Below are 115,343 nucleotides of genomic sequence, written 5' to 3'. Positions count from 1 at the left end.
CGGCGCGATCCGGGTCGATCCCTCCGGGCACCGCCAATCCGTCGTACAGGTCGGTGCAGAGCCGCACCGTCAACGTGTCCGAGATGGACCACAGTGCGCCGATGACGTGCCGGAAGCCGGCCAGTTGGAACGCCGTGCCGAGCGTGAGCGCCTCGTCGGGCAGGGCTGCTCCGCCGCGTACCGTCTCGCAGGCGGAGAGGACTGCCAACGCCGCCGGGCGGCCAGCCGGGCGCCACAGGTCCCGCACACTCAGCGCGCCGCCCGCCAGCCCGAGGCGTCCCCGGGCCGGGGCGCGCAGGTCCTGCGTACCGTGACAGGACAGGTGCGCGACGGGCTGCTCGGGCAGGGCGGCGAGCACCGCCGCCGGGCTGGCCACCGGGCCGAGCAGGGAACGCACCCGGGGGACGTGCCGCCGGACGATCTCCTCCTCCCGCGCGACGCCGGGCAGATCGGCCAGGCCGGGCGTCTGCGGCATGCCGACGAACAGCGCCGCGTCGACCGGCCCGGGCAGGTCCGTGCCGCCCCGCCGTGCGTGCGTCAGCGCCCGCAGCGAGGCCGTGTACGACGGGACGACCCGGTCGAGCACCCCCTCGCCACGATCGAGCGGACCGGCCGCGTGCAGCGGCAGCAGGGTGAGCACGCCGGTGGGACACCACCACAGCCGAGGACCGCCACCGACCGCCCCGGGCGACGAGCCGGCCGCGGGCGTGGCGTCGGCGGGCAGGGCCGCCTCGAGTACGGGTGCGGCGACGACGCGCCACAGCCAGTCCAGGGTCTGGGCGACCCCGGCGCGGGCCACCGCGTGCCGACGGCGCACCTGCGGCTGCGGTACGTCCGCCGGCGGCGGCTCGGTGAGCTCCGCGATCGCGGTCAGGAAGCTCACCGTCCGGACGACCAACTCGGCCAGGGTCAGCTCCGGCAGCGGCACCACGGTGACCTGACCGTCGGCGACGACAAGCGCGTCGCAGCGCCGCGAGGCGACGTTCACCAGCACCACCGGGCCGGCGGCAGCGGCTCGGGCCAGCTCGACGAAGGGCGGCGGACGGAGGAAGTCGGCGAAGCCGGGGCGGTCGCGGATCTCGCTCAGCAGGTGACGGCGGCGGGTGGCGAGGTCGTACCGCTGCTCCGGCGTCGCTCCGACCCCGGTGCCCGACACGCCCTCGCCAGTCAACCCGGCCGTCGACACCACCTGAGCAGCCGACACCGGACCCGGCGGCGCTGGCATTCCCGCCCGCGGCGCCGGGAAGTCGTCGAGGGCGGCCTGGAGGTCGGCGAGGCGGGCGGCCAGGCGGGGGGCCTGCGCGCGGATCGCGGCCAGGTCGGCCCCCGCGTCGTGGGCGCGGGTGAGCAGCACGCCCCGGCCGTACTCGAGAAGTTCGACCGCGCGCTCCGGGCGGTCCAGGGCGATGGCGACCGCCGCGGCGTCGCTGGCCAGTCCGGGGAAACGCCCGAGCAGGCGGGTCTGGTCGTCGGGGTCCATACCGTGCCAGGCCACCAGGTCGATCAGCTCGATGGCGGTGGTGTACCCGTCGAGCGCGGCCGACAGGTCACCGGCCTGGGCGGCGTGCGACGCGTACCGGCTGGCGGCCGACGCCCGCAGCAGCGACGGCGCGGACTCGACCTGGGCGGCGGCGTGCAGCGCGGCGGTCGCCTCGGCCAACGCGGCCGAACCGCCCGCGCCGGAACCACCCGCTCCGGAGGAACCCGCGCTGGTGGCTTCCGTCGCCACGGCGTCGGAATCGGAGGCGGCCGCGGCGACCGCTTCGAGGGCGGTGGCCAGGTTGCTCAGGCACATGGTGCGGGCCGGATGCTCGGGGGTCAGTTCGTCGACCGCCCCCCGGTAGGCGGCCAGCATGGCGGTGGCGTCGGCGTCGGCGTGGCCGGCCTGGTGACGCAGCAGGAGGGCGTTGCCGAGGTTCGTGAGGATCCGGTGCCGGTCCGCGTCGGCCAGTGGCCGCCGGCTCAGTAGATCGAGCAGCCGCACCGCCTCGTCCAGCGCCGCCGGGTCACCGTGCAGGCGGTGCCGCAGCAGGTGGGCCAGCGCGTGGGTGCCGACCGTCTGGGCGTACTCGGTGGGGTCGGCCTCGTGTTCGGCCAGCTCGGCGGCCTCGCGCAGCGCGACCACGGCGGCCTCGGAGTCCCCGGCGACGCCGGCCGCGACCTCGTCGGCGGACCCGTCACCGGCGGGCAGCGCGCCGTCGACGAAGAGTTCGACCCGGCGGTTCAGGGCGGAGCCGTAGTTTGTCAGCGCCGGCAGGCGGTCCGGGTGACCGGGCGGCGTCGTGTCGATCACCTGCGCCAACACCTGGATCGCCTCGGTCAGGGTCGCCAGGTCCTGGGTGGAGCCGAACAGCGCGTGCAGCACCAGACCGAGGTTCGAGCGGTAGCGGGGCAGGGACGCGTCGTCCGGCGCGGCGGCAGCCACTGCCGATCGCAACGCGACCGCGGCCGACTCCAGCAGCGCCGGCTCCCCGGCCACGTCGGCGAGTTCGCGCAGGGTGTTGCCGAGGTTGTTGAGGATGTGCGGACGCAGCGGATCGGTACGGGGCAGCAGCCGTTCCGCCTCGGTCAACGCGTCACGGCCGGCGCGCAGCGCGTCCACCCCGTCGAGGTCGGCGTGGCCCAGGGCGAGCGCGCGGCCGAGGTCGGCGAGCCGGCGCGCCCGCTGCTCAGGGCCTCGCGCGGCGGCCACGCCGGCACGCAGCACCCGCACCGCCTCGGTGATGTCGTCGGCCCGCCGCCGCAGCTCGTACCGGCTCACCAGCAGACCGGCCGAGGCGTGCCGCAGCTCGCCGCCGTCCATCCCGTCGGGTGTCGTCCCGGACCCGGCGGCCGCCCGGTACGCGTCGATCGCCGCGTCGAGGTCGGCCGGGTCGGCGGCGGCCTGGTGCCGCTCGGCGAGCAGGGTGGCGAGGCCGACCTGGGCGGTGCCGGCGAGTTGCGGGTCGAGCCCACCGAATCCGGTCAACGCCGACCGGTACGCCTCGATGGCGGCGTCCCGTTCGGCGGGCAGGCGGTCGCGGAGGAACCGCTCGGCGAGGGCCGCGCCGTGCAGCGCGGCGACCCGGGGATCGGCGCTGTCCCGGGCCGCGGCGAAGGCGTCGACCGCCTCGTCGAGGTCGCCCGGCCGGCGGTGCAGCCGCCACCTGTCGCGCAGTCGTTGGCCGAGGTTCATCCGCGCCATCGTGCGCACCGGCGCGCCCGGGGCAGCGGTCCGCACCGCATCGCGCAGCGCTGTGATCGACTCGTCCAGCGCTGCGGGGTCGCGGTCCACCTCGTACGTGTCACCCAGGACGTTGCCGAGGTTGAACAGCCGTACGGGACGTTCCGGGTCGCCGACGCCGGTGGCCTCCAGGCTCTCCCGGTGCGCCTCGACGGCCGCCGCCAGGGCGCGCCGCCGGCCGAGATGCTGGAACTGGTCGCGGTGGACCCGCCCGAGGGCCGACAGGTAGTGCAGGCGCTCCGGCGCACCCGCCGGCGTGCCGGCCAACGCCTGCCGCAGCAGCGCCTCGGCCTGGTCGGCCGTTCGGTAGTCACGGCTGTTCTCGGCCGCGGCCATCAGCAGGACGGCCTCGACGTACCGGGCGTTCGACGCGTCGTCGCGGGCGGCGGTGGCCGCGCGGGCGGGCCGCGGCGATCCCCCGGGGGCATGCTGGGCGCGCAGTAACGCCAGCAGCGGCGGGGGCACCCGTTCCGGCGCGAAGCGCAGCAGGAACTCGGTGAGCCGCAGCGCCTGGTCGAGGTCGTCGGCGGCCTCGCCCGCCGGCAGCAGCCGGTAGCGGTACCAGTGCAGGCCGGCCAGGAGGGACACGCCCTCGGCGACCCGCTCGGGCAGCGGCCGGTCCGTGGGCGTCTCGGTCACCAGGTCGACGACGGCCTCGGCATCGCGGATCGCGCCGGAGTCGAGGACCGCCCGAGGGTCGCCGGTGGCGGCGAAGCGGTCCAGTCGGTCCCGTAGCCGACCCACCGGGTCAGGTCTGAACCGTCGCCACATCGCGCCTCCCCCGGCCGGCCGCACGGACTCGGATCAGGCGTAGCAGACCGGACACGACGGGCGCTAGGGGTCATCGTTGTCGTGTCCCGACACACGATCGGGCGGGCGACGGCATGGCGGGCCGCTCCGGGGGAACGATCACGAGGTGGTCCGGTGGCGTCCCCGCCCCGCCACGGAGAAGACGAGGAAGGATGTGCGTATGGCGACCGACATCAGCAAGCAGCCCGCGAAGGCGTCCGGCACGTACCGGATCGGTGGCGAGGTCACCGTCAACCGGCTCGGGTACGGGGCGATGCAGCTCACCGGCCCGGGTGTGTGGGGCGATCCGAAGGACCCGGACGAGGCTCTGCGCGTGCTGCGCCGGGCGGTCGAGCTGGGCGTGACGTTCATCGACACCGCCGACTCGTACGGGCCGTTCGTGTCCGAGGTGCTGATCCGCGAGGCCCTGCACCCGTACGCCGAGGACCTGGTCATCGCGACCAAGGCCGGCTTGACCCGCTCGGGCCCGGGTGACTGGCGTGCGGTGGGCCGCCCGGAGTACCTGCGCCAGCAGTGCGAGCTGAGCCTGCGGCACCTGGGCCTGGACAGCATCCCGCTGTACCAGCTGCACCGGATCGACCCGCAGGTGCCGCTGGCGGACCAGTTGGGTGAGCTGGCGCTGCTGCGGCAGGAGGGCAAGATCCAGCACATCGGGCTGTCCGAGGTCAGCGTGGAGCAGATCGAGCAGTCGCGGGCGATCACCGAGATCGTCTCGGTGCAGAACGAGTACAACCTCGCCAACCGCAGCGCCGAGGACGTGCTGGACTACTGCGAGCGCAACGACCTGGCGTTCATCCCGTGGTTCCCGATCGCCACCGGTGAGCTGGCCCGGCCGGGCGGCCCGCTGGACGCGATCTCCAACGCGCACGGCGCGTCGCCCGCGCAGCTCGCCCTGGCGTGGCTGCTGCGCCGGTCGCCGGTGATGCTGCCGATCCCTGGCACGTCGTCGGTGGCGCACCTGGAGGAGAACGTCGGCGCCGCCGACGTACGGCTCACCGACGACGAGTTCGAGGCGCTGGCCAAGGCGAGCTGAGTCGCTGGTCCGGACGCCGCCGGTTCAGTCGGCGGCGTCCGGGCCGGGCTCGCGGGCGGCGCGCAACGCCTCGGTGGCCTGGGCCAGCAGGCGGGCCGAGTCGGTGCGCCCACTCACCTGCAACTCCACCTCGGTGTCCCCGGACTGGATCCGGATGCTGGCCTCGGTGCGCTGCTGGTCGACCCAGGACTGCAACAGGTTGAACAGCCCCGGCAGCAGCCCCTGGGCCAGCACCGCGATGATCACCGCGTCGCTGAAGCCGGGCCGTCCCCCGCCACCACCGGCGGCCCGGACCACCGGCCGGTACTCCGGACGGCGGTGGATCCAGGTCAGCAGGTCGACCGCCGCGGGCTGCCGCTGCCGGGGGTTGATCGTCAGCCGGATGGGCAGCCGCGCGGTGTCGCTGTCGGTCACGGTGGGTCTCCCGGTCAGTCGGAGGCGGGTTGGAAGGTGACGGCGTCCCCGTCGGCGGTGGCGAGACCCGAGACGGTCAGCGCGCTGTCGTCGCTGAACGGTGAGCTGGTGCCGAAGTAGGTGGTGGTGCCGCTGACCTGCACCCGGCCCTGACCTTCCAGTGGGGTGGACACCCGGGCGGTGCTCGGGCCGGCCAGCTCGACCGCGACCTTCGGGTACTCCAGGATCTTCCAGGTGACCTTCTGCGCGGACCCGCCGTAGTAGCGGAACGGGCAGCCCGGCGGGGCGGCGATCGTCTGCTTGGCGCACTCGTCCAGCCAGGCGCGTACCCGGGTCTGGACGGCCTCGACCGCCGTCGGCTTGAGCACCGGGGCCAGGTCCAGGATCGCCGAGCCCTCCCCCGGGCCGACCAGCAAAGTTTCGGTGGGCGTCTCGCTCAGCGCGCTGGACGGGCCGGTCGCGCTGTAGAGGCCGGGCAGCAGCACCAGCGGCGGGCCCTCGGTGGCGACCGGCAGCTCCACCCCGTTGAGGCGTACGCCCGGCTCGGCGATCGACGAGTTGAGCGGGATCGGCCCACCGGCCAACCGCCAACCGTGGAACAGACCGGCGGTGGTCTCCTCGGTGCGGTGCAGGGTGAGGGTGGCCGTCTGCGGCGCGTCGCCCAACCGGTACGCCACCGTCGCGGTGGCGGTGTCGTCCTCGCGTTCCACCGTCTTGACCTCGACGTCGGTGGGTGGCTGGTAGCCCTTGCCGCGCAGCAGTTGGGCGAGCAGCTTGTGGTCGGTGCCGTCGCCGGAGTCGGTGAGGTGGTCGAGCGCGGCCTCGCTGTCCCGGTCGGCGAGCGCGGAGAAGAATCCGTCGACCGTCGCCTGGGGACGGAAGAACGCCCACTGGATCACGCTCAGCCCGCTGGCGCCGAGGCAGGCGACCAGGGCGAGGACGCCGACCAGCAGCCAGGTGCGGCGGGAGCCGACCGGGCCGCTGTGGCCGAAGAGCCGCTCGGCGGTGACCGACGCGGCCAGGTCGGCGGGTACGCCGGCCTGGGCGGGCGCACCCGCCACCGACGCCCGCTCCAGCGCGTCGAGCCGCAGCTCGTGCGGCGGGTGGGTGGCGCAGACCGCCTCGTCCCAGCCGCTGCGCCCGCTCTCGAAGGAGAGCCGCCGTTCCAGGATGCGCCGCAGCCCGTCGACGTGCCCGGTCAGCACCGCGCCGAGGTCGGCCCGGTACTCGGCGGCCCGCACGTCACGGGCGTGCAGGGGTAGCACCACGTACCGCATGGTGAGCAGCACCGGCCAGAAGAACAGGAACACCACGAAGTTGGTGGCCGGATGCGGGAACGTCCGCATCAGCCAGGTCGGCAGGGCGTGGGCGAGGGTGAGCGGAAGGCCGACGCCGCGCACGAAGGCGCTGGTGATCTCGTCCCCGGTGCGCCAGTGCACCAGCTCGTGGCTGAGCAGCGCCGCGACCTCGTCGTCCGGCTCGGTGAGCACGGCGGTGGTGACCACCACGTGCCGGGCGTAGGTGCGGGCGTTGCTCAGGACCGGGTCGTCCTCCATGAGCAGCCGGGGCACACTGGGCAGGCCGAGGCGTCGCGCGCAGTCGTCCAGGATCGGGCGCAGTCGCGCGTTCTCGCGGCGGCTGGGCTGGCGCGCACCGGACACCACCAGCAGGCTCGGCTCGAGCAGCACCCGGTACAGCGTGTAGACGACGCCGATCAGCGCCGCCGCGACGACCGTGCCGATCAGGCCGGTGAGCAGCGCGAGAGGCTCGTCCACGACGGTCAGCCAGGGCAGCACCAGCACGGCGAGGAACCCGGCGAGGAACCCGACCACGAACCCGGCCACGCCGCCCAGCATCCCGCCGGAGCGGCTGAGGAACGCGTCCAGCAGCGAGCCGATCAGCGGCGCGTCGCGCAGCACCGTGGGGATCTGGTCGTCCGCGCCGGCGCCGCCGGCGAAGAGGCCGACGGCGGCGAAGCTGAGACCACCCCAGAACGCCAGGAGCAACGCGATCGGCAGGTAGAACCAGGTGGCGACGAACGCGCCGAGCACGCCCCGCCAGTCCCGCATGATCCCGGCGCGCAGCCAGACCAGGGCGCTCGGGTAACCCGGTGGCCGGTCGGCGAACCCGCCGGTGGGCGGCGGGGCGTCGGCGGCCGGGGGTTCGGCGGCCCGGACGTCGAGCTGCGGCACTGTCGGCGGTGTGCTCTCCGGCGGCACGCGGTGCGGCTCGGTCATGCCTGCTGCTCCCTCTCGACGATGGCATCCACTGTCGGGAGTGGACGGCCGCAGCAGGTTATCGAGGACACCTGATGCCTGCCACACCGTTTTGCGGGATCGTCACGCAACCGACACTCGCCGTCGCGGGCCTGGTGCGGCGGCCCCCACGGGACCACCGCACCGACGAGCCGTCAGACCGCGAGGCAGTTGGGTCGCACCGGGCCGTCGACAAGGGCGCCGCGCACGATGGTGTACGCCGTACCGTCGAGCACCAGGCCCAGGTGCCCCACCACCCGCAGCGGGCAGTACGCCTGGACGAGTACGTTCGTCGCGCCGTCGTTGACGATGGCGTTGCCGGTCGGGCGGACCAGCTCGTCCTGCACCGTCCGGATCGTGGTGTAGCGCACCGAACCGGGGGTGTCGTCGCCGGCGTTGAGGTCGGCGAGGAACGCCGAGCCGATGGTCATCTGTTGGCAGGCGACGATGCCCGCGCAGCTGCCGAGGCCGAGGAACGCCACGATGTTGGCGACGTAGGTGCCGTACTGGGGTGTGCCCAGGCTGACGTACCTGCCGACGGTGGCGGTGCCGCCGAGCCGCTTGAGGTAGTAACGGCTGACCAGACCGCCCTCGGAGTGGGCGACGAGGTCGACGCTCGTCGCGCCGGTACTGGCGCGCACCTGCTCGACGTACCCGGCGAACGCCCGAGCCGAGGCGGGGATGTCACCGAGGCCCAGGCCGGGAAGCTGGTAGATGTAGGTCCGGTAGCCGTCGGCGCGCAGCCGGGCGGCGATCGGCTCGTACGCGACGGCGACGCCGCTGAGCCCGCCGACCACGATGACCGGGTTGGCGGCGGCAGCGGTGGTGGTGGCCGAGGAGGGGGCCGGAGCGACGGGGGCGGGGGCGGCGGACGCGGTGCCGGCCGAAGCGAGCAGGGCGGCAGCGGCCAGGGACACGACGAGGACGGTCTTTCGGAGCAGCATGGCTGCACCTCCGGGGGGAGGAGGCGCCCGACGATCCGGGCAGGTGGGTGGGGGTGTCCGGTCGACCGTGCGACGATCATGCCTGCAACAATTCGGCAACGTCAATGGCTTGTTACGCGCCGGTAACCCGTTGTCCCGTCGACGGCGCAAACCGGCAAACCGGTCGCCCTCCACAGCGGACGCCCCGCACCACGCTCCCCCGCCCCGCGACGACCGGTGGCATGCTGTCGCCGTGGCTGCCGACGAACCCCCGAACGCCAGTTGCGGGTGATGCCGTGGTGGCTGGTGCTCGTCGGTCTGCTGCTCGCCGCCGCGTTGGGCTGGCTGGTTCTCGGCCTCCTGCTCACCGAGGCCGACCGGGCCATCCAGCCGGACATCCGGGCCACGCTACGCATCGACGCGATCCGCACCGGCCTGACCGTTGTCGCCGGCACCGGCGGAGGGCTGGCCCTGCTGCTGGCCGCCCGACGGCAGTGGATCGCCGAGCGGGCGCAGCGCCACCAGGAGGCCGTCGCCGCCCGCGACCAGGCGCACCGGGACCGGGTGCAGGCGCACGCCGAGTCGGTGGCCGACGCCGCGCAGCGCCACCAGGACCGACAGTCCACGGCGGCGGAACACGACGCGGCCGAACGGCGGCTGACCGAGCTCTACACCCGGGCGGTCGAGCTGCTGGGCAACGACAGCGCCGCCGTACGCCTCGGCGGACTGCACGCGCTGGAACGCCTCGGCCAGGACAATCCGTCGCAGCGGTCGACGATCGCGGCGGTGCTCTGCGCGTACCTGCGGATGTCGCCGCCGGACGACGAACCGCGCGAGACGGAGGTCCGGCGCACCGCGCAGCGGGTGCTGACCCGGCACCTGCGCGTCCAGGACGAGACGGGGCACTGGCCGGACGTCGTGCTGGACCTGACCGGCGCCGCGCTCGTCGACTTCGACGCCGCGGGCTGCACGCTCGTCGACGCGACCTTCACGGGGGCGACGTTCACCGGCACGACCACCTTCGCGGGCGCGACGACGAGGGGGCGGCTGCTGCTCGGTTCGGCGACCCTCGGCGACGTGGTGTTCGACGACCTCACGGCCGGCGGTGAGGTCGTGCTGGACGACATCCGCGTGCGCGGCCTCGCCAGCTTCGACGGGGTTGAGTTCACCGACGGCCTGTCCTGCCGACGGTCCCACTTCGTCGGGCCGACCTCATTCCGCCGCGCGACGTTCGGTCAGCCGACCAGCTTCGACGCGACCCGCTTCCAGGACGCCACCACCTTCCAGGAGGCGGTGTTCGACGGCGCCCTGTCGATGGAGCACACCGAGTTCGGCGGATCGGCCAGCTTCCACTCCGGCCGCTTCGCGCACATGGCGTTGTTCCGCTGGACGATCTTCGGCGCGGAGGCGCTCTTCGATCGCGCCCGCTTCACCGACGCCGCGAACTTCGGCCGGGCCCGTTTCCACCGCACGGCCAGCTTCCGCGACACGCAGTTCAGCCGACCGCCGCAGGTCGAGCAGGCTCGGGCGGCCGTCGATCCCGGTCACCGGTGGCCGGCGGGCACCGTCGTCAAACGGTTCGACGACGAGTGGCTGGTGCTGGTCGACGAGGGAATGTCGTCAGCGGGCGGCGGCCGCGGGGCGTAGCCCGTCGAGGGCGACACCGAGGACGCGGTCGCGTTGCTCGGGCGACGGGAACTGGGCCATGGTGAGCCCGCTGATCAGCCGCACCACGTCGTCGAAGCCGATGTCGTCGCGGACCACGCCGGCCGCCTGGGCGCGACGCATCAGGGGCTCACCGGCGGCGTAGATCTCCGTCCGGCAGGTCCCGAAGATCTCCGAGTCGTGCAGCAACTGCTCGGCGAGGGCCCGCTTGGTGGCGACGTACGCGACGAAGCGGTGCAGCCAGGCGACCAGGGCGTCCCACGGTGGCAGCTCGGAGAGGTCCTCGGCGGAGCGGCTCAGCGCCCGGACCTCCTCGACGTAGACGGCCTCGAAGAGGTGCCGCCGGGTCGGGAAGTTGCGGTAGAGGGTGCCGATGCCCACCCCGGCCCGACGGGCCACGTCCTCCAGGGAGGCGGCCGCGCCGTTCTCGGCGAACGCGTCGCGCGCCGCGGCGATCAGGGCGTCGTAGTTACGCCGCGCGTCGGCCCGCTTGGGCCGCTGCGCGAAGACCTCGGGCACCTGCCCCGCCGTGGTCATGACGTGTGTCACCTCGTCCTGGTTGCATCCGGAGGCAACCCTCCGCTAGCTTAGTGGAGGCACCCCTCCGGAATTCCCGGAGGCCTGCCTCCGGATAGCTTACCTCGGGACCCGCCCGATCCGCCTGGCCACCCGATCGCCCGGACCCGACAACCCGCCCGCCTCCGACGACGGGCGACACACCTCCTTCCGTACCATTTCAGGAGTTTCCTCTCGTGGCAGTGACCTCCCGACGCAGCTCGCGTCGGCTCACCTTCACCGTGCTCGCGGCCGGCGCCGGCTTCTTCGCGATGCTCCAGTCGCTGATCACCCCGGTGCTGCCGACCATCCAGCAGGACCTGCACACCTCGCAGAACACCGTGACCTGGGTCCTGACCGCCTACCTGCTCTCCGCGTCGATCTTCACGCCGATCCTCGGGCGGGTCGGCGACATGATCGGCAAGGAGCGGATGCTCGTCGTCTCGCTCGCCGCCCTCGCCCTCGGCTGCCTGGTGGCAGCCATCGCGCCGAACATCGGCGTTCTCATCGTCGCCCGGGTCGTGCAGGGCATCGGCGGCGCGGTCTTCCCGCTGTCGTTCGGCATCATCCGGGACGAGTTCCCCGCCGCGCGGGTCTCCACCGCGGTGGCCGCCATCTCGGCGATCGTCGCCGTCGGTGGTGGCCTGGGCGTCGTCCTGGCCGGCCCGATCGTCAGCACCCTGGACTACCGCTGGCTGTTCTGGATCCCGATGGTCGTGGTCGGGCTGACCGCCGTGGCCGCACGCCTCTTCGTGCCGGAGTCACCGGTGCGTACCCCGGGCCGCATCGACTGGCGCGCCACCCTGCTGCTCTCCGGCTGGCTGGTCGCGCTGCTCCTGCCGATCAGCCAGGGCGCGGCCTGGGGCTGGACCAGCACCCGGGTGCTCGGCCTGCTCGCCCTCGCCGTGGTGCTGCTGGCCGGCTGGCTGACCGCCGAACTGCGCTCGGCCAACCCACTGATCGACATGCGGATGATGCGCCTGCCCGGCGTCTGGACCACCAACCTGGTCGCCCTGCTCTACGGCGGTTCGATGTTCTCCGTGTACGCGTTCCTGCCCCAGTTCGTGCAGACCCCGACCGCAGCCGGTTACGGCTTCGGCGCCAGCATCAGCCAGGCCGGTCTGCTCATGCTGCCGATGCTCGTCGCGATGTTCGTCGCGGGCATCCTCGCCGGCCGGCTCCAGGCCGTGTTCAGCGCCAAGGCTCAGCTCGCCACCGGCGCGGCGTTCAACGTGGCCGCGTCCGCCATGCTCGCCGCCGCGCACGACACCCGCTGGGAGGTCGGCGTCGCCGGCGGCCTGGTCGGCCTCGGCATCGGCCTGGCCTTCGCGTCGATGGCCAACCTCATCGTCGCCAGCGTGCCCGCCAGCCAGACCGGCGTGGCGACCGGCATGAACGCCAACATCCGTACCATCGGCGGCGCGATCGGCGCGGCAGTGGTCAGCGGCGTGATCACCGCCCACCCGCAGGCCAGCGGCCTGCCCCGGGAGGCCGGCTTCACGGCGGGATTTCTCCTCCTCACCGCGATCGCCCTCGCCGCCGCGCTCGCGGCCCTCGCCGTCCCGTCCGCCCGGCGGGCGTCGGCCGGTCGCCGGCCGTCCGCCGCGACGATCGTCGAGTCCGAGCTAGCCGGCGAGTTCTCCACCATGCCCGCGACCCGCTGAGGTCCGCGTCGCAGCCCGGGCGGTTCGCCGCCCGGGCTGCGACATGCTTCGGAGTACGCTGGCCGCCCGCCCGTCGTCGCCCAGGATGTGCCCATGCCCGAGATGTTGACCACCGAGCGGATCGAAGAGATCGGTTCCCTGGGATCGGAGAGCCCCGACCCGGCGGCGCTGGTCACCGAACTGGTGAGCGCCGTCGACGAGGGCAGGGTCGCCGACCCCGCCGAGACCGGCTACGCGCTGCTGGTCGCCGCGGACATCCTGGAGCAGGCGGGTGACCTGGCGGACGCTCTCGCGCTGGCCACCCGCGCTGTCGCCGAGCAGCCCGACGACAACACCTTCGTCCGCGCCGTGCGCGGCGGGCTGCTGCTGCGCCTCGGGCGGGTCGACGAGGGCCTGGCCGAACTGGGCGACCTGCGTCCGCTGTTGGAGACCGACCCCGACGCCGTCCAACTGGTCCAGGAGTTGGCCGAGTCCGGCCACGCCGAGACGGCTGTCGACTGGCTCACCCAGGCGCTCGACACGATGGTGAACCGCAGTCGCACCCATCAGCACGGGTCCGACGACGCCCAGGACACGGCCGCCGCCATGATCTACGGCCTGGCCCAGCGGCGGCACGACCTGCGCGAGGAGATGGGCCTCCCGCACGACGAGTACGACAACCTCGCCGACCGGCTGCGCGACGCCGCTAGCCACGCCGCCGACGCCCTCGACGACGGTCCGGCGACGCTGCTGTTCTGGCCGAAGCCGGAGTTCGAGGCGCTGCTGGCGCGCTGGCCGGCACTGGCCGAGAGCTACCCGGCCACCTGGGACGAGCACCGCGCCCAGATCGAGCGCGCCCTCGTCGACGCGTCCGGCCTCGGCGGCGGCGACCTGGGCATCGTGGCGGGCAGCGTCGAGGGTCTCGCGGCCTTCGCGGGCGCCGACGCCATCGACGAGGAGACCCTCGACGAGTACGCCGACAGCCTCGACGACGCGGGCGTCACCTCCTGGCCGCCGGGCCGCAACGACGCCTGCTGGTGCGGCTCGGGCACGAAGTACAAGAAGTGCTGCCTGCCCCGCTCGCGCGCCTGACCTCCGCCGGGCCGTTGCGCGGCTCCCGGGGAGCGATGTCCCCTGAGCCTCTGATGCCTGTGCGTCATCAAGATGACCCACAGGCATCACGCTCACCCGCCCATCCGACGGCTACCCAGCACCCGCACGATCGATCGATGGTGGCAATTGCCGGCGATGGCTACCGTGACCGTGGAACGCAGCCACTCCACTGAGGAGGACCGCCGTGCGCCGTGTCACCACCACCGTCGCCCTACTCGGACTGTCCCTGTGCGCAGTGCTGGCACCGACCCCGGCGAGCGCGGCCACCACCGTCGAGGTCACCTCGGCGAAACTGGTCGCACGCGGGGTCGCCGTCGACATCACCCTCACCGTGACCTGCGAGTCCGGTCGAGACGGCGGTGCGGAATTCAGTCTGCGTCAACGCTCGGGCGACAACGTCGCGTACGGCAGCGGCGGGACGATGTTCACCTGCACCGGCGGCCCGCAGGCCGTGATCGGCCGGGTCTACGCGGAGAGCGGCGGCTTCGCCTTCAACCGGGGCATCGCGCTCGCCACCGGGAATGTGGCGCTGTGCACCCCTGTCGACTGCGACTACTCGCCTCACTTTGAGGGCGAGGTCCGCGTCACCCGCTGACCGTCCACGAGACACGCGCTGGACGGTGACAACGGTAGCCGCGCTGCGGGAACAGTTCGGCAGCGCGGCACCATGGCTACGACAGCGCCTCTATGTCGCCACCTCAAGCAGCCCACGTGATAGAGCATCCGCCCGTACGTCGTGCAGCGGCGTCAGGCTGTCACCTCGACGCACTTTCCAAGCGCTCCATCCGTTGATTGTCGGCTTACCTGTGGCAGTGGACCCGGCTGGGGAGGGTGATTCGAAAGCCTCCCCGCTCTCCAACTGGATCTGACCAGCTTCGTTGACATGCGCAAGGTAACGCTCACGCTTGTAGGTGAGAACCAATTCATCACCGGCTCTGAGGGCCCCAACGGCCACAAGTCTGGCAACCGTGACGCCGCCGAAGTGAGCCCGGGTACGCCTGGCAACGGCGGCGGACACGCGCTGACTGGGGACGGCAACGGGAGGCTCGCCTTGCGCGGCTGTTTCCCGCTCGACGGCAGGCGGCAGGATGAAACCGAGCCGCTTCGGCTCCCAGATGATTTCGCATAAACGCTCGTAGAGCTGCTGGCGCAGCTCGATAGCCGACATGTCGAATCTAGCCACCGGATGGAACAGTTTTTCCAGCCGATGTTTCCTTATCACTCCTTCCGTGAAGGGTCGGTTTCGCTCCTGAGTCGACTTGTGTAGCGATGCCGCGAGGTGATTCTGGCCGCGATACCATTCGATCTTCTGCTCATAGGGTGCATCCTGGTAGCTGGCGTTGTGCGACTTCCTGAGCAGCAGCAGTGCACCGATTCTATTGCGTTGGACCCGGAAGACCGACTCGGTCTTGACCTCAGGCTGGTGCCGTTCGAACTTGTTCGCCCAGATGTGTTCGATCTCGAATGGCTCATCCTTGTCGAGATACCGGGCCATTTCGTTGGGTCGACCACACTCAGTCTCAACGAAGGCCGTCAGCCGGGCGAGCAGATACCTGACTTGAGAACGGTTGTCCGCGCGCAGCCCGTACCGCTTAACCCCGGTGAAGTCGACATCCAACTCGGCTATTCGCCGCCCCAACACCTTGGCGACAGCATCGATATCCGGGCAGGCTCGAAGATCGAGAATCACCGGCAGGACGTCGGCGTTCAAATCATCCGGCTTGCCGATCCGGTTGTTCACGGCCATTCGAATAAACATCAGATCGAGGTAGGCGGCAACTAGGGATGCCTTATCTCGGAACTGGGCGTCGCTGTCGTCAGGGTTAATCGCAGCCAACAGGAACGGCATCTGGTCTATCTCGTTCCTGGCATTGTAGAACAGCGGTTCCAGATTCACCTCAAGGACACGCGTCGCCGCGTGCAGTGAGGCATAGCGCCCAGAAAGGCGCGCTAGATCGTGTTCGATGAAACGCGCAAAATCAGGCGCGTTATTTAGGTTCATCCGACGTGAGGCGTTCTCCTGAACCCAGCCGTGGAACGACACCCCAATGTCGGTGACCTCGTCGGCGCTCTGTGCGTACCGGCCGATGAGCAAGGCTTGAAGGAACCTCGCCGCTGCCTGCGGTGCGCGGTTGTCGATCCTGGCCAGGACGCCACCCCAAGCCTCACCCAATCGGGGCAGGTTGTGGCCGTTGCTGGCACGCCGCAACAGGAAGCTCTTCAGAAGATCCGCAGGACCGAGCTGCACCCCACGGTCGTTCATCGTCTCGAAGATCTCCCAGCCCTGCCGGCGGTTGTTAGCGTTGATGCCGACAAGGCAGACCCGGTTGAGCAACCAGTGGATGAAGAGCGGCAGTGCTTCGTCACGGGTTGATTCCGGCAGCAGCCCGTCAAGCTCCTGGCTGCGTTCATAGAGGTTGGTGACCGACGGGCTCGCGTCGGCTGGCAACGAGAACGGCTTGTCTTCGAAGATCGCATCAAGGACAGGGGTCCGCTCATCGGAGCGGATCGCGTATGCGCGCTCGCCGAATGAGTTGTCAGCGATGAGCGGCTCCAAGGCAGCAATGTCACCGCGGTACTCGTGCCGCTCTGCCTCCACTGCGAGCCGGCGCAGATGCAACAGCAGCAGGTGCAACGTCGTGATGCGCTGCTGTCCGTCGACTAGCGCCGCCACCTCGTCGTCCTGGTAGTAGACGATTGGCCCGAGGAAGTACGGCCGATAGCGGCGCACCTCGCGCCGTTCATGGCCAGGCATCCAGTCGTCAGCAAAGTGTTCAGTCAGGTCGTCGATCAGCGCCTTGACGTCCTTCCGGCCCCAGCTGTACTCGCGCTGATACGGATCAAGCCGGAATTTCAGGAGGCTGAATAGCTCCTTGATCGTGAAGCCGTCACCACGGATGGGAGAATCGGTCACGCCACCACCTTTATCGCACCAGCACTACTGAGCGGACAAGTTAACTCGGATTCTGCTGAACCTTCGATGTGGTCAGGGCTTCCGCGATGGCTGCAAACTCCCGTAATGCCGCCTCCAGATCCTCGACGATCTCCTGCGCGATGATTTCCGGTGGCAGGAGCGCATCGGCGTCCTCCAGGGAGGTGTCCTTGAGCCAGGTGATGTCGAGGTTCACCTTGTCGCGGGCGATTAACTCCTCATAGGAGAAGGCCCGGAACCGCTCGGTCTCGACCCGCTCGGCACGGTCTTTGCCAGGAAGGTAGCAGTCGACGAAGTCCTGGAGGTGCTCGCGGCGCAGCGGGTTCTGCTTGAGGGTGAAGTGTTGGTTCGTGCGGAAGTCGTACACCCAGAGTTTTTGGGTCCACGGCTCTTCGCGGGCGCGCTTGCGCTCGAAGAACAGCACATTGGCCTTGACCCCGCCAGCGTAGAAAATGCCGGTGGGCAGGCGCAGCATGGTGTGCAGGTCGTAGTGCTTGAGCAGCCGGCGGCGGATGGTCTCGCCCGCGCCGCCCTCGAAGAGCACGTTGTCCGGCAGGACGACCGCAGCCCGACCGTCGATCTCCAGCAACGAGGCGATGTGCTGAACGAAGTTGAGCTGCTTGTTGGCGGTGGTAGCCCAGAAGTCGTTCCGCTCGATCTCTCGCTCCTCGCGGGTGGAGCGACCGTCCTCGCCGACCATTCGGATCGAGGAGCTACGACCGAACGGCGGGTTCGCGAGGACCAGGCTGTAGCGGCGTTCCGGCTCCTTGCCGAGCGCATCTTTGATCGCGATCAGGGATTCACCGCTGGGGGTACCGATGCCGTGCAGCAGCATGTTCATCGCCGCGAGCCGCGCGGTGCCGTCGACCAGTTCGGTGCCGGTGATCGCACCGTTGGCGAGCCGCCGCCGCTGGTCCGACGTGAGGTCACTGCCGTGGTGGCGCTGGATGAAATCAAACGCGGCGAGCAGGAAACCGCCAGTGCCGCAGGCCGGGTCGGTGATCGTGTCGTCGGGTGTGGGCTGCATGCAGTCGACCATGGCCGCCGTTAACGCGCGCGGGGTGAAGTACTGCCCCGCACCCGACTTGGCGTCCTCGGCGCCCTTGGCCAGCAACTCCTCGTAAGCATCGCCCTTGACGTCAACGCCGGTGCTAGACCACTCCTCCTTGTCGATCAGGTCGACGATCAACCGCTTGAGCTTCGCCGGGTCCTGGATCTTGTTCCTGGCCTTCTGGAAGATCGTTCCGAGTGTGCCGGACTTCCCGGCTAGCCCTTCGAGGGTGTGCTGGTACTGCATCTCCAGTGCCTTGCCCTCGGCGTCGAGCAGCGTCTGCCAGCTCAGCTCGTCGGGCACGATCTGCTCGGGCCGGATCGGCCGGTTGGCCCGCTCGTCGGCCATCTTGAGGAACAGCAGGAACGTCAACTGCTCCACGTAGTCGATGGTCGAGACGCCATCGTCACGCAGCACGTCACAGTAGTTCCACAGCTTCTGCACCAACCGGCGCGAATCCACAGTGCTCACAGTGGCAGTGCCTCCTGCTGATAGTCGTCGCCAGTCACCCTGGTAGGCGGAGCCGCCAACTCTTTTTGGGTACGCCGTGAGCGCGTCTTTTGCTTCGGCAGTGCGGCTGTCTTTTGGGCTTGGATGCGCGCCAGCAGCTCCAAAACTGGCTCACCTTTAGGGTCCTGTGGCACGAGCCGTCCGGCGAAGGCTTCCTCGAGAAGCACCTGTTTGAGCACCTCGCTCCGACTCTGCACTTCGCGGCACGCCTTCGCGGCCATACTGATTCCGCTTTCAATGAACTCGAATTCTTCGATAAGGTTTCGTTGTACTTGATTGTCCGGAATGACAACCTCGACTTGCCGGAGTTTCTCCTGCGGCAAGTGCTTTATGGTCGAGCCGGTCTCAAGCTGCGCGGTCCGCCCATTGCGCACAGCTTCCTCAAGCGCCAACGCCAGCCATCGCGACTCCACGCCTGACTTAACACGGACCCTATGAAGAGCTTTCTGGTAGGCCATATCGGCCACACTCCCATCCCAAACAGCGCAGCGCCCGGGTTCCCCACCCTCACACACAAGCAAATCTCCAGGGCAGAGGTTGAATCGTCGGCGCTCGTCACTAGACAGGGGGACAGTGGCAATTTGAGTCATATCAATTCGACCCCAACGAACATTTATATTGCGAAGGTAGGGTGTGGGATCGCCTTGGTTTTTCGCAAAGTCAAGCATTTTACCTAGTGAAGTGTCAGCCACTTCGCCCACTTGAGCAATCGTTCCACCCGTCGCGACTGCGCGATCTCTAAGGTGTCGGAGATGCGCCCTGCGGAGAAGAGCAGTCCGAACTTCGGCAGCGATCGCCGAGTCCTTCCCCGCCACCAAGCGGGACATGACCTCCTCGATCGCGGTCACGATCCGACGCTGCTCGACAAGCGGCGGCAACAGAATCGGCACTGACTTCAAGCTTGAGCCGGAGATGCCAGCCTGACCGGCGGTAGTACGCGCAACCGCGCGCACGAATGATCGGACTTGCGGACTCTCGAACGCGTATCCGATGTAGGACGGGTCGGCAATCGTGACATCAACTCGAACCCGGATTAATTTGTCCGGGTAAGTAAGGATCCCTGCAGTGTCTGGCACCACAGCGCAAGCACCAACAAAATCAATGTTCCCATTATAGCGAGTGAAGAGCAGATCCCCAGACGTCAGCAAGGCATCAGATTGAGCAAGAGAGTCGCGATCCATGCCCGTGTAACGAACGTCTTCCAATTGTAGAGATCCTGACCGGACGGCGCTAATCCGAAGGATCGGGACGCCGTCTGGTTCAGCGCCAGGCCTGGATACAAAAATGCCGTTCTTCACTGACAGTGCGACATCACCGAGTTTAACCTGAGTCCAGCCATGAGGCAGATCGGTCACGCGGACAACTCCTGGTTCAGCTCGTTCAGCAGCGGCTCGGCGCGCTTGCCGAACGCGCCCGCGTACCCGTCGATCCCGCCCCGCTCACTGAACGGCGCACCCTCCAGGTCGTCGGGGGTGATCTCCACGCTGACCGCTATCACGTCCTTGATCCTTTCCAGCCACCACGCCTGATCGGCAGTGAACGTAGCGCCCGACTGCTCCTGCCGGAGCAGCCACCCACGGAAGCGCTCCTCGACGAGGTTGCGGTACGGGCGCAGCTCCTGATCGAGTCCCAACTCATACCGGATGAGGCTGACAAGATCCGTTACTCCCCTGCTGCCGGGTGCCTCCGAGGTGCGCCCAAGCAGCACGTACGACTTCCACAGCGAGTCGGGCGTCCACGCCTGCGGCGGCCGGGCGATCCGCGCAGCCAACTCCTTGAGTTCGGCGTACCCGACCCTTCCCCGCCCCTCGTAGAAGACCTGCAACGCGGTGATCTCGTCGCGGTGTTCCTCCAGGTAGTCGTGCCAGCTCTTCACAGTGACCTGGGCGCGCTCCTCGGGCGGCACACCGGCCGCCGAGATCAGTCTGTCGGCGTTCACCTCGTCGATGGTGATGTCGTGCGCGCGGCGGATCTCCAGGATGCGTTCACGCAGCGCCGGATTCGCGGCGAGCGGACGCAACGCCTCGGCCAACAAATCACGTACGGCGTTCGGGCCAGCGTCCTTGGCCGGGTTGAGTTGTTCGGGGGCCACCGCGTCGACGAGGCCGCGCACGATGCCGGTCAGCGGCTGGTCGGCGAGGTCGGCCAGCTCGGCGCGCTCGTCGTCGGTCAACTGCTGCTCCAGCCGCGCCAGCCGGGCGGCGAGGGTGGCCACCTCGTCCGCGTCGGCGGTCAGGGTTCCGGCCTTCTTGAGCAGGTCGCGCAGGGAGATCTGCCGTTCCGAGTGGCGTTGCAGCGGCACCGCCTCGTCCAGGTCGGCTTCGGTGACACCCACCGCGTCGACGATGACGAACCGGTCCTTGACCTCGGCATCCGGGGTGACCGCCTGGAACTCTGCGGGATCGATGGTGCGGGCGCCACGGCCCTTCATCTGCTCGAAGTAGGTGGCGCTGCGCACCGGCCGAAGAAAGAACACACACTCCAGCGGCCGTACGTCGGTGCCGGTGGCGATCATGTCGACGGTCACCGCGATGCGCAGCTCCGGGCTGTTGCGGAACGCCTGGATGAGCGTGTCCGGATTGTCGCCACTCTTCCGGCTGGCGTAGGTGATCTTTGCAGCGAAGTCGTTGCCGCGCCCGAACACGAGCCGGACCATCTGCACGATCTCCTCGGCGTGGTTGTCGTCCCGCGCGAAGATCAGCGTCTTGGGCACTGTCGTCCGACCGGGGAAGATCTCCGCGAAGAGCTTCTCCCGGAACGTCTCCAACACCAGCTTGAGCTGCCCCTTCGAGATGACCGACCGGCCAACCTGAGTGCCGCCGTACGTGAAATCGTCCTCCAGCTCCTGGTAGCGCTCGGCCCGGGTGCGGCGATCGCGCAGCGGCACGACCGTGCCGGCCTCAATGTCGGCGCCCTTCTCGGTGATCTCCGTCTTGATCCGATACACGTCGAAGCTGACGTTCACCCCGTCGGCGACCGCCTGCTCGTAGGTGTACTCGGAGACCAGGTTCTGCTGGAAGAACCCGAGCGTCTGCTTGACCGGCGTCGCCGTCAGCCCGACCACGAAGGCGTCGAAGTACTCGATGACACCCCGCCACTTGCCATAGATCGAGCGGTGGCACTCGTCGACCACGATCAGGTCGAACGTCTCCGGCGGCAGCAGCTGGTTGTAGGCGACCTCGGCCGGCTGGTCCAACTCGTAGTCGTCGAACGCCCGGTCGTCCAGATCCGGGTCCGGAAGGTCGTCACCGCGCAACGCGCCATACAGCCGCTGGATGGTGGAGATGACCACGGCGGACGAGTCGAGCATCCCGGTGCCGGAAAGCCGGTCGACGTTGTGCAACTCGGTGAACTTTCGGCCGTCGTCCGGGGTCTGGTAGCCCGCGTACTCCCGCAGGGTCTGCTTGCCAAGGTTGTTGCGGTCGACCAGGAAGAGGATGCGCGTGGCGCGGGCGTGCTTGAGCAGCCGATAGCTGCTGGTAACGGCGGTGAACGTCTTGCCGGCACCCGTCGCCATCTGGATCAACGAACGCGGCCGGTCCTCGGCGAGCGAACGTTCCAACCCGTCGATGGCGTCCACCTGCGCCGGGCGCAGGCCGAGGCGGTCCAGCGCCGGCATCCGCCGCAGCCGCGCGCGCAGCGTGGGCGCCGTCGGGTCGTCGTCGGCCTCCCGCATCCACCGCGCGAACGTCTCGGGCCGGTGAAAGGCAAAGACCTCCCGGGTACGCGGGAACGGGTCGAGCCGGTTGACGAAGGCCGTCTCGGTGCCGGTAGCGACGTAGCCGAAGGACAGCGGATCGTCCCGACGCCACGCGGCGAGCTTCTGCTCGGCCGTGAGCCCGTTGAGGTAGCGGTCGAGCTGCGCCTCAACACCACGCGGCGCGGTCCCCTCCCGCTTGGCTTCGATGACACCCACCAGCCGCTGGTTGATGTACAGCAGGTAGTCGGCTCGACCGGTTGCCAGGGTCACCTCACGAACGGCGACACCGGTGCCCGCGTACAGGTTGATCTGGCTCTCGTCCTGGACGATCCAGCCGGCTGCGCCCAACTGCCGGTCGATCTCGACCCGGGTCTGCATCTCGTTGAGCGGCTCGTGCGAGGCACGACGCGCACGGGCGATGAACTCCTCCCGCCGAGCAGCCGAGACTCTTGGCGTTCCCTTGCTGTCGAGCGCCGCCTTCTCGGCCTCGGCGGACGGCGCCAGGCTCGCCACCAGTGCAGCGGCCTGATCACGACGGGCATCGGCGTCACGAACGGCACGATCCGCGGCGACCATCGCATCGGCTTGGGCCTGGGCCAGCGACGCCTTGCCCTCCAGCAGGAGCTTGGTCTGAGCCAGCTCGTCCTTGTACCGCTGGATTTCCGCCTGGAGCCCGTCCGCGATGCTCTCCGACACCTGACGGGGTGGCGGAGACGGCGGCACGAAGCCGAGCGGAGCCCGATCACCGGTCAGCGCCCGGTGGAACCAGACGCCCAGCTCGAAGCAGGTACGCAGCATGTCGAGCGCCGCACGCACCTCGCCCAGGTGATCGTGTACGGCCTTGTTGCCCTGATCTCGGAGGCGGTCGAACGCGTGGTACGTCTCCGCGACCAGGGTGCCGTCGCCATACAGGGCTTGGACCCGGTGGTAGAAGTCGTTCTTCTGCGGCTTCGCCCCGGTGCGACGGACGAGGTCCTTGGCCAACTCGTCGCCGAAGGCACGGATCTTGAACATCGCCGCCTGCGCGTCGACATAGACGAGCAGCTCAGCGCCCGCGCCGTACCAAACCAGTAGCGGGTGCTCCTTCAGGAACCCGAAGTTGGCGGACTGCTCTGCCAGACGTCGTACCTGTCGAGGATCCACGACACTCCACGTCGCTAGCCGTCGGTGAACACGTCAGGATAGGGAAGATCACCGCTGCGCACAGCCCTCACCACGCCCGGTGACACCTATCCGACAGCACCGAGAGGATCGGCAGGCGGTCCCGCCTGGACAGGATCAAGCACGCGCGTCAGCCCGCCGCCTCCATAGCGGTCCAAATCTCATCGAGGTAGTTCCACCAGCGCTGGTCATCGAGCCGGAAGCTCGTGAGCAGAAATCCACCGACGACGAGGGTGTTGCCGACGACATCAGCGCGAGCAGTCGAACTGGCAACGATATTGCCGCTGGTGGCTGCGGCTAGGAGCGTGGCGAGATCTTCACGTGGACCGAGGTCCACCCATGGAGACTCGCTGGCGATGATCTTGTCAGCCAGTTCGGACAACTCGGCCTCGGTCGCGCCGTTACGAAAGACATCCTTGACGATGAAACCGACGACGAAGACGGCATAGCGGACGGCCATCTGAGCCTCGTCCTCGTTTAGTCCAGCGAACGTCGCGGCTAGACGGTCGCCGTCCTTTGCGATGACAGCACGGTAGGCCTCTCGTACCGCCCCCTCCACATGCTCGTCAATACGCACCGCTGCTCCTCCGCTTCTGACGCCTGTCCCACCAGGTCGTGACTGTATCGACAGTGGACCCGAGTATCACGAGTCCAACGCCCACGATCTTGTTCGGTGCCACCAGCACACCGAGCATGCCGCTGGTCAGCCCGACTCCCTGTGGTGAATAGGCGACGACCGCGTCTGCCCGGCGCTCCCACCGAGGAGCTTCTGCATCGTGCTCGCGCGGTTGGACGGCGTCTGGCGATGGACGAGCACGTCGACCGAGCCCCGGCTCAGGCGGTGGAACTGCTGGTCGGACGGGTGGTTGGTGGGTTGCGCTACCACCACCCGTGGTCAGTTTCCCAGTGCGCGGACCTTGGCGATCGTCTCCTGGACGTGCTGCTTGGCCGGCTCGCCGCCCTGGGACGCCTGCGCCAATGCCTGACGGTACGCATCGATCATGCCGACTAGCGGCCCGGCGGCGACGCCCTCCAGAGCACCGGCCACGAGGCTCCGCGCCTCGGCCGCGTCCTGTGCTGCCGCTGCGGTCTTGGCCTTCGCCTCGTCGAGCTTCTGCGACGCCGCCGCCAACCTCGCGATGATCTGTGCTGCGCTCACGCGCATCCTCCCCCGTGGTTGACCATCGCCTCCACCACCGCACGGGCGGAGACCACAAGGGAGCGTACGAGATCCGCGCACGGAGCGCGACCGCCCGATCGCCCAGTCGTCACCTGCGTGACGTCGTTCGCGAAGATCACTTGATGCTGACCAGTCACGGCAGGCGCTCGACAACTGGCACCCATCAAGTGATCAAGGAACCCGGACCGCGTTCACTAGATCTTGGACAGTTTCTGTTAGCTCAGAACGGAAACTGTCCAAGATCTCGAAGGATTCACCGCGACAGCAGGCGCCGAGCGGTCAACGATCAGCGACGAACACGCCGAGGCCGTGCACGCCCTGCACCCAACCCTGCGTCTGTAGGACCAGGATGGCTTGCCGCACTACGGTCGTCGACACGCCGTGCTGAGTCTTGAGCTGCACCGTGGACGGCAACTTGTCCCCCGGCGCGAGTTCTCCCGACTCGATCTGGCCCCGGATGTGATCCGCGAGCTGTTCCCACTTTGGTTTGACGGGCATATGGACTCCCAGGTCTGCCCCGCCATTCGATCACGCGCAACTACCCATGACAAGTAACGTGTTGTCATGCTTGCTATCTGTGACTAGTTGTGTAAAGCTCCCTTCGACCGGCTCCCAGGTCTGCAAACCGGAGTTGGTTCTTCCCCACCGCATAGGTAAGGCGCTCGGTCGGCCGGTCCCCCCGTCCGACCGGGCGTGCCGGGGCGTGCCCGCACGCCGTCCCAGCGCATCGTCGCCCGGCCGGCCCGTACCGGGTCCGCGCCGGCACGAGCAACGCATTGACCAGCGAGGAGACGACCGGACGGGAGCACCCGATGCCCGATCGACCCGACGACCAGCCCACCGACCCACCACCCTCCGCACCCCCGCCAGCCCGGCGGCTCGTGTCCGAGCAGGACGTCGAGGACGCCGACGACACCCTTTTCGCCCATCCGCCGCGCGTGGTCCGCAGGTGGGTCTGCGAGTGCGGCATGGACTATCCATGCAGCGACGTCCTCTTCGCCCGCCTGGTCAAGGCCACCGCCGAGGCGGAACAGTGAAGGGGGAACCACCGAACCCGTGCGACAAGCAGCGGGCCGCGCGAACGCCCCACGACGACGCGGTGGACGACCTGCGCGATGCTTGGCTGGCCACGATCGCCGCCGCCGACCGGGCCGGTGCGCACCTGCATGGTGCGGGGCCACCCGGCCGACGACTGCCCTGGCAGGACGCGGTCACCGAGTGCTGGCGGGCGCTCAGTCTGGTCTACGCCGGGCTGGCCGCCGATCGCACATCGTCGGTGACCGCGACAGCGGGTGAGCTGCTCGCCGGGCTGCGGACAGCTCGGGTCGACGCCGACCGGGCCGCCGCGCTGGCCGCCCGTACTCGATGGCGGTTGGCCGCGGCCGAGGACCGATTGCGGCGTACCCACAACGCGGCGGACGTGGTCGCGGCCCGGCGGTTTGCGGCGGCCGTCACCCGGTTGGACATCGTCGTCACGCGGCTTGCGGTCGGCGGCTGCCGCATCGACCGCTCGGTGGCGGCGTTGACCGGCGCGGGCACGGACCCGGCGCCGTCCATGCCGAAAAGCACAGCCAGCACCAGCGAGATCGCAAGCGGCTGCCGTGTGGCGATGAGCCTGGTGCTCAGGAGGCACCGGCGGGAGAACCGACTCACGATGATCAGGAGGCGACGATGGTGACCGACCCGCACGCGGCGCTGCGCGGCCTGCTGGCCGGACGACTGCGCGGGCACGAGCGGCGGCTGCGCCGGTTCACCGAGGCGGACTGGCGGCGGTACGCGGACCTGCTCGCCGGGGCACTGCTGGTGGCCGTGCGACGGCGATTCGTCGCCGGCCAGGACCGGGCGCCGGTGATCCGGTTCGTGGCGTCGGCGCGGGAACGCTACGACGTCACCGGTTCGGACGTCGATCCGGCGCTGGCCGAAAGGCTGGTGTGGGCGGCGCTCGGCGAACGGCCTTCAGTGCCCGACGACGCGCCGGCCATCGTCGCCCGGACGGTGTTGCTGCTCGGGCTGCTGGAGGACGAGGGGTGCACCGAGCAGGAACGGGATGGCGTCCTCGCAGCGGCGGCGCAGCTCGCCGACAACGCCGCGCAGGGCGGGGACGTCTGCGGCGCACCAGGACGGTGATTCTCCGACGAATCTGGCACTCTGGCGGGCGTCGCGACGGGGAGGAAGGTACGCCGGGGTGGAGGCGCTGAGCCGCACACAGCGATCACTGGACCGTGATCAGGTGCGCCGCTACGTGGAGGCGTCCTTCGGCGCGGACCGTGTGATGGTGGACTGTGCGCCCATCTCGGGCGGCGGCTTCGCGACAGTGTGGCGGGTGGCGCTCGACGGCGGGCGCGAGGTGGTGCTGAAGGTGGCCCCGCCGGCCGACGCGCCGCTGCTGCGCTACGAGCGGGGCCTCTGCGGTGCGGAGGCGCGGTACTTCCGACTCGTGGCCGCGCACGCGCCGCAGGTGCCCGTGCCACCGCTGCTGCACCACGGCGACGATCCGGAGCTCGGCGAGTGGCTGTTCATGGGCCTGCTGCCGGGTCGCTCGCTGTGGGAGTGGTCGGAGTCGGCGCAGCGCCTCGACGACGGCCCGGCCCGGTACGACTTCGGAGCCGCGCTCGCCGCGCTGCACCGGGTGACCGGCGACCGTTACGGGTACGACGGCCCTCGGGCGAGCGGCGCGACGTGGCGCGAGGCGTTCACCGCCATGCTCGACGGGCTGCTCGCCGACGCCGGGGACTGGGACGTCCGGCTGCCCGCCTCGCCGGACCGGATCCGGGAGCTGCCCGAGCGGTACGCGTCGGTCCTGGACGAGGTACGTCGGCCGGCGCTGCTGCACTTCGACGGCTGGGACGGCAACGTGCTCGCGGAACCCGAGACCGATGGCAACCTGCGCCTGCGCGGGATCGTCGACGGTGAGCGGTTCCTCTTCGGCGACCCGCTGATGGATCTGGTGTCGCCGCTGATCTATCGACGGGCGGAGGACGAACCCAACAATCCGTTCCTTCGCGGCTACCGCGCCGCCGCCGGCCATCCGGTGCTCTTCGACGAGGCCGCCCTGCGTCGGCTCAGCCTCTACCGCCTGCACCTGTACCTGTTGATGACTGTCGAGATGCCCAGCCGGGGGATCACCCGCGAGAATCGGCCCGACCGCTTCGAGCGACTGGCCGACCTGCTGGACCACGAGCTGACCGAACTGCGGCGCGCGACTCCGTCGGCCCGTGCGGGCGGCTGACGTCCTTCGCGGCAGCCCGGATCAACGCCGTCAGCGCAGGGCGCGGAACAGCACCAGGTAGGCGCAGTAGCCCAGCGGCACCAGCAGGAAGCAGATCGCGAATCCGAGCGGCAGGTAGCGCGGCGGCGTGCCGGCCACCATGGCGGGCCTCCCCCACCGGCCCAGCACCAGGTAGCCCCCGAAGAACGCCAGCGCCGGCAGGCCCGCGCAGATCCACGCGCCGAGGGTGAAACCGTCGACCAGGCCGATCCCGGACGCGAGCACCAGCGTCAGCATCAACACCCCGCCCGCCGCCCCGCAGGCCGCGTAGACGGCGACCGCCCGCGCCAGCGGCGACCACGTCGGCAGCAGCGCCGGCCGCTGGGCCAGCAGCTCGGCCTGCTGCCCGTGCCGGTCGGCCTCGTCGGCCATCCGTCGGGCCAGCTCCAGCTCCACCACCGGGTCGACCACCGCCGCGCGCTGCGTCGGCAGCCCGACGCCCGCCGAACTCACCGCCGTCGGCAGCGCCAGCCGCGCCTGCCCCGCCGGCAGCTCGGAGTACGCCCCGACACCCGCCCGCCCCGGCGCGCCGGCTGCGCCGGCGAAATCCCCGTCCCTCGGTCCGGGCGCAGCCGACGAGCCGGGCACGGCCGACGAGCCGGGCGGGACCGACGAGCCGGGCGGGACCGACGAGCCGGGTGGGGCCCACGGGCTCGACGCGGCCGACGCCGGCGGGGCGGAGGGGCCAGGCGCGGTGGGCGGGATGGGCGGTGTCCATGGGTCGGGTGGGGCAGCGGAGGTCTCGGGCATCGGCGGCTGGTCGACGCCGATGGCGCGGCCGAGCTGGTCGAGACGCTGGCCCTGGGCGGTCAGCCGCTGGTGCAGGTAGTCGGCGGCGGCGTACAGGTCACGGCGGCGCTCGGACTCGGCGGCGGCATCCCGCTCACCGGCACGGCGGTGGTCGGCGAGCTGTCGGGCCAGCGCCGCGTACTCCTCGAAGGACACCGTCAACGCTCCCCGTCCGAGTCGTGCCCGTCGCGGGCGAACGGCACGATCAGCCTGGTCCGCTGGTCGTGCCTGTCGATCAGCAGCGCCCGGTCGGCGCGGGGCGTGTAGGCCAGGTCGTGCACCCCGAGGTGCAGGGCCAGCTCGGGCCCGGGCACGTTGAGCGCGACGAGGCAGGCGATGTCGTCCCGGTTCTGGGTGCCGCCGAGGTCGTCGGAGAGCCGGCGCAGGCCACGCCACCAGCCGAGCAGGTGCATGCCCTGGGCCGGCCCCTGGCGCAACAGGGCACGCAGGTCGTCCAGGCCGGAGCGGAACGTCACCGGGTCGGACGCCCCGAGCACCGGCGCGGCGGCGTCCATCCCGAACACCACCAGGTATTCCCGGCCGGCCGGCTCGGCGGCCAACGCGGCGATCCGGTCGCGCAGCCCGGCCGCGTCGAGGCGGTGCACCGGATGGCCGGCGGACCGCAGCGCGGCCTCGGTCTCGGCGGCGACCGGGTCGGCGGCGGTGACCAACGAGGCCACCTGGAACCGGACGTCACCGGGGGTGTGTTGACGGGCCAGGCTCAGCGTCGCGGCGCGCAGCACGTCCGCGCCGGCCGGTGTGGTGCCGACGACGGCGAGGTGCCGGCCGGGGGTGGTGTCCATCAGGAACAGTGCGGTGGTGCCGTGCACGTCGACAGTCCGGCCGACCAGCGCCATGGGACGTCGACCACCGGGGCGCAGTCCGGCGAAGGTGGGATCGTCCTCGACGCGCGCCGCCTCGTACCCCTTGAAGACCGCCGGGGCCCGCGAGCCCGGCGGCCGGGCCTGCCACAGCTCGTGGCGCAGCGCGGCCAGGTCGCCGGCGGCGGCGTGCGCGTCCGGGAAGCGCACGACGGTGTCCGCGCCGACCGCGCCGGCTGCGGTGTTGACCACGGCCGCGCCGATCGGCAGGGCCGCGGCGGCGTCGTTGAGCTGGTCGAGGACGCCACCGCCGCCGGGCAACGCCACCCGCAGGGCGAACTGCCCGAAGATCGCCTCGGCCCGACCGTAGAGCGCCTCGATCCCGGTCATGCTCTGGCTGGCCAGCACCAGGTGGATGCCGTACGAGCGGCCCTTGCGGGCCAACTCCTCCAGCAGGTCGACCGCCTCGCGGGCCAGGGCGTCGTTGCCGGCGAGCAGCACGTGGAACTCGTCGATGACGGCCACGACGCGCGGCAGCGGATTGTCCCGCGGGAGGTCGGCGAGCTTGGTGACACCGTGCCGCTTCAGCGCGGTGGCACGCCGCTGCGCCTCGCGGCGCAGCTCGCGCAGCACCGCCAGGCCGTACTCGCGGTCGGACTCGATGCCGACCGCGCGGGCGTGCGGCAGCCAGGACGGGTCGCGACCGGTGGGCACGAACTCGGTGAAACTCACGCCCTCCTTGAAGTCGAGCAGGTAGAGCTGCAACTCGGCGGGCGAGTAGCGCGCGGCCAGCCCGTACAGGACGTCGAGGAGGAAGACGGTCTTGCCCGCGCCGGTGCGCCCGCCGACCAGCCAGTGCGGGGTGACGTCGTCGAAGGCGACGGTCAGCGGTGCCGGGCCAGCCCGGCCGACGACGGTGCGCAGGCCGTTGGCCGCGGACTCGGCCCAGCGTCGCTCGGGCAGCAGCGCGGCGAACGGCAGCGCGTCGGCGCGACGGGCGGCGGCGCCGACGTGCTCCGCGAGCGCGCGGACCGACGCCGGCGGCGGATCGCCGTCGAGCAGCACGGGTGCGGCGAGACCGCTGCCGTCGGCGCTGAACGGCATGCCGGCCGGGTCGCCGACCTGTGCGTACCCCTCGGCGAGCCGGATGGCGGTGGTGCTGCCCAGCGGCGGCGACGTCTCGCCGGGCAGCCGGGACGGATGCCCGGCGAGGAGCACGCAGACGGCGGCGGCCGGGCCGGCGTGGGTGAGCGCGGCGAGTCGGGCCAGCTCGCGTGGCGCGGGCGCGGCGGTCGCGACGACGAGCAGCAACTGCCGCGTGGCGGGTTCGGCGTGCTGGGCGGCGCGGGCGTGCCGTTCGGCGGTGTCCAGCAGAGCGGCCACCTCGGTCTCGCTGGTGGCCGGCGGGTCGAGCACCCCGGCGTCGAGCAACGGGCGCAGCGGACCGAAGGTCGCGCCCAGCGCGGCGGTGTCGATGCCGGCGACCCGGACCCGACCGGGCGGTGCGGTGGCCACCAGCCGCAGCACCACCGCCCGCAGCAGCGCCGCGACCCGCCCGTCCCGGGCGTCGGTGTCCAGTGCCAGGTGGTGGCCGCCGCCGAGCGGCACCAGCACGGCGAACCCGCCGTCCTCGGTGGACGCCTCGCCGATCCGTAACGCGACCGGGTCGTCGGTCAGGGTGGCCGCGCCGGGGGTGGGGGTGGCCAGCGCGGCGCCGAGGCGCGCGAGTCGGGCGACGAGGTCGGCCCCACCGGCCTGCGGCGTCGGAGGTGGTGCCGCGCCGAGCACGGCCCGGGCCGCGTCCAGGTGGGAACGGGCCGCCCGGTGGGCGGTGACCGCCTGGCCGTACACCGACGCGAGCCTGCCCACGTTGTGCCTCCCACGCCACGGCCGTCCGGTCCGCGGAAACCCTAACGGACAGCGGTGACACCGGGACAGTAACCGACCCCCGCTTTCGGGTCGTGGCGGCCGACGGTTGTGACACGTTGCGCGCCTGTCGGGCCAGCGACGTTCACAGTTCTCGATTAGGTTTGCGGTGCGAACACCCGATGGAGGGAGTCCACCTCGTGCGTCGAGTCCTCACGGCGGCCACCGCCGCCCTGACCCTCACCACCGCCGGCACCATGCTCACCGGCGCGTCCGCTTCAGCCGCCCCGACGGCCTGGGGCCGTCCCGTCGTCACCGCCGTGCCGCAACCCGGCGCGCCCGGCCTGGGCGACACCTACTACCCCGACTACGGCAACGGTGGCTACGACGTCTCGCACTACGACGTCCGGCTGCGCTACGACCCGGCCACCGACCGGCTCACCGGCACCACCACGATCCTCGCCACGGCGACGCAGGACCTCTCGGCGTTCAACCTGGACTTCCTGCTCGACGTCGAGTCGGTACGGGTCAACGGGTGGGAGGCCGGCGCCAGCACCGCGGGCACGCACGAGCTGGTCGTCACCCCGGCCCGCACCATCACCCGGGGCGAGCAGCTCACCATCGTGGTGCGCTACGGCGGCGTTCCGTCCGAGACCCTGGTCGGCGGCTACAGCGGCTGGACGCGTACCGATGACGGGGCGCTCGCGGTCAACGAGCCCGAGTCGGCGTGGTGGTGGTTCCCGAGCAACGACCACCCGCTGGACAAGGCGACCTTCGACATCTCCGTGTCGGTGCCCACCGGTGTCGAGGTGATCAGCAACGGCGTGCAGCCGAGGCCACCGGCGGCCGAGGCCGGCAACCGCACCCGGTGGATCTGGCGGACCACCTCCCCCACCGCGCCGTACCTGGCCTTCATGGCCATCGGCCAGTACGACATCGTCACCGACACCACGCCGGGCGGCCAGCCGGTGATCAACGCGTACAGCACCTCGCTGGGCGCGCTCGGGCCGGCCGCGCGGGCCAGCATCGAGCGGACCGGTGAGATCGTCGACTGGGAGAGCGGGATCTTCGGCCCGTACCCGTTCGAGGCGCAGGGTGGCGTGGCCGGGCCGGTGGACGGCATCGGTTTCGCCCTGGAGACGCAGACCCGCCCGGTGTACGGGCCGGGCTTCTGGCGGCGCGGCGCCAACACGTACGTGGTGGCCCACGAGAACGCCCACCAGTGGTTCGGTGACTCGGTCTCGGTGGCCGAGTGGCGCAACATCTGGCTCAACGAGGGCTTCGCCTCGTACGCCGAGTGGCTCTGGTCGGAGGAGCAGGGCGAGGGCACCGCGCAGGAGGTCTTCGACTTCACCTACGCCAGCTACCCCGCCGACGACGATTTCTGGCAGGTGCTGCCCGGTGACCCGGGCGCCGACCGGGTCTTCGACGACGCGGTGTACGACCGGGGCGCGATGACCCTGCACCAGCTCCGGCTGGCCGTCGGCGACGACGCGTTCTTCGCGATCCTGCCGGCGTGGACGGCCGAGCACCGGTACGGCAACGGCACCATCGAGCAGTTCCAGGCTCTGGCCGAGCGGATTTCCGGTCTGGACCTGGACGAGCTGTTCACCACCTGGCTGTTCACCGCTGGCCGTCCCGACGTGGCCAGCGCCGCACGCAAGGCCGCGCCACCGGCCGAACCGAAGTCCTGGGCCAAGATCCGCGAGTCCCACGAGCTGCTGTCGCACTAGCGGCAGTCGTCACCCGGAAAGGCCCGTCGCCGAGGCGGCGGGCCTTTCCGCGTCCCCGCTGGTCCCGCCGCAGCGATCTCGCCTACCACCGCTGCGCCTGTCGCCCCTCCCCCACGCGTCCTTTGCTCTGCTTCAACGGACGCAACACCGGTTGTCCGACTATCGGACGTGCGGTGTTGCGTGGAGTGAAGCAGAGCAAAGGACGCGCGTGGGGAGGCTGGCCCCCGGGCCGGAGTCGTCACCAGCGACCGGATTCAGGCGGGCGGCTCAGGACGCCGGCGCCACCGAAGGGCTTACGGTCGCCGGGGGCCCCGCCGCCGCGGCCGTGCTCGCCTCGACGGCGCGGATGTGCCGGTAGGCGAACCAGAGCGGCGGGAACGCCCCGACCGCGAAGGACAGGTCGACGAGCGTCCAGAACCAGGGGATGTCCCGGATCGGGCCGCAGATCAGCGCCAACGGGACGATCCCCGCGCAGGCGAACATGCCGACCTGCACCACCCAGACGTTGCGCACCGGGTCACGCAGCGGCCCCCAGAACGCCACCGCCAGCACCAGGTGGGCGAAGGCCAGCCAGTCGGTGCCGTAGAGCAGGAACGGGTAGTCCCGGTCCGCGGTCACGAGTCCCGTGTGGACCCGATCGATCCAGCCGACCAGCGCCGGGAACTGGCCGGCGAGCGGGTCCAGCGCGCGCAGCAACCAACGCACCTCGATCTCCAGCGGAAACGCGGTGACGCCGCTCAGGAACAGGCCGATCAGCACGATCCACAGCCAGCGACGGGTACGCCGCAACCGCTCCTCGTTGTCCATGATCGCAGCGTAACGATGATCTTCGTGACGTCCGGTCCCGGATTCGGTGACCGCAGTCTCAGTGCCTCGTCCTCCGGTCGGCGCGACGGTTGTCCGCCGCGCCGACCGGACGATCTCAGCGGACGGCGAGCGGCTGCGCGGCCGGGCCGACCGGTGCCGGCAGCGCGCCGACACCGCCCAGGTAGCCGTGGATCGCGGCGGCCACCGCGCGCCCCTCGGCGATGGCCCAGACGATCAGCGAGGCGCCCCGGTGCATGTCCCCGGCGACGAACACGCCGTCGGCGTCGGTCTGCCAGTCGTCCCGGGCGTCGATGGCGCCCCGGGGGTTGCGGGCCACCCCGAACTGCTCCAGCAGCGGCTGCCGCTCGGTGCCCTCGAAGCCGATCGCCAGCAGCACCAGGTCGGCGGGCAGCTCCCGTTCGGAACCCGGCACCACGGTGACGACCCGTCGGCCGTCGACCTTCTCCACCGTCACCTCGGCGATCCGCACCGCACGCACCTGGCCGGTGCCGTCGTCCACGAACTCCTGCACCGCGACCGCGAAGACGCGCTCGCCGCCCTCCTCGTGCGCCGGGTAGCTGCGCAGGAGCCACGGCCACGTGGGCCACGGGTCCCGCGCCTCGTCGCGCTCCTGCGGCGGCTGCGGGTACAGGTCGAGCTGGTGTACGCCGGCAGCGCCCTGCCGGTGCGCGACGCCGAGGCAGTCGGCAGCCGTGTCGCCGCCACCGATGATCACGACGTGCTTGCCGGCCGCGTCGATCGGGGTGCCGTCGGGCAGCACCGCCCGCGCCAGCCGGCGCTCCCCGGTGGGCACCACGCCGGCTTCGTCGGTGGCCGCGGTGGCGACCGCCCGATTCGCCGCGACCAGGTGCGCCATCGCCTGGTGTACGCCCCGAAGCGCCCGCCCCGGGGTCTCCGGAGTGTCCCGGCCCTGCAACGCCCCGCAGGCCAGCAGCACCGCGTCGTGCTCGGCGCGCAACTGCTCGGCGGTGACGTCGACACCGACGTTCACGCCCGTGCGGAACTGCACCCCCTCGGCGGTGAGCTGCGCCAACCGGGCGTCGATGTGCCGCTTCTCCAACTTGAAGTCGGGGATGCCGTACCGGAGCAGGCCGCCGATCGCGTCGTCACGCTCGTACACGGTCACGGCGTGACCGGCGCGGGCGAGCTGCTGTGCGGCAGCGAGACCAGCGGGCCCGGAGCCGACCACGGCCACCGAGCGGCCCGACGGCGTCGGAACCGCGCGGGGGGTGAACCCGCGCGCCGCCGCTGCGTCGGCGATCTCCACCTCGACCTGCTTGATCGTCACCGGCTGACCACCGGCGATGCCGAGGACGCACGCCGCCTCGCAGGGTGCCGGGCAGAGTCGGCCGGTGAACTCCGGGAAGTTGTTGGTGGCGTGCAGGGACTCCACGGCGGCGTCCCAGTTGCCGGTCCGCACCAGGTCGTTCCAGTCCGGAATTCGATTCGCAAGTGGGCAGCCGGCAGTGTCGCTGTGGCAGAACGGGATGCCGCAGTCCATGCAGCGGGTGGCCTGCTCGCGGACCAGCTCTTCGCCGGCCGGCGGGTAGACCTCGCGCCAGTCGCTGATCCGCACCGGCACCGGGCGGCGGGCCGGCAACCGCCGGTCGTAGCGCAGGAAACCGTTCGGGTCAGGCACGAGCCACCTCCTGGGCCGCCACCCGCGGGGCGGGCGGCACCGGCATCTCCGGCACAGCCGGCGCGGCCAGTTCTTTCATGACCGCGTCGTCGACGTCGTGGCCGGCGGCTTCGGCGGCCTTCATGATCTCCAGCACCCGGCGGTAGTCGCGGGGCACCACGGCGGTGAACTCGGCCACCGCCTCCGGCCAGCGCTTGAGCAGCTCCTCGGCGACCGCCGAACCGGTCTCGGCGACGTGCCGCTGGACCAGCTCGTGCAGCAGCGTCTGCTCCTGCTCACGCAACGGCGCCAGGTCGACCAGCTCCGCGTTGACCCGGGACCGGTCCAACCGGTGCACGAACGCCATTCCGCCCGACATGCCGGCGGCGAAGTTACGGCCGGTCGCGCCGAGCACCACCACGGTGCCGCCGGTCATGTACTCGCAGCCGTGGTCGCCGACGCCCTCGACGACGGCGACCGCTCCGGAGTTGCGGACCGCGAAGCGCTCCCCGACCCGGCCACGCAGGAAGACCTCGCCCGCGGTCGCGCCGTACAGGATGGTGTTGCCCGCGATGATCTGGTCCTCCGCGCGCTGCCCCGGCTCGGCGTCGGGGTCCAGGAACGGCGCGGCGGCGTCCGGACGGACGACGATGCGCCCACCGGAGAGGCCCTTGCCCACGTAGTCGTTGGCGTCGCCGTGCAGCCGCAGGGTGACGCCCTTCGGCAGGAACGCGCCGAACGACTGGCCGGCCGTGCCGTGCAGCACGAACTCGATGGTGTCCTCGGGAAGGCCGTCGCCGCCGAAGCGGCGGGTCACCTCGCCGCCGAGCATCGCGCCGACGCTGCGGTGCTCGTTGCGCACCGCCACCTCGACCCGGACCGGCGCTCCCTCGGACAGCGCCGGGGCGGCCAGCGCGATCAGCTCGTTGTCCAGGGCCTGCTCCAGACCGTGGTCCTGGGCGCGTACCCCGCGTCGGGCGGTGCCGGCGGGCAGCTCCGGCAGGTGCAGGACGGGGGCCAGGTCGAGCCCGTGGGCCTTCCAGTGCGACACCGCCGGGGCCACGTCGAGCAGTTCGCTCTGCCCGATGGCCTCCTCGATCGACCGCAGACCCAGCTCGGCCAGGTATCCCCGGACCTCCTCGGCGAGGAACAGGAAGAAGTTCTCGACGAACTCCGGGGTGCCCGTGTAACGCTCGCGCAGCACCGGGTTCTGGGTGGCGATGCCGACCGGACAGGTGTCCAGGTGGCAGACCCGCATCATCACGCAGCCCGAGACGATCAGCGGCGCGGTCGCGAAACCGAACTCCTCCGCGCCGAGCAGCGCCGCGACCAGGACGTCCCGACCGGTCTTGAGCTGGCCGTCGACCTGCACGGTGACCCGGTCGCGCAGCTTGTTGAGCAGCAGCGTCTGCTGCGCCTCGGCCAGCCCCAACTCCCAGGGGGTGCCGGCGTGCTTGAGCGAGTTCATCGGGGACGCGCCCGTGCCGCCGTCGTGACCGGAGATCAGGATGACGTCGGCCTTGAGCTTGGCCACGCCCGCGGCGACGGTGCCGACGCCCACCTCGCTGACCAGCTTGACGTGCACCCGGGCCGCCGGGTTGACGCACTTCAGGTCGTGTACGAGCTGGGCCAGGTCCTCGATGGAGTAGATGTCGTGGTGCGGCGGCGGGGAGATGAGGCCGACGCCGGGGGTGGCGTGCCGGGTACGGGCGATCCACGGCCAGACCTTGTTACCGGGGAGCTGGCCGCCCTCGCCGGGCTTCGCGCCCTGGGCCATCTTGATCTGAAGGTCGTCGGCGTTGACCAGGTATTCGCTGGTGACACCGAATCGGCCGCTGGCGATCTGCTTGACCGCGGAGCGGCGTAGCGGGTCGTGCAGCCGATCGACGTCCTCGCCGCCCTCGCCGGTGTTGGACTTGCCGCCGAGGCGGTTCATCGCGATGGCGAGCGTCTCGTGCGCCTCGGCGGAGATCGAGCCGTACGACATGGCGCCGGTGGCGAACCGCCTGACGATCTCGGTGGCCGGCTCGACCTCCTCGATCGGCACCGGCGGACGGACCCCGGTGCGCAGGGTGAACAGACCCCGCAGCGAGCCGGCCTGCGCGGCGAGCCCGTCCACCTTGGACGTGTACTGGCGGAAGACGTCGTACTGCCGGCTGCGGGTGGCGTGTTGCAGCAGGAAGACCGTCTCCGGGTTGAACAGGTGCAGCTCACCCTCGCGACGCCACTGGTACTCGCCACCGACCTCAAGCCGGTCCGAGTCGGCGGTGCCGGCCGGCGGCCAGGCCAGCGCGTGCCGGGCGGCCACCTCGGTGTGCACACCGGCCAGCCCGACGCCGCCGATCCGGCTCGGGGTGCCCCGGAAGTACCTGTCGATGAGTCGACTGTCCAGGCCGACCGCCTCGAAGACCTGCGCGCCGCAGTACGACGAGACCGTCGAGATGCCCATCTTGGACATGATCTTCAGGACGCCCTTGCCGAGCGCCTTGGCGTAGTTGCGCACCGCCGCGGCCGGCTCGACCCCGGCGAGCACACCAGTGGCGATCATGTCCTCCACGGACTCGAACGCCAGGTACGGGTTGACCGCCGCGGCGCCGTACCCGATGAGGACCGCCGCGTGGTGCACCTCCCGGCAGTCGCCGGACTCCACGATCAACGCCGCCTGCGTACGCGTCTGCTCGCGGACCAGGTGCTGGTGCACGGCGGCGGTGAGCAGCAGTGACGGGATCGGCGCGAGATCGGCGTTGGTGTCCCGGTCGGAGAGCACCAGGATGCGGACGCCGTCCTCGATGGCCTCGGAGACGTGCCGGCAGATCTCGATCAGCCGCGCCTTGATCCCCGCAGCGCCCTCCCGGACGCGGTACAGGCCGGAGACCCGGACGGCCTTGAAGCCGGGCAGGTCACCGTCCTCGTCGATGGAGAGGATCTTGGCCAGCTCGTCGTTGTCGATGATCGGGTGCGGCAGCACGATCTGCCGGCAGCTCGCCGCGTTGGGGTCGAGAAGGTTGCCCTCCGGCCCGATCGTCGACGCCAGGCTGGTCACCAGCTCCTCGCGGATGGCGTCCAGCGGCGGGTTGGTGACCTGCGCGAAGAGCTGGTGGAAGTAGTCGTAGAGCAGTCGCGGGCGGGTCGACAGCGGCGCGATCGGGGTGTCGGTGCCCATCGAGCCCAACGGCTCCGCGCCGGTACGGGCCATCGGCGCGAGCAGGACCTTCAGCTCCTCCTGCGTGTAGCCGAAGGCCTGCTGGCGACGACGTACCGAGTCGTGGGTGTAGACGGTGTGCTCGCGGGCCGGCAGGTCGTCCAGCTCGATCAGCCCGGCGTGCAGCCACTCGGCGTACGGCTCGGCGGCGGCCAACTCGGACTTGATCTCGTCGTCGTGCACGATGCGGCCGGCCACGGTGTCGACCAGGAACATCCTGCCCGGCTGGAGGCGGCCCTTGGCGACCACGTGGGCCGGGTCGAGGTCGAGTACGCCCGCCTCGGAGCCCAGCACGACGAGACCGTCGTCGGTCTGCCACCAACGCCCCGGGCGCAGCCCGTTGCGGTCCAGCACCGCGCCGACGATCTCGCCGTCGGTGAAGGCGACCGACGCCGGCCCGTCCCACGGCTCCATGAGGCTCGCGTGGAAGCGGTAGAACGCCCGCTTGTCCGGCTGCATGCCGGGGTCGTTCTCCCACGCCTCGGGGATCATCATGAGCACCGCGTGCGGCAGGCTCCGGCCCGCCAGGTGCAGCAGCTCCAGCACCTCGTCGAAGTTGGCCGAGTCGGAGGCGGCGGGGGTGCAGACCGGGAAGACCCGGCGGATGTTGCCCGGCACGTTCGGCGAGCGCAGCAGCGCCTCGCGGGCCTGCATCCAGTTCCGGTTGCCACGGATCGTGTTGATCTCGCCGTTGTGGGCGATGAACCGGTACGGGTGCGCCAGCGGCCACGACGGGAACGTGTTCGTGGAGAAGCGGGAGTGCACCAGGGCGATCGCGCTGTCGACGCGCTCGTCACGCAGGTCGGGGTAGAACGCCGGCAGCTGGTCGGGCGTGAGCATGCCCTTGTAGACCATGGTGCGGCTGGACAGCGACGGGAAGTACGCCGGCACGCCGCGCTCGGCGGTCTCCCGCTCGGCCTGCTTCCGCAGGCAGAACGCCACCCGGTCCAACTCGATGCCGCGCAGCGGGGTGCCGGCCGGCCCGGCGGGCGAGTCGGTGAGGCGGTGGGCGGCCACGAAGACCTGCCGGACCCGCGGCATGGCCGCCAGGGCGGTCTCGCCGAGCCCTTCCGGCTCGACCGGCACGTCCCGCCAGCCGAGCAGGTCCGCGCCCTCGACCAGCGCGTACTTCTCGACCACCCGACGGGCGCGGGCCTCGGCGGCGTCGTCGTCCGGGAGGAAGACCAGACCGGTGGCGTACTCGCCGGCCGGCGGCAGCGGGACGTCGGCGACCGCACGCAGGAACGCGTCCGGCACCTGGATCATGATGCCGGCGCCGTCGCCGGTGTTGGGCTCCGCGCCCCGGGCGCCACGGTGGTCCAGGCGGCAGAGGGCACCGAGCCCGTTGGCCACGACGGAATGGGACCGGCGGCCGTACAGGTCAGCCACGAAGGCCACCCCGCAGGCGTCGTGCTCCTGCGCCGGGTCGTAGAGGCCTTGGGCCTCAGGGCGGGGGCCGGGCGTCGGGGACGCTTGCGGGCTGTGCGGGTGCGGCTGTGTCGAATCCGCGTACGGCTGAGCCACCGGGCCTCCTGTCGTCACTCAGGTTGGATCATGGTGGGGACGACGTCGGCCCGTGGGTCTATTGAGTCTACGTTAGGGCTGGGGTCGCAAGGCCACTCAAGATTGATCACACCGTCCAGAGTCTGGGACGTGTAGTCTCGCGCGGTGGATTCGGTGCGCAAGGACGTCTTCGACCGGTTGGAACGTTTCTACGACTCGGTGCCCCGGGACGTCGCCCGTGTCGAGGAGCATGGCTCGCTGGTGCTGTTCGTCCGTGGCGGAGCGGGTTGGCCGTTCTACGCCCGCCCCCGGATCGGCGCCACCGAGACGCCGTCGCTGGCCGACGTGACCTCGGTCCGCGAACGCCAGCGGGAGCTGGGCCTGCCGGAGGCCTTCGAGTGGGTGCACGAGACGGCCCCGGAGCTGCTGGCGGTCGCCCGTTCGGCCGGTTTGTCCGTGCTGGAGGCCCCGCTGATGGTCCTCGACCCGGCCGCCCTGCCCGACCCGGCGACGCTCTCCGACGTACCCGTGCGGGTGCTGGCTGCCGACTCGCCCGACTTCGCCGCGGACGTGGCCGCCCGGCGGGCCGTGGCGGCCGTGGCCTTCGGCGTCCCCGGCACCGCGCCCGGCGAGGCCGGACCGGCCCAGCGGGACGCGGCGGTCACCGAGCTGGAGCTCGCCGCACTGGACGAGGAGCGGGCCCGCATCGCCGACGGCCGACGGATCTCGGCGCTGGCCGGCACGCCGACGGAGGGCGCGCTGGCCAGCGGCATGGCGATGCGCGTGGACGACGTCGCGGAGATCGCCGGGGTGGCCACCCTGCCGGCCGCCCGACGTCGCGGGATGGGCGCCGCGCTGACCGCCACCCTCGCCCGGGAACTGCTCGCCGCCGGCACCGGGCTGGTCTTCCTCTCCGCGGGCAGCGAGGACATCGCCCGGGTCTACCTGCGGGTCGGCTTCCGCCGCATCGGCACCGCCTGCATCGCCGAACCCGCCGCCCTGATCCCCTGAACCGCGCTGAGGCCCTGAACCGCGCTGAGGTCCTGCCACGCGCGACCGGTCAGGCCGGCGGACGCCACTGCGCCGCGGACGCGGCGGCGCTGGAGAGCAGCCGCGAGTTGATCGTGCCGAGCGCGGCGTCGCGGGCCCGCAGCGCCAACCGGCCCCGGGTCTGGAGCACCGCGGACATGCGGCGGGTCTGCCGGACCACGGTCGCCGCCCGCGGACGACGCACCCGGTCGTACGTCTGCACGGCGTCCGGCAGCCGGGCCTCGCGCAACAGTGAGGCGAGGGTGGCGGCGTCCTCGAACGCGAGACACGCGCCCTGCCCGAGGTGCGGCGGCATGGCGTGCGCCGCGTCCCCGAGCAGCACCACCCCACCCGGCCCGACCCCGAAGCCGTAGGCGCGCGGCAGCGGACGGAGTTCGCGGACCTCCTGCTGGACGAGGTCGCTCGGGTCGGTGGCGTCGAGTAACGCGGCGATCGGCGCGGGCCAGCCGGCGTACCAGCGGCGCAGGAGAGCGAGCTGGGTCTCCGGCGGCTCCGGTCGGGGAGCGCCGGCGGCGGTGGCCACCCAGTAGATACCTCCGCGCGTGGAGCCACCCGAGGAGCCCCGCTCGCCCAACGAGGCGGCCACGAAGCGGTAGCCCGCGCCCAGCACCTCGCCGGCGATGGGCTGGTCGGCGGGTAGCCGGGGTGCCCGGTACCAGGGGATGACGGCCCGCCAGGCGGCGCAGCCGGAGCTGACCACGCCCGCTTCCGGGGCAAGTTGGCGACGGATGACGCTGTCCGTGCCGTCCGCGGCGACCACCAGGTCGGCCTCGATGGTGTGCCGTCCGTCGTTCACGCCCGGCCGTTCACCCGGATCGACGCGGACGTGGCGCACGGTCACCCCGGTGCGCAACTCGACCCGGTCACCGAGGCCGGCGATCAGGGCGTCGTGCAGGTCCTCCCGGTGCACCACCACCGGCATCCGGTCGGCCGGCGTCGGCCGGGGCTGTACGAGCCAGTGCCCGTCCGGGCGGCGTACCCCGCCGTCGGGCAGCGGCGTGGCGATGGCGGCCAGACCGGCGCCGAGACCGAGGGCCTGCAACGCGCGGACACCGTTGGGCCAGAGCACCACGGCGGTCGGCTCGGGACGGACCCGCTCAGCGCGGTCCAGCAGGGTGACCTGCCACCCGGACCGGGCCAGCGCGCCGGCGACCGCGAGGCCTCCGACCCCGGCGCCGACCACCACCGCGCTTCGCATCGGTGCCGCCTCCGCTCAGCTGTCCCGGTCGGCCGGGCGCGCGCCGGTGGCGTCGGCCCGGGCCTCGTCGCGTGCCTCGGGCGTACCGTCCGTCGACCCATCGGCGCGGTCGCCGTCGGCGGTCTCGTCGTCGCCCGCCTCGTGGGGTGCCGCCTCGTCGTCGAGCGGCTCGGCGCCGTCGCGGCGTACCTCGTCGGCGGTTTCCGGCGGTGCCACACCGGTGTCCCGCCAGGTTTCGTACTGCTCCTCGCTGACCACCCGGTAACCGTCCGGGGCGGCGGCACGCGCGCTCGTCTCGTGCTCGGAGAGGTCGACCTGGGACAGATCGGACGTCGTGGGCAGCGTGGGGGTGGCCGCCGCGCCGACCGGGATCAGGAACTCCCGGGGGCCGCGGACCCGCACGAAGTAGGCCAGCGCGCCGAGGAAGACCAGGGCCGCGGTCCAGACGTTGAGCCGTACGCCGAGGATGTGGTTCGCCTCGTCGGTGCGCATCAGCTCGATCCAGAACCGGCCGGCGGTGTAGCCCATCACGTACAGCGCGAAAGCCCGGCCCCGCCCGAGCCGCAACCGCCGGTCCAGGACGAGGACCAGCGCGACCACGCCGAGGTTCCACAGCGCCTCGTAGAGGAACGTCGGGTGGTAGAGGCCGGGTTCGAGGATCGGCTGGCCGGCGTCGTCCCGCAACGCGTGCCCCGGGTTGTCCGGGTCCATCCGGTGGATCTGCAGGCCCCAGGGCAGCGTGGTCCGGTCGCCGAACAGCTCGTTGTTGAACCAGTTGCCGAGCCGACCGACCGCCTGGGCCAGCGGCAGCCCGGGGGCCAGCGCGTCGGCCACCACGCTCAACGGGATGCCGAGCTGCCGGGCGGCGATCCAGGCGCCGATCGCGCCGCCGGCGACGGCGCCCCAGATGCCGAGACCGCCCTCCCAGATGGCAAACGCCTTCAGCGGCTCGCCACCGGCCCCGAAGTACTTCTCCGGCGAGGTGATCACGTGGTAAATCCGGGCGCCGATGATGCCCGCGGGCACCGCCCACACGGCGATGTCGAGCACCGCGCCCGGAGCGACGCCCCGCTGGCGCATCCGGCGCTCGGTCACCCAGCAGGCAAGCACGATGCCGGCGATGATGCACAGCGCGTAGGCCCGGATCGGGACCGGCCCGAGCTGCCAGACCGCGGTGCTGGGACTGGGCAGGGCCGCCTGGGGGGACAGCGAGGCGATGGTCACGGGTGCACACGCTACCGCTGCGCACCCCTGCGGCGGCACCCCGGGCCGCCGCGCCGCGATCGGAATGACTTCTGGTTTGCGCCGCCGTAGGCTCTTTGTCCATGAGCGCGCTCACCTGGGCGGTCGCCGCGGTCGTCGCCGACGCCGCCGGCCGGGTGCTGCTCTGTCGGCAGGGCCGGGGCGAGCGCCGGTACGCGTTGCCCGGTGGCCGACTCCGTCCGGCGGAGAGCCCGGTGCGGGCGGCGCTGCGCGACATCCGCACCGAGACCGGCTGGGAGATCGACCTGGTCGACCTGGTCGGCGTCTACCACCTCACCGGTCCGACGGCGATCAGACCGGCCGGTCGCGCCGGGCCGCTGCCGGACATCCTGGTGCACGTGTTCCGCGCCCGTGTCGCCGAGGGCCGGCCGGACGCCGACCCACCGGCGGGCTGCCGGCTCTCCTGGCACGACCCCTCGGCACTGCCCGAGGCGGTCACCCCGCTGACCCGGGCAGCCGTCACCGACGCGCTCGCCGGACGCTCCGGCGTCCTCCGTGCTGTTGCCTCGACGCTCGACACCGCCACCCCCGCGCCGCCGGAGCAGCGCGGTGAGACGGCCAGCGACCCGTCGCTGCTGCCCTGACTCCGCACCGCCCGACGGCACAGCCGCGCGGCCCGGCATGCGGGGTGACCTACGCCCCGGAGACGCACATCCACAACGAGCGTGATGCCTGTGAGTCATCAAGATGACTCACAGGCATCACGCTCGTTGTGGGGAGGCAGGCCCGACGACCAGCGGCGCGGACTCAGCGGGCGGGGTTGCGGACGCCCTCGGCGAGTTCGGCGCTCAGGGCACGCAGCGCGGCCAGCCCCTCGGCCTCGGAGGACGCGTCGAGGACGCACCGGACCAGCGCGCTGCCGACGATCACTCCGTCGGCGTACCCGGCGACGGTGCTGGCCTGCGCGCCGGTGCCCACCCCCAGACCGACGCCGACGGGCAGGTCGGTGACCCCACGAACCCGGGACACGAGCGTGGGAGCGGCATCGGAGGTACGCGCACGCGCGCCGGTCACCCCCATGACGGCCGTGGCGTAGACGAAGCCCCGGCAGTGCTCGACGGTCATCGCGAGCCGGGCGTCGGTGGACGACGGCGACACCAGGAAGGTGCGGTCCAGCCCGTGGGCCTCCGAGGCGGCCAGCCACTCGGCCGCCTCGTCGGGGATGAGGTCCGGCGTGATCAGGCCGGTGCCGCCGGCGGAGGCCAGGTCGCGGGCGAACACGTCCACGCCGTACCGCTCGACGGGGTTCCAGTAGGTCATCGTGACGACCGGCGCGCCGGTCGCCGCGACCGCCTCGATGATGCGCAGCGCGTCGGCCGTACGGACGCCGCCGGCCAGCGCGATGTCGCTGGCCTTCTGGATGACCGGGCCGTCCATCACCGGATCGGAGTACGGGATCTCCACCTCGATGACGTCGACGCCGGCCTCGACCATCGCCGTCATGGCCGCGATGCTGCCCTCGACGGTCGGGAACCCGGCCGGCATGCAGCCCACCAGCACGGCCCGTCCGTCGGCCCGGGCCTTGTCGAACGCCACCCCGATGCGGCTCATCTCAGCGCTCCTTGTCGAGGATGCCGAAGTAGTCCCCGGCGGTGTGCACGTCCTTGTCGCCCCGACCGGAGAGGTTGACCACGATGGTGGGCTCCCGGCCCAGCTCGGCGGCGAGCTTCGGGGCCAGCGTCAACGTGCCGGCGAGCGCGTGGGAGCTCTCGATCGCCGGGATGATGCCCTCGGTGCGGCAGAGCAGCTCGAAGGCGGCCATCGCCTCGTCGTCGGTGACCGGCAGGTAGCTGGCCCGGCCACTGTCGTGCAGCCAGGCGTGCTCGGGCCCGACGCCCGGGTAGTCCAGACCGGCGGAGATCGAGTGCGACTCCAGCGTCTGCCCGTCGGCGTCCTGCAACACGTACGTGCGGGTGCCGTGCAGCACGCCCGCCGACCCGCCGGTGATGCTGGCCGCGTGCCGACCGGTGTCGACCCCGTCCCCGCCGGCCTCGAAGCCGTACAGCCGCACGTCCTCGTCGCCGACGAAGGCGTGGAAGATGCCCAGCGCGTTGGAGCCGCCGCCGACGCAGGCGGTGACCGCGTCCGGCAGCGCGCCGGTCAGGTCGAGGCACTGCTGGCGGGCCTCGTCACCGATGCCCCGGACGAAGTCCCGCACCATCGCCGGGAACGGGTGCGGCCCGGCGGCGGTGCCGATCAGGTAGTGGGTCGCGTCGACGTTCGCCACCCAGTCACGCATCGCCTCGTTCATCGCGTCCTTGAGGGTGCGCGAGCCGGTGGTGACCGGGACGACCGTGGCGCCGAGCATCCGCATCCGGGCCACGTTGAGCGCCTGCCGCTCGGTGTCGACCTCGCCCATGTAGACCACGCACTCGAGGTCGAACAGGGCGGCGGCGGTCGCGGTGGCGACGCCGTGCTGGCCCGCCCCGGTCTCGGCGATCACCCGGGTCTTGCCCATCCGCTTGGTGAGCAGCGCCTGGCCGAGCACGTTGCGGACCTTGTGCGCGCCGGTGTGGTTGAGGTCCTCGCGCTTGAGCAGCACCCGGGCGCCGACCTTCGCCGAGAACCGTCGGGCCTCGTAGAGCAGTGACGGCGTGCCGGCGTAGTCGCGCAGCAGGGCGCCGAACTCGGCCCGGAAGGACTCGTCCGCCATCGCCGTACGCCATGCCCCGTCGAGCTCGTCGAGCGCGGCCACCAGGGCCTCGGGCACGAACCGACCGCCGAAACGGCCGAAGTGGCCGGCGGAGTCGGGCTGCGAACCGGCCACCGGGGCCAGCGCATCGGCGCTCATCGGAAATCCTCTCGGTGGGGCGTCACACCGGCGCGGTCAGCGCACCGGCCGGGGCGTCGCCGGGTGGTTGCCGGCGTTGACCAACTCGGCCACCGCCTCCCGCGGGCTCTTCTGGGTGACCAGTCCCTCGCCGACCAGGACCGCGTCCGCGCCCGCGGAGGCGTACCGGATCAGGTCGTGGGGCCCCCGCACGCCGGATTCGGCGATCTTGACGACGCTGCTCGGCAGGCCGGGCGCAATCCGCTCGAACACCGACCGGTCCACCTGAAGCGTACGCAGGTCACGGGCGTTGACCCCGATCACCTGCGCGCCGGCCTCCAGGGCCCGGTCGGCCTCCTCCTCGTCGTGGACCTCGACGAGCGCGGTCATGCCCAGCGACTCGATCCGCTCCAGGAGGCCCATCAGCACGTTCTGCTCGAGGGCGGCCACGATCAGCAGGACCAGGTCGGCGCCGTGCGCACGCGCCTCGTGCACCTGGTAGCTGGAGACCACGAAGTCCTTGCGCAGCACCGGCACGGTGACCGCGGCCCGGACGGCTGCCAGGTCGTCCAGCGAACCGCCGAACCAGCGCCCCTCGGTCAGGACGCTGATGGCCCGCGCGCCGCCCGCCGCGTAGTCGACGGCGAGGTCGGCCGGATCGGCGATCTCGGCCAGCCGGCCCTTGGACGGCGAGGAGCGCTTGACCTCGGCGATGACCGCGACGCCAGGCTTACGCAACGCCGCGTACGCGTCCAGCGGCGGCGGCGCGGCCGCGGCCAGTTCACGGATCCGCTCCAACGGAACCTGCTCCTGGCGACGGGCGACGTCCTCGCGCACGCCAGCCAGGATCTCGTCGAGCACGCTTACGGACGCTGCCTGACCGGCCTCGTCCCCCTCCGCGTGCGCATGCTCAGCAGTCACCAACGGACTCCCCTCTCCGGGTGTCATGGGCCGATGCTAGGGGCAGCCGACCGAGGCCGGGAGCCGGGGGTATGGCGCTGCTCACGAAAAGGGCTGCGGCATAATGGCCGACTTGCCGTGAACGGGATGTCACGCAGCGCCACCTCCGGTATCGATCGCCGTCACACGACGAGAGCCCGGCGACTCCGGTCGAACCGGGCCGACCCATCGATCATGCCACCCCTCGCGGATCGCCGCTCGTCGGGAGCGACAGCGGTCGATGCTGTGAGCAAGCTCAAGGCCGAACGGCCGGTCCCAGGTCGCGGGTGTGGCGGGACAGTTGACCGGGCGGTCACCCCGGCGAAACGTCGGCCGTCGACCATCGTCCTCGGGCAGACTCGACGAAGCGCCTGCCCGACCGTCGCCGAACTCCTCGTGCGGAGTGAGCCATGAACATTGCCGAGTCGAACTCCAGCATCGGACTGACCACTATCTCCCGGACCATGGCTTCGCTCGCCGTCGGGGTGGTGCACACCCTGGAGCGGGCCGTCGTCGGCGACGGCCGGATGCGCACGGCACGTGGCAACGCCTGGGAGGCGGTCTGCGCCGACCGGGCCCGCGCCGACCGACGCGCCGAGCTGGACCGCCTGGTGGCCGAACTGACCGCCGCCCGCGCCGACGCCACCCGTCCGCAGCGCGAACGACAGCCGGTCGGCTGATCAGCCGGCGGTCGGGTCCTCACCCCGGTCCAACGCGTCCCACGCCTCGGTGGTGCGCCGGCCGGCCATCGGGCCCGCAGCGGTAGCCGTCGTCGGATTACTCTCCGTGACGGTCCGCGCCGGCCGCTCGTACCGGGCACCCATCGCCGGCCACCCGCCACCCCGCAGCGCCGTCCACCCGCCACCCAGGGCGACGAGCAGACCGCCGACCAGGCAGAGCGCTGGCCACTGCCGGCTGACCACACCCCCGAGATCGGCGACCAGCCCGTAGGCGGCGCCGGCCGCCACCGCCAGGCCCAGAGCCCCGAGCAGCACACCCAGCAGCCGCCGTACCCGACCCCGGGTCGCCAGCACCGCGCCGCCGCCGGCCAGCGCCACCAGCGCCAACGCCGGCAGCCACGGCAGCAGGGCGGCGCCGCTGCGGGCCGCGCGCACCGGCGGCAGCGGCGCCGGCCGCGCGGTCACCTCGACCGACCAGCCCCGGGTCGCCGCCCACAGCGCCAGGGCCGCGCCGGCAAGACACAGCAGCATCGCGTACGTCAGCTCACGCCGACCCCTCGCGCTCACCGGAATTGCCTTTCGTTCGCGACTGCGGGGCTCCGCTGCGCTGCACTCCTCGCGCTCACCGGACTTGCCTTTCATTCGCGACTGCGGGGCTCCGCTGCGCTGCACTCCTCGCGCTCACCGAGCCGCCCGCAGCGTTTCGGCCGCGGCGATCGCCGCCAGCACGGCGGCGGCCTTGTCGCGGGTCTCCTGCTCCTCGGCCGCCGGTTCCGAGTCGGCGACCACCCCCGCGCCGGCCTGTACGTAGGCGCGGCCGTCGCGGATCAGCGCGGTCCGGATGGCGATCGCCATGTCCAGGTCGCCGCCGAAGCCGAAGTAGCCGACCGTGCCGCCGTAGACGCCCCGGCGAACCGGTTCCAACTCCTCGATGATCTCCATGGCCCGGACCTTGGGCGCGCCGGAGAGCGTTCCGGCCGGGAAGGTCGCGGCGAGCGCGTCGAACGCGGAACGGTCGTCACGCAGCGTGCCGGTCACGGTGGAGACGATGTGCATCACGTGGCTGTACCGCTCGATGGTCGCGAACTCCGGCACCTGGACGCTGCCCGGCTCGCAGACCCGACCCAGGTCGTTGCGGCCCAGGTCGACGAGCATCACGTGCTCGGCCCGCTCCTTGGGGTCGGCGAGCAGCTCGGCGGCGAGCCCGGCGTCGGCCGTGGCGGTGCCGCCGCGCGGCCGGGTGCCCGCGATGGGGTGCAGCAGCGCCCGTCGCCGCCCGTCCGCACCGGCGGTCACCTTCAGGTGCGCCTCCGGCGACGAGCCGACGATGTCGAACCCGTCGAAGCGCAGCAGGTACATGTACGGGCTGGGGTTGCTGGTGCGCAGCACCCGGTAGACGTCCAGCGGGTCGGCGCGCGTCGCCCGCTCAAACCGCTGGGACAGCACGATCTGGAAGCACTCGCCGGCCCGGATCGCCTCCTTGGCCGCGTCCACGGCCTTCAGGTAACCACCCTCGGGCGTACGACAGAGCACCTCGCCGGCCGGTGGACGCTCGACCGTCGAGATCATCGGCGGGATGGGCCGGGACAGCGCGGTGGTCATCGCGTCGAGCCGGCCCACCGCGTGGTGGTACGCGGCGGTGACGTGCGCGTCGCGGCCCGGGGCGTCCAGGGGCGGCAGCACCGCGTTGGCGACCAGGATCGCGGAGCCGTCGTAGTGGTCGAGCACCACCAGGTCGGTCGCCAGCATCATGCCCAGCTCCGGCACGCCGAGGTCGTCCTCGGTCAGCTCGGGCAGCCGCTCGAAACGGCGGACGAGGTCGTACCCGAGATAGCCGACCATGCCCCCGGTCAGCGGCGGCAGGCCGTCGCCCGGGCCGTGCGGCGGGCCGGCGAGCGCGGCGACGGTGTCGCGCAGCACCCGCACCGGGTCGCCGTCGGTGGGCAGCCCGGCCGGCGGCTGACCCAGCCAGGTCGCCGCGCCGTCGCGCTCGACGAGGGTCGCGCTGCTCCGGACGCCGATGAACGAGTACCGCGACCAGGCCGTGCCCGCCGAGCCGACGCCCTGCTCGGCTGATTCGAGCAGGAACGTGCCGGGCCCGCCGGCGAGCTTGCGGTAGACCCCCACCGGGGTCTCGGCGTCGGCCAGCAGCCGTCGGGTGACCGGTACGACGCGCCAGCGGGCGGCCAGCTCGGTGAAGGTGGCCAGGTCGGGGCTCACCGCGCCGTCGGTCATGCGCCGGCCCCTGTCACCGGCAGCTCGGTGAAGAAACACGTCCGGTGCCCGGTGTGGCAGGCCGCGCCGACCTGGTCGACGCTGACCAGGAGCGCGTCGCCGTCGCAGTCCAGGGCGACCGAGCGCACGTACTGGTGGTGCCCGGAGGTGGCGCCCTTGACCCAGTACTCCCGCCGGCTGCGCGACCAGTAGGTGGCCCGGCCGGTGGTGAGGGTGCGGTGCAGCGCCTCGTCGTCCATCCAGGCGACCATCAGCACCTCGCCGGAGTCGTGCGCGCGCACCACGGCGGCGACCAGGCCGTCGGCGCTGCGGCGCAGTTGGGCCGCGATGGCCGGGTCGAGCCGGGACGGACGGACCGGCGCTGACGCCACCGGGCCACTCGGTTCGCTGGGTACGCCGGTCACCGGCGCGTCAGGTACGGGCACAGTTTCCCATTGTCCCGCACGCGGCGTGGGCACCGGTGACGACTCCCGCCGAGGCTTCGGCCGATGGCCCACGGGCGACGCCAGCTGGGCCACGTAACGGTCGAGGCGGCCGTCGACCAGGGCGTCGGCCAGGTCGGCGCCGGACACGTCGGCGATCTCCCCCGCGTACGGGCGGATCAGCGGGAGGATGCCGGCGACCAGCCGCACGGCAGCCGCCCAGAGCTGCCCGGTGGCGCCCGGACGCAGGCCGAGGCAGAGCAGCATGTCCTCGCGGTAGCCGGCCGGGGCGACCGGCAGCTCCAGGGCCGCCGCGAACGCCGCCCGGCGCGACGACACCCGCACCGACGGGTTCGCCGGGCGCAGCACCGACGGGCAGAGGCGGGCCAGGTCCGCCACCGCGAGCCGCACCCCGAGGCGGTCGGCGGCGGCCCGCGCGGCGGCGGCCTTGCCGAGCAGGGCGATCAGCTCCTCCAGCCGGGGTGGCTCGGCGGGTTGGCAGAGCACCGGGAGGTCGATCCGGGGCCGCCAGTGCGGGTCTGCCCAGAGCAGCCGAGCCGGTGCGCTGACCGGCAGTCCGAACGCCCAGTCGGCCGGCTCGCCGAGCCGGTGCACCCAGGAGCGGACGTCGCGCGCCGCCACCGAGACGTGGGTGAGCCGGCCGGCCGTCTCGGCCAGGTAGGCGCGACGGGCGGCGTACGGCGAGCCACCGACCAGCACGTCGAGGTCGACGTCGCTGTGCGCGGTGGCCGCCCGCCGGGCGTGACTGCCGCGCAGCAGGATGCCGACGACCGGCCGTTCGGCGGCGTCTCGCAACCGCGCGGCCCAGTCCTCGAGAAATCCGCTGTGCGGTAACGGAGCGTGACCCACGGCGCCATCGTGCCGTACGCCCGATCGGCGCGCAATGCCCGTTGCCGGACCTGCTGTCCGGTCCGAAGCCTACTGCCCGTTCTCACACTTGGCGCGACGGCGGGCGCGGTCGGCCGGGCGGGCGTTGCGCGGGCGACACCGACCCCTCTAGCGTGGAATTCAACGGATGATGAGTTTCTCGGAGGTGCGCGATGGACGACGCCATAGGCGTCCACGACCTGGTGGTCGATCGGGGCGGACGGCGGGTGCTGGACGGCATCAGCTGCGCCGTCCCGCGCGGCGCCGTCACCGGCCTGCTGGGGCCCAGCGGCAGCGGCAAGACCACGTTCATGCGCGCGATGGTGGGCGTGCAGGTGGTGACCTCGGGGACGGTCACGGTGCTGGGCCAGCCGGCGGGCAGCCCGACGCTGCGGCACCGGGTGGGCTACCTCACCCAGGCGCCGAGCGTCTACGCCGACCTGACCGTACGGGAGAACGCCCGCTACTTCGCGGCCCTGTACGGGCGGGGTCGGGCCGAGGCCGACGAGGCGGTAGCCGCCGTCGGGCTGGCCCAGGCGGCCGGTCAGCTGGTCGCCACCCTCTCCGGTGGCCAGCGCAGTCGGGCCTCGCTGGCCTGCGCCCTGGTCGGCGACCCGGAGCTGGTCATCCTCGACGAGCCGACCGTCGGCCAGGACCCGGTGCTGCGGGCCGACCTGTGGGCCCGGTTCCACGCCATGGCCGCGGCCGGCACCACCCTGTTGGTGTCGAGCCACGTGATGGACGAGGCAGCCCGCTGCGACCGGCTGCTGCTGATCCGGGAGGGTCGCCTGATCGCCGACGACAGCCCGGACGCGATCCGCGCCGCCGCGGGCGTGGACGACCTCGACGAGGCGTTCCTGCGGCTGATCCGGGCCGGCGAGGAGAAGGCGTCGACGGGAGGCATGCCGTCATGAACGTACGAATTCTGGCGGCGACCATCGGCCGTGTCCTGCGCCAGCTCCGGCACGACCGGCGGACGATCGCGCTGCTCGTGGTGGTGCCGACGGTTCTGCTCACGCTGGTCTACTACATGTACGCCGACAAGCCGACACTGCCCGGGCAGCCGTCGGTGTTCGACCGGGTCGCCCTGGTGATGCTGGGGACCTTCCCCTTCGTGATCATGTTCCTCGTCACCAGCATCGCGATGCTGCGGGAACGCACGTCGGGCACGCTGGAGCGGCTGCTCACCACCCCGTTGGGCAAGCTCGACCTGCTCTTCGGGTACGGCATCGCGTTCGGGTTGGCCGCCGCCGTGCAGGCCACGTTGGCAGCCGGCCTGGCGTACTGGGTCTTCGATCTGCGCACCCTCGGCAGCAGCGGTCTGGTGATCGGGATCGCGGTGCTCGACGCGGTGCTCGGGGTCGCCCTCGGCCTGCTGTGCAGCGCCTTCGCCCGCACCGAGTTCCAGGCAGTACAGTTCCTCCCGGTCGTGGTGATCCCCCAGCTCCTGCTCTGCGGGCTGTTCGTTGCCCGCGCCGAGATGGCCGGCTGGCTCCAGGGGCTCAGTGACGCGCTCCCCCTGACGTACGCCATCGAGGCGTTGCAGGAGGTCGGCGCCCACGCCGAGCCGACCGCGACCATGTGGCGGGATGTGGGCGTGGTGTTCGGCGCGGTGGTGCTGGCGCTGGTGCTCGCGGCGGCGACCCTGCGGCGGCGCACCGGCTGACCGGTCGGCGGCCCGCGTGGCGCGGGCCGCCACTCACCGTCGGGGCGACCGGCGGTGTCAGCGGACGAGCGAGGGGCGGCGATGGCGCGGCGTACCGGTCGGCGACCCGGCAACCCGGACACCCGGGAGGCCATTCTCGATGCGGCGCGGGCGGCGTTCGCCGAGCGGGGTTTCGACGCCGCCCCGATCCGTGCCATCGCCGCGACCGCCGGGGTGGATCCGGCGCTGGTGCACCACTACTTCGGCACCAAGGACCAGCTCTTCCGCGCCGCCATGAACTTCCCCGTGGACCCGGCCGCGCTGCTCCCGGCCGTGCTGGCCGGCGACCAGGACGCGGTCGGCGAGCGGCTGGTCCGCACCTTCGTCGGCATCTGGGACTCTCCGGCCGGCAGTGCGGGCGTGGCGCTGTTGCGCTCGGCGGTGAGCAGCGAGTGGACCGCGCGCCTGCTGCGGGAGTTCGTCACCACGCAGGTGCTCCGTCGGGTGCTCGACCAGCTCGACGTCGATCCGGCCCAGCTGCCGCTGCGCGGGGCGCTGGTCGCGACCCAGCTGATCGGTCTGGCCATGATCCGGCACGTGGTGCGGCTGGAGCCGGTGGCGTCGGCCGATCCGGAGACCCTGGTCGCGACCATCGGTCCCACCGTCCAGCGGTACCTGACCGGACCGCTGCCGGCCTAGCCGACCGACGGGCGCTGTCACGCGGTCGGCGCGGCGCGGCTGGCACGGCACGGCGCGGCCGGCAGCGCACGACCAGCGTGGCACGTGGCGTCCGGCGCGCGCGAACGCGGCCGAGCCTGGCCGCTCAGCGGGGCGGCTGGGCGTCGGCGGGGCGGCGTAGCGGCGGGAGCAGCCGGCCCAACTCGTCCGGGCCGGTCAGCGGGCATGGGAACGCCAGCCGGACACGTCGTCGCGCGCCGGGTCGGCCGAGGGCCACCACCAACCCGTACCGGTCGACACGCACCACGCGTGGCGGTCCGTCCGGAGTCTGCTCGGTCAGCCCGAGCTGCCGGCGCAGGTAGTCGGTGACAGCGGCGGGCTCGCGCTCGGCGAAGTCGGCCAGCAGCAGCGACTCGAACGGGTGCACCGGGTCGGGCTCCGCCTCGGCGTACTCCCCCGGGTCGATCCGGTGGACGACCCCGGCGCGCTCCCAGCGGACCTCGGCCACCTCGAAGCGGAACAGCCGGAAGCGGGTGCCCACGTCGAGCAGGTCACCGGTCGGCTCGACGGCGGCGAAGTCGACCGCCGCCCGGCGTGCCTCGTCGTCGTGCAGTTCGGCGGCCCAGCCGGACACCCAGGCCCGCCCGAGACCGGGAGCGCCGGCCGCGGGCGGCAGGTCGAGGACGTCCAGGACCACCGCGACGTCGGCGCCCCCGGCGACGGGCTGGAGCGCGGCGCCCAGGTGGCTGGCCACGGGAACGAGCAACAGAACCCGCCCGTCGGGGTCGGTCACGTGCCGGGCGTGGTGCGGGCCCGGGCGGCGCGCCAGGTGGACGAGGCCGGGCAGGCGACCGGCGACGAGGGTACGGACGATCTCGGCGGGGCTGGGCCGCATGGCGCAACCTCCTTCAAAGGTTAGCCTTACCTAACCGGAGCGTAGAGCACCAGGACCACCCCGTCCACCAGCGAAGGCCCGCGGACACCGACCTGTTACCGGGTCTGCTCCAGCCAGGAGGCGTACAGGAGCCCGTAGACCGAGTCGGCGTCGCGGACCAACTCGTCGTGCGGGCCGCGCTGCACGATGCGCCCCCGGTCCACGACGATGACCTCGTCGGCGGCCTGGGCGGTGGAGAGCCGGTGCGCGATGGCGAGTGTCGTACGCCCGCGCGTGACGGCGTCCAGCGTGCGCTGCAACCGCACCTCGGTGGCCGGATCAACCGCGCTGGTCGCCTCGTCCAGCACCAGCAGGTCGGGGTCGGCCACGTACGCCCGGGCCAACGCGACGAGCTGCCGCTCCCCCACGCTCAGCGCCTCGCCACGCTCCCCGACCGGTGTGTCCAGGCCGGCGGGCAGACCGTCCAACCAGTCCGCCAGGCCCAACTCCGTGAACGCCGCCGTCAACTCCTCGTCGGTCAGCTCCGGCCGGGCGAACCGCACGTTGTCCCCGACCGTCGCGTCGAAGAGGAACCCGTCCTGCGGCACCATCACCACCCGCGAGCGCAGCGAGTCGAAGCGCACCTGCGCCAGCGGCACGCCGGACAGCAGCACCGCCCCCGCCGACGGGTCCATCAGCCGGGTGAGCAGCTTCGCGAAGGTCGTCTTGCCGCTGCCCGTCTCGCCGACCACCGCCACCCGGCTCTTCGCCGGGATCTCCAGGTCGATGTCGTGCAGCACCGGCGGCCCACCCGGGTAGGCGAACCGCACCCCGGCGAACCGGATGTCCAGCGGACCGATCGGCAGGTTCCGGCCCTGCTCCCCGGGGTCCGCGACGTCCGGAGCGACGTCCAGCACGTCCAGCACCCGCCGCCAGCCCGCGATCGCGTTCTGCGCCTCGTTGAGCACCTCGGTGGCGATCTGCACCGGCTGGATGAACAGCGTCACCAGGAAGAGGAACGCGGTCAGCTGGCCGATCGACAGCGTGCCGTCCACGCCCAGCGTCACACCGAGCACCACCACGCCGGCCAGCGCCAACCCGGCGGCCAGCTCGCCGACCGAGCTGCCCACGATGCTGATCCGGATCGCCCGCTGCTGCGCCACACGCTGCGCGTCGATGGCCTCGTCCAGCCGCCGCTCGGTACGCCCCGCGATGCCGTAGGCCCGGATCACCGGCGCGCCCACCACGCTCTCACCGATCGTGCCCAGCAACGCGCCGGTGCGCTGACGCACCGTCGCGTAGGCCGCGCCGAGGCGGCGCTGCAACTGGCGGATGACGAGCACCGCCGGCAGGAACGCCACGAGCACCACCAGGGTCAACTGCCAGGAGTACGCCAGCATCACGGCCGTCGTCACCACCAACTGACCCAGGTTGACCAGCAGGATCACCCCGCCCCACTGGAGGAACTGGGTGATCTGGTCGACGTCGCTGGTCACCCGCGAGACCAGCGACCCGCGCCGCTCCGACTGCTGGTGCAGCATCGACAGGTCGTGCACGTGCCGGAACGCCCGCGTCCGCACGTTCGCCAACGCCGTCTCGCTGACCGTGAACAGCCGGCGCATCATCAGGTAGCCGCAGGCCGTGGTGACCACGAGGATCGCCGCGGTGACCACCACCACCGACCAGACGACGTCCAGCCTCAGGCCACCGACGATGCCGCGGTCGATGCCCTGCTGCACCGCCACCGGAACGGCCACCCGGCCCACCATGTAGACCAGGGCCAGGGCCAGGGTGGCGGCCAGGCCGGTCCGCAGCTCCGGTGAGAGGGCCAGCCCCCGCCGCAGCGTCTGCCAGGTCGTCTCCGTCCGTGCGTCACGCTCGTCGGTCGTCGTCACCGTCGTACTCAATGGTCCACCTCGATTTCCAGGCCCGACGGCAGCGGCGCCACCTCGTCGTCGTACGCGCGTTCCTGCGCGCGGTCGACCTCCGCCTGCTCGTAGGCGGTGACCAGGTCCACGTACCCGGGCACGGTGGCCAGCAGCTCGGAGTGCGTGCCACGCGCGACCACCCGCCCCTGCTCCACGTAGATGACCTCGTCGGCGAGGGCGATGGTGGCCCGGCGGTACGCCACCACCAGGATCGACGCGGCGGGCACCCCCGGCTCGCCGGCCGACGCGCGCAGCCCGGCGAGGATGGCCGCCTCCACGCGGGGGTCGACGGCGCTCGTCGCGTCGTCGAGCACCAGCAGGCGCGGCCGCCCGGCGAGCGCGCGGGCCAGCGTGAGCCGCTGCCGCTGCCCGCCGGAGAGCGAGGTGCCCCGCTCGCCGACCATCGTGTCCAGCCCGTCGGGCAGCGCCGCGACGAACCCGTCCGCCTCGGCCAGGCGCAGCGCCGCCCACACGTCCTCGTCCCCGATGCCGTCCCGGTCCAGGGCGATGTTGGCCCGTACGGTGTCGTCGAAGACGAACGGCACCTGCGCCACCAGCGCGACGGTGCCGGCCAGCGAGGCGGCGGTCAGGTCGCGGACGTCCACGCCGTCCAGCGCGACGGTGCCCGAGTCCGGGTCGACCAGGCGTACGGCCAGCGAGGCGATGGTGGACTTCCCCGCGCCGGTCGGCCCGACCAGGGCGACAGTGCGGCCGGCCGGGACGGTGAAGGCGACGTCCCCGAGCACCTGCGCACCGGGCTGGTGGGCCTCGGCCGGCGGGTAGGAGAAGTGCACGTCGGTGAACGTGAGGGTGGCCGGGCCGGGGGTGGCCGGGTCGAGTACCCGCTGGCCGTACGGCATCTCGCCGGTGGCGTCGAGCACCCGGCGCACCCGGTCCCAGCCGGCGACGCTGCGCGGCAGCTCGGCCAGCACCCAGCCGATCGCCCGCACCGGAAAGGCCAGCACGGTGAAGAGGAAGGCCACGCTGACCAACTCGGTGACGCTGATCGCGCCCTGGCGCAGCCGGAACGCGCCGACCACCAGGACGGCCAGGGTGCCGAGGCTGGGCAGCGTCTCCAGCAGCGGGTCGAAGACGCCCCGCAGCCGGCCGACCGCGATCAGGGCGTCGCGCAGCTCACCGGCGCGGCCGGCGAACCGGGTCGTCTCCTGCGCCTCGCGGCCCATCGTCTTGACCACCAGCGCGCCGTCGAAGCTCTCGTGCGCGATGCCGCTGACCTCGGCGCGCAACCGCTGCGCGCGGGCCTGGCGGGGCGCCATCCGGCGGGAGTAGACCACGTTGAGCGCGAACAGCGCGGGAAACACGGCAAGGCCGACGAGGGCGAGAGCCCAGTCGGTGACGAACAGCGAGATGATCGCGCCGACCAGCATCACCAGCGTGCCGACCGCGAAGGGCAGCGGGGCGATCGGATACCAGGCCGCCTCCACGTCGGAGTTGGCGTTCGACAGCAGCGTGCCGGTGGCGTTGCGGTGGTGCCACGACAGCGGCAGGTCCAGGTAGCGGCGGGTGACCCGGCGACGGTAGGCGGCCTGGAGCCGGTACTGCATGTAGCCGGCACCGAGCCGACGGCCGAAGATGCCGACCACCCGCAGCACGCTGATCCCGAACAGCGCGACCGCCGCCAGCGTCAGGGCGCCGACGCCGACCTCGCCGCGCGCGACCGCCGGCACGACCACGTCGCCGACGACCGCACCCACCACGTACGCGCTGACGATGACCATCGAGCCGAACAGCACGCTGCCGACGACGGCGACCGTGAAGATCCGTGGCTGTTCCCGGATCGCCTGCCGCAGAACCCCCAGCCCTCTGCCGAGCACGTCCCGGCTTGTCCTGCTCGCCACGCTCTCCCCCGCCGTAAGCCACAATTATCTACCTCATCCTTACCGTTGCGGGCCGGCACTGCCGACCCGGACGGGATATGTCGACCATCACGTACCGGGCGTCCGGGCGCCACGGAACGACCCTGTCCCGCTCGGCGCGCGGCCTCGAAGGTCCGGGCCTACGATCGGCCCATGTCGCGGTACGCCCGAGCCGAGCGCGAGGCGCTGGCCGATCTCCTCCTGGCCCTCGGGCCCGACGCACCGACGATCAACGAGGGCTGGGCGACCCGCGACCTGGCCGCGCACCTGGTGCTGCGCGAGCGCCGTCTGGACGCGGCCGCCGGGATCATGCTGGCGCCACTGCGGGGGTACGCCGAGCGGGTCCGCCGCCGGCTCGCCGCCGGTCCCTACCCGGAGCTGGTGGCGCAGGTACGTCGGCCGCCGCTGTGGAGCCCGATCAGCAACCCGTTGACCGACGAGCTGGTCAACACGATGGAGTTCTTCATCCACCACGAGGACGTGCGGCGGGCCGTCCCGGGATGGCAGCCCCGCGAGCTGTCCCGCGACCTGCAGGCCACCCTGTGGAAGCGGGCCGCCCCGATGGCCCGGCTGACGCTGCGACGCTTCCCGGCGGACCTCTACGTCCAGGCGCCCGGGTACGGCGAGGTCTCCGTCGGCCGGGGCGGCGAACGGCTGCGAATGGTGGGCGCCCCGGCCGAGTTGACCCTGTTCCTCTCCGGACGCCAGCGGGTGGCCCGGGTCCAGCTGGACGGCTCGGTGTCGTCCGCTCGACAGTTGCGCAACGCCAACCTGGGCATGTGACTTACTGCACTTAATCGGTCACAGCAAGCGGGACGAATGCCCCAGTCCCAGCGATGCGCGCCGATACCTCCTCCCGTACGCTTCAGCGCGCCGTTCCGCGCCGGGGCGGCACGATGTGGGGGCACACGAATGCGAAGTTTCGCAATCTCGGCGCTACGGGAACCCTCCTTCACGGCGGGGCGCCACAAGTCCACGGATCGGGTAGCCAACGAAAGCGTCGAGTGGGCGCGCGCTTTCGGGCTGGTCAACTCCGGTCAAATTCATCGACTGCAACGGGCGGACGCCGCCGGTCTGGCGGGCCGAGCCTGCCCGGACGGGCCGGTGCGGGGCCTTCGGCTCCTCACCGATCTGATCTCCTGGCTCTTCGTCATGGACGACGCCTGCGACGAGGACGGTCTCGGGGCCGATCCGGAGCGGCTCGCACCGGTCATCGCCGCCCTGCTCGACGTGCTGGACCGGGCTGGCGCCCCGGGCGCCCTGCTGCCGCCGGAGGCCGGCCCGCTGGGCGTCGCGCTGCACGACCTGTGCCGCCGGACCCGGGCCGAGGGCCGGGCGCCGATGCTGCTGCGGTTCGTCAGCCAGGTACGCCAGTATCTGCTCGCGCTGCTCTGGGAGGCCACCAACCGGGAACGCCGGCGGGTGCCCGGGGTGACGGAGTACGTCCAACTACGTCGACACATCGGCGGCGTACACCCCTGTCTCACCCTGACCGACCTGGCGTCGGAGCAGCCGCTCGGACCGTACCGGCGGACCGATCCGGCGCTGACCGCCCTGGACCTGCTGGCCGTGGACCTGGTCTGCTGGTGCAACGACCTCTTCTCGTACGGCAAGGAGAGCCGGTCCGACCCGGACGCGCACAACCTGGTGACGGTCATCGCCCAGGAGGGCGGCCTCGACGAGGCGGACGCGCTGCGGGCGGCGGCGGACCGTTTCAACCGGGGGTTGGCGGCGTACCTGGCGGCCGAGGAGGGCTTGCTGGCCAGCGGTGTCGAGGCGTTGCGCTCGCCGTTGGCCGCGCGGCGCAACTGGGTCCGGGCCACCTACGACTGGTCAGTCGTGGCCGCCCGCTACGCCTGATCGATCGCGCCGGTCGGCGCGACGGGGTCGCCGGACGATCACCGGCACTAGCCGATGCCCGGTATCAGGCAATACTCTTCGGTAACCACTATGACGTGACGACCGTCACGCCACCACCCCCGAAGGCGGCTACAGCGATGGCTCTCGATGTACCGTACCGCTCCATCCCGGACATGTTCCTCAAGCGCGTGGCGGCCACCCCCGACCGGCACGCGTTCGCGTCCCCTACCCCTGACGACTCGGGGCCCGACTGGCTGACCTGGGAGCAGGTCGGCCAGCGCGCCAAGGCCGTCGCCGCCGGCCTGCACGCGCTCGGCGTGGGCCAGGAGAACCCGGTCGCGATCCTCGCCAACACCCGGCTGGACTGGGTTGTCGCCGATCTCGGCATCATGTGCGCAGGCGGGGCGACCACCACCGTCTACCCGACCACCGAGCCGGCGGACGCGACGTACATCATCGCCGACTCCGCCTCGCGGGTGCTCTTCGCCGAGAACCCGGCGCAGGCCGCCAAGATCGCGGGCGCGGACCTGCCGGCGTTGACCCACGTGGTGCTCTTCGACGGCACCCCCGACCCGAACGCCGCGATCCCCCAGCTCACCCTCACCGAGCTGGAAGAGCGGGGCACCCGGGCGCTGACCGCCGAGCCCGACCTGATCGACATGCTCGTCGGCGGCATCGGTCCCGACCACCTGGCCACCCTGATCTACACCTCCGGCACCACCGGCCAGCCCAAGGGTGTCGAGCTGCTGCACGGCGGCTGGTGCTGGGAGGCGGTGGCGCAGGCCGACGTCGGTTTGCTGCGCGACGACGACCTGCAATATCTGTGGTTGCCGCTGGCGCACTCGTTCGGCAAGACGCTGCTCTGCGGCGCGATCCACGTCGGCCTGCCGACCTACGTCGACGGGCGGGTGGAGAGGCTGGTCGACCTGCTCGCGGTGATCCGACCGACGCTGATGTGCGGCGCTCCCCGGGTCTTCGAGAAGGTCTACAACCGGGCGGTGACCACCGCGCAGGGCGCCGGCGGCGCGAAGGCGAAGATCTTCGCCTGGGGTGTCCAGGTCGGCAAGGAGAAGGTTGCGCTGGAGCAGGCCGGTAAGCCGGTGCCGGCGGGGGTGAAGCTGCGCTACGGGCTGGCCGAGAAGCTGGTGTTCAGCAAGCTCCAGGCCCGCCTCGGTGGTCGGATGCGGGTGCTGGTCTCCGGCGCCGCGCCGCTCAGCCCGGAGATCGCCACCTTCTTCGCCGCCGCCAACCTGCCCATCTCGGAGGGCTACGGCCTCACCGAGACCAGCGCCGGCAACTTCGTGAATCCGCCCGACGGTCTGCGGATCGGCACCGTCGGGCAGGCGATGGGCGACCTGGAGTGTCGGATCGACACCGACGGCGAGATCCTGGTCCGCGGTCGGCCGGTGATGCGTGGCTACCACAACCTGCCCGAGGAGACCGCCGCCGCCTTCACCGAGGACGGCTTCTTGCGCACCGGCGACATCGGCACGCTCGACGAGCAGGGATACCTGCGGATCACCGACCGCAAGAAGGACCTGGTCAAGACCTCGGGCGGCAAGTACATCGCGCCGTCGCACATCGAGGGGATGTTCAAGGCCATCTGCCCGTACACCTCGCAGGCGGTCGTGGTCGGGCAGGCCCGCAACTTCTGCACGATGCTCGTCACGCTCGACCCGGACGCCATTCGGGGCTGGGTGGCCGGCGGTCCGCTGGAGGGCCGCGACTACACCGAGATCGTCGCCTCGCCGGAGGCGCAGGCGATGGTCGAGGAGTACGTCGCCCAGCTCAACGCCAAGCTGAACCGCTGGGAGACGATCAAGAAGGTGGCGATCCTGCCGCGTGACCTGACCATCGAGGACGGCGAGATCACTCCGTCACTGAAGATCAAGCGGCGGGGCGTGGAGAGCAACTTCGCCGCCGAGATCGACAAGATGTACGCCGGCACCCTCGCCGAGCTGTAGCAACGGACCGCCGGTGGCCCCGCACCCGCTCGGGTGTGGGGCCATCGGCGTCTCGATCGGCTGTCCGCCGGTGTTCAGGCGATGACCGACGGCTCCGGCCATCGCTGCCGGCCGCTGCGGTCCAGGTCGTAGCGGACCGTGGCGATGCGCTCCACGGCCTCCACCAGCTCGGCGGCCGGCAGGGTGAACGGCAGCCGCAGGAAGCGTTCCAGGGTGCCGTCCAGACCGAACCGGGGGCCGGGCGCGAGACGGACGCCGACCTCCTCGGCGGCCCGGGCGAGCGCGCTGGAGACCGGGCCGTCCAGCTCCGCCCAGAGGGTCACACCGCCGCGTGGCACTGTCACCCGCCAGTCCGGGAGTCGGTGCGCCAGCGCGTCGAGCAACGCGTCGCGCTGGGCGGCGAGCTGCGCCCGGCGGTCGGCGACGATGGCTGCCGCGTCGGCGAGCAGGCGTACCGCGACCAACTGGTCGAGCACCGGGCTGGACATGTCCACGCCGACCCGCACGGCGGCCAGCCGCTGCACCTGCGGCGCGGAGGCGCGTACCCAGCCGATCCGCAGGCCACCCCAGTACGGCTTGCTCATCCCCCCGATGCTGACCACCCGGGAGTGCCTGTCGAACGTGGCCGTGGGCGGGGGCAGCTCGGCTCCGTCCAGCGGAAGGTCCACGAAGGACTCGTCGACGATCAGGTCGGTGCCCACGGCGTGGGCGGCGGCGACCACCCGCTCGCGCAACGCGCCGGGCATCAGGTGTCCGGTCGGGTTCTGGAACTCCGGGATCAGGTACGCCAACTTGGGCCGGGTCTGCCGCAGACTGCCCAGCAGCAGGTCCGGCTCCCAACCACCGGCGTCAGCGGACAGCCCGTGTGTGGTGATCCGGGCCCGCCGCCCGGCCAGCGCGGCGAGCGCGTTGGGGTAGGTGGGTGACTCGACCAGTACGCTCCCGCCGGGGGCCAGGGCGAGACGCAGCACCAGGTCCAGGGCGTGCTGCGTGCCGCTGGTGACCATGATCTGGTCGGCCGAGGTGGGCAGGCCCCGCGCGGTGTAACCGTCGGCCACCGCCTCGCGCAGCTCGGCGATGCCCGTCGGGTGGTAACCGGCGCCGCCCAGATAGCGGGGCAGGTCCTCGGTGGCGGCCCGGGCGGCCCCGAGCAGCTGGGGCGGGGCGGCCAGGGCGGCGACGCCGAGGTCGATCATGTCCCGGTCGTCGAGCGGGGTCCACAGGCCGGTGCTGGCGACCCGGTGGTTGCCGGGCAGCATCGTCCAACTGCCGGCGCCCCGGCGGCTGGCCAGGTGGCCGGTCTCGCGCAGTTCCCGGTACGCGGCGGTGACAGTGGTACGGCTGATCCGCAGCGCCTCGGCCAGCTCACGTTCCGCCGGCAGGCGGACGCCCAGGGGGAGCCGGGCGTCGGCGAGCAGACCACGCACCGCACCGGCGAGGGCGGCGTAGTCGGGACTACGGCGACGGCCCGGCAGCGCGTGCCACTGCCCCAGCAGCCGCGCTAATTGGACCCCTCGAACCTGACCGCTCATGGCCACTCCTCGGATATTGGCTTCTTCCTCCGGGAGGATTGGCACCTAGAGTGGCATGCATGGCACTGATTGGCAATCTCCGGGAGCGGCCGGTACGGCGGCTCAGCCAGCTCTATGCCGGCCTCGTCCTCTACGGGGTGAGCATGGCCCTGATGGTCCGCTCCGGCCTGGGCCTCGACCCGTGGGACGTCTTCCACCAGGGGTTGTCCAGGCTGACCGGGCTCTCCTTCGGCACGGTCACCATCGGCGTCGGCGCCCTGGTGCTGCTGCTGTGGATCCCGCTGCGACAGCGGCCCGGCCTCGGCACCGTCAGCAACGTGCTGGTGGTCGGCCTGGTGGTGGACGCCACCCTGGCCCTGCTGACCACCGGTGGCCCCCTCGGCGTCCGCATCGTCCTGCTGATCACGGGGATCGTCGCCAACGGCGCCGCCACCGCGCTCTACCTCGGCGCCCGGTTGGGCCCCGGTCCGCGCGACGGGCTGATGACCGGCTTCGTCGCCCGCCACCCCCGCTTCTCGGTGCGGCTGGTGCGGACTGTCATCGAGATCACCGTGCTCGCGCTGGGCTGGCTGCTCGGCGGCACGGTCGGCGTGGGCACCGTCGCGTACGCGCTGGCGATCGGTCCGCTGGCGCAGTTCTTCATCCCGCTCGTGGCGGTGCCTCCGGCCGAGGCCGACGCTGACGACGAGTCGGCGGTCACTACCGGTGACCCGTCGCGCGCCCCGGCCGCCTGAACGTTCACCGACCGTTCACGGACCGGCACGCCGCGCTGGTGGAAGTGGGCTCGTTGGAGGGTGGGTGTTCCCTTCCGCCACGCTCGCCGTCATCATCGGTGCATGGGGGAGAACGGTTGGCGCTGGAGCGACGCATGGATCTTCGTGTCGTTGGTGATCGCGAGCGGGGCGGGACGGCACCGACGGTCCGCGACCAGCCGCCGCCCGGAGGGCGTACGTCTGACCGACGTGCTGTCCACCGCCGATCACCTCAACCACGCGATTCCCGAACGACACGAGGTGGAGGCCGCGGTCCAGCGGCTGGTCGGCGCGGGCCTGGTCACCGTCGCCGACGGGTGGTTCCGCATCACCGCCGAGGGTGAGCAGCTCTGGCGCAGCCGCCCCCGGGCCGGCGTCGCCACCATGGTAGACACCGTGCAGGGGGTGCTGAGCCGCCGGCACGCGCCCGGCAGCGCCGACTGGATCCTCGAGGAGGCCGACCACGCGGCGGCCGTGCAGGAGTACGCGGTCCGCTCGATCCCCACGCCGCGCCGCTCCCCCGAGGGCCACTCCGGCGGCCACTGACGCCCAGCCCAATGCAGATCTTGGACAATTTCCGTCCGCTTCTAACGGAAACTGTCCAAGATTGCAACCATGAAGCCGCGCCGTTGCGCGCGGGCGGGGGTCAGCGACGCCGGGCCGGCGCAACGGGTAACGGCAGGGCGAGCAGGTGCGTGGGTGTGCCGTCCGGCATCGTCGATCCACCGACCTGGCGCCAACCCGCGCGCTGGTAGATCGCGCGCGCCGATGCGGAAGGGTTGGACGCGAGGGTCGCCCACGGTTCGGGCCGCCCGTCGAGGAGCCGGCGGATGAGTTCCGCGCCGATGCCCTCACCCCGCCGGACGGGATGCACTACCCACTCCATCACCGCGAACTTGTCGGCAGCCCGCAGATCGGCAGGCGGTTCGACATCGGCCCGCGTCCACCACCGGCCAGCTGTCATCGTCCACCCGTACGCCGCACCGACCAGGTCGCCCGCGTCGTGCGCCACGACGAGGGCGAACCCAGGGCGCCTCGGCTCGGCGGGCAGCGCGGCGGCGAACGCGGCCACCTGATCCGGCCCCTCTGCGTACGGCGGCTCCGCGTAGACCACCGCGTACAGACGCACCAGCGCCGCGAACACGGCCGTGGCCGATTCGGGAGTGTGCACGGTGTACGTCGCAGGCATGGGCCCAGGAGCCTAAGCCCGAACTCGGTCGGCGAGATCAGTGAACGCGGGCCGGGATCGTTCCACCGCAGGGACCGCATCCATGGCCTGAGCGGCCACCGAACGCAGCGAGTGGTTGTGCAGGTGAGCCGGCAGCGCGTCGAGTGCGTCGGCGGCGTGCCGCAATCCGTCGGGAATGTGCCCGCCACGGATCAGCCCGGCAGCCTGGTGCAATTGCACCTGCGCACGTAGCCGCGCCTGCGACGCCGGATAGAGGCCGAGGGCCTGCCGCTGCGCGACTTCAGCGTCGCCGAGCCGGCACGCGTGCGTGTAGACCCACGATTCGGTGTGGTGGACCCGATGCTCCGGCCATCCCCACAGCGACTCCACATCGCTCACAACTGCAACTGGCAACCGCTGAGCGACGTCGACGAGTTGCCGCACCGTCACCACCGCCTCCGCATGCCGTCCGGCCAACGAGAGTGCCTGGGCCCGGCCGGCGAGCAGCCCGCACACCGCCGACGTGGCTTGTCGACCCAGCAGCGGCAGCACGTCGTCGGACAGGGCGACGACCGCCGATGGTGGACGTCCGTCGTAGCAACCGTTCACCACGTCCCACGCCCGCACCAACACCCGGGTTTCGGTGTCCCCGGATTGGTCGGCGACCCGACGGGCCGTCTGCCACCAACGCCGACCCATCACGATCTGGCCCGAGGCGACAAGGCTCAGCGCGACGACGACGGACAGGCGTGCGGCAGCCTGCAGGAGACCAGGACGACGCGCACCGGGGTCAGCGGCGATCTGGTGCTGCAGCACCGTCAGATCGGCCGTCAGCTGGGCCATCAACGCGGGACGGGGTTGCCGGTAGTAGCCGTGACCGTAGTCGACCGCGATCTGCTCCCACTCGTCATGGTCGGCAGTCGCCGCGTCGCCGAGGCCGTGGCGAAGAGCCTCCAACCCCGCCAGGGGCGCGACGGCGGGGGCGGCGGCCAACGCCGTCATGGCCCGCAACATGGTGCGTCGGTGCAGGTCGAAGGCACCGACCCGCTCACTCCGGTACGCCTCGACGAGCGCCCCGTCGGCGTCTAGGGCCCGGTCACAGGCCGTGGCCAGGGCCTCGGTTGGGCGGCGGTCACCGCGCTCCACCTGGCCGATGTGGCTGTACTGGAAATGGATGATGGCACCGAGCTGTCGCAGGGACAGTCCGGCGCTCTCCCGATGCTGCCGGAGCAGCCTCCCGAAAGCGTCCATGGTCGGCTCCTAGCGTGTGCAGGAGCGTGTGCACACGACGCACGCCTGCCGTATGGGCAGCATATCGGCCATGCTCGACGTGTCAGCCCACCTGACACAGCGGGTCTCCACCGGAAACTCTCTGCCGTCTTGGGTGATGTCACTCCTGCCCCCGGAGCCGAGCATGACCGACAGCCTTCATGTACCTGCGGGCACCCTGCTTCACCTGCTGGCATGGGAGATCACCCCCAATCCCACCAACCGCGACGAGCTGGTGTGGGCGGTGGTCGTGGACCAACAGGCGGTCGGCGGCATGGTGCGGATGCGAGGGCACACGTGCTCTGGCCCCGTACCGGATTGTGCCGGAGGGTGGTGCTTCGAAGCAGAGGTCTCGGTCGCGGCGATTCGCGCGAACATGCGTGGAGCCCGGTGAGTGCACCCGCCGCCGAACTACCGGACCGCTGGTGGCGGATTCTGGCCGAGCATGAACAGCGGCACGGGCGATGCCCGATCTGCGGCACCCGCGCACGGTGCTGGGCATGGGCGGGAGCGTTCGGGAACCTCGTGGCGAACGACGCGTACCATCTCGGTCCACCGTCACCGCGCGCCAGCGGTTCACCAGCCGCCGCGTCCCCGATCTTCCGGGCAAGACACGACGACGAATGACCTTGGTATGAGTCGTGTAGGACGAATCAGGGCCGCAGTTTCGCGTCCTTGACCCCGCCGAGGAAAGCCGTCCACGCCGCGGCGGTCGCGACCAGGGAGGGGCCGGACGGGTCTTTGGAGTCACGGATGCCGACGGCGTGCCTATCCAGAGCGACTTCGACGCACTGGGCATTTGCGTTCAGGCTGCGGCTGCTCTTGCACCAGGTAGCGGTGGTCAGGAAGTCACGGCTCATGTGGTCTCCCGCACGGATTGCCGAATGGCGCTGATACCAGATCAAGCATAGGCCGTTTGTGTCATGCGTTGAGGCAAGGCTGGGTGAGGGCGCGCTCCCGGGAGTCGCCCCGCGCGGCGGGCGGCTCCTCCCGGCAGCCGGCAAGGCTGATCGCGGTAGCGAAGCCGAGTCCAAGGATCGTCCGGCGGCGAATCGATATGGGTGGAATCAACGCATCTCGCCTTCTAAGGGTTCAGGTCCCTAGGCCGGCATCGTCGCCCCAGCCGGAGGCTTGGTTGTGAGAAAGCCAACCCGCATGAGCCTTGGTGTTCGCAGCCGGGATACGCCGAATCCATGCACGACGGTGGCTGGCGTCCCTGCCCCAGTTCCTTGGCCTGCGCGTGACGGAGGATCGCGTGCAAATCCGACAATACCGGCTCGCATCATTCGTGCAATTGGGGCGGCAGCGGCTCGCCCGCTAGTTCTTGATCTCGCCTCTGTCAATGTCTAGCACTCACCGCAGGCGCGACTGTACGCTCCGTCCGCCTCGCAGGTAGGCTTCACATGGGGGAGGACGCCGTGCCGACGCATCGGTGGCGATCACGCGTATTCATTTCTCTGACGGGTGTCGGGTTTGTCGGCTGGGCACGACGGCTGGCGATTCTGATGGCGGTGGTTCTCATCACCACCATGTCAGATGTACCCGCTCAGCCGCTGCGAGCCGCCGCTGCGGTCGCGGCGCCCAAGCCCGCAGCGAACCCGAAGTGCTCTGAGGACCGCGTCGACGAGGTGTCCGCCGCGGTCGCGGCCCGGCTGTGTGGGTCCCGGGTGGAGGTGGCCAATCGGCGTACCGAGTCCACGCAGCTGTTCGCGAACCCGGACGGCACGCTGACCGAGGAGCAGTCTCTCGCTCCGGTGCGGGTGCGACAGGGCGAAAAATGGTTCCCAGTTGACCTTACCCTCGATCGGCGTGCTGATGGGTCGGTGGCGCCGAAGGTGCATCCGCGTGCTCTCTCATTCGCCGGCGCCACCTCCTCCCCCGGGGAGCACGAGGTCGTGTCTGTTGGCGTCGGCGCGGACCGGACGGGTCTGGCGTGGTCGGGGCCGCTGCCGGAGCCCGTGCTTGTGGACCGGACGATCACGTACCCGGATGTGCGGCCCGGGGTGGACCTGGTCTTCCGGGCGCACGCGACCGGCTACGAGCAGCACTTCGTCGTCAAGGATCGGACCGGCCTGACGCAGGTGCGGAAGCTGACGTTGCCGCTGCGGACGGGCAAGCTGAGGGCGGTCGGGGACGGCATGGGCGGATTGGTGCTGAAAAACAGCAAGGGGCGCCAGGTGGGCCAGGCACAGACGCCGTTGATGTGGGACAGCGAGGTGTCGCCGCAGTCCGGCGACCACGTCAATACCGCTCCCGTCGGCCTACGGACGGTCGCCCGAGGTGGGCAAGCCGTGATGGAGCTGACCCCCGACGCGGACTTCCTTGCTCGGAAAGACCTGGCCTTCCCAGTGACCATCGATCCGCCCACGTCGCTGTCGCCGTCGTTCGACGCGTTCGTTCAGAACGACTACGTCAGTGACCAGTCCGGCTCGGCAGACCTGAAGCTCGGCTACTCCAACGACGGCGGGTCCCGGACGGCCCGGTCGTATCTGCGATTCAACACCACCGGCTTCGCCGGTAGCCGAGTCACGTCGGCGAAGTTGCGGCTGTGGAACTACCACTCCTGGTCGTGTACCGCTGCCGGCTGGGAGGCCTGGCGTACCGACTACGTCGACTCAACGGTGCGCTGGACGGGCCAGCCGGTCGCGCGTGCCAAGGTCGGTACCTCCACCGAGACCCGCGGTTACAGTTCATCTTGCGGTGCCGGGTACGTCTACATCGAGGTCGGTGGAGCCCTGCAATATGCCGCGGATACCAATGCGAGTAGCGCGAGCGTGTTGCTGCGGGCCACGTCCGAGACCACGACCGCCGGCTGGAAGCGGTTCGACTCCGCGGAGGGCACCCACCCGCCGCTGGTCTCAATCACCTACAACAGTGCGCCGTCGACGCCGTCTACCCTCGCAGTCGCGCCCTGCTACACCGCCTGCGGCTCCGGCGCCAGGACGTCCTCGTTGCGCCCCACCCTGTCGGCCAAGCTGGCCGACGCCAACGCGGGGCAGAGCCTCCAGGCCGAGTTCGTGATCCGCAACAAGACCACCCTGGCCACCGTCTCCTCCTCCGGGCTGCTCTCCGGCACCACGGCCTGGACCAACGGCTCGACCGCCTCCTGGCAGGTGCCGGTCGATCTGGCCAACACCACACAGTACGAGTGGCAGGTCCGGGCCAAGGACCCGTACGCCTACGGTGCTTGGTCGGCCTGGACTTCGCTTACGGCAGACACCACAAAGCCGGGCGTACCGTTCGTCTCTGCAGCGCTCTACCTCAACGATGGACAGCCGCACGGTGGGGCAGGTCAGTCCGACACGTTCACCTTCGCCCCGGCGTCAGGCACCACGGACCTCGCCGCTTTTGTCTACAGGTTCGACTACGACAGCACCGCGACGACCGTCGCCGCCGCCGGTACCAAGACGGTCACCTTCAGCCCTCGCGACGGCCACCGCACCCTGACCGTGCAGGCCAAAGACTCGGCCGGCAACCTGTCCAGCCCAAACCTGTACGTCTTCGATGCCGGCAACGCCGCGCTGGCCCAGCCGCTGCCCGGCGCCACCATCGTCAAACGCACCAAGCTCGAGATCACAACGCCCGTCACCGGCTACACCCGGGCCTACTACGAGTACCGCCGTGGCCCCGGCGCCGCGACCCTGCCTGTGCCGTCGGTGAACCTGACCTCCGCCACCGGGGCGCCCATCACCGCCACCGCCGCAAGCCCGGCGACACTGTCTGCGCTGGGCGGGTACGCGATCTGGAACGCCACCGACACCCTCGGTCTGATCGGCGGCGTGGTCGAGGTGCGCGCACAGCTCTATACCGCCACCGGCACCACCCCCGCCTTCACGGTGCCCTGGGTGCGGGTGAGTGTCGATTCCAGCGGGAACGGGGGCGCACGCGACGACGTCGGTCCCGGATCGGCGAACCTTCTCACCGGCGACTACTCGCTGTCTTCCACCGACGTCGACCAGTTGGGTCTCTCGGTCTCCCGCTCTTCGACGTCACGGACCCCGGCCGACGGCTACCAGCGGATGGTCGAGGTGCTGGACGGAAACCAGCAGCAAATCTCGACCGACCTGTCCGGCTTCACCGTCCCGTCGACCTCCTCCGCGATCCGCTCCACCGCGCGCGGGCAGGGTGAGGCGACGCCGCTGGACTCGCTGGAGATCACTCCGGTTACCACTACGAGCAACGACACCTATGTCGCAGTCGGGGGCGACGGCGGAGCGCTGCGACTGGGAATGACCGCCGGGCGGACCTACCGGATGACCGGGTGGATCTACGTGCCCGGCTCCACCGGTCTGCTGCCCGCGTACTCCCAGCGCGGCCTTCGGATCGTTGGCTTCTACAAGGTCGGCAGCACGTACACCGAGGTCACATCGGCCATGGCCGGGTACACCGACGGCTGGCAGGAACTGTCCGTCGACATGACCGTGCCAGCCGGCGCGACCGAGGCGTTCTTCCGCCTCTACAACGGCATGCAGGGCGGCTCAGGACGAAAGGTCTACTGGGACAACCTTTCCTCCACCGAGATTGTCGCCCCGTTCGGCCCTTCGTGGACCGGTGGCGCGACCGGCGGTGTCTCCGACGTCGCCTACACCACCCTCGATTTTCCCGAGCCCTCGCTGGTGGAGGTGACCACGGCCGACGGCAGCTGGCTGACCTTTGCGAAGAACTCCGACGGAGTGAGTTTCACCCCGGAACCAGGTGCCGAGGTGTTGACCCTGAAGAAGGTCAGCAGTACCGCCTACCGGCTTCTGGACCCCGACGGCGGCATCACCGAGTTCACCTCCCAGGGCGGGGTGTGGGCAGCGACGTCGAGTTGGAACGGCGACGCCGGCACCACCACGCGGCTCATCTACGACACCAGCGGTAAACGGCTGTTGCTCAAGAAGGTCATCAACCCCGTCGAGCCCGGCGTGGACGACGCGAACAACTGCGTCGCGGCGACGCCCGCCCGCGGCTGTGAGGTCCTCGAATACGAGTACGCCACCGCCCCCACGTCCGGCCTGAGTGAGACGGTTTTCGGCGACTACACCGACCGGGTATCCGCGGTGAAGCTCTGGGCGTGGAATCCAGCGACCTCCGCGACCACGGCCACGACCGTGGCCAGGTACGCCTACGACAACCAGGGCCAGCTCCGGGAGGTGTGGGACCCGCGGGTCAGCCCGGCCCTCAAGACCAGCTACGGGTACACCGGCGGCCGAGTCACCAAGCTCACCCCGCCCGGCCAACTGCCGTGGAGTTTCGACTACGGCAACCCGGATGTCGACTCGGCCGCCCTGCGGTGGGACCTCGACACGGCCTCCGGCACCACAGTGTCCGACTCGTCTGGCAGCGGACGTAACGGGACAATGGCCAGCGGGGTCGGCTGGGGCCCGGGCAACGCCCCGGACAATCCGGCTGACCGGGCGGCGACCTTCACCGGCGGTACCGGGCAGCAGATCAGCGTCGCCGGCGCCGCCCTGTCGAACACGTCGTCCTACACCGTCGCGGCCTGGGTCCGGATCAAGGACAAGTCCGTAAACCGGACAGCCGTGTCCAAGGACGGCACGAGTACCAGTGGCTTGTTCCTCAACTACGTCGCCGCCGACGACCGGTGGGCCTTCTCGCGGGTGACCTCGGACAGCACGAGCGCCACCCCGGTCCGGGCAACTTCCAACACCGCGCCGGTTGCCGGTAGGTGGACCCATTTGGCCGGCGTGTACGACACCGCCAGCGGCACGATGAAGCTCTACGTCGACGGCGTGCCGCAGAGCGCTACCGCGGCGACCGGCGGCTGGAACGCCACCGGCAATTACGCGATCGGCCGAGCCAAATGGGCTGGCGCCGCCAGCAACATCTGGGACGGCGAGATCGACGACGTCCGTGTCTACGGAAAGGCCCTCACCGCTGATCAGGTCACCGACCTGGCCGGCGACGAGAACGCCGGAAGGCTGCTGCGGATACGCAGAGCGGGCCTACAGCAAGGGTCGAAGACCATCGTTGACGGTGAGACCGCTGCGAATGTCGTGTACAACGTTCCGCTGACCAAGAGCACCGGCGGCCCACACGACATGAACGCGGCGGCGATCGCCACCTGGGGGCAGGTCGACCTGCCGACCGACGCGACCGCCATCTTCGGTCCCGAGGACAACCCGACCCGCAACAGCGCCACGCCGGCCTCGCCCGGCACCAATGGCTATCCCTACGCTCTCGTGCACTACCTCGGAACTGGCGGCAAGGAGACCAACACCGCCACCCCTGGCAACCACATCGACACCCAGGAGTACGACCGGTTCGGTAACCCGGTCCGAACGCTGGAGGCCGCCAACCGGGAGTTGGCACTGGGCACCTTTCCCGGTGCCGCCACCTACCTGGACGAGCTCGGTCTCGCAGCCTCGGACACGGCGAGCCGGGCCCTCGCCCTCTCGACTGTGCGGACCTACAGCACCGACGGAATGGATCTGACCGACACCCTTGGGCCGACCTCAACCGTGGTGCTGAAGGACGGTGCGTCCGATCCGGATGGGACCGGACCGCTGGCGGCGATCCCTGCCGGCGCCACGGTCATCGGTCGGCACCACCTGACGACCACCTACGACGAGAACAAGCCCGACGGGGCGAACTACCACCTCGCCACCACTGAGAAGAAGGGTGTCCAAATCGTCGGCTATGCCGACGCGGACATCCAGATCGCCCGCAACGGCTACGACAATGTGGCCGGCGGTGCTTCCGGCTGGACGCTGCACAAGCCCACCACGCGGATCAACGACGCCGTCACCGGCGGGGTGAACCTGACCACCACCACCGTCTACGACACCGCCGGACGGGTGGTCAAGACCATCGGCGTCGACTCCACAGGCACCGACGCGCGGGCCGAGGAGACCATCTACTACACCGCCAGTGTCAACAGTCAGGACAGCGCATGCGGCAACCGGCCGGAGTGGGCGGGCAACGAGTGTCTCGTCAGAGCGGTCGGCGCGGTCACGGGCCACGATCCGGTCCGGATGACGTCCGCCCTGCCTGACCGCCGCGTTGCCTCGTATGACACCTTCGGCGGCCCTGCCACGTACACCGAGACGGTCGGCACCGAGAGCCGCACCATTGTCACCGACTACGACACGGCCGGTCGTTCCATCGGCAAGACGGTGACGGCGTCGCAGGGCGTCGCCGTCGACACGGTCACCACCGGCTACAGCCCGACCACCGGAATGATCACCACCAGCACGATGGGCACCTCATCCATCGTCCGGGACTACGACGCCCTCGGCCGCCCGGTGAGCTACACCGACGCCGACGGCGGTGTCACCACCACCGAGTTCGACCGGATCGGCAAGCTGCTGAAAGTCGCCGACCCGACCGGCTCCACCATCTACACCTACGACCGCGCGGCGGAACCGCGCGGCATGGCCACCAGCATCACCGACAGCATCGCGGGAACCTTCTCCGCCGCGTACTCTCCGGACGGGCATCTCACCCAGATGAAGTACCCGGGCGGGATCACCCGCACCGACCGGCAGAACGCCAACCTCGAAGCGACCGAGCGCACCTACACCCGAGACTCCGACGGCACGGTCATCTACGCGGAATCTGTGGTCGAGAACAGCTCCGGGCAGTGGTCCTCCCACAACTACACCGGCGGCAACAAGAGCTACCGCTACGACCGCCTGGGCCGGCTGAACCGGGTCCAGCACGACAGTCAGATGACCGACGGCTGCGTCACCCGGACTTACGCCTACGACAACCGGGCCAACCGGAAAAGCAACGCCCGGTTCGCCCCGACGACCGATGGAACGTGCGATGAGAGCACGCCAACCGAGCAGATCACACACGACTACGACACCGCTGACCGGCTGACCGACGCGGGCTATGTCTACGACGCCTTCGGCCGTACGACCGCGACCGCGGATGGCGTCGCCAACACCTACTACGTCACTGACCTCGTGCAGAAGCAGCAGGTCGGCGACGCCCGTCAGGCCTGGACACTGGACCCGATGCAACGGTTCCGCGTGTTCACCGCGGAGACGCAGGTGGACGGGACCTGGACCACGTCTTCGACCAAGGTCAATCACTACGCCAACGACTCGGACGAACCCCGGTGGATCACTGAGGACGCCGCGAGCGGAGCTGTGGCCCGCAACGTCGCGGGACCGGACGGCGACCTGGCTGCCGTCACCTCCGGTACGGGAGATGTTCGACTCGCGCTGACCAACCTGCACGGAGACCTCTCGGTGACGATCGACACCGCGCTGGCCGAGCCGGAGCTCTTTGACTATGAGGAGTTCGGCGCCCCACTCGCCGGTCAAGCCGACCAGCGTTACGGATGGCTGGGCGGCAAGCAACGCTCCGCCGAGGCACTCGGCGGCGTGATCCTCATGGGTATCCGCCTCTACAGCCCCTCACTCGGCAGATTTCTGCAAACAGACCCGGTCCAGGGCGGCAGCTGCAACCCGTACGACTACGTCTGCGCAGACCCGGCCAACGAGACCGACCTGTCTGGCAAATGTCCTCCTTGTGCTGTCGCTGCCATTGCCGCTGCGGCGTCGGAGATCATCGTCTACATATTGATCATCGCAATCGTCTACGCCGTCGCTCGTTGCGTCATCAAGGGCTGTGGCGTCGCTCCTGCCATACGGAGCATTCCGTGGCCCCACATCAAGGCTCCGAGCGTCAAGCGGTTCCGCCTGACGAAGTACATCGTCTACCAAATCTCCTACTTCAAGCGCGGCAGTTGGCGTACCTGGAAGTACGGGATCTCGCGGGTTGGTATGTCACGGCCATCCGGCCAGATCGGCAGCTGCCAGACCAGCATGAGGGCGAGGTGCCGATACCAGGTGAAGAACCGCGTCCGCGGCTGGTTCACAGCCCGGACCCTGGAAGCCGGATACATCGAGGCGTATTACTGGCGACACGGACACTGCCCACCGGGCCAGTACAACAGCTGCCGATGAGTGCGCACGCCCAGATGGCGACCGCTGCGGCTTGGACCGCGATGACCAGCTAACACTCAACGCCGTGCTGCTCTTGCCGTACGCCGACGGCAGGAGCGGCACGGCTTGGTGCCGACTAGGCTTCAGTGCGTCCGCAGCAGAAGGAGCTCCGTTGATCTCTGAGAAGTTTTGGTCGTACATCGACCTGCTCGACGACGCGGCGAGCCCGGAGGGATGCGGGCGTCTCGTCGAGTCCCTTGGTTCGGCCGGAGAGGCCGACGTGCGGCAGTTCGCCGACGATCTCGTGGAGGCAGTGCGCGCACTCACCAGCGCGCGCCACCAGTCGCAAGCGGTCTGGGACGTGTCAGAGCCGGCCGCAACGCCCGCGCTGCCCATGTCCGACGACGTCTTTCTGTACGCCAGACTCGCCGTCGTCGCCGCCGGCCAGCGCTCGTGGCAGGCGGTCTGCGCCGATCCCGACGCCATGTCGGGGCGCTGGCATGTGGCAGATGCCGAGGAGCTGTTGGAAGTAGTGCCGGCGGCGTTCCGACGCGCCACGGGTCTGGAGTGGGACGAGGACCTGGACTTCGACATGCCGCTCGCTGGCGGCGGCCCCGGAGCCGAGGCCGGCGTCGCCGACGACGGCAAGTGGTGGAACTGGTACATGTGCGGGCACATGTACGACGTGAAAGCCGAACGTGATGAGTTCGACGCCGTGTCCTACGAACTGGAAGCGGCGATCGACGCTGATCGCGCCTGGCGGGCATGGTGGGCCGGATCCGGCGTGCCCGATCTGGAGACCTACCCGTTCTACACCTGGGACGTGGTCCCGAAACAGCGCCTGAGCAAGGGCCGAAAGGTGGTCCGAGTTCACTTCGGCTTTGACGCCGCAGTCCTGCACAACACACCCGTCCGGGACCTGCCACGTCTTGCGGCTGAGCATCAGCGGGCGATGTTCGAGTATGCGCAGGCGAGACTCGGCCTGCCGGAGATGCCGCCCGTGCCGAGGTCTGACCGAACATAGCTGGCAACGCGTCGCGGGATGTCTCCCGGGCCCGACCCCGCCGTTCGTCCCAGTGGTCAACCCGACCGCAGGTTGTGGTTGGCGGGGCATCGACGACAAGGGTGACCGCATGCGCGAGGGTCGACGTTCGACCGAACTGGGCGTCTGACCGAGCAGAAGGACGTCGCGCGATGAGCCGGCTAGCGGACCGGGTGGCCGCTGCGGCGCAGGGCGTCCTTGACCTCGCCGACGGTCAGCTCGCCGAAGTGGAAGACACTGGCCGCGAGGACCGCGTCGGCCCCGGCGCCGATGGCGGGCGGGAAGTGCGCCACCTCGCCGGCCCCGCCGCTGGCGACGACCGGCACGTCCACCACGGCCCGCACCGCGCCGATCAGTTCCAGGTCGAAGCCCGCCTTGGTGCCGTCGGCGTCCATCGAGTTGAGCAGGATCTCCCCCGCGCCCAGCTCGGCGACCTGCCGGGCCCAGCCGACCGCGTCGATGCCGGTGCCACGCCGGCCACCGTGGGTGGTGACCTCGAACCCGCTGGGCGTGACGCCGGCCGGTGCACGGCGTACGTCGAGGGAGAGCACGAGCACCTGCCGGCCGAACCGGTCGGCGATCTCGGCGATCAGCTCCGGCCGCGCGATGGCGGCGGTGTTCACGCCGACCTTGTCGGCCCCGGCGCGCAGCAGCGTGTCGACGTCGCCGACCTGCCGGACCCCGCCCCCGACGGTCAGCGGGATGAAGACCGACTCGGCGGTGCGGCGCACCACGTCGAGCATGGTGCCCCGGTCGCTGGAGGACGCGGTGACGTCGAGGAAGGTCAACTCGTCGGCACCGGCCCGGTCGTACGCGGCGGCCAGCTCGACCGGGTCGCCGGCGTCACGCAGGTCGAGGAAGTTGACCCCCTTGACCACCCGCCCGGCGTCCACGTCGAGACAGGGGATCACCCGTACCGCCACCGTCATGCCGTCACCCTATCCTCCGCGTGCGGCGCGGCGGCCGACCCGAGGGGCCGACCGCCGCGCAGGACGTCCACGTCACACCCGGACGAGCATCTTGCCCAGGTTCTCGCCGCGCAGCAGGCCCAGGAACGCCGCCGGGGCGTTCTCGATGCCGTCGACGACCGTCTCGTCGTACGACAGCTTGCCCTCGCGCAGCCAGCCGGCCACGTCCTGGACGAACGTCGCGCGCACGTCGTTGTGGTCGTTGACCAGGAACCCGCGCAGGGTGAGCCGCTTGCCGATGACCAGCGCCAGGTTGCGCGGCGCGGCCGGCGGCTCGGTGGCGTTGTACTGCGCGATCATGCCGCAGATCGCGACCCGGCCGTGCAGGTTCATGGCCGAGATCGCCGCCTCCAGGTGGTCGCCGCCGACGTTGTCGAAGTACACGTCGATGCCGTCCGGAGCAGCCGTGCGCAACGAGTCGCGGACCGGCCCGTCGTGGTAGTCGAACGCGGCGTCGAAGCCGAGCGCCCGGAGCCGCTCGACCTTTGCGGCCGAGCCGGCGCTGCCGATGACCCGGCCCGCGCCCTTGAGCTTGGCGATCTGGCCCACCAGGCTGCCGACCGAGCCGGCCGCGGCGGAGACGAAGACCGTCTCGCCGGGCTTCAGGGCGGCGACCTCCAGCAGGCCGGCGTACGCGGTCAGGCCGGGCATGCCGAGCACGCTCAGGTACGCGCTGGCCGGGGCGATGCTCGCGTCGACCGTGCGCGCACGGTTGGCGTCGAGCAGCGCGTACTCCCGCCAGCCGAGCCCGTGCAGGACGGTGTCGCCCACGGAGATGTCGGGTGACTCGCTGGCCACCACCTCGCCGACGGCGGCCCCGTCGAGCGGGGCGTCGAGCGCGAACGGCGGCACGTACGACTTGACGTCGTTCATCCGTCCCCGCATGTACGGGTCGACGGAGACGTACTGGTTGCGGACCACGATCTGGCCCGGTCCGGGCGTCGGGACGTCGGTCTCGACGAGCCGGAAGGTGTCCTCGGTGGGCCAGCCTTCGGGGCGGCGGGCCAGGTGGATCTCGCGATTGCTGGTCATGGGGTGGTCGTCCTCTCGTACGCGGATGGGGGCGGGGTCCGCGCCGGTCAGGCGGCCAGGGTCTCGCGGACGGTCAGCGCGACGTCGATGTTGCCGCGGGTGGCGTTCGAGTACGGGCAGACCTGGTGAGCCTGCTCGACGAGCTGCTCGGCGGTCTCCCGAGGAACGGCCGGCAGGTCGACGACGAGCTGCGCGGTGAGCCCGAAGCCACCGCTGCCGTTGGGACCGATGCCGACCTCGGCGGAGACGACGGAGCCGGTCACGTCGGCCTTGGCGCGGCGGCCGACGATGCGCAGGGCGCTGTGGAAGCAGGCCGCGTAGCCGGCGGCGAAGAGCTGCTCCGGGTTGGCGGCGCCACCCGCGCCACCCAGCTCCTTCGGCGACGCCAGGTCGAGGGCGAACGTGCCGTCGGAGGTCTCGACGTGGCCGTCACGGCCGTCACCGGTGGCGGTCGCGGACGCGGTGTAGAGAACCTGCATGGTGGTCACTGCTCCTTCTGTCGGTGGATGGTCTCGGTGACCCGGGTGAGGGTGTCGCGCAGCGCGACAAGCTCGTCGATGCCCAGCCCGGTGGCCTGCGCGATCCGCAGCGGGACGCCGCACAGCCGCTCGCGCAGCGCCCGACCCTGCTCGGTGAGGCTGACCTCGACCAGCCGTTCGTCGCGCGCCGAACGCTGGCGCGCCACCAGTCCGGCGTTCTCCAGCCGCTTGAGCAGCGGCGAGAGGGTGCCGGAGTCGAGCCGCAGCTCGGTGCCCAGCTCGGACACCGTGGGCGGGTCGTCGGGGCGTTCCCAGAGCACCAGCAGCACCAGGTACTGCGGGTAGGTCAGCCCGGCCTCGTCGAGGATCGGCCGGTACACGTCGGTGAGGGCGCGCGACGCGGCGTAGAGCGCGAAGCACACCTGCCGGCGCAGCACCAGGTCATCGGTCACCGCTGAACCGTAGTCCGCAATTAAGTTGTGCACAACCGATCGGTGCGGAGTGCGGCCGTGACGACCGCCACCGACGCGGTCAGCGGTCGCCGACGTACGCCTCCAACTCCACCTCGACCAGGTGCTCCGGATCGAGCAGACCGGCGACGACCACCAGCGTCGCCACCGGTCGGACCGCGCCGAAGACGGCGTTGTGCGCCCGGCCCACCTCGTCGGCGTGCAGCCGGTCGGTCACGTACATCCGGGTCCGCACCACGTCACCCGGCCCCGCGCCCACCTCGGCGAGCGCCGCCAACCCGATCCGCAACGCCTGCGCGGTCTGCGCGGCCGCGTCCCCGACATGCACCACCCGACCGTCCACCGTGGCCGTGCAGCCCGCCGTGAGGGCCAGGTCACCGGCCCGGACCACCCGGGAGTAGCCGTAGCTCTGCTCCCACGGCCCTCCCGAGCCCAACCGCGTGACAGTCACGCCTCGGCCAGGGTGCGCAGCGCCTCGGCCACCGTGAACGCGCCCGCGTACAGGGCCTTGCCGGCGATCACGCCCTCCACACCCAGCGGCTCCAGCGTGGTCAGCGCCCGCAGGTCGTCCAGGGTGGACACGCCACCGGAGGCGATCACCGGACGGTCGGTACGCGCGCACACGTCCCGCAGCAGATCCAGGTTCGGCCCGCGCATCGTGCCGTCCTTGGTGATGTCGGTGACCACGTACCGGGTGGCACCCGCCTTGTCCAGGCGCTCCAACACCTCGTACAGGTCACCGCCGTCGCGGGTCCAACCCCGCGCGGACAACGTCTGACCCCGCACGTCCAGCCCGATGGCGACCCGGTCGCCGTACTCCCCCACCACCCGGTCACACCACTCCGGGTTCTCCAGGGCGGCGGTGCCGATGTTCACCCGAGCCGCCCCGGTGCCCAGCGCGGCGCGCAGCGACTCGTCGTCGCGGATGCCACCGGACAATTCCACCTGCACGTCCAACTGACGCACCACCTCGGCGAGCAGGTGCGCGTTGGTGCCCCGACCGAACGCCGCGTCCAGGTCGACCAGGTGGATCCACTCCGCGCCGTCGCGCTGCCACGCCAACGCCGCGTCCAGCGGGTCGCCGTAGACGCTCTCGCTGCCGGCGGCGCCCTGCACGAGCCGGACAGCCCGGCCGTCGGCGACGTCCACGGCGGGTAACAGGGTGAGGCTCACGGTCTTCTCCTCGATCAGGTACGACGGTCCAGGGCGATCACCACGATCGCCGGCAGTACGAGCAGCAACAGGACGATCAGCGCGACACGCAGCGCCAGATCGTCGACGAACGTCCAGATCAGAATCATCGCCGCCCCGGTGAGCAGCACGATCGCGGCGCGCTCACCCCGTGAGTGCCGGGCCAGCCGGCCCGTGCGACCCCGTCGGACCTGCGGCGCCAACCGGCGCAGAACCGCGCGGCGGCGCTGGCGACGTGCCACCCGGCGCTGCCGGACCGCCCGCTCCCGTGCCAGCTCCGCCTCACGTTCCGCCCGCCGACGCGCGCGCTCGCGACTCACCGCGACGCCCGCCGATCGAACGACGGACGGCGTCGGCGCTCAGCCACCGGCGGGCAGGGTGGCGAGCCAGTTGCGCAGCAACGCGGCACCGGTGTCGGCGGACTTCTCCGGGTGGAACTGCGCCGCCGACAGCGGTCCGCGCTCCACCGCCGCCACGAAGTCGGTGTCGTGGTGAGCTGTGGTCACCAGCGCGCCCGCGCCCGCCAGCGCCGCCGGGTCAGCCATCGCGTACGAGTGCACGAAGTAGAACCGGCTCTCGGCCGACAACCCGGCGAACAGCACCGACCCCCGGGGCGCGCGGACCGTGTTCCAGCCCATGTGCGGGAGGCGGTGCGCGGCCAACCGGGTCACCCCGCCGGGCAGCAGCCCGAGGCCCTTGGTCACCACCCCGTGCTCCTCGCCGTGTTCGAAGAGCACCTGCATGCCCACGCAGATGCCGAGCACCGGCCGACCCGCGGCCACCCGCTCCGCGATCACCGGCCCCGCGCCCAGCGCGTCGATACCCGCCATGCAGGCGGCGTACGCGCCCACGCCCGGCACCACCAGACCATCGGCGGCGGCCGCCGCGGCCAGGTCGTCGGTCACCCGGACGGCCGCGCCGGCCGCTTCGAGGGCCCGCTCGGCCGAGCGCAGGTTGCCCGAGCCGTAGTCGAGCACCACCACGTCGGGGGTCACGACCCCGACCCCGGAATCAGCCGGAGCACCCCGGCCGCCGTGGCGAGCAGCGCCAGCAGCCCGGTGACCACGACGGCGCCACGCGGAGCGCCCTGTCGGTGCAGCGACCACGCCCCACCCACCAGCACCCCGGCCAGGATCAGCAGCAACGTCGGCAGCAAGCGATTCACGGTTCAACGATAGTGGACCGGCCGGGAGTGGCAGGGGCGCAGGCCGGCGTGCACCCCACGGGAAGAGATCAACGACCGGTCGGATATACCATCGTGCTTGAGGTACCGACCCGCTCGACATCGTGAGGAGGTTCAGTGTCCAGCCCTGAGATCGAGGCAGACGCGCTGCTCGCCGATCCGGACGAGGCGCTCCGTCGCTGGTACGCCGGTTACCTGGCGGGCGAGGAGGATCCCGATCTCATCCTGTCCGGCGGTCATCTTCCATCCCCCGCCAAGATCCAGGAATTCTTCGCCCAATGGCTGCACAGTCACCGACACCAACTCCAGCGCCTGCTCTGCGAGCAGGTCCGCTACGCCCGGTTGAGCGATCGCAGCAAGCAGCTCAGTGAGCTGGCTCTCATCGCGCTGATCGCGGGAAGCCTGTCCAAGGCCGGCACCAATGACATGATCATCGACCCACTGGCGACCGCCGCCGTACTCGTGACCCGGCGGCATCTCGACAGTCTCTGCGGGGCGGTCCCGCCCGCCGCCACCGCCTGACCCATGGACTATGCCTCGGCGCTGAGCACCTTCCTTGCCGTCCAGGCACGATCCGCCGTGGTGCGGTTACGAGATCCCGACCTAGACGGCGGCGTCTTCACCGGCTTCTTCATCTCCCCGACCGGTCACCTGATCACCGCATTCCATTCGGTCAAAGCGCGCTTCCTGGTCGCTGGCGAGAGTTTCCCGTTGGAGGTCCTCGTCACCACCGGCAACGGCCACAGAACGGTCACCACCCGCGCCCACTGTCTGCCGGGCTGCCACGACCGACTGGCCGACTGGGCTCTGCTGAAGCTCGACCTGGAGCCGTCCGGATACCTGCCGCTCAGCACGCCGGGTCGGCTGGCCGGGGACGACGTCGACTGCGCGCCGCTGCGCGTGTACGGCTTCACGGTGGCAGGCGGCGGCCACGCCGGCCTCGGGTCGCTCAGCGGCGAATTCCTGCGCGCCGTCCCCGACCGGCACCGCTTCCGCATCGCCTTCTCGGTCCGCAGTCAGGGGCAGAGCGGTGGGCCGGTCATCGACCTACGGAGCCACACCGTGGTCGGCTCGGTGGTCGGGTTTCGGGAGGACGAGCGGCTGACCGCCGACGCCGCGCTGCTCGACCGGTCGGCGCTGCCCGCCGAAATGCTCGGCATCGACCTCGACGATCTCGCGGTGGCGTGGCGGCGGCAGGCGGTGACCCACCTGGTCGCCACCCACCCCGAACTCTCCCGCCTGGGTACCGCTCCCGCACTGCTGACGCTGCCCGAACCTCATCTTGAGGGTCGCCGGCTGGTCCAGGAGGTCCGCGACGGACTGTTGAACGGCGTGACCGGCGGGATCCTGCTGCACGGACCACCGGGCAGCGGTAAGTCCGTCGTCGCCGTCGAACTGGTCCGCGACCTGCTGCGGCGCGACGTCGTCGGTTCCGTTTTCTGGTACGACTTCGAGCCGCCGGCGAACCGCTCACCGGAGCGCCTGCTGATCCGGCTCGCCCTGCACCTGCTCGAGCATCAGGGCGTCCTCGAACCCATCGACGCGTGCATCGACGACTCGTTCGCCCGCGACATCTCGTCCGCGCGGCGGGCCGTTGTGTCCGCCGTACGACAGGGCCGCCACGTCATCGTCATCGACAACTCCCACGCCCCCCAGCGCGCGGACGCCCAGGGGGTCATCGACCTGCTCGCCGAGCTGCTCTGGGCGGCCGAGGCGGGAGAATCCCTCGTCGTTCTCGCCTCCTGGGACCGACCCCCACCCTCGTTGACCGTCCCAGTCACTGAGGTGATTGGCCTGACCGAGGACGAAGTCTCGCCGTACCTCGACCTGCACGGGATCGAGGTGTCCGCGACGACCGTGGCGTGGCTCACGGAGCTGGCCGGCGACATCACCTGCGTCGAGCAGTTCATCCGTACGCCGGACTGGCAGGAGTCGGCAGAACGCGGGCAGCTCGAGGCCGGCGAGCCGGCCGAGCTGCACCGCTACTGGTTGAACCGCTACCTGGCCGAGGTGCCCGAGGGCGCGCAACGCATCCTGCTGGCGCTGGCCGTCATCGCCGCTCCGGTGGCGCGCGATGTGATCGAGCGGACTGCCGCCATCGCGTCGTTCGCGGCGACGCTGGACGCGCTCACCCACAGCCCTCCGCTGGTGAAAGCCGCCAGCGGCGTGCTACAGATCCACTCCAACGTGGCGCGGGCGGTGCTGGCAACCACCGATCAGGAACTCGTCACTCGGGCTCGGCTGAGCGCGGCCAGGGAGTTGCAGGCCAACGGCCTCTCGCTCGCCGCAGCCCGGCTCCTCATGGATGCCCGCCGGCACGAGGAGGCGGTCAGCCTGCTGTTCGCCGAACGCGACGAGATCATCGCCCGGGGCGGCGCAGGAGGGCTGCGGGCCGCCGTCGACCGCGTCGTGGCCGAAACCCCGACGACGGCCGGTTGGCTACCGATGTTGCACGCGGTGATGGCCAGCCAGGAAAGCATCCGGGGCAACTACGAGCACGCGGCGCGGCACTGGGCCGACGCGCTGCGCGCACAGCAAAGCAATCTGGCCGCCGCCGCCATGCACAACCGGCGGGCCGATGCCTTTCGGATGGCGAGTCGCTACGCGGAGGCGGACCGGGAGTACGGTGCGGCCGCCCGGGCTGCCCACGCCGGGCGCGCCGAGGAACCCCCGGTCGCCGCCCGGGAAGCCGGCTGGGCGAGCCTGGGTCGGGCAAAACTGGAACGCCTCCGCGCCGACTATCCGCGAGCTGAGCGGCGATACCGGGAGGCGGAAGACGCCTTCCGCAGCTGCCTGCACCAGACCGGTCTCATGGAGGCCGAGTTCGGCATCGGCGAGGTGCGCCGGCTTCTCGAGGACTGGCCGATCGCCCGGTCTGCCTACCAGCGCTCGCTGGAGCGGGCGGTGTCCCGGGAGAACGCGGAACGCCACGCCTACGCGCTGTGGGGCTTGGGCGAGGTGGCGCGGCTGGTCGGCGAGCACGACACGGCGGAGCGGCACCACCTCGACGGACTGGAGCGCTGTGGCCAGGTCGGGGACGTGCGCAGCGAGGGCTGGGCCCTGCTGGGTCTAGCGGAGACCTGTCGCTCGACCGGTCGACTGAGCGACGCCATCCGGCTCTACACCGACGCCATCCTCCGGTTCCGGAACACCGGGAGTGAGACCGAGGTCGGGCACGCCACCCTGGGGCTCGCCGAGGCGCGCCGGGCGGGGGGTGAGCTAGACCTCGACGCCTACCGGCAGGTGAGCGCGATCTACGAGGCCCGCCACCTGCACCACAGCGCGGTGCAGTGTTCCCGGGCGTACGCGCTGGCGCTGCGCTCGTCCGGTCAGCACACCGCCGCCAACCGGCTGCTGGCCAAGGCGCGCCGCTCGGCCGCCCGCCGTAAGCTGACGACCGAGCTGGCACACCTGGGCCGAGTGATCGAGGATCACGCCTCGACGGCCTCGGTTCCGCTCAACTTCCCTTAGCCTCCCGCCGCGCCGCGGCGCGCTCCACCACGTACGCTGCCGCGGCGGCGTGGGCGGGGAATCCTTCGTAATTGGCCAGGGTGACCGCCGTCGGGCCCACCTCCGCGACCCCCTCGTCCGAGACGTAGGCGAAGGACGAGCGCTTCAGGAAGTCCAACGTGCCGACACAGGACTGGCTCCGCGCCGTCCCGCCCGTCGGCAGAATCGCGTTGACGCCCACGGCGAAGTTCCCGAACGGGATGGAGGTGTTCTCGCCCAGCATGATCTCACCGGCATTGGTCAGCTTGGCGAGCTTGTCGAACGGGTCGGTCATGAGGACCCGGAGGTGTTCCGGGGCGTACTCGTTGACGAACCGCACCGACTCTGCCTCGTCGGCGGTGAGCACGATGCCGCCGAAGTTGCTCAGCACCGTCTCGCAGAACTCCCGACGTTGCTGCGGCAGAGCGAGGAGCAGCGACGGCAGCAACTTCTCGACCGCGTCGGCGAGCGAGCGGGAGTGGGTCACCAGCAACGCGGCCGAATCGGGGCCGTGCTCGGCCTCGACCAACAGCTCGCGAGCCGCGATGGCCGGGTCGGCCGCCCCGTCACACAGGACCACCGACTCACTCGGGCCGGCGGGCAGGCCCGGGTCGACGTCGCCGTAGACGACCCTTTTGGCGGCGGAGACGTACTGGTTGCCCGGACCGATGATCTTCTCGACCGGCTGAACCGTCTTCGTGCCGTAGGCGTAGGCGGCGATGGCCTGTGCGCCACCCATCTTGTAGATGGTGCGTACCCCGCAGAGCGCCGCAGCGACCAGTGAGGCGTCGTCGACGGTGCCGTCCGGACCCGGCGGGGTGCAGACGGCGATGTCCGGCACCTTGGCGATCACCGCAGGGGCGCACAGCATGGTCATCACGGACGGGAACGAGCCCTTGCCCCGGGGGACGTACAGACCCACGGACGTGATGGGAGTCCAGCGCTCGCCGACGAGCACGCCGGGACGCACCTCCTGCATCCACGTCGCCTGGGGAAGCTGCGCCTGGTGGTGGTGCCGGATGTTGGCGATCGCCTTCTCCAGGGCGGCCCGAACCTCCGGGTCCACCCTGGACTCCGCCGCCGCGAACTCGGCCTCGGTGACCCGCAGCTGCTCCGGCGCCAGGGTCACCCCGTCCAGGCGGGCGGTGTGCGCGATCAGGGCGGCGTCACCGCGCTCGCGGACGTCATCGATGATCTCGCGAACGGTGCCTTCGATGGCGGCGTAGTCGGCACGAACCCGTTGCATCAGCACGCGGCGCTCCGACGCCGACAGCTCGTTCAGCTCGTAACGGTTGACTCGCACCTTCATCGCTCCGTCTCCGGGCCCAGCCCAGTGGTCAGTACTCCGCGATAGACATTCATCAGCTTGGTCATTTCCTCGCGCGTGCCGAGGTTCATCCGAAACATCCCCGCCAGGAGCGGATGAGTCATCGTGCGGACGAGGATGCCGGCCGCTCGCAGCGCGACCACCGTCTCCTCCGGGCGCTCCGGCCGCACCAGGAGGAAGTTCGCCGCGCCTGGGTGGACGACCACTCCCTGGTCCCGGAAAAAGCCCACCACCTCGGGCTTGATGTCGCCCATCATCTCCCCGACCATGGCACGCATCTCGCTCAGGCGGGCGAGCTGCGCCAGACCGGCGACCACGGCCAGGGCGTTGACGTCGAACGGATTGCGGAGCTTGACCAACTGCTCGACCACCTCGGGCACCGCGACGACGTAGCCGAGCCGCAGGCCTGCCATGGCGAACGCCTTCGAGAAGGTCCGCAACACGATCAGGTTGGGCAGCTCCTGGATCAACGGAACGACGGTGGCATCAGTGAACTCGTAATAAGCCTCGTCCACCAGGACCGGGACGTCGGGCACCGACCGGGCGACCTCCGCGATGAACTCCACGTCGACCGGTGTTCCCGTCGGGTTGTTGGGGTTGACGAACACGACGAGGTCGGGCTTGCGGGCCGCGACGGCGGCCCGGAACTCCTCGTAGGGGTATCGGAGGTCGCTCGGATAGGGGACGCCGACGACCGACCCGCCAGCCAGCCCTGCGGTGTGGCCGAAGATGACGAACTCGGGACGTGCCACCACCATCGACGCGCCGGGCCTCAGGAAGGCTCGGACGCAAAGGTCGATGCCCTGATCCGAGCCGTTGGTCGGCAGGATCCAGTTGGCGGGAACACCGCAGTACTGCCCCAGAGCGGCAGCCAACTGGGGATATTCCGGGTAGCTGTGAACGCCCGCATCCCGCACGTACGCGCTCACCGCCTCCGCCACCGCGGGTGAGAGCGGCCCGGGCGCCTCGTTGCGGTCCAGGCGCATCAACCCACGGCGATCCTGCCCGGCCCAGTCGGGCACGTAGGGTTTCGCCTCGAGAACGGCGGCGGGAAACGTCAGCGCGCTGTTCCGTGTCCGGGGTGTCACGCGAGCGTCGCCTTAACCCCGGGTGCCAAGGCCTTGCGATACGGGTTCACGGACAGCAGTTCCTGGGTGGCCTGCCCCATGGCGGCGAAGAGCAGCGGCCAGCCCTTCTCGGCGCCGACGTCGGAACGGATGTGCACCATGACGCTGGCCTGCAGTCCGCCCGCGAACCCGTCGACGAAGTCGTCCAGGTCCTCACTGAACAGGTCACCACACAGGTCGTGGCCGATGAGGAAGGACCGCCGGAACTCAGGGTAGGTCTGGTCGAGCGGCACGTACTTCCAGAACTTGCGGCCCTCCATGCTGACGCCGACACGCACCGGCTGATCCAGGTCGGCCACGGCGCGTACGTTCGAGCCGGCACCATAGATCCCGACCTCGCTGATCCGCTCGATCGCGAGGTATCGCAACGCGCGGCCCAGCGCCAGGCCGACGTCCTCGGTGACCACGTGGCTGGAGCTGAGCCGGGTCGCCTCGAAGCGCACCGAAACCCGCAAGCCAGCCTCACGCGCGAAGGCGTCCACCAAACCGGCGAAGCCGGTGACCCGGACCGAGTCGGCGACCTCGATGAACACGTCGGCACCCGGATCGCCCATTGACACCTCGACCGCCACCACGCTCTCGGCGGTCGCCCGGCTCAGCCGGACCGAACCGGTTGACAGCGACTCCACCCGCCAGCCGCGCTCGACGGCGCGCTCACCGCTGTTCTCGGGAGGTGCGCTCGTTACCGCCGCCGAGCTCTCCTCGGTCAGCGGGTTGCACATCCGGTCGAGGGCAATACCGACGGCCCGGTAGACGCCCTCCCAGGTGTGGTGCGGGTCCTCGAAGCTCGCGACCGTGACGGTGATCCACAGCCCGGCGGCGCGGCCCAAGGCGTCTAGGAGGTCGACCAGGGGCGCACCGTGCGACAACTGCTCGCAGCGGACCGACAGGAACCAGTCCAAGTCGACCTGCGGTGACGCGTGGAAAGACGCACCACCTTCCGGGTCGACCCGGAGCTGCACCTCGGCACTGCCGTCGTCGATCATGCCCAGCGCCGCCGCGCTGTCGCTCAGCCGCGGGATCCGGGCGATCTCCGTTCCCAGCGCCGTCCCGAGCCCGCGCCAGTCATCGTTGTTCCAGCGCAGTTCGATGGAACAACCGAGCCGCCAGGCGATGTGCTCGACCATGTGGCTGACGAAGTCGTTCGGCGTGTCGAGCGACTTACGCGTGATGCCCTCCCGCCCCAGCGAGACCATGTTCGGCCGCAGGTCCCGGTGACAACGGTCCGCGAGCCCCGAGCCAGACAGCTCGTCCAGGCTGCTGGCCCCGGTTGCCACGCCGACGGTGTAGCAGCCCGCGTCTCGGGCCGCTTGGAGGCCCAGCACGGAATCCTCGATGGCCACGCACCTGTCCGGGGCGACACCGAGCTCGGCCGCAGCGGCCAGGTACGGGTCCGGGGCCGGCTTGCGCTCCATGCCCGGCGCGTCATTGCCTACAACGGCATCGACCAGATCACGCAGCTTCACCGAGGCGAGTATCCGCTCGACGTCGCGCTTGGGGTTGTTGGACACCACCGCCAACCGCAGGCCCGCCGACCGGGCGTCCCGCAGGAGTTCGGGGACCCCAGCGTGCACGTCGGCGACGGCCGAGAGCCGTTCCTCCTCGTGGCTACGGACCAGGTCGGTGATCTCCTGGTCGGTCAGCCGCACGTCGACCGAGGCGCAGACACGGGCCCAGAAGTCCGGCAGCGAGTAGGGGAAGTACCGCTTGATCGTCTCTAGCGGAACAGCCACCCCCGGAACATGTCGGCGCAGCAGACGCTCGACCACCGCGAAGTCCAGCGCGAGCGAATCGATGAGGACGCCATCCATGTCAAGCAGGAGCGCCTGTGTCTCCCTGGGCACCGCAAGGCTTTGGGCCAGCAACATATCGGGAATGATATCTCTGGGCACTGCGGCCTTGTGGCCGACGGTGAGCCGGGCCACGCCGTCGCGGGCGCGATTGGTTAGGCTCGACGGCGTGACCGCACGGCTGCCGGTGTTTCCGCTCGCAACGGTGCTCTTTCCCGGATTGGTGCTGCCGCTGCACATCTTCGAGGAGCGCTACCGCGCCCTGGTGCGGCATCTGGTCGATCTGCCCGAGGGCGCACCGCGTGAGTTCGGCGTGGTGGCCATCCAGGCCGGCTGGGAGGTCGCCCCCACCGGGCCCGGCGCCCGCGCCGGCAACGGTGTCGGTGACGTCACCCTGCACGAGGTGGGGTGCACGGCCGAGCTGCGCCAGGTCACCGAGCTGGCCGACGGCGGCTTCGACATCGTCACGGTGGGCCGGCACCGCTTCCGGATCGCCGACGTCGACGACGCCTCCACGCCCTACCTGACGGCCGCGGTGGAGTGGCTGCCCGAGGCCAACGGGCCGGACGAGGTGGCCGACCTGCTCGCCGCCCGGGTGATCGCCGTGTTCCGGCAGTACCTGGGGCTGATCCGCCCCGACCCGGAGGAGATCTCCGAGCAGCTTCCGGAGGACCCGACGGTGCTGTCGCACCTGGTGGCGGCCACCGCAGCTCTGACGGTCGACGACCGGCAGCGGCTCCTCGCGATCGACGACACCGCCGCCCGGCTGCGCGCCGAGCTGCGCCTGCTCAACCGCGAGGCGGCTCTCCTGCGCCAGGTGCGGGCGGTTCCGGTGCCGTTGTCGGAGCTGGCGTCCCCGCCGACACCCAACTGAATTCCGCCGGTTCCGGCTCCGGACGCAGCGACGGCCAGCGCGACCAGCCGGCCAGCAGGGTGTACGTGGCGGCGGCGCCGAACGCCGGCAGCAGCAGGTTGCCGTGCGGCACGGGCAGCACGTGGAGGAGCCAGTCGACCCCACCGGCCCGCAGGTCGGCCGGTTTGGTGAAGGCCTGCCCCGCCGGGGCGGTCTCCAACAGCCGCTCGAAGGTCGCCAGCCCGACCCGACGTCCCACCTGCCAGGCCACCGGGGCGGCGGCCAGCGCGCCCAGCACCGCGCTGAGCAGCCCGACGGGCCCGCGTCTCCGGCGTAGCAGGAACCACAGGGCCAGCGCCGCGAGCACGCCGAACGCCACCCCGAGCAGGCTGAACCAACCGTCCGCGGCGATCGGCTGCTCCGGCTGGGGCTCTGCGTAGATCGCGCCCTCGGCGACCTTGAGCACCGGGGTGTCCGGCGCGAGCGCCGCCCAGAGCAGCCCGAGTGGCGCGCCCAGCACGGCCAGGGCGAGCGCGGCGCCGAGCACCGTCGTCACCGTCCGCAGCGGCCGGCGCGGCTCGTCGAAGGCCAGCTCCAGCGAGCTCTGGTACGCCGACGAGGCGGGATTTCCGTCGGGGTCGGACCCGAGCGGCGGCCAGGCCGGCGCGCTCGACGCGGGCGGCACGGTCGACTCGGCGGACATCGCCGACCCACTCGGCGCGGACGGCGAGGTCGAGTCGCTCGGCGCGGACGGTATCGCCGACCCGCTGGGCGCGGGCGGTATCGCCGACCCGCTCGGCGCGGACGGCGTGGTCGACCCGCTGGGCGTCGGCGGCGCGGCCGACGCCCGGGGTGGCGCGGGCCGGTCGTCGGGGGTCTCGGCGGGCCGCTCAGGGTCGGAGTTGTCCGGGCTCACCCGATGATCCTCTCAGGCCCCGCTACCGACCGGAGCGCCGGTGGCGGCGAACCAGCTCACCGGGCGAACGGCTCGGCCATGGCCGCCGCGGCGCGCAGCCACGCCTCGCGGGTCTCCGGCTGGAGCTGGTGGTATTCGATCGACGAGCCAGTCTCCAACGCCGGGTCGTACGGCACCACGGCCACCGCGCGGGTACGCGTGGCGAAGTGCCGTTCCAGGTCGTCCTGCAGGGACGAGCGGCCGGGGGTCGGGCAGGAGATGAGGGTGACCGCGTTGTCGGCCAGTTCGCCCATCCCCTCCTCGTGCAGCAGGTCGAGCATCCAGTCGGCGCTGAACGCCGCGTCCTCGCGGGGCACCGTGGTCACCACCAGTTGGTCGGCGGCGTGCATCACGGTGCGCCAGTTGGCGCTCTCCACGTTGTTGCCGGTGTCCACGCAGATCACGTCGTGCGTACGCCGCAGCAGCTCGAGGACCCGCTTGACGGTGAACTTGTCGAGCCGCTGGGCGAAGCGCGGGCTCTCCTCGCCCGCCAGCACGTCGTACGAGCCGTCGGAGGCGTGCCGCAGGTAGTCGTCCAGCCGCTCCAGCAGGGTCTCGCTCTCCAGGATCTCGATCTGGGCGAGGTCGCTGATCAGGTGCCGGATGGTGCGGGCATGACGGGCGCTGCCGGCGCGCAGCCCGAGCGTGCCGCGCAGCTCGTTGTCGTCCCAGGCCAGTACGCCCCGGCCCCGCACGCTGCCGATGGTGGCGGCGGCGAGCACCGTGGCGGTGGTCTTGTGCACCCCGCCCTTGGGGTTGGCGAAGGCGAAGACCCGAGGTGTGCCCAGGTCGCGGCGGAGCACGCCGGTGGAGCGCTCCAGCTCCTGGTCGACGCCCTTCGGACGCCACTCGATCCGGGCCGGGTAGCCGCGCTCGGCGAGGGCCGAGCCCGGAGCCGTGGTGACCGGCGCGGCGGGCGGCGGCACGACCGGTGGCGGTACGACCGGTGACGGCGCGACCGGTGACGGGACGACCGGTGGCGGGACGACCGGTGGCGGGACGACTGCGGGGGCCCGCGGTGTCAGCGGCGGCGCGGAGGCCGGATAGCCGGACTCCGGCTGGTAACCGGTCTCCAGCAGCGCGTACCGCGACTCCCCGGCGGGGTTGCCCTGCCGGTAGCCGTTGTCCAGGATGGCGTACCGCGATTCCGGCTCGGCCCGGTGCGGCGGCTCGGGCTCGGCCGGATAGCCCGGGTCGGCGCGGTAGGTGGGTTCGGCACGGTAACCGGGCTCGGCACGGTACGTCGGCTCGGCGCGGTAGTCCGGCTCCGAGCGGTACGCCGGCTCGGCGCGATAGTCCGGCTCGGCACGGTAACCCGGCTCGGCACGGTACGCCGGCTCGGCAAGATAGTCCGGCTCGGCACGGTACGCCGGCTCGGACCGGTACGCCGGCTCGGCGCGATAGTCCGGCTCCGAGCGGTACGCCGGCTCGGCGCGATAGTCCGGCTCGGCGCGGTAACCCGGCTCGGCACGGTAGGCGGGGTCGACGCGGTACGTCGCCTCGGCCCGGTAGCCGGGCTCCTGGCCGTACGACAGATCAGCCGGATGCCCGATGGCCGGCGCGCGCCCCGCGTAGCCGTTGGGGGCCGCGCGTCGCGGCAGTGGGTCCGGGGGCGCCTCGTCGGTCCGGCGCTCGGGCTCGGGCTGCTCCGCTGCCCGACCGCCCAGCCGGGCACGGTCGAGCAGCGCCCGCCACCTCGGCGCTGGTTCGGCCGGCCGGCCCCAGCCGGTCTCGCTGCCCTCCACGGCCCGCCCTCCCAGCGCCATCGATCTCTGCCTGACAGGCTACGAACCAAACCCTATTCGGACCACACCTGAGGACGCACGCCGCCCGGCGTAGATCACGACGGGGAGGGTGCCACAAAGCCGGCGCCGGTCGCGTCCGGGGAGGTGGTGACAGTTGGCGGGGCAGGCTCGGTGGCCTCCACCGGAGACGGCTCGGGTGGCGCAATCGTTACGAGCGGTGCGGGTTCCGACGATTCGCCCATCGGCACCGGCGGCCTCGGTGTGCCCGGCGTCGACCCGTCGCTCGCGCGCGGCGTCGGCGTCGGGCTCGGCCCGGTGTCGACCGGCGGCCGGACCACGTCGCTCTGCTCGGGCAGTGGCGGCGTGAAGACCGTACGGTCGAGTCGGTACACCTCGGGCGCCGGATCGACGGCCCGCACGTCCGGACGGGAGGCCACCCGGCGCAACGCCTCCGGTGCCGCGCGCACCACCGCCGCGTACACGCAGGCGCACCCGGCGCGGTACGCCCGCGCCTCGGCGCTCGCCACGTCGGCACCGACGACGTACCGCTCGCGCAGCTCACGCTCGGCGGCGCCGTCGCCGCGCACCGCGGCGGCCCGCGCCCGGTAGTCGGCGGCCTCGCCGTCCTTGCGCGCGGCCACCCGCTCCATCTGCGCGACCACGTCGTCGGGCACCCGCAGGGCGGGCATCCGGACGATCTCGGTCTGCCGACCGGGCAGCGGCACCCGCCCGAAGACCGTCGAGACCGGGACGTCGCCGAGCACCGTCGCCAGTCGGTGCGGCGGCACGTACGCGTCGAGCGTCACCAACGCGTACGTGCCGTCCACGGCGGCCGGAGCGGTCGGACCCAGTGCGGCCAGGTCAGCCGCCGCGGAGCTGAGGTAGCCCGGGACGGAGTCGCCGTCGGCCACCCCCACGCGGGTCACCTCGCCCACCGTCAGGTCACTCACCGGAGCGTCGTCGACCGTCCAGACGGCCGTGCCCAGCACCGCCGCCGCCGAGAGCACGGCGACCCAGGTGAGCACCCCGGAGCGCGTCGGACGATCACCGAGACGGGCCACCGCCCGGGTCAGCGGCGGCAGCAGCCGTTGGTCCAGCTGCCGCAGCAGGTCGCCGGCGCGCACGGGCGAAATCCCCTCGTCGGATCGATGTCGGGTGGTCGCCGCTCAGTCACGCAGGATCTCAAGCGCACGTTCCAGATCGTCAGGGTAGTCGCTGACGAACCGGACCTCGTCCCCCGAACGGGGATGCAAAAAGCTCAGTTCGCGGGCGTGCAACCACTGACGGGACAGTCCGAGACGGGCCGAGAGGGTGGGGTCGGCACCGTAGGTGAGGTCGCCCACACAGGGGTGCCGCAGGGTGGAGAAGTGCACCCGGATCTGGTGGGTCCGGCCGGTCTCCAACCGGACGTCGACAAGGCTGGCAGCCGGGAACGCCTCGAGGGTGTCGTAGTGGGTGATGCTCGGCTTGCCGCCGGACACCACCGCCCAGCGGTAGTCGTGGGTGGGGTGCCTGTCGATCGGCGCGTCGACGGTGCCCCGCAGCGGGTCCAGGTGACCCTGCACCACGGCGTGGTACCCCTTGTCGACCTCGCGGTACTTGAAGGCCCGCTTCAACGCCGTGTACGCCTGCTCGCTCTTGGCCACCACCATGATCCCCGTGGTGCCCACGTCGAGGCGGTGCACCACGCCCTGGCGCTCGGCGGCGCCGCTGGTGGAGATGCGGTGGCCGATCGCGGCGAGCGCGCCGATCACCGACGGGCCGGTCCATCCCGGGCTGGGGTGCGCGGCCACACCGACGGGCTTGTCCACCACGACGATGTCGTCGTCGGCGTACACGACGCGCAGGCCCGGCACCGCCTGCGGCACCACGGTCGGCGGCGCGACCGGGGCCGGCAGCGTGACGTCCAGCCAGGAGCCGGCCTTGACCTTGTGGGAGTTGGCTCGGGCAGTGCCGTCGACGAGGGCGTCGCCCGCGTCGACGAGGGCGGCCGCGGCGGTCCGGGAGAGACCGAACAGCCGGGACACCGCCTGGTCCAGGCGCATGCCGTCGAGACCGTCGGGTACGGGCAGTGAACGGTGGTCGCCGCCAGCGGCGAACGCGGAGGTCATGCCCGCTCCCTCTGCTCGGCACCGGCGGTGGCGTCCGCGTCGCCGGTGGCGCCGTCACCGCCGGCTCGTCGGCCGTCGCGTTGACGACCGGTCAGCTCCAGCAGTACGGCCAGCACCACGCCGCAGACGAGCGAACTGTCGGCCAGGTTGAACACCGGGAAGTACTCGCCGTACGGCCCGAAGACGCTGATCATGTCGACCACGTGGCCGTGGAAGGGGGCGGGTGCCCGGAAGATGCGGTCCGTGAGGTTGCCCAGCGCGCCACCGAGCACCAGACCGAGGGAGATCGCCCACGGCAGCGAGCGCAGCCGCAGCGCCATCCAGACGATCCAGCCGACCACACCGATGGTGATCAGCGGGAACACCCAGGTGTAGTCCGCCCCGATGCTCCACGCCGCGCCGCTGTTGCGGGTCAGGCTCAGGTAGACCAGCCCGCCCAGTATCCGGACCGGCTCACGGTCGGTGAGGCCGGCCAGCGCGAGGTGCTTGGTCACCAGGTCGGCCAGCAGGGCCACCAGGGCCACTCCGGCGAGGATCGCGACAGCCCGGGGACGGGCCTTGCCGCCGTCCGGGTCGGTGCGGCCGGGTTCGGCGGGCGGTGCTGCGGTCATGCGCTCCCCATCGAGGTGTCTCGGCGGTGATCGCTCACCGTCTCATCGCAGACGGGGACCGGCTCTCAGCGCCGCTCCTCCAACTGCTTGCACGTCACACAGAGGGTGGCCGACGGGAAGGCGGCGAGGCGCTCGACCGGGATCGGGTTGCCGCACCGCTCGCACCAGCCGTAACCACCCTCGTCGAGGCGCTCCAGGGCGCGCTCGACCTGCGTGATCCGTTCCAGAATGCTGTTGGCGAGAGAGATCTCCTGCTCCCGCTCGAACGTCTTGGTGCCGGTGTCGGCCTGGTCGTCCCCGGCCGAGTCCGTCAACCGATCGCGCTGCAGCTCGGTGATCTCGCTCAGCGTCTGATCGTACTCGGCGCGCAGCTCGTCCCGCCGCGCCGCCAGCGCCGCCCGGATCTTCTCGGTCTCCGCCGCGCTGCGGGTGGCCTTGGCCACCGGCTTGCGGCCGGCGGTCCTGGTGTCGGCTGGCTTCGCCATGGGTCGCTCCCTCGGCCGGGGAGCCGCGCGGTCGCGGCACCTGGTCAGGGGGCGCCGACGAGGCGTCCCCTGAGTACGAAAAGGGGCGCACGGCAACAATGGCCGCGCACTCCGGAGGTTGGCAAGAATACGGAACGTACAGGCGTCCGACAACGTGGCGCACCGTCGCACCGCTCAACCGCCCCGAGCCCTGCCTAACTGGGGCAAAGGGAACGCTAGCAGATCAACCGACCGCTTCATCTCCGTACTCGCCAAACCATCGGGCCAGCCGACCCCGTCGGCTGACCGCCCGCAGCCGCCGTTCGGCGGCGTCGCGCACCCCACCGGTGGCGACGATCAGCAGGCTGTCGCCAGTCTTCAGCCGAGTGTCCGGGCCGGGCACGAAACCCACCCCGTCGCGCAGCACCAGGGTCACCGAGGCACCCAACGGCAACCGCAGCTCGTCGACGTGCACGCCGGCCAACCGGGAGCCCGGAGGCACCTCGAGTTGCAGCAGGTCGGCGCGCATCCGCTCGAGCGGGGCGGTCTCCACGTGGATCTCGGTGGCCTCGGCGGGCGCGGTGGTCCCCAGCCGACGGGCCAGCGGACCGAGCGTTCCGGTCTGCACCAGCGTGAAGATCACCACCAGCACGAACACCGCGTCGAAGAGGCGTTCCGCTCCCGGCACCCGTTCCGAGAGCGGAATGGTGGCCAGCACGATCGGCACCGCCCCGCGCAGCCCGGCCCAGGACAGGAAGACCTGCTCCCGTAGGCCGACCCGGAACGGCAACGCCGAGACGGCCACCGACAGCGGCCGGGCCAGCAGCACCAGCGCCAGACCGGCGACCACCGCCGGCAGCACCGCCGCGTCCAACCGGCCCGGCGAGACCAGCAACCCGAGCAGGACGAACAACCCGATCTGCGCGAGCCACGCCAGCCCGTCGGCGAAGCCGAGGATCGCCTGCCGGTGCGGCAGGCGGGCATTGCCCAGCAACACCCCCGCCACGTAGACGGCGAGGAAGCCCGAGGCGTGCAGCACGGCGCCGGCGGCGTACGCCAGGATGGTGATCCCCACCGCCGCGATCGGGTACAGCCCGGCCGACGGCAGCGCGGCCCGGCGCAGCGCCCACGTGCCGGCGAGGCCCGCACCCACGCCCACCGCCGCGCCGACGCCCAGCTCGTAACAGACCAGCGCGACCTCGTACCACCACGGATGCGACAGACCCCGGTGCGACAGCAGCACCACCAGCAGCACCACCGGGGCATCGTTCATGCCCGACTCGGCCTCGAGCGTGGCGACCAGCCGGGGCGGCAACCGCAGCCGCCGCAGGGTGGCGAACACCGCCGCCGCGTCGGTGGAGGAGAGCACCGCGCCGTAGAGCAGCGCCAACCGCCAGTCCAGACCCAACAACAGGTGTACGGCGACGCCGACCAGCACGATGCTGACGACCACACCGACCGTGGAGAGCGCGGACGCCAGCCCGAGCACCGGACGCAGGGTGCTCCACCGGGCGGTGAGGCCACCCTCGGCGATGATCACGATCAGCGCGCAGAAACCGAGGGTCCGGGTCAGCTCGACGTCGTCGAAGCGGATGCCCAGCCCGGCCTCGCCGATGGCCACGCCGAGCGCCAGGTAGACCAGCAGGCTCGGCACCCCGAGGCGGCTCGACAGCCGGACCGCGCCGACCGCCACCAACAGCACTGCCGCGCCGAGCAGCAGCGCGATGTCCAGCCCGGGCGTCACGGTTGCCGGGCCCGGGCGGTCCTCACCCCGCGGCTCCGTCGCGCAGTCGGCGCAGCACGTCGGACAGCTCGGGGGCGGGGCGGTCGACGAGGAAGAGCTTGTCCCGGCTGGCCGCGCCGGTGCGCAGCGACACCGTCACCGGTCGGACACCCAGCGCGGCCGCGAGGGCGCGGCGGGCCGCCTCGGTCGCCTGGCCGTCCACCGCACGCGCGTGGACGGCGATCACCAGGGCGGGACCGTGCGGGCCGTCGAAGCGTCCGCCGACGGCGTCCCGGGAGGCGCCCGGCTTCACCCGTACGGCCACGGTGAGGGCGTCCTGCGGGGGCACCGGCAGCTCAGATCGGCCGGGCGTCGGTGAGCAGGGCGGTGGCCGGCGCACATGCCGCGCAGGGCGTGAAGCCGAGCTCGACGGCCTCGGCGACCGGAAGCGTCTCGGGAATCCGGCCGATCAGGTGCGCGCACGCGGCCAGGTGGTAGCGGGGTCGCCCGTCCACCACCTCGACGGGGTCGGGCAGCCGGGCGACGCGGGCCGCCTCGGCGGGGGTGATCGGTTGCTCCGCGGGCTCGTCGGCCAACGTGTCGGCGGCCGCGGCGTCGGCCCGGTACGCCTCGTCGGCGCGGGCCGCGAACGGCGACGCCGGACTGACCGGGTCGGGGTCGAACGGCGGCTCGGGTGGTTGCCGCCACCCGGTGCCGCCGTTACCGACCGTCGAAGGTACGTGCTGGACCGGCACATCCGGCTCGGCCAGCGGTGGACCGTACGCGGCACCCGGCTCGGCCTGACTGGCCGTGCGGAATGCCGTGCGCTCCCGCGGGCCGACCCGACCGGGGTCCGCCGCAGCGCGGTTGGCGGCTGCCTGGCGGGCGCCCACCACCAACGCCACGGCGGCCAGCAGACTGGCCGCGATGGAGATGGTCAACAGAATGCTGGAACCGCCGGCAAGACCGAACACCAGCAGAACCACGGCGACGAGGATGAGCAGGAGACTCGCGACTATCACGGCTCACCCCCGCCGCGTCGTACCGTCCAGGCGGGGCCGGCGACCGTCACCATCTGCGGAGAACGATCGCCGGCCGGTGCTCAGCGTCCGGCTTCGAGGGCGCCGGAGCGCCCGCCGCCGTACGAGCCGGCGAGGCCCGCTGCGGCCAACCCGTTGCCGCCGGCAACCCGGCCTGCCTCGGATCGGGTCATCTCGGCTTCGAGGCCCTGGCCACGACCGTCGAGGTCCCGCAGCTGGCTCTCCAGGTACGCCTTGAGCCGGGTGCGGTACTCACGCTCGAACTGCTTGAGCTCCTCGATGTGCTTCTGCAGGGCCGTGCGCTTGGCGTCCAGGCCGCCCATGGCCTCCTGGTGCCGCTGGCGGGCGTCCCGCTCCAGAGCGTCAGCCTTCGCGCGCGCCTCGCGGGTCACCTCCTCGGCCTTGCTCCGCGCCTCGGACAGCAGGCTGTCGGCCTCGCGACGCGCGTCGGACACGTGGTCGTCGGCGGTGCGCTGGGCCATCATCAGCACCCGCAGCGCCTGCTGCTCACCGTCACCGGTGACGCCGGCCGGGCCGCCGGTCGCGCGGACCTGCTCCAGCTCGGCCTGCATGGCGCGGGCGGCCTGCTCGGCAGCGGACTTGTCGCGCTGGACCCGGTCGAGCTGGGCCTTGACGTCGTTGAGCTCCGCTGCCAGTCGGGCGTCGCCGCCGGGGCCGGCGGGGGCACCGCCACGGCCACCGCGCTCCACCTGGGCGCGCAGCTCGTTGTTCTCCTCGATGAGACGGGCGAGCTCGCGCTCTACCTCGTCCAGGAAAGCGTCGACCTCCTCCTCGTCATACCCCCGCTTGCCGATCGGCGGCTTTTTGAAGGCGACGTTGTGGACGTCGGCCGGGGTCAGCGGCATCGAAACTCCTCGGGTCAGTTGCGGCCGCGAAAGCGCGTCGGTCATCAGGCAGATGCCCTGATCGACGGCCCTAACACGAACTCCATCAGCACGAACAGGATAACCAGGAGCACAAGGGAGGCCAGGTCGATGCTCACGGTACCAATTCGCAGCGGAGGGATCACACGCCTCAACGCGTTGAGAGGGGGATCAGTGACGCTCCACACGGATTCCAGTCCTGCTGCCGCTCCGCGCCCCGGCTGCCAACGGCGGCCGTACTGGAGGACGGCGCTCAACACGAACCGGGACAGAAGAAGAAGCAGGAACACATAAAGGACCAGGTACAACACTTGCAGCAAGATCGACAACACGGTCAGCGACGTCCCTCGGATCGGGCGGGGTCAACTCAGACTGAAAAAACCACCCTCAGCGATCTTGGCCTTGTCCTCAGCGGTGACCTGGACATTGGCCGGTGAGAGCAGGAACACCCGATTGGTCACGCGCTCGATCGTACCGCGCAGCCCGAACGCCAGACCGGCCGCGAAGTCAACCAGACGGCGGGCGTCGGCCTCGTCCATCTCGGTGAGGTTGATGATCACCGGCACGCCGTCGCGGAAGTGCTCCCCGATGGTGCGCGCCTCACGGTAGGTGGTCGGGTGCAGCGTGGTGATCTGGTAGCGCTGCTCCTCCTCGGGCACGACCACGCGCTCACGCGTCACGGCCTGCGGCGCGAGGGCCAGGTTGTCCCGCGTGTGGTAGGTCAGCGCGCCCGACGTCTCGCTGGCCGAGGACCGCGTGATCGACCGTACGCTCGACCGCTCGGCCCGCTCCGGACGCTCGGTGTCACCACGGTCGGACTCGGTGGCCCGCCCGGTCGACCGCTCGGAGAGTCGGCCCCGCTCACTCGCGCGCGGCCGGGGAGCCGGCGGCTCCTCGGTGTCGTCGTCGTCCTCGTCGGCGAACTCCTCCGCGTACCGGCTCTGCCGGTAGCGCGAGTCACGGTAACCACCCTTGTCGTAGTCACCGTCGTCGTAGGCCCGCTCGTCGTCTTCCTCGACGAGACCGAGCCAGACCCCCGCCTTGCGCAGTGCACCCATCCCGCGCCCTTCCGTCCGCCGTGCGGCACTCGCCCCCGTGCCGTGTCGCCCGTCGCGAGTGGACAACCATGCCCATCGGACCGGAACCGCAATCCCCTGACACGCGATTCGCGTCGCGTGTCACGACCCCCACAAGGATCCGCCGCCCCTGAAACAACACTGATGTAATTTGCCTGTCTCGCGGTCAGGCTACCGCAGCGTGGAACGCATTCCGAGCAACGCGCTACCGACGCGGACATGTGTCGCGCCGTAGCGGATCGCTATTTCCAGGTCGCCGCTCATTCCCGCCGACAACGCTGTCGCTCCCGGATGGACCGACCGAAACGCCTCGGCGATCTCGGCCAGCCGGGCGAAGGCCCGCTCCGGCGGCCAGCCCAGCGGCGCGACCGCCATGAGACCGGTGAGCCGCAGCGCGGCAGCGTCGGCGACCGCCGCGGCTACCGCGTCCAGGCCGGACTCCTGATCGGCCGACCCGGGCAGGGCCCCGCCTCGCGCCGGGTCACCGTCGATGCTCACCTGGAGCAGGGCCTCCAGCGGCCGTTCCCGCTGCGCCGCCGCGCCGTCCAGGGCCCGGGCCAGCCGTACGCTGTCCACCGAGTGCACGACGTCGGCATAGCGGACCACCGACCGGGCCTTGTTGCGCTGCAACTGCCCGATGAAGTGCCACCGTGGACGCACCCCGGCGGCGGCCACCTCGGCCGACTTGCCGGCGGCCTCCTGGTCGCGGTTCTCCCCCATGTCGGTCACCCCGAGCCCGGCCAACGCCACCACGTCGCCAGCCGGGTACGTCTTGGTCACCGCGATCATCGTGACGTCGCCCGGGTCCCGGCCAGCCTGGACGCACGCGTCGGCGATCCGGGCCCGTACCGTCGCCAGGCCGGCCGCGAGTTCGGCGCGCCGGTCCGGTCGTACCGTGGCTGAGCTGTCGGTCATCGGCGGCGCTCAGGAGCCGTTCTTGAGGAAGTCGGGCACGTCCACGTCGTCGAAGAGCACCCGGCGCGGCGACTGGGCCGGGGCCGGCAGGGTCGCCGGCGGCGGCACCGGGGTGTTCTGCGGCGCCGGCTGGTTGGTGTTGGTCTTGCGGGTCGGCTCGGCCGCCTTGTAGGCGGGCGTGCCGCCGTCGAAGCCCGCCGCGATGACCGTCACCCGCACCTCGTCGCCGAGCGCGTCGTCGATGACCGCGCCGAAGATGATGTTGGCGTCCGGGTGGGCCGCGTCGGTGACCAGCTGCGCCGCGTCGTTGATCTCGAAGAGGCCCAGGTCGGAGCCACCGGCGATGGAGAGCAGCACGCCGCGCGCGCCGTCCATGCTCTGCTCGAGCAGCGGGCTGGAGATGGCCGCCTCGGCCGCCTCGACCGCGCGGTTCTCGCCCCGGGCGCTGCCGATACCCATCAACGCGCTGCCCGCGCCGCTCATCACGCTCTTGACGTCGGCGAAGTCCAGGTTGATCAGACCAGGGGTCGTGATCAGGTCGGTGATGCCCTGCACACCGGAGAGCAGCACCTGGTCGGCGGTGCGGAACGCGTCCATCATGCTGATGTTGCGGTCGCCGAGCGCCAGCAGCCGGTCGTTCGGGATGACGATCAGGGTGTCGCACTGGTTGCGCAGCTCGTCTATTCCCGACTCGGCCTGCACCTGGCGGCGCTTGCCCTCGAAGGAGAACGGCCGGGTCACCACGCCGATGGTCAGCGCGCCGAGCTTGCGGGCGATGTTCGCCACGACGGGCGCGCCGCCGGTGCCGGTGCCGCCGCCCTCGCCGCAGGTCACGAAGACCATGTCGGCGCCCTTGAGCACCTCCTCGATCTCGTCGCGGTGGTCCTCGGCGGCGTTCTTGCCCACATCCGGGTTGGCGCCCGCGCCCAGCCCGCGGGTCAGCTCGCGGCCGACGTCGAGCTTGACGTCGGCGTCACTCATCAGCAGCGCCTGGGCATCGGTGTTGATCGCGATGAACTCGACGCCCTTGAGCCCAACCTCGATCATCCGGTTGACGGCGTTGACGCCGCCGCCCCCGATGCCGACGACCTTGATGACCGCCAGGTAGTTGTGCGGAGGTGTCATCTCCGGTCCTTTCCCTTCGAGATTGGCTTCGGCCGACCGGGTACGGTGTGGCCAGCCCAGCGGCCGACGACAGCGCCACCAGTGAGGATCAGAGGTGAACCCTCACCCTCTACTAGAGGCTTACAGTTATGTCAACCACTGATCCTCTTCGGGGCAACGTAAGCGCCGCCGCGCCAGGAGCCAAGGACCCGACCGGCGTGTCGCCGGTCGGAGCGCGACTCGTCACGTCCGCAGCCCGCTCACCGGTCAGCGGAAGGTCACCACGTCCGGCGCGCTCACGTCGATCCGCTCGCTGTCCTCGCCGAGCAGCGCGGTGGCCACCCGGGCCTTGTCCGTACCCCGCGTGGCGTCGCCCCAGAACACCGTGCGGTCCTTCCGCAGCTTCAGGCTGATGCGGGCCAGACCCTCCACGCTCACGTCCACCAGCTCGGCGCGCAGTTGCGGAGTCAGCGCGCCGAGCACCTCCAGCGCGGCCCGCGTGTCCGGGTCGTCGGCGGCGGGCCGGACCACCCGCACCAGCGGCAGCCCGGCCGGGCGACGGGCCACCGTCTGGAACGCCACGCCGCTGCGGTCGATCAGGGCGAACGCGTCCGCCTGCGGCACCACCGCCACCGCCGTCCGCTCGGTCACCCGCACCACCAGCGTGCCCGGCCAGTCCCGGGACACCGTGGCCCGCTCCACCGGCGCCAACCCGCCGACGCGACGCGCGGCGGCCGCCAGGTCGACACGCGCCAGCGGCACCCCGTCGGCCACCCCCACCGCGTCGCGTACCTGCACGTCGGTGACCAGCTTGGCACCCTCCACACGGACCGAGCGGATCCCGAACAGCCCGGTGCCGAGCACCGTCCAGGCGATCAGCCCGAGCAGCGCGAGCACCCCGGCGGCCACCGCCCACGGCAGTGCCGCCCGCATCCGGCGCTGCCGGGCACGGGCCATGAATCGGCGGGTCGACGCCGGCACCGCGTCGCTGCCGGCGCGGACCAACTGCCAGCGCCGGACCGGACCGCGCCGCGGGCCGCCGCCGCCGTCGGAGGCATTGGTCCGCCCGCGGGCGGGGCCGGGGCTCATCCGGCCGTGGGCGCCGCGCCGTCCGGTGCGGCGGCGCCGCCGAGGGCCGCCCCGTCGCCACCGGCGGTGGACCCGCCGGGCACCGGCTGGCCGATCGCCGGCGTCGTCGCCACCGGGTCGACTGTCGCGGTCGGCGCGGCGTCGGCGGTACGCGCACCGAGGGCGGCCAGCAGTTCGTCACCCATCAACGAGATCGGCGGCGCGCCCATGGTCACCACGACGTCGCCCGAGCGGGCCCGACGGACCACCTCGCCCGGCGCGGCCTCCCAGGAGTCGACGAACACCTTACGGTCGGCGGGCAGGTCCACCGCCGCGATCAGCGCCGCCGAGCCCTCGCCGGGCTGACGCAGCTCGCCCGGCCCGAAGACCTCCAGCAGCACCACCTCGTCGGCGATGGCCAGCGCCTCGGCGATCTCCGCCTGGTTGTCGCGGGTTCGGTACAGCCGGTACGGCTGGAAGACGACGATCAACCGCCCGTCCCCGGCCACCTCGCGCAGCGTCTGCAACGCCAACATGATCGAGGTCGGGTGGTAGGCGTACTCGTCGTAGACCAGCACGCCGTCCGCGACGCCCTTGCGCTCGAAGCGCCGCCGCACGCCGGGGAAGACCGCCAGCGCGGCCTCCGCCGCCTCCAGCGGCAACGTGAGCAGGTACGCGGTCAGCACCGCCGCCGCGCTGTTCAGCCCCATGTGCCGGCCCGGCACCGGAAGCCGGAACTCGCCCAGCGACTGCCCGTCGATCTCGGCCAGGTAGCGCACACCACGCGCGGAGGAGACGACCTCGGTCAGCCGCAGGTCGGCGTCGTCCGCAGCGCCGTAGGTGAACACCCGCCGCCCGTCGGCGCGCAGGGTCTCGGCCAGCCGGCGACCGCCCGGGTCGTCGGCGCAGGTGATGATGAACCCGTTCGGGTCGGTGAGCCGCGCGAACTCCGCGAACGCCGCCTCCAGCGTCGCGAGGTCGCCGTAGGTGTTCAGGTGGTCCGGCTCGACGTTCGTGATGACCGAGACGTACGGGCGGTAGATGAGGAACGAGCGGTCGCTCTCGTCCGCCTCGACCACGAAGTGCTCGCCGGTGCCGTGGTGGGCGCCCGAGCCGACCTCGGAGATCTCCCCGCCGATCACGAACGACGGGTCCACACCGGCCTGCTGGAGCACCATCGTCACCATCGAGGTGGTGGTGGTCTTGCCGTGCGTACCGGCGACCGCGATCGCCCGGCGGCCGGTCATCGCCGCGGCGAGAGCCTCCGAGCGGTGCAGCACCCGCAGGCCGCGGCGACGGGCCTCGACCAGCTCCAGGTGGTCCTTCGGAATGGCCGAGGAGTAGACGACCGTGTCCACCCCGTCGAGGTTCGTCGCCTCGTGGCTGAGGTAGATGGTGCCGCCGAGCGCCCGCAGCCCCGCCAGCGAGGGCCACTCGCGCAGGTCGCTGCCGGACACCCGGATGCCCCGGGTGAGCAGCAGCCGGGCCACGCCGAGCATGCCGACCCCGCCCACGCCGATCAGGTGGACGGCGCCCAGGTCCTCGGCGGTGAGCGTGCCGGCCGGGGTGAACTGTGCGGTCACCGGGCCACCGCCTCGAGGACGAACGAGCGCAGCGCCTCGTCGCCGTCACGCCGCCCGTACGCGGACGCGGCGGCCCCCATCGCGTACAGCCGTTGCGGGTCGCGGATCAACGGGATGACCGCGCGCTCCAGCCAGTCCGGGGTCAACTCCGCGTCGTCGACGAGCAGACCACCGCCGGCCTCCACCACGGGCAGGGCGTTGCGCTTCTGCTCCTGGTTGCTGTGCGGGTACGGCACGTAGATCGTCGGCAGGCCGATCGCGGCCACCTCGGCGACGGTCATCGCTCCGCCCCGGGCCAGCATCAGGTCGGCGGCGGCGTAGCCCAGCTCCATCTCGGACAGGTACGGCAGCGTCACGTACGGGACCGGCAGGTCGGTGGGGATGGGCACCGGCTCGTTGCGGGCGCCCATCACGTGCAGCACCTGCACACCGTTGCGGGCCAGCTCCTTGGCCGCGCCGGAGACCGCCAGGTTGATCGAGCGGGCGCCGGACGAGCCACCCGCGACGAAGAGCACCGGCAGGTCCGGGCGGAGGCCGAACCGGGCGCGGGCGGCGTTGCGCTGCGCGTACCGGTCCAGCGAGGCGATGCTGCGCCGCAGCGGCACACCGACCACTGTCGCGTCGCGCAGCGACTCGGCCTGGCTCGGCTGGTGCGGGAAGCCGACCGCGATGTTCTTGGTGAACTTCATGCCGAGGCGGTTGGCGACGCCCGGCGGCACGTTCACCTCGTGGATCACCATCGGCAGCTCGCGCCGCCACGCGGCCAGGTAGGCCGGCACCGAGACGTACCCACCGAAGCCGACGACCGCGTCGGCGCGCACCTCGTCGATCACCTTGCCCGCCGCCCGGGCCGCGCTCCACATCCGGCCCGGGGTACGGACCAGGTTCATGTTCACCGACCGGGGCAGCTGGTACGCCGGGATCTGCCGCAGGTCGTAGCCCTGCGGCGGGATCAGCTCGTTCTCCATGCCCTTGGGTGTGCCGAGGCAGGTGATCCGGACGCCCGGGTCGTGTCGGCGCAGGCAGTCGGCGAAGGCGAGCAGCGGGTAGATGTGCCCCCCGGTGCCACCTCCCGCGAGCACCACCGAACGCAGCGGACCCATCAGCGTCTCCTCTCGCTCGCCGTACCCTGGCGGCTCCGGCCCTGCCGGACACCGCGCGGTACGGCCTGGTCGTCCTCGCGCCGCCCGCGGGACCGGGGCACTGACCCTCGGCCAGCCGGCGGCGTCGCCGGTCGGCGACGCCGGCCGGGAAGCGGCGGCAACGGGGCCCAGAGTAGTCGGACCCACCGGGCCGGCGGACGGGCATGCAGTGCTCTGGCCGCATCGGGTTCGGCGCGGGCGAAGGACGCCAGCATCCCGATCGCCGCCAACGTCACGACCAGCGCACTTCCGCCGTCGGAGATGAACGGCAGCGGCAGGCCGGTGATCGGCAGCAGGCCGACCACCCCACCGACGTTGATCACCGCCTGGCTCACCAGCCAGGTCGTCACCGCGGCGGCGGCGAGCCGCCGGAAGGGGTCCTCGACCCGTCGGGCGATGCGCAGACCGGTGTACGCGAGCACCGCGAACAGGCTCAGCACCACCGCGCAGCCGATCACCCCCAGCTCCTCGGCGATGATCGCGAAGATGAAGTCGTTGTGCGCGGCGGGCAGCCAGTCCCACTTGAGGCTGCTCTTGCCCAGGCCGACGCCGAACCAGCCGCCGTGCTCGATGGCCAGCCGGCCCTGGTAGATCTGGTAACAGGGGTCGCCGCACTGCTCCGGCGGCGGCGGGTTGAGAAAGAGCGTGAGCCGCGCCAGGCGGTAGTTCTCCGCGCCGCGCTCGCCGGAGCCGGCCCCCAGCGAGGCGACCGCCACGAGCAGGCCGACGCCGAGCAGACCGACCGCGGTCAGCGCGCCGAAGACCCGCATCCGCACGCCGGCGGCCCAGAGCAGGCCGACGACCAGCGCCAGCAGGCAGAGCATCGTCCCCACGTCGTTGTAGCCCACCAGCACGAACAGCAGCCCGATCACGGGGAACAGGGGGGTCGCCAGCTCCCGCCACCAGCCCAGCGCGGCGCCCTTGCGGGCGATGATGTGCGCCCCCCACAGCACCAGCGCGAACTTGGCCAGCTCGGACGGTTGGAGCTGGATCCCGCCGACGAACAGCCAGAGCAGCTCAGCGCGCAGCGGACCGATCTGGGCCGAGTCCTTGCCGGCCACTCGGGCGTACGCGAGCAGCAGGTTGAGCACCAGCAGCAGCGCGATCGAGGTGATCAGCAGGGGCCGGCCCAGGGTGCGGTACGTGCTGGCGGGCAGGCGCTGGCACGCCCAGAACGCCCCGATGCCGATCACCGCGAAGATGGCCTGCTTGGTCACCGACGCGGAGGCGTTGCCGTCCTCGGCGTAGTCCTTCACGCTGGTCGCCGAGAAGACCATCGTCAGACCGATGAGCAGCAGCAGACCGGCGCTGGACAGCAGCAGGTAATAGGACGCCAGCGGCCGGTCCAGCAGGCCACGCAGCGCGGCCAGCCCGCCGGCCGCGTCCAGTCCGCGCAGTGGCGGTGACGCCGGCGTCTCCGTTGCCGCGTCGCGCCTGGCCGCACCCGGCTCCGCGCCACGCGTCTCGTCCGACTGCTTGCCGACCTCCGTGATGCGTCCCGCTTCCGCCGTCGGTGGCCGTCGCGGCCGGCCGACCGTCCTGTCTTCGCTTTTCCCTCGGTCCTCCCCCACACGGACATCATCACCGTTCGGCGCGCCCGAGTGGTCCACAACGCTGCACCGGGCGTGTCGTGCGGAGACGCCGTCCGCCGGACCCCGGGCGGCGGGAAGCGGGCGGTAGGCGGCGGCGGGCGGCAGCCGGCGGCGGGCGGCAGCCGGCGGGGAGCAGGGAGGCAACCCTCCCCGCACGTCCTTTGCTCTGCTTCAACCCGCGCAACAGTTCGGCTACCCGAGTGTTGCCTGGGTTGAAGCAGAGCAAAGGACGCTCCCAGCACCCGCGCCACCGGTACAAACCAGAGCCCACGGCCCAGCCGCAGCGCCGAACCCAGCCGCAGCGCCAGCCCCGGCTACGGCCACCGGCGCCGGCCCGCTGGCCAGCGGGCCAGCGGGTCAGGTCATGTTGGCGAGGAACTCGCTGTAGAACAGGCCCAGGGCGATGGCCACGCCGATGCCGGCGATGATCCAGAACCGGACCACGATGTTGACCTCGCTCCAGCCGGCCAACTCGAAGTGGTGCTGCAACGGGGACATCCGGAACACACGTTTACCGGTGGTCCGGAAGGAGATGATTTGGATCACCACGGACATCGTGATGATCACGAAGAGCCCGCCGATGATCGGCAGCAGCAGGATGGTCCGGGTGGACATCGCCATGCCGGCGATCAGGCCGCCCAGCCCCAGCGCTCCGGTGTCACCCATGAAGATCCGCGCCGGGGACGTGTTCCACCACAGGAAGCCCACACACGCCCCGGCGGCGGCCCCGGCTATCAGCGCGATCTCCAACGGGTCACGGACCTCGTAGCAGTACGGCTGGGTGTAGCTCGGGTCGGCGCACCAGTGGCGGTACTGCCAGAACGCGATCAGCGCGTACGCGGCGAGCACCATCACCGACGCGCCGGTGGCCAGACCGTCCAAGCCGTCCGTGAGGTTGACGCCGTTCGTCGCGGCCATCACCACGAAGATGAAGATGATCACCGCGCCGACCTTGCTGACCTCCAGGAAGTCGATGTCCCGGATGAAGCTCAGCGTGGTGCTGCCCACGGTCTGGGTGTTGGTGGCCTTGCCCGTCGCGTCGGTCATCGTGCTCGGGAACCACAGCGCGATCACGCCGAAGACCGCGCCGACCAGGATCTGACCGAGTAGCTTGCCGCGCTTGTTGAGGCCGGCGCTGTTGCGCTTGCGCACCTTGAGGAAGTCGTCGAGGAAGCCCACCGCGCCGGAGAACACCATCAGCCCCAGCAGCACCAGCGCCGTGATGGTCGGCTCCACCTGCGCGATCTGCGCGTCCGGCAGCGTGGTCAGGGCCAGGTGGCCGGCCACGTACGCGATCACCGTGGCCAGGATGAAGACCACGCCGCCCATCGTCGGCGTGCCCTTCTTGCCCTGGTGCATGGCCGGGCCGTCGGACCGGATCGGCTGGCCGGCCTTGAGCCGGGTGAACACCTTGATCGCGATCGGGGTGCAGAACAGCGAGACGACGAAGGCCACCCCGATGGCGACGATGATGGCCCTCATCGACTGGCCTCCTCGGCGGCGTCGGCGCGCAGGGCGTCGGCCACCTCCCAGGTCCGGTACCGGGAGCCCTTGACCAGGACGACGTCGCCCGGCCGTAGCTCGCCCCGCAGCACCTCGACGGCCGCCGCCTGATCGGTGAGCAGCACCGACTCTCCTCCCCAGTTCGCTACCGCTGTCGCGCCTTCGTGGATCGGCGCGGCCGGCTCGCCCACCACGAGCAGCCGGTCGACACCCAGCTCGGCCGCGAGCCGGCCGACCTCGGCGTGGCCGTCGCGCTCGAACGGGCCCAGCTCGGCCATGTAACCGAGCACCGCGACGGTACGCCTCTCACGTCCGAGGCTGGCGAGCGCCCGGAGCGCGACCGCCATCGAGGCCGGGTTGGCGTTGTACGAGTCGTCGATGACCGTCACCCCGTCGGGCCGGTCGAAGACGTCCATCCGCCGGGTGGACTTCAGCCTCAGCTCGCCGAGCGCCGTGGCCAGCTCGGCCAGCGGCATGCCCAGCTCCCGGGCGACCGCGGCGGCGGCGAGCGTGTTGCCGACCTGGTGGCGTCCGGTCAGCGCGAGCCGCACCGGCTCGCTTCCCTCCGGCGTGACCAGGGTGTACGACGGATGGCCCCGCTCGTCGAGTGTGACGTCCTCGGCACGCAGGTCGGCGTCCGGCGCCTCGCCGTAGCGGACCACGCGCGCCCGCGTGCGGCTCGCCATGGCGTCCACCCGGGGGTCGTCGGCGTTCAGCACGGCCAGCCCGTCGGACGGCAGCGCCTCGACCAGCTCGCCCTTGGCCTGGGCGATGGCTTCCTGCGAGCCGAACTCGCCGATGTGCGACGTGCCGACGTTGAGCACCACCGAGATCCGCGGCGGCACCAACTCGCACAGGTAGCGCACGTGCCCGATGCCCCGAGCGCCCTTCTCCATGACCAGGTAGCGGGTGTCCGTCCCGGCCAGCAGAGCCGTGTACGGGTGGCCCAGCTCGTTGTTGAACGAGCCGGGCGGCGCGACCGTGGCACCGAGCCGGGCCGTGAGCTGCCCGATCAGGTCCTTGGTGGTGGTCTTGCCGGACGAGCCGGTCACCCCGACAACGGTCAGCTCAGGTAGCCGGGCCACCGCCGCGCGGGCCAGCTTTCCCATCGCGGTCAGGGCGTCGTCGACCAGCACCATCGGCACCCCGGGCACCTCGCGGGTGCCGAGCACCGCCACCGCGCCCGCCTCGACCGACGTCGCCGCGTAGTCGTGCCCGTCGACCTTCTCCCCCGGGAACGCCACGAAGAGCGAACCGGGCCCGACCTTGCGCGAGTCGAACTCGACCGAGCCGGTGACGGTGACGGCCGGATCGGCGGCGACGAGCCGCCCGTCGACGGCCGTGGCCACCTCGGCCAGGGTCACGGCGATCACCGCTGACCCGCCCGGTCCGCGAAGCGCGCCCGCAGCGCGTCGGCCAACTCGATGCTGTCGTCGAACGGGAACACCTCGCCCGCCACCTCCTGGCCACGCTCATGCCCCTTGCCGAGCAGAGCGATCACGTCGCCCGGTTCGGCCAGCCGGACCGCCTCGTCGATCGCGTCCCGGCGACCGGCCACCTCGATGATCCGCGCCGCCGTGCCGGCCCGGTACGCCCCGGCGAGCACCTCGGCGCGGATCTCGGCCGGGTCCTCGGTGCGCGGATTGTCGTCGGTCACCAGCACCACGTCGGCTCCCTCGGCGGCGGCGGCCCCCATCACCGGCCGTTTGCCCCGGTCCCGGTCCCCACCGGCGCCGATCACGCAGATCAGGCGTCCGGCGCTCAGCTCACGCAGCGCGGCCAGCGCCGCCACGATGGCGTCCGCCTTGTGCGCGTAGTCGACGACACCGCGTACCGGCCCGGTGACGTCGACCAGTTGCAGGCGACCGGGCACGCCACCGCAGGCGGCCACACCGTCGGCTGCCGTCGCCGGGTCGACCCCGGCACCCACCAGCGCGGCGATGGCCAGCAACGCGTTGGCCACGTTGTGTCGGCCGGGCAGCGCCACCCCGGCGGACACGACCACGCCGTCGGGACCGTGGGCGGTGAAGCGCTGGGCGTACCCCTCGCCGTCGACGTCGTCGGCCCACCACGTCGCGGTCGGGTCGCCGGCCGCCGAGTAGCTGACCGTCGCCGGCTTGTAGAGCGGCGTCAGCGCCGGGTCATCCTGGTTGAGCACCTCGACCGCGCACCGACCGTCGAAGAGTTGCGCCTTCGCGGCGAAGTAGTCGGCGCTGTCGGCGTGGAAGTCCAGATGGTCGGAGCCGAAGTTGGTGTAACCGCCCACGGCGAAGCGCACCCCGCCGACCCGGCCCATGGCCAGGGCGTGACTGGAGACCTCCATGACCACGGCGGTGACCCCACGCTCCCGGGCGGTGGCCAGCATCGCGTGCAGGTCGGTCGCCTCGGGGGTGGTCCGCACGCTGTCGATCACCAGGTCGCCGAGACGGGTCTCCACGGTGCCGATCAGCCCGGTGGTGTGCCCGGCGGCGCGCAACCCCGACTCGACCAGGTACGCCGTGGACGTCTTCCCGGCCGTGCCGGTGATGCCGATGACGGTCAGGTCGGCGGTCGGGTCGCCGTAGACGGCCGAGGCCAGCTCGCCGAGCGCCGCGCGCGGGTCGGGTACCACCAGGGCGGGCAGGCCGCTCGCCGCCGCCAACCCGGCGCCGGCCGGGTCGGTCAGCAGCGCCACCGCACCGGCCTCGGCCGCGCCGACGGCGAACTCCGCGCCGTGTCGGCGGGCGCCGGGCAGGGCCGCGTACAGGTCGCCGGGGCGGACCTCCTGGCTCGCGTGGGTGGCACCCGTGACGACCACGTCGGCGGCGTCCGCCGGCAGGTCGACGGCGAGCCGGACGGCGAGATCACCGAGCCGGACGCCGGTCACGGTACGTGGACGTGGATTGCCGGGCACGGCGTCAGACCCTACCCGGTCGTCCGGTTCCGGCCGCACAGCCGCCCCGGTGGTTCGTCGGCACTCACCGATGATGTCGCGCCTGCGCTGGTCAGCGCGGATAGACCACGAACTTCGGTGCCGAACCGGTCGGGGACGGCGGCACGCGGTAATGACGCAGCGTGAACTGCATCATGTTCCGGAAGGCCGGGTTGGCGATCGCCGCACCACCGCCACCCGGGGCGTACACGAAGACCGCGATCACGTACCGGGGCTTCTCGGCGGGGGCCATGCCGATGAAGGAGGACACCTCACCCGGCTGCTTCTTGCCGTCGACCAGACGCCAGCCGGTGCCGGTCTTGCCGGCGACCCGGTAACCGGGGACCGCGGCCGTGGTGCCGGTGGCGCCCTCGACAGTGGTGACCGCCTCCAGCATGGTGCGCAGCGCCGCCGCGTTCTGCGGGCTGAGCACCGAGCGGGTGACGGGCGCCGGCGCCGGGGTGTGCTTACCGTCCGGCCCGATCGTCTCCTTGACCAGGTGCGGCTGCACGTACGTACCGTCGTTGGCGATCGCGGCGTACGCGGCGGCCATCTGCAGCGGCGTGGCGTCGACGCTGTGCCCGATCGGCACCGACCCGTACGACGAACCGCTCCACTCGTCGGCCGGCAGCAGCCGGCCGCTGGCCTCGCCGGGCAGGCCCTCACGGGTGGGCTGGCCCAGCCCGAACCGCTTCTGGTAGTCGATCAGTCGTTCCTTGCCGAGCTTGTCGGCGACGGTGATGGCGCCGACGTTCGACGAGAAGGCGAGCATTCCCGGCACGCTCATCTTCCGGCCGTTGGCGGGGTGCGTGTCGGAGAACCAGGTGTCGCCCATCTTGATGCTGTTCGCGATCGGCAGCGTCGTGTCCGGGGTGATCACCCCCTCCTGGAGCGCCGCGCCGTAGGTGATCGCCTTGTGCACCGAGCCCGGGTCGACCACGAAACTGGTCGCCGCGTCCTCCCGGGCGACCGGGTCGCTGTCCCCCGGCTTGGCGGCGTTGTAGGTGGGGTCACTCGCCTGCGCCCGCACCTCGCCGGTGGCGACGTCGATGATCACGGCCGCGGCGGTCGCACCCTTTTGCCCCGCCATCCCCGCGCTGAGGATCTTCTGGGTGCGGAACTGTAGGTCCCGGTCGATGGTGAGGGTCAGCGAGCTGCCCGGCTTCGCCGGAGTCGTCTTGCTGTAGCCGCCGGGGATCGGCGCGGCGAGGTCGCCGAGGCCCGCCTCGTACACCCGTCGGCCGTCCTGCCCGGAGAGCAGGTCGTCGTAGCGGGCCTCCAGCCCTTCCAGGCCGTCCATGTCCTGGCTGGTGAAGCCGATCAGGTTGGCCGCCAGGTCGTCGCCGGGCACCTCGCGGCGCTCGTCCCGGTGCACCCCGATGCCGGCCAGGTCCAGCGCCAGCACCTGCTTGGCCGTGGGAATCTCCACCCCCCGGACCAGGTACTCGAAACGGGACGCGTTGCCGTTCTCCAGCTTGCGCGGCTTCATCAGCTCGGCGAGCTTCGACGCCGGGATGCCGAGCAGCGGGGAGAGCGCCTTCGCGGTGGCGGCCGGATCCTTGATCAGGGTCGGGTCGGCGAACACGTACCGGGCCTCGACGCTGTGGGCCAGCGGCTCGCCCCGGAAGTCGTAGATCGCGCCGCGCGGCGCGGGCAACTCCACCGTCCGGGTCCGGGCGGCGACGCCACCTCCGGCGTACGCCGGAGCGTCCACCGTCTGGAGGAAGACCAACCGCACCCCGATGACGACGAAGAGCGCCAGGGTGAGCACGGTGCCCAGGCGCAGCCGCAGCCGCGGGTCGGCGAGCTTCGGCGGACGTGGCGGCTTGCGGGAGGGCCGGCGGGCGGCCGGACGGTCGGTGCGGCGTGGTGCGCGCGGCGTGGTGCGGCGGCGCGGTGGCGGCTCGTCGCCGGCCGGGCCGCGCGGGGCGACGGTCCGCACGACGCCGCCCCGGCCGGCCGCCGGAGCGTCCCGTCGGCCGGAGCGGGCGGCGGCCCGGCCGCCGTCGAGCACCTGCAACGCCGGTCGGAACGGATCGCCGGACCGCGTGCTGCCACGAGGGGTACGCCGCTGCTCCGTGTTCGCGCCGCGCGCGGGCGTTCCACGTTCCTCGCGGACCGTCCGACCCCTCGGGGTGTACGCCCGCGCGCCGGAGATGCCACCGATCCCCTGCCCACTCGTGCGCGACTCGGAGTCGCTGGCGTCCCGCGCAGAACCGCGCCCGGGGCCACGTGGGTGGCGGGCCCGGGCCAGCCACCGAGGTGGGCCCCCGAGTG

Annotated in this window: 93 protein-coding genes and 1 pseudogene (1 of these 94 running past the window's edge); 27 read left to right on the top strand and 67 right to left on the bottom strand. The window is 71.6% G+C overall.

Annotation, left to right across the window (positions count from 1 at the left end; genetic code table 11):
• Positions 1 to 3,994, bottom strand: the 5' portion of a protein-coding gene (locus ABZV06_RS15460) for a CHAT domain-containing protein (RefSeq protein WP_355621831.1). 92 nt of this gene lie to the left of the window's left edge; the window shows 3,994 of its 4,086 coding nt (coding positions 1-3,994); it begins with the start codon at positions 3,992 to 3,994; its stop codon lies beyond the left edge, outside the window.
• Positions 3,995 to 4,193: 199 nt separating this feature from the next.
• Between ABZV06_RS15460 and ABZV06_RS15455 the strand changes: the two genes are divergently transcribed.
• The gene (locus ABZV06_RS15455) at positions 4,194 to 5,066 is read left to right on the top strand and encodes an aldo/keto reductase (RefSeq protein ID WP_355621828.1); all 873 of its coding nucleotides are present in this window, start codon (positions 4,194 to 4,196) and stop codon (positions 5,064 to 5,066) included.
• Positions 5,067 to 5,090: 24 nt separating this feature from the next.
• On the opposite strand, the gene ABZV06_RS15450 is transcribed toward ABZV06_RS15455, so the two are convergent.
• The 3 genes from ABZV06_RS15450 to ABZV06_RS15440 form a co-directional block, all read right to left on the bottom strand.
• Positions 5,091 to 5,480 carry a hypothetical protein gene (locus ABZV06_RS15450; protein WP_355236853.1) on the bottom strand — a complete coding sequence of 130 codons (390 nt, stop codon included), beginning with the start codon at positions 5,478 to 5,480 and terminating at the stop codon, positions 5,091 to 5,093.
• Positions 5,481 to 5,494: 14 nt separating this feature from the next.
• Complete coding sequence (locus ABZV06_RS15445) at positions 5,495 to 7,717, bottom strand: M48 family metalloprotease (protein WP_355621825.1); 2,223 nt, start codon at positions 7,715 to 7,717, stop codon at positions 5,495 to 5,497.
• Between the two features lie 173 nt (positions 7,718 to 7,890).
• Positions 7,891 to 8,679, bottom strand: a complete 789-nt coding sequence (locus ABZV06_RS15440) for an alpha/beta fold hydrolase (RefSeq protein ID WP_355621822.1) — start codon at positions 8,677 to 8,679, stop codon at positions 7,891 to 7,893.
• Positions 8,680 to 8,949: 270 nt separating this feature from the next.
• On the opposite strand from ABZV06_RS15440, the gene ABZV06_RS15435 reads away from it, so the two are divergent.
• Entirely contained in the window at positions 8,950 to 10,305 is a 1,356-nt protein-coding gene (locus tag ABZV06_RS15435; protein ID WP_355621819.1) for a pentapeptide repeat-containing protein, read from the top strand.
• On the opposite strand, the gene ABZV06_RS15430 is transcribed toward ABZV06_RS15435, so the two are convergent.
• Positions 10,279 to 10,860 (bottom strand): helix-turn-helix domain-containing protein, encoded by a 582-nt coding sequence (locus tag ABZV06_RS15430; RefSeq protein ID WP_355236841.1) that lies wholly within the window; start codon positions 10,858 to 10,860, stop codon positions 10,279 to 10,281. The genes ABZV06_RS15435 and ABZV06_RS15430 overlap by 27 nt on opposite strands.
• A gap of 215 nt (positions 10,861 to 11,075) precedes the next feature.
• On the opposite strand from ABZV06_RS15430, the gene ABZV06_RS15425 reads away from it, so the two are divergent.
• The 3 genes from ABZV06_RS15425 to ABZV06_RS15415 all read left to right on the top strand — a co-directional run bounded on the left by ABZV06_RS15425 (position 11,076) and on the right by ABZV06_RS15415 (position 14,229).
• On the top strand, positions 11,076 to 12,542 hold the full coding sequence (locus tag ABZV06_RS15425; RefSeq protein ID WP_355621816.1) for an MFS transporter: 1,467 nt from the start codon (positions 11,076 to 11,078) through the stop codon (positions 12,540 to 12,542).
• 93 nt (positions 12,543 to 12,635) lie between these two features.
• The gene (locus ABZV06_RS15420; RefSeq protein WP_355236836.1) at positions 12,636 to 13,613 is read left to right on the top strand and encodes an SEC-C domain-containing protein; all 978 of its coding nucleotides are present in this window, start codon (positions 12,636 to 12,638) and stop codon (positions 13,611 to 13,613) included.
• Between the two features lie 205 nt (positions 13,614 to 13,818).
• Complete coding sequence (locus tag ABZV06_RS15415) at positions 13,819 to 14,229, top strand: hypothetical protein (protein WP_355621813.1); 411 nt, start codon at positions 13,819 to 13,821, stop codon at positions 14,227 to 14,229.
• Between the two features lie 90 nt (positions 14,230 to 14,319).
• Here ABZV06_RS15415 and ABZV06_RS15410 read toward each other — a convergent pair whose 3' ends face one another.
• From ABZV06_RS15410 to ABZV06_RS15380, 7 genes are all read right to left on the bottom strand, one after another.
• A complete protein-coding gene (locus tag ABZV06_RS15410; protein WP_355621810.1) occupies positions 14,320 to 16,548 on the bottom strand; it encodes a DUF262 domain-containing protein in 2,229 nt (742 codons plus the stop codon).
• A gap of 40 nt (positions 16,549 to 16,588) precedes the next feature.
• Positions 16,589 to 18,079 carry a class I SAM-dependent DNA methyltransferase gene (locus ABZV06_RS15405; protein ID WP_355621807.1) on the bottom strand — a complete coding sequence of 497 codons (1,491 nt, stop codon included), beginning with the start codon at positions 18,077 to 18,079 and terminating at the stop codon, positions 16,589 to 16,591.
• A 5-nt stretch (positions 18,080 to 18,084) separates the two neighbouring features.
• Positions 18,085 to 19,482 carry a hypothetical protein gene (locus tag ABZV06_RS15400; RefSeq protein WP_355621804.1) on the bottom strand — a complete coding sequence of 466 codons (1,398 nt, stop codon included), beginning with the start codon at positions 19,480 to 19,482 and terminating at the stop codon, positions 18,085 to 18,087.
• Positions 19,479 to 22,970 (bottom strand): DEAD/DEAH box helicase family protein, encoded by a 3,492-nt coding sequence (locus ABZV06_RS15395; RefSeq protein ID WP_355621801.1) that lies wholly within the window; start codon positions 22,968 to 22,970, stop codon positions 19,479 to 19,481. The genes ABZV06_RS15400 and ABZV06_RS15395 overlap by 4 nt, the downstream gene beginning before the upstream one ends.
• 148 nt (positions 22,971 to 23,118) lie before the next feature.
• Positions 23,119 to 23,565 carry a hypothetical protein gene (locus ABZV06_RS15390; protein WP_355621798.1) on the bottom strand — a complete coding sequence of 149 codons (447 nt, stop codon included), beginning with the start codon at positions 23,563 to 23,565 and terminating at the stop codon, positions 23,119 to 23,121.
• Positions 23,566 to 23,883: 318 nt separating this feature from the next.
• Entirely contained in the window at positions 23,884 to 24,153 is a 270-nt protein-coding gene (locus tag ABZV06_RS15385) for a DUF6244 family protein (protein WP_355621795.1), read from the bottom strand.
• 294 nt (positions 24,154 to 24,447) lie between these two features.
• Positions 24,448 to 24,666: a winged helix-turn-helix domain-containing protein gene (locus ABZV06_RS15380; RefSeq protein WP_355621792.1), complete on the bottom strand. Its 219-nt coding sequence runs from the start codon at positions 24,664 to 24,666 to the stop codon at positions 24,448 to 24,450.
• A gap of 314 nt (positions 24,667 to 24,980) precedes the next feature.
• On the opposite strand from ABZV06_RS15380, the gene ABZV06_RS15375 reads away from it, so the two are divergent.
• The 4 genes from ABZV06_RS15375 to ABZV06_RS15360 all read left to right on the top strand — a co-directional run bounded on the left by ABZV06_RS15375 (position 24,981) and on the right by ABZV06_RS15360 (position 27,397).
• Positions 24,981 to 25,205: a hypothetical protein gene (locus ABZV06_RS15375; RefSeq protein ID WP_355621789.1), complete on the top strand. Its 225-nt coding sequence runs from the start codon at positions 24,981 to 24,983 to the stop codon at positions 25,203 to 25,205.
• A complete protein-coding gene (locus tag ABZV06_RS15370; RefSeq protein WP_355621786.1) occupies positions 25,202 to 25,846 on the top strand; it encodes a hypothetical protein in 645 nt (214 codons plus the stop codon). The genes ABZV06_RS15375 and ABZV06_RS15370 overlap by 4 nt, the downstream gene beginning before the upstream one ends.
• The gene (locus tag ABZV06_RS15365) at positions 25,840 to 26,295 is read left to right on the top strand and encodes a hypothetical protein (RefSeq protein WP_355621783.1); all 456 of its coding nucleotides are present in this window, start codon (positions 25,840 to 25,842) and stop codon (positions 26,293 to 26,295) included. Before ABZV06_RS15370 ends, ABZV06_RS15365 begins: the two co-directional genes overlap by 7 nt.
• A 103-nt stretch (positions 26,296 to 26,398) precedes the next feature.
• Entirely contained in the window at positions 26,399 to 27,397 is a 999-nt protein-coding gene (locus tag ABZV06_RS15360) for an aminoglycoside phosphotransferase family protein (protein ID WP_355621780.1), read from the top strand.
• A gap of 30 nt (positions 27,398 to 27,427) precedes the next feature.
• Here the strand turns inward: ABZV06_RS15360 and ABZV06_RS15355 are convergent, their stop codons facing one another.
• Both ABZV06_RS15355 and ABZV06_RS15350 read right to left on the bottom strand, forming a co-directional pair.
• Positions 27,428 to 28,381, bottom strand: coding sequence for a hypothetical protein (locus ABZV06_RS15355; protein ID WP_355621777.1), 954 nt, complete (start codon positions 28,379 to 28,381; stop codon positions 27,428 to 27,430).
• A 2-nt stretch (positions 28,382 to 28,383) separates the two neighbouring features.
• Positions 28,384 to 30,915, bottom strand: coding sequence for an FtsK/SpoIIIE domain-containing protein (locus tag ABZV06_RS15350; protein WP_355621774.1), 2,532 nt, complete (start codon positions 30,913 to 30,915; stop codon positions 28,384 to 28,386).
• A 197-nt stretch (positions 30,916 to 31,112) separates the two neighbouring features.
• Here ABZV06_RS15350 and ABZV06_RS15345 point away from each other — a divergent pair, with 197 nt between their 5' ends.
• Complete coding sequence (locus tag ABZV06_RS15345; protein WP_355621771.1) at positions 31,113 to 32,645, top strand: M1 family metallopeptidase; 1,533 nt, start codon at positions 31,113 to 31,115, stop codon at positions 32,643 to 32,645.
• A 267-nt stretch (positions 32,646 to 32,912) separates the two neighbouring features.
• Here the strand turns inward: ABZV06_RS15345 and ABZV06_RS15340 are convergent, their stop codons facing one another.
• From ABZV06_RS15340 to gltB, 3 genes are all read right to left on the bottom strand, one after another.
• Entirely contained in the window at positions 32,913 to 33,452 is a 540-nt protein-coding gene (locus ABZV06_RS15340) for a hypothetical protein (RefSeq protein ID WP_355621768.1), read from the bottom strand.
• Between the two features lie 115 nt (positions 33,453 to 33,567).
• A complete protein-coding gene (locus tag ABZV06_RS15335) occupies positions 33,568 to 35,112 on the bottom strand; it encodes a glutamate synthase subunit beta (RefSeq protein ID WP_355621766.1) in 1,545 nt (514 codons plus the stop codon).
• Complete coding sequence (gene gltB / locus ABZV06_RS15330; protein ID WP_355621763.1) at positions 35,105 to 39,817, bottom strand: glutamate synthase large subunit; 4,713 nt, start codon at positions 39,815 to 39,817, stop codon at positions 35,105 to 35,107. Before gltB ends, ABZV06_RS15335 begins: the two co-directional genes overlap by 8 nt.
• A gap of 144 nt (positions 39,818 to 39,961) precedes the next feature.
• On the opposite strand from gltB, the gene ABZV06_RS15325 reads away from it, so the two are divergent.
• On the top strand, positions 39,962 to 40,807 hold the full coding sequence (locus ABZV06_RS15325; RefSeq protein WP_355621760.1) for a GNAT family N-acetyltransferase: 846 nt from the start codon (positions 39,962 to 39,964) through the stop codon (positions 40,805 to 40,807).
• Positions 40,808 to 40,856: 49 nt separating this feature from the next.
• Here ABZV06_RS15325 and ABZV06_RS15320 read toward each other — a convergent pair whose 3' ends face one another.
• Entirely contained in the window at positions 40,857 to 42,044 is a 1,188-nt protein-coding gene (locus tag ABZV06_RS15320; protein WP_355236802.1) for an FAD-dependent monooxygenase, read from the bottom strand.
• A 15-nt stretch (positions 42,045 to 42,059) separates the two neighbouring features.
• Positions 42,060 to 43,268, bottom strand: a complete 1,209-nt coding sequence (gene lgt / locus ABZV06_RS15315) for a prolipoprotein diacylglyceryl transferase (protein ID WP_355236799.1) — start codon at positions 43,266 to 43,268, stop codon at positions 42,060 to 42,062.
• A 101-nt stretch (positions 43,269 to 43,369) separates the two neighbouring features.
• On the opposite strand from lgt, the gene ABZV06_RS15310 reads away from it, so the two are divergent.
• Complete coding sequence (locus tag ABZV06_RS15310; RefSeq protein WP_355236796.1) at positions 43,370 to 43,891, top strand: NUDIX hydrolase; 522 nt, start codon at positions 43,370 to 43,372, stop codon at positions 43,889 to 43,891.
• A gap of 163 nt (positions 43,892 to 44,054) precedes the next feature.
• On the opposite strand, the gene trpA is transcribed toward ABZV06_RS15310, so the two are convergent.
• From trpA to trpC, 3 genes are read right to left on the bottom strand one after another with little or no spacing between them, the layout of a single operon-like run.
• Complete coding sequence (trpA, locus tag ABZV06_RS15305; RefSeq protein WP_355236794.1) at positions 44,055 to 44,858, bottom strand: tryptophan synthase subunit alpha; 804 nt, start codon at positions 44,856 to 44,858, stop codon at positions 44,055 to 44,057.
• A gap of 1 nt (position 44,859) precedes the next feature.
• Complete coding sequence (gene trpB / locus ABZV06_RS15300; RefSeq protein ID WP_355236791.1) at positions 44,860 to 46,098, bottom strand: tryptophan synthase subunit beta; 1,239 nt, start codon at positions 46,096 to 46,098, stop codon at positions 44,860 to 44,862.
• A 36-nt stretch (positions 46,099 to 46,134) separates the two neighbouring features.
• Entirely contained in the window at positions 46,135 to 46,938 is an 804-nt protein-coding gene (trpC, locus tag ABZV06_RS15295; protein ID WP_039906616.1) for an indole-3-glycerol phosphate synthase TrpC, read from the bottom strand.
• Positions 46,939 to 47,426: 488 nt separating this feature from the next.
• On the opposite strand from trpC, the gene ABZV06_RS15290 reads away from it, so the two are divergent.
• Positions 47,427 to 47,696 carry a hypothetical protein gene (locus ABZV06_RS15290; RefSeq protein ID WP_355621757.1) on the top strand — a complete coding sequence of 90 codons (270 nt, stop codon included), beginning with the start codon at positions 47,427 to 47,429 and terminating at the stop codon, positions 47,694 to 47,696.
• Here the strand turns inward: ABZV06_RS15290 and ABZV06_RS15285 are convergent, their stop codons facing one another.
• The 4 genes and pseudogenes from ABZV06_RS15285 to ABZV06_RS15270 form a co-directional block, all read right to left on the bottom strand.
• A complete protein-coding gene (locus ABZV06_RS15285; protein ID WP_355621754.1) occupies positions 47,697 to 48,263 on the bottom strand; it encodes a Trp biosynthesis-associated membrane protein in 567 nt (188 codons plus the stop codon).
• 114 nt (positions 48,264 to 48,377) lie between these two features.
• Entirely contained in the window at positions 48,378 to 49,931 is a 1,554-nt protein-coding gene (locus ABZV06_RS15280) for an anthranilate synthase component I (protein ID WP_355621751.1), read from the bottom strand.
• A complete protein-coding gene (hisI, locus tag ABZV06_RS15275; protein WP_355237007.1) occupies positions 49,928 to 50,356 on the bottom strand; it encodes a phosphoribosyl-AMP cyclohydrolase in 429 nt (142 codons plus the stop codon). The genes ABZV06_RS15280 and hisI overlap by 4 nt, the downstream gene beginning before the upstream one ends.
• A 180-nt stretch (positions 50,357 to 50,536) precedes the next feature.
• Positions 50,537 to 50,860 (bottom strand): annotated as a pseudogene (locus ABZV06_RS15270) (phosphoribosyl-AMP cyclohydrolase); the annotation flags it as partial.
• A 554-nt stretch (positions 50,861 to 51,414) separates the two neighbouring features.
• On the opposite strand from ABZV06_RS15270, the gene ABZV06_RS15265 reads away from it, so the two are divergent.
• The 3 genes from ABZV06_RS15265 to ABZV06_RS15255 all read left to right on the top strand — a co-directional run bounded on the left by ABZV06_RS15265 (position 51,415) and on the right by ABZV06_RS15255 (position 53,585).
• Positions 51,415 to 52,155 (top strand): ABC transporter ATP-binding protein, encoded by a 741-nt coding sequence (locus ABZV06_RS15265; protein ID WP_355621748.1) that lies wholly within the window; start codon positions 51,415 to 51,417, stop codon positions 52,153 to 52,155.
• The gene (locus ABZV06_RS15260; protein WP_355236776.1) at positions 52,152 to 52,907 is read left to right on the top strand and encodes an ABC transporter permease; all 756 of its coding nucleotides are present in this window, start codon (positions 52,152 to 52,154) and stop codon (positions 52,905 to 52,907) included. The genes ABZV06_RS15265 and ABZV06_RS15260 overlap by 4 nt, the downstream gene beginning before the upstream one ends.
• A gap of 81 nt (positions 52,908 to 52,988) precedes the next feature.
• On the top strand, positions 52,989 to 53,585 hold the full coding sequence (locus tag ABZV06_RS15255; RefSeq protein WP_355621745.1) for a TetR family transcriptional regulator: 597 nt from the start codon (positions 52,989 to 52,991) through the stop codon (positions 53,583 to 53,585).
• Positions 53,586 to 53,709: 124 nt separating this feature from the next.
• Here the strand turns inward: ABZV06_RS15255 and ABZV06_RS15250 are convergent, their stop codons facing one another.
• From ABZV06_RS15250 to ABZV06_RS15240, 3 genes are all read right to left on the bottom strand, one after another.
• Complete coding sequence (locus ABZV06_RS15250) at positions 53,710 to 54,459, bottom strand: DUF2470 domain-containing protein (RefSeq protein ID WP_355621742.1); 750 nt, start codon at positions 54,457 to 54,459, stop codon at positions 53,710 to 53,712.
• Positions 54,460 to 54,554: 95 nt separating this feature from the next.
• Positions 54,555 to 56,333, bottom strand: a complete 1,779-nt coding sequence (locus ABZV06_RS15245; RefSeq protein WP_355236767.1) for an ABC transporter ATP-binding protein — start codon at positions 56,331 to 56,333, stop codon at positions 54,555 to 54,557.
• 8 nt (positions 56,334 to 56,341) lie between these two features.
• The gene (locus ABZV06_RS15240) at positions 56,342 to 58,225 is read right to left on the bottom strand and encodes an ABC transporter ATP-binding protein (RefSeq protein WP_355621739.1); all 1,884 of its coding nucleotides are present in this window, start codon (positions 58,223 to 58,225) and stop codon (positions 56,342 to 56,344) included.
• Positions 58,226 to 58,396: 171 nt separating this feature from the next.
• Here ABZV06_RS15240 and ABZV06_RS15235 point away from each other — a divergent pair, with 171 nt between their 5' ends.
• The 3 genes from ABZV06_RS15235 (at position 58,397) to ABZV06_RS15225 (ending at position 62,067) form a co-directional block, all read left to right on the top strand.
• The gene (locus tag ABZV06_RS15235) at positions 58,397 to 59,026 is read left to right on the top strand and encodes a TIGR03085 family metal-binding protein (RefSeq protein ID WP_355236761.1); all 630 of its coding nucleotides are present in this window, start codon (positions 58,397 to 58,399) and stop codon (positions 59,024 to 59,026) included.
• A gap of 129 nt (positions 59,027 to 59,155) precedes the next feature.
• Positions 59,156 to 60,103 (top strand): terpene synthase, encoded by a 948-nt coding sequence (locus ABZV06_RS15230; protein WP_355236758.1) that lies wholly within the window; start codon positions 59,156 to 59,158, stop codon positions 60,101 to 60,103.
• A 137-nt stretch (positions 60,104 to 60,240) separates the two neighbouring features.
• The gene (locus ABZV06_RS15225; protein WP_355621736.1) at positions 60,241 to 62,067 is read left to right on the top strand and encodes a long-chain fatty acid--CoA ligase; all 1,827 of its coding nucleotides are present in this window, start codon (positions 60,241 to 60,243) and stop codon (positions 62,065 to 62,067) included.
• Between the two features lie 74 nt (positions 62,068 to 62,141).
• Here the strand turns inward: ABZV06_RS15225 and ABZV06_RS15220 are convergent, their stop codons facing one another.
• A complete protein-coding gene (locus ABZV06_RS15220) occupies positions 62,142 to 63,599 on the bottom strand; it encodes a PLP-dependent aminotransferase family protein (RefSeq protein WP_355621733.1) in 1,458 nt (485 codons plus the stop codon).
• A 59-nt stretch (positions 63,600 to 63,658) separates the two neighbouring features.
• On the opposite strand from ABZV06_RS15220, the gene ABZV06_RS15215 reads away from it, so the two are divergent.
• Both ABZV06_RS15215 and ABZV06_RS15210 read left to right on the top strand, forming a co-directional pair.
• Complete coding sequence (locus ABZV06_RS15215) at positions 63,659 to 64,333, top strand: hypothetical protein (RefSeq protein WP_355621730.1); 675 nt, start codon at positions 63,659 to 63,661, stop codon at positions 64,331 to 64,333.
• Positions 64,334 to 64,435: 102 nt separating this feature from the next.
• On the top strand, positions 64,436 to 64,897 hold the full coding sequence (locus tag ABZV06_RS15210) for a hypothetical protein (protein ID WP_355049493.1): 462 nt from the start codon (positions 64,436 to 64,438) through the stop codon (positions 64,895 to 64,897).
• A 100-nt stretch (positions 64,898 to 64,997) separates the two neighbouring features.
• Here ABZV06_RS15210 and ABZV06_RS15205 read toward each other — a convergent pair whose 3' ends face one another.
• The gene (locus tag ABZV06_RS15205) at positions 64,998 to 65,540 is read right to left on the bottom strand and encodes a GNAT family N-acetyltransferase (protein ID WP_355621727.1); all 543 of its coding nucleotides are present in this window, start codon (positions 65,538 to 65,540) and stop codon (positions 64,998 to 65,000) included.
• A gap of 12 nt (positions 65,541 to 65,552) precedes the next feature.
• The gene (locus ABZV06_RS15200; protein ID WP_355621725.1) at positions 65,553 to 66,770 is read right to left on the bottom strand and encodes a helix-turn-helix transcriptional regulator; all 1,218 of its coding nucleotides are present in this window, start codon (positions 66,768 to 66,770) and stop codon (positions 65,553 to 65,555) included.
• 163 nt (positions 66,771 to 66,933) lie between these two features.
• Between ABZV06_RS15200 and ABZV06_RS15195 the strand changes: the two genes are divergently transcribed.
• Positions 66,934 to 67,182, top strand: a complete 249-nt coding sequence (locus tag ABZV06_RS15195; protein WP_355236737.1) for a hypothetical protein — start codon at positions 66,934 to 66,936, stop codon at positions 67,180 to 67,182.
• Positions 67,183 to 67,441: 259 nt separating this feature from the next.
• Here ABZV06_RS15195 and ABZV06_RS15190 read toward each other — a convergent pair whose 3' ends face one another.
• Positions 67,442 to 67,648: a DUF397 domain-containing protein gene (locus ABZV06_RS15190; RefSeq protein ID WP_355621722.1), complete on the bottom strand. Its 207-nt coding sequence runs from the start codon at positions 67,646 to 67,648 to the stop codon at positions 67,442 to 67,444.
• A gap of 669 nt (positions 67,649 to 68,317) precedes the next feature.
• On the opposite strand from ABZV06_RS15190, the gene ABZV06_RS15185 reads away from it, so the two are divergent.
• Together ABZV06_RS15185 and ABZV06_RS15180 are read left to right on the top strand one after the other, a co-directional pair.
• Positions 68,318 to 75,709 (top strand): LamG-like jellyroll fold domain-containing protein, encoded by a 7,392-nt coding sequence (locus ABZV06_RS15185; protein ID WP_355236731.1) that lies wholly within the window; start codon positions 68,318 to 68,320, stop codon positions 75,707 to 75,709.
• 151 nt (positions 75,710 to 75,860) lie between these two features.
• A complete protein-coding gene (locus tag ABZV06_RS15180) occupies positions 75,861 to 76,712 on the top strand; it encodes a DUF4240 domain-containing protein (RefSeq protein WP_355236728.1) in 852 nt (283 codons plus the stop codon).
• Positions 76,713 to 76,891: 179 nt separating this feature from the next.
• Here ABZV06_RS15180 and hisF read toward each other — a convergent pair whose 3' ends face one another.
• The 9 genes from hisF to ABZV06_RS15135 all read right to left on the bottom strand — a co-directional run bounded on the left by hisF (position 76,892) and on the right by ABZV06_RS15135 (position 82,035).
• A complete protein-coding gene (hisF, locus tag ABZV06_RS15175) occupies positions 76,892 to 77,659 on the bottom strand; it encodes an imidazole glycerol phosphate synthase subunit HisF (RefSeq protein WP_355236725.1) in 768 nt (255 codons plus the stop codon).
• Between the two features lie 72 nt (positions 77,660 to 77,731).
• Positions 77,732 to 78,730 (bottom strand): NADP-dependent oxidoreductase, encoded by a 999-nt coding sequence (locus ABZV06_RS15170; protein WP_355236722.1) that lies wholly within the window; start codon positions 78,728 to 78,730, stop codon positions 77,732 to 77,734.
• A 47-nt stretch (positions 78,731 to 78,777) separates the two neighbouring features.
• Positions 78,778 to 79,209 (bottom strand): organic hydroperoxide resistance protein, encoded by a 432-nt coding sequence (locus ABZV06_RS15165; RefSeq protein WP_355236719.1) that lies wholly within the window; start codon positions 79,207 to 79,209, stop codon positions 78,778 to 78,780.
• Between the two features lie 5 nt (positions 79,210 to 79,214).
• Complete coding sequence (locus ABZV06_RS15160) at positions 79,215 to 79,661, bottom strand: MarR family transcriptional regulator (RefSeq protein WP_355236716.1); 447 nt, start codon at positions 79,659 to 79,661, stop codon at positions 79,215 to 79,217.
• Between the two features lie 79 nt (positions 79,662 to 79,740).
• On the bottom strand, positions 79,741 to 80,130 hold the full coding sequence (locus ABZV06_RS15155) for a RidA family protein (RefSeq protein ID WP_355621719.1): 390 nt from the start codon (positions 80,128 to 80,130) through the stop codon (positions 79,741 to 79,743).
• Positions 80,127 to 80,852 carry a bifunctional 1-(5-phosphoribosyl)-5-((5-phosphoribosylamino)methylideneamino)imidazole-4-carboxamide isomerase/phosphoribosylanthranilate isomerase PriA gene (priA, locus tag ABZV06_RS15150; RefSeq protein WP_355621716.1) on the bottom strand — a complete coding sequence of 242 codons (726 nt, stop codon included), beginning with the start codon at positions 80,850 to 80,852 and terminating at the stop codon, positions 80,127 to 80,129. Before priA ends, ABZV06_RS15155 begins: the two co-directional genes overlap by 4 nt.
• A 14-nt stretch (positions 80,853 to 80,866) precedes the next feature.
• Complete coding sequence (locus tag ABZV06_RS15145) at positions 80,867 to 81,190, bottom strand: hypothetical protein (RefSeq protein ID WP_355236707.1); 324 nt, start codon at positions 81,188 to 81,190, stop codon at positions 80,867 to 80,869.
• Positions 81,191 to 81,229: 39 nt separating this feature from the next.
• Complete coding sequence (hisH, locus tag ABZV06_RS15140) at positions 81,230 to 81,865, bottom strand: imidazole glycerol phosphate synthase subunit HisH (protein ID WP_355621713.1); 636 nt, start codon at positions 81,863 to 81,865, stop codon at positions 81,230 to 81,232.
• A complete protein-coding gene (locus ABZV06_RS15135) occupies positions 81,862 to 82,035 on the bottom strand; it encodes a hypothetical protein (protein ID WP_355236701.1) in 174 nt (57 codons plus the stop codon). The genes hisH and ABZV06_RS15135 overlap by 4 nt, the downstream gene beginning before the upstream one ends.
• Before the next feature lie 135 nt (positions 82,036 to 82,170).
• On the opposite strand from ABZV06_RS15135, the gene ABZV06_RS15130 reads away from it, so the two are divergent.
• Together ABZV06_RS15130 and ABZV06_RS15125 are read left to right on the top strand one after the other, a co-directional pair.
• Positions 82,171 to 82,575 (top strand): hypothetical protein, encoded by a 405-nt coding sequence (locus ABZV06_RS15130; protein WP_355236698.1) that lies wholly within the window; start codon positions 82,171 to 82,173, stop codon positions 82,573 to 82,575.
• 3 nt (positions 82,576 to 82,578) lie between these two features.
• Positions 82,579 to 85,524 carry a tetratricopeptide repeat protein gene (locus tag ABZV06_RS15125; protein WP_355621711.1) on the top strand — a complete coding sequence of 982 codons (2,946 nt, stop codon included), beginning with the start codon at positions 82,579 to 82,581 and terminating at the stop codon, positions 85,522 to 85,524.
• Here ABZV06_RS15125 and hisD read toward each other — a convergent pair.
• From hisD to ABZV06_RS15110, 3 genes are all read right to left on the bottom strand, one after another.
• Entirely contained in the window at positions 85,511 to 86,845 is a 1,335-nt protein-coding gene (gene hisD, locus ABZV06_RS15120) for a histidinol dehydrogenase (RefSeq protein ID WP_355621708.1), read from the bottom strand. The two genes, ABZV06_RS15125 and hisD, sit on opposite strands and share 14 nt — an antisense overlap.
• Before the next feature lie 2 nt (positions 86,846 to 86,847).
• Entirely contained in the window at positions 86,848 to 87,891 is a 1,044-nt protein-coding gene (locus tag ABZV06_RS15115) for a histidinol-phosphate transaminase (RefSeq protein WP_355236689.1), read from the bottom strand.
• Positions 87,892 to 87,953: 62 nt separating this feature from the next.
• Positions 87,954 to 89,921, bottom strand: coding sequence for an HAD family phosphatase (locus tag ABZV06_RS15110; protein WP_355621706.1), 1,968 nt, complete (start codon positions 89,919 to 89,921; stop codon positions 87,954 to 87,956).
• Positions 89,922 to 89,955: 34 nt separating this feature from the next.
• Between ABZV06_RS15110 and ABZV06_RS15105 the strand changes: the two genes are divergently transcribed.
• Entirely contained in the window at positions 89,956 to 90,660 is a 705-nt protein-coding gene (locus tag ABZV06_RS15105) for an LON peptidase substrate-binding domain-containing protein (RefSeq protein WP_355621703.1), read from the top strand.
• Here the strand turns inward: ABZV06_RS15105 and ABZV06_RS15100 are convergent.
• From ABZV06_RS15100 to ABZV06_RS14995, 22 genes are all read right to left on the bottom strand, one after another.
• Complete coding sequence (locus ABZV06_RS15100) at positions 90,575 to 91,555, bottom strand: DUF2567 domain-containing protein (RefSeq protein WP_355621700.1); 981 nt, start codon at positions 91,553 to 91,555, stop codon at positions 90,575 to 90,577. The two genes, ABZV06_RS15105 and ABZV06_RS15100, sit on opposite strands and share 86 nt — an antisense overlap.
• A 56-nt stretch (positions 91,556 to 91,611) precedes the next feature.
• Positions 91,612 to 93,360: an AAA family ATPase gene (locus ABZV06_RS15095; protein WP_355236680.1), complete on the bottom strand. Its 1,749-nt coding sequence runs from the start codon at positions 93,358 to 93,360 to the stop codon at positions 91,612 to 91,614.
• Between the two features lie 74 nt (positions 93,361 to 93,434).
• Positions 93,435 to 94,463, bottom strand: coding sequence for a hypothetical protein (locus tag ABZV06_RS15090; RefSeq protein ID WP_355236677.1), 1,029 nt, complete (start codon positions 94,461 to 94,463; stop codon positions 93,435 to 93,437).
• Between the two features lie 42 nt (positions 94,464 to 94,505).
• Positions 94,506 to 95,450 carry an RluA family pseudouridine synthase gene (locus ABZV06_RS15085; RefSeq protein WP_355236674.1) on the bottom strand — a complete coding sequence of 315 codons (945 nt, stop codon included), beginning with the start codon at positions 95,448 to 95,450 and terminating at the stop codon, positions 94,506 to 94,508.
• Positions 95,447 to 96,061: a signal peptidase II gene (gene lspA / locus ABZV06_RS15080; RefSeq protein ID WP_355236671.1), complete on the bottom strand. Its 615-nt coding sequence runs from the start codon at positions 96,059 to 96,061 to the stop codon at positions 95,447 to 95,449. The genes ABZV06_RS15085 and lspA overlap by 4 nt, the downstream gene beginning before the upstream one ends.
• A 65-nt stretch (positions 96,062 to 96,126) precedes the next feature.
• Positions 96,127 to 96,546, bottom strand: coding sequence for a TraR/DksA C4-type zinc finger protein (locus ABZV06_RS15075; RefSeq protein WP_007463005.1), 420 nt, complete (start codon positions 96,544 to 96,546; stop codon positions 96,127 to 96,129).
• A gap of 223 nt (positions 96,547 to 96,769) precedes the next feature.
• Positions 96,770 to 98,269, bottom strand: a complete 1,500-nt coding sequence (locus ABZV06_RS15070) for a potassium/proton antiporter (protein ID WP_355236667.1) — start codon at positions 98,267 to 98,269, stop codon at positions 96,770 to 96,772.
• A 22-nt stretch (positions 98,270 to 98,291) separates the two neighbouring features.
• Positions 98,292 to 98,603, bottom strand: coding sequence for a DUF167 domain-containing protein (locus ABZV06_RS15065; protein WP_355237002.1), 312 nt, complete (start codon positions 98,601 to 98,603; stop codon positions 98,292 to 98,294).
• A 1-nt stretch (position 98,604) separates the two neighbouring features.
• Positions 98,605 to 99,270 carry a hypothetical protein gene (locus ABZV06_RS15060; protein ID WP_355236664.1) on the bottom strand — a complete coding sequence of 222 codons (666 nt, stop codon included), beginning with the start codon at positions 99,268 to 99,270 and terminating at the stop codon, positions 98,605 to 98,607.
• A gap of 80 nt (positions 99,271 to 99,350) precedes the next feature.
• Positions 99,351 to 100,154 carry a DivIVA domain-containing protein gene (locus ABZV06_RS15055; RefSeq protein WP_355049472.1) on the bottom strand — a complete coding sequence of 268 codons (804 nt, stop codon included), beginning with the start codon at positions 100,152 to 100,154 and terminating at the stop codon, positions 99,351 to 99,353.
• Positions 100,155 to 100,198: 44 nt separating this feature from the next.
• A complete protein-coding gene (locus ABZV06_RS15050; RefSeq protein ID WP_355049471.1) occupies positions 100,199 to 100,504 on the bottom strand; it encodes a YggT family protein in 306 nt (101 codons plus the stop codon).
• Between the two features lie 30 nt (positions 100,505 to 100,534).
• Positions 100,535 to 101,230, bottom strand: a complete 696-nt coding sequence (sepF, locus tag ABZV06_RS15045) for a cell division protein SepF (protein ID WP_355236660.1) — start codon at positions 101,228 to 101,230, stop codon at positions 100,535 to 100,537.
• Between the two features lie 189 nt (positions 101,231 to 101,419).
• A complete protein-coding gene (locus ABZV06_RS15040) occupies positions 101,420 to 102,163 on the bottom strand; it encodes a YggS family pyridoxal phosphate-dependent enzyme (protein WP_355621697.1) in 744 nt (247 codons plus the stop codon).
• A gap of 9 nt (positions 102,164 to 102,172) precedes the next feature.
• Entirely contained in the window at positions 102,173 to 103,288 is a 1,116-nt protein-coding gene (gene ftsZ, locus ABZV06_RS15035; protein ID WP_355236654.1) for a cell division protein FtsZ, read from the bottom strand.
• Positions 103,289 to 103,534: 246 nt separating this feature from the next.
• Positions 103,535 to 104,356: an FtsQ-type POTRA domain-containing protein gene (locus ABZV06_RS15030; RefSeq protein WP_355236651.1), complete on the bottom strand. Its 822-nt coding sequence runs from the start codon at positions 104,354 to 104,356 to the stop codon at positions 103,535 to 103,537.
• Positions 104,353 to 105,918: a UDP-N-acetylmuramate--L-alanine ligase gene (murC, locus tag ABZV06_RS15025; protein WP_355621694.1), complete on the bottom strand. Its 1,566-nt coding sequence runs from the start codon at positions 105,916 to 105,918 to the stop codon at positions 104,353 to 104,355. Before murC ends, ABZV06_RS15030 begins: the two co-directional genes overlap by 4 nt.
• A complete protein-coding gene (murG, locus tag ABZV06_RS15020) occupies positions 105,915 to 107,021 on the bottom strand; it encodes an undecaprenyldiphospho-muramoylpentapeptide beta-N-acetylglucosaminyltransferase (RefSeq protein ID WP_355621691.1) in 1,107 nt (368 codons plus the stop codon). The genes murC and murG overlap by 4 nt, the downstream gene beginning before the upstream one ends.
• Positions 107,021 to 108,457, bottom strand: a complete 1,437-nt coding sequence (locus tag ABZV06_RS15015) for a putative peptidoglycan glycosyltransferase FtsW (RefSeq protein WP_355621858.1) — start codon at positions 108,455 to 108,457, stop codon at positions 107,021 to 107,023. Before ABZV06_RS15015 ends, murG begins: the two co-directional genes overlap by 1 nt.
• A 552-nt stretch (positions 108,458 to 109,009) precedes the next feature.
• Positions 109,010 to 110,134 carry a phospho-N-acetylmuramoyl-pentapeptide-transferase gene (gene mraY, locus ABZV06_RS15010; RefSeq protein ID WP_354856133.1) on the bottom strand — a complete coding sequence of 375 codons (1,125 nt, stop codon included), beginning with the start codon at positions 110,132 to 110,134 and terminating at the stop codon, positions 109,010 to 109,012.
• Positions 110,131 to 111,528, bottom strand: a complete 1,398-nt coding sequence (gene murF / locus ABZV06_RS15005) for a UDP-N-acetylmuramoyl-tripeptide--D-alanyl-D-alanine ligase (protein ID WP_355621688.1) — start codon at positions 111,526 to 111,528, stop codon at positions 110,131 to 110,133. Before murF ends, mraY begins: the two co-directional genes overlap by 4 nt.
• A complete protein-coding gene (locus ABZV06_RS15000; protein WP_355621685.1) occupies positions 111,525 to 113,087 on the bottom strand; it encodes a UDP-N-acetylmuramoyl-L-alanyl-D-glutamate--2,6-diaminopimelate ligase in 1,563 nt (520 codons plus the stop codon). The genes murF and ABZV06_RS15000 overlap by 4 nt, the downstream gene beginning before the upstream one ends.
• Before the next feature lie 52 nt (positions 113,088 to 113,139).
• Positions 113,140 to 115,320: a penicillin-binding protein 2 gene (locus ABZV06_RS14995; protein WP_355621855.1), complete on the bottom strand. Its 2,181-nt coding sequence runs from the start codon at positions 115,318 to 115,320 to the stop codon at positions 113,140 to 113,142.
• Positions 115,321 to 115,343 lie beyond the last annotated feature (23 nt).

Origin of the sequence: Micromonospora sp. NPDC005172, assembly GCF_040608555.1 — a bacterium.
GTDB lineage: Bacteria > Actinomycetota > Actinomycetes > Mycobacteriales > Micromonosporaceae > Micromonospora.
The sequence above is the reverse complement of the archived record's forward strand: the minus strand, read 5'-3'. Positions and strand labels throughout refer to the sequence as shown.

Excerpts from the sequence above, each read along its gene's own strand:
- ABZV06_RS15290 (WP_355621757.1), top strand. The coding sequence starts at position 47,427 with ATGAACATTGCCGAGTCGAACTCCAGCATCGGACTGACCACTATCTCC.
- ABZV06_RS15185 (WP_355236731.1), top strand. The coding sequence starts at position 68,318 with ATGTCAGATGTACCCGCTCAGCCGCTGCGAGCCGCCGCTGCGGTCGCG.
- ABZV06_RS15225 (WP_355621736.1), top strand. The coding sequence starts at position 60,241 with ATGGCTCTCGATGTACCGTACCGCTCCATCCCGGACATGTTCCTCAAG.
- ABZV06_RS15385 (WP_355621795.1), bottom strand. The coding sequence starts at position 24,153 with ATGCGCGTGAGCGCAGCACAGATCATCGCGAGGTTGGCGGCGGCGTCG.
- ABZV06_RS15040 (WP_355621697.1), bottom strand. The coding sequence starts at position 102,163 with ATGACCGACAGCTCAGCCACGGTACGACCGGACCGGCGCGCCGAACTC.
- ABZV06_RS15220 (WP_355621733.1), bottom strand. The coding sequence starts at position 63,599 with ATGAGCGGTCAGGTTCGAGGGGTCCAATTAGCGCGGCTGCTGGGGCAG.
- trpA (WP_355236794.1), bottom strand. The coding sequence starts at position 44,858 with ATGAGCCGCATCGGGGTGGCGTTCGACAAGGCCCGGGCCGACGGACGG.
- ABZV06_RS15420 (WP_355236836.1), top strand. The coding sequence starts at position 12,636 with ATGCCCGAGATGTTGACCACCGAGCGGATCGAAGAGATCGGTTCCCTG.
- ABZV06_RS15085 (WP_355236674.1), bottom strand. The coding sequence starts at position 95,450 with ATGACCTCCGCGTTCGCCGCTGGCGGCGACCACCGTTCACTGCCCGTA.
- ABZV06_RS15455 (WP_355621828.1), top strand. The coding sequence starts at position 4,194 with ATGGCGACCGACATCAGCAAGCAGCCCGCGAAGGCGTCCGGCACGTAC.
- sepF (WP_355236660.1), bottom strand. The coding sequence starts at position 101,230 with ATGGGTGCACTGCGCAAGGCGGGGGTCTGGCTCGGTCTCGTCGAGGAA.
- ABZV06_RS15215 (WP_355621730.1), top strand. The coding sequence starts at position 63,659 with ATGGCACTGATTGGCAATCTCCGGGAGCGGCCGGTACGGCGGCTCAGC.
- ABZV06_RS15320 (WP_355236802.1), bottom strand. The coding sequence starts at position 42,044 with ATGCGAAGCGCGGTGGTGGTCGGCGCCGGGGTCGGAGGCCTCGCGGTC.
- ABZV06_RS15030 (WP_355236651.1), bottom strand. The coding sequence starts at position 104,356 with ATGAGCCCCGGCCCCGCCCGCGGGCGGACCAATGCCTCCGACGGCGGC.
- ABZV06_RS15310 (WP_355236796.1), top strand. The coding sequence starts at position 43,370 with ATGAGCGCGCTCACCTGGGCGGTCGCCGCGGTCGTCGCCGACGCCGCC.
- ABZV06_RS15190 (WP_355621722.1), bottom strand. The coding sequence starts at position 67,648 with ATGAGCCGTGACTTCCTGACCACCGCTACCTGGTGCAAGAGCAGCCGC.
- ABZV06_RS15340 (WP_355621768.1), bottom strand. The coding sequence starts at position 33,452 with ATGGACAACGAGGAGCGGTTGCGGCGTACCCGTCGCTGGCTGTGGATC.
- ABZV06_RS15095 (WP_355236680.1), bottom strand. The coding sequence starts at position 93,360 with ATGGCGCTGGGAGGGCGGGCCGTGGAGGGCAGCGAGACCGGCTGGGGC.
- ABZV06_RS15440 (WP_355621822.1), bottom strand. The coding sequence starts at position 8,679 with ATGCTGCTCCGAAAGACCGTCCTCGTCGTGTCCCTGGCCGCTGCCGCC.
- ABZV06_RS15430 (WP_355236841.1), bottom strand. The coding sequence starts at position 10,860 with ATGACCACGGCGGGGCAGGTGCCCGAGGTCTTCGCGCAGCGGCCCAAG.
- ABZV06_RS15195 (WP_355236737.1), top strand. The coding sequence starts at position 66,934 with ATGACCGACAGCCTTCATGTACCTGCGGGCACCCTGCTTCACCTGCTG.
- ABZV06_RS15230 (WP_355236758.1), top strand. The coding sequence starts at position 59,156 with ATGCGAAGTTTCGCAATCTCGGCGCTACGGGAACCCTCCTTCACGGCG.
- ABZV06_RS15055 (WP_355049472.1), bottom strand. The coding sequence starts at position 100,154 with ATGCCGCTGACCCCGGCCGACGTCCACAACGTCGCCTTCAAAAAGCCG.
- ABZV06_RS15205 (WP_355621727.1), bottom strand. The coding sequence starts at position 65,540 with ATGCCTGCGACGTACACCGTGCACACTCCCGAATCGGCCACGGCCGTG.
- ABZV06_RS15255 (WP_355621745.1), top strand. The coding sequence starts at position 52,989 with ATGGCGCGGCGTACCGGTCGGCGACCCGGCAACCCGGACACCCGGGAG.
- ftsZ (WP_355236654.1), bottom strand. The coding sequence starts at position 103,288 with ATGACACCTCCGCACAACTACCTGGCGGTCATCAAGGTCGTCGGCATC.
- ABZV06_RS15445 (WP_355621825.1), bottom strand. The coding sequence starts at position 7,717 with ATGACCGAGCCGCACCGCGTGCCGCCGGAGAGCACACCGCCGACAGTG.
- ABZV06_RS15375 (WP_355621789.1), top strand. The coding sequence starts at position 24,981 with ATGCCCGATCGACCCGACGACCAGCCCACCGACCCACCACCCTCCGCA.
- ABZV06_RS15260 (WP_355236776.1), top strand. The coding sequence starts at position 52,152 with ATGAACGTACGAATTCTGGCGGCGACCATCGGCCGTGTCCTGCGCCAG.
- ABZV06_RS15265 (WP_355621748.1), top strand. The coding sequence starts at position 51,415 with ATGGACGACGCCATAGGCGTCCACGACCTGGTGGTCGATCGGGGCGGA.
- ABZV06_RS15165 (WP_355236719.1), bottom strand. The coding sequence starts at position 79,209 with ATGCAGGTTCTCTACACCGCGTCCGCGACCGCCACCGGTGACGGCCGT.
- trpB (WP_355236791.1), bottom strand. The coding sequence starts at position 46,098 with ATGAGCGCCGATGCGCTGGCCCCGGTGGCCGGTTCGCAGCCCGACTCC.
- lspA (WP_355236671.1), bottom strand. The coding sequence starts at position 96,061 with ATGACCGCAGCACCGCCCGCCGAACCCGGCCGCACCGACCCGGACGGC.
- ABZV06_RS15200 (WP_355621725.1), bottom strand. The coding sequence starts at position 66,770 with ATGGACGCTTTCGGGAGGCTGCTCCGGCAGCATCGGGAGAGCGCCGGA.
- ABZV06_RS15280 (WP_355621751.1), bottom strand. The coding sequence starts at position 49,931 with ATGACCGACGGCGCGGTGAGCCCCGACCTGGCCACCTTCACCGAGCTG.
- hisF (WP_355236725.1), bottom strand. The coding sequence starts at position 77,659 with ATGACGGTGGCGGTACGGGTGATCCCCTGTCTCGACGTGGACGCCGGG.
- ABZV06_RS15380 (WP_355621792.1), bottom strand. The coding sequence starts at position 24,666 with ATGCCCGTCAAACCAAAGTGGGAACAGCTCGCGGATCACATCCGGGGC.
- ABZV06_RS15075 (WP_007463005.1), bottom strand. The coding sequence starts at position 96,546 with ATGGCGAAGCCAGCCGACACCAGGACCGCCGGCCGCAAGCCGGTGGCC.
- mraY (WP_354856133.1), bottom strand. The coding sequence starts at position 110,134 with ATGAGGGCCATCATCGTCGCCATCGGGGTGGCCTTCGTCGTCTCGCTG.
- ABZV06_RS15365 (WP_355621783.1), top strand. The coding sequence starts at position 25,840 with ATGGTGACCGACCCGCACGCGGCGCTGCGCGGCCTGCTGGCCGGACGA.
- ABZV06_RS15250 (WP_355621742.1), bottom strand. The coding sequence starts at position 54,459 with ATGCGGCCCAGCCCCGCCGAGATCGTCCGTACCCTCGTCGCCGGTCGC.
- ABZV06_RS15435 (WP_355621819.1), top strand. The coding sequence starts at position 8,950 with ATGCCGTGGTGGCTGGTGCTCGTCGGTCTGCTGCTCGCCGCCGCGTTG.
- ABZV06_RS15125 (WP_355621711.1), top strand. The coding sequence starts at position 82,579 with ATGGACTATGCCTCGGCGCTGAGCACCTTCCTTGCCGTCCAGGCACGA.
- ABZV06_RS15235 (WP_355236761.1), top strand. The coding sequence starts at position 58,397 with ATGTCGCGGTACGCCCGAGCCGAGCGCGAGGCGCTGGCCGATCTCCTC.
- ABZV06_RS15170 (WP_355236722.1), bottom strand. The coding sequence starts at position 78,730 with ATGACCAGCAATCGCGAGATCCACCTGGCCCGCCGCCCCGAAGGCTGG.
- murG (WP_355621691.1), bottom strand. The coding sequence starts at position 107,021 with ATGGGTCCGCTGCGTTCGGTGGTGCTCGCGGGAGGTGGCACCGGGGGG.
- ABZV06_RS15210 (WP_355049493.1), top strand. The coding sequence starts at position 64,436 with ATGGGGGAGAACGGTTGGCGCTGGAGCGACGCATGGATCTTCGTGTCG.